Below are 114,339 nucleotides of genomic sequence, written 5' to 3' on the forward strand. Positions count from 1 at the left end.
GACACCGGCGCCGCGGCCCGCCGGCTCGGCGCCCTGGCGGCCGCGGCCCTCGCGGCGGCCGCCATGAACTACGTCCACTCGATGATGGGCTACCGGCTGGGCATCGCCCTCATCCGTGGGCTGCGGCACCGCGTGGGCGACCACATCGCGGGGTTGCCGCTGGGCTGGTTCACCGGGGAGCGGGTGGGACGGCTCGGCCGGACTGCCGGGCAGGGCCTGATGGACGTCGCCGGTGCTCCCGCGCACCTGCTCGGCATCGTGGTCACCGGCGTGGTCACCCCCGCCACCGTGGCCGTGCTGATGTTCGTCTTCGACTGGCGGCTGGGGCTGGCCCTGATCGTCGCCGCGCCGCTGCTCGCCGTGATGTACCGGGTCACCGGCGCGCTGGTGCAGCGCACCGACCACGCGGTGGACGCGGCGGCCGCCGAAGCGGGCGGGCGCGTCGTCGAGTTCGCCCGCAGCCAGGCCGTACTGCGCGCCCACGGCAGGACGGCGGCCGGCCACGAGCTGCTCGACCGGGCCCTGCGCGACCAACACCGGGCTGGATACCGCCAGATCCGTACGGCCCTGCCCGGCATCGCCGGCTTCTCGCTGTCGGTCCAGCTCGCCTTCACCCTGGTGTTCGTCATCGCCGCGGTCCTGGTCACGGAGGGCTCGGCGGCTCCGGCCGAGCTGATTGCCGTCCTGGTGCTCGCCGCCCGCTTCGCCGAACCGCTGATCGAGGCGGTCGACGTCGGCAGTGCGCTGCGGATCACCCGCAACAGCCTCGCCCGCACCGACGAGGTACTCGCCACCGAGCCACTGCCCGAGCCCGCCGCAGCGGCCCATGCCGGCGAGCCTTCCATCGAACTGGACGGCGTCCGCTTCTCCTACGGCGACCGCACCGTGCTCGACGGGGTGAGCTTTACGGTGCCGCCGCGCACCCTCACGGCGCTCGTCGGCTCGTCGGGCTCGGGCAAGACCACGATCACCCGGCTGATCGCCCGCTTCTGGGACGTCGACGCGGGCACGGTGCGTGTCGGCGGCGCCGACGTGCGCGATCTGGCCACCGAGGACCTGATGCGGCAGATCTCGCTGGTCTTCCAGGATGTCTACCTCTTCGAAGGCACCATCGAGGACAACATCCGCCTCGGCCGCCCCGACGCCACTGACGAGCAGATCCGCATCGCGGCGCGGCAGGCCCGGGTCGGCGAGATCGTCGAACGCCTCCCCGACGGCTGGCACACCCAGGTCGGCGAGGGCGGCACCCGGCTCTCCGGCGGCGAGCGGCAACGGGTCTCCATCGCCCGTGCCCTCCTCAAGGACGCCCCCATCGTGCTGCTGGACGAGGCCACAGCCGCGCTCGATCCGGAGAACGAGGCGGCCGTCCAGGACGCTTTGGCCGCACTCACCGCCGACCGTACGGTCCTCGTGATCGCCCACCGGCTGCAGACCGTGACGGGCGCCGATCAGATCGTCGTCCTGGATTCCGGACGCATCGTCGAAACCGGCAGCCACGACGAACTGTTGGTCCGCGGTGGACGCTACGCCGCCTTCTGGACCGAACGCAGCCGCGCCCAGGGATGGCGCCTGGAGAAGCCGACCGCCGTGTGATGGCTCTTCCTGGGCGGTGACCGGCTTGCCGTCGCGGAAGGTGGCCTAGGCTCATGCCGCATGATCGATGAATTCGCCAAAGACAACCTGCACGGGAGACTGCGGCGGGACCGTGAGGCGCTGCTCTGGAAGCTCGACGGCTTGTCCGAATACGACGCCCGCCGGCCTTTGACAGTGACCGGGACCAATCTCCTCGGCCTGGTCAAACACGTGGCCACCGTCGAGGCCAGGTACTTCGGCGAGGTCTTCGACCGCCCTTCCCCGGAACCGCTGTGCCGGTGGCAGGACTCCGACGGCAGCGATCTGTGGGCGACCGAGGACGAGACCCGCGATCAGATCATCGGGTTCTACCGGCGCACGTGGGAACACTCGGACGCGACGATCAACGAGCTTCCCCTCGACGCGCCCGGCCACGTGCCGTGGTGGCCGGAGCCTTATGCCGACACGAACCTGTTCGCCGTCATGGTCCATGTCCTCGGCGAGTCCATCCGGCATGCCGGGCACGCCGATATCCTGCGCGAGGGCCTCGACGGCCGGACCGGGCTGCGCGCCGAACACGAGAAGCAGATCGACGAGGAAGCGCGTGCAGCCTACCGCGCGAAGATCGAGCAGGCCGCCAGGTCGGCCGCATCAATCAAGGCGTAGAGGCGCTGATCAAGCAAGCCGCGCATCGTAAGAGCTCAGAATCGTCGATTACGGCGATGTCGCCGACGTCTGCGGCACCCCTCGCGCCCTGTGAAGAGCGGCAGCAAGCCGGGCATCCTCACCCCTGAGGGCGTATGGCGCGCCCACAGCTGGGAGGGCTGAGGCGGATGGGAACCCTCGAGGGAAAGACCGCGCTGATCACCGGCGCGGGTACCGGCATCGGCCGGGAAACGGCGCTGTTGCTGGCGGGGGAGGGGGCGAGCGTGGTCCTCGTCGGACGCAGGCAGCACGTCCTCGACGAGGTCGCCGCAGTGATCGAGAAGGCCGGCGGCACGGCCTTCACCCACTCCACGCACGTCGAGAACGCCGGCGAGGTCCGCGAACTCGTCGACTGGACGCGAGAGGTGGCCGGGCCCGTCGACATCCTCGTCAACAACGCGGGCGGCGCGAGCAAGGTCCTGGACGTCCGCTGGATCAGCGAGGAGGAGTGGAACCACGTCATGGGCGTCAACCTCACCGCCGTATACCTGCTCACCCAGGCCGTGCTCCCGGACATGCTGGAGCACGGCGGCGGCTCGGTCATCACGGTGTCCTCGCTCGCCGCGGTGCGGCCCACCCTCCTCGGCGGGGCACCGTACGGCGCGGCCAAGGCGGGCGTGCGCAACTTCATGACGTATCTGCACAACACCTTCCGCAACGACCTCATCCGCGCCACCTGCATCCTGCCCGGCGAGGTGAACACACCGATCCTGGACAGCCGCGCCGCCCCGCCGAGCGAGGAGAAGCGGGCGGCCATGGTGCAGCCGGAGGACGTGGCGCGAGCCGTGCTGCTGTGCGCCTCGCTCCCGCAGCGGACGGTCGTCGAGGAACTGGTGATCGCGCCCACGCTGCCGCGGGACACGTCCGCCGACATCGAGATCAGCCGCTGGATCGGGGCCCCCGAGGATGCCCGCCCGATGAATTGAGAAGACCGCCGCATGTGAGCAGAGAGTTCACCGACTCCCTATCCGAGCCACGCCTTGACCTTGTCGGGGTTCGCGTCCACCCACTTCTTCGCCGCCGCCTCCGGCGTCATCTTGTCCAGTGCTATGGATTTCGCGACCGTGTTCTGGTCGTCGTTGGTCCAATTGAAGTTCTTCACGAGGTCGTAGGCCGGGCTGCCGGACTCGGAGAACTTCGTGCTGACGATCTTGTCGAGGTCGAACACGGGATAGTCGCAGGCGACCTTCGCCGGATCGGCGTCACAGCCCTCCGTGTGCTTGGGCAACTCGACGTGGACCAGGGGTACTTCCGAGAAGAACCACTGGGGCTCGTAGAAGTAGCCGATGACCCATTTCTTGTTCTTCTCGGCGTCCCGGAAGGCCTGGATAAGCGCGGTCTCGCTGCCCGCGTACACCACCTTGAAGTCCAGCTTCAGGTTCTTGACCAGGGCCTCGTCGTTGGTCTGGTACGACGGGTCGCCGTCGAGGAGTTGGCCCTTGCTGCCCGACTCGGAGGTCTTGAAGTTGGCGGCGTACTTGTTGAGGTTCTTCCAGTCGGTGATGTCCGGGTACTTCTTCACGATCCACGGCGGGAGGTACCAGCCGATGATGCCCTTGTTGCCGGTCGAGCCGAGATCGACGGCGGTCTTCTGCTGGGTGATGTACTTCTTCTTGAGGTCCTCGTGGCCCCAGTTCTCCAGAATGGCGTCGACCTCGCCCGTCTCGAACCCCTGCCAGCCGATCTCGGCCTTCAGGTCCTTCTTCTCCACCGTGCAGCCGAGTTCCTTTTCGGCGATGTACGCGATGACCGCCGCGTCCGCCTCATAGCCCACCCACGGGTTGACCGCGAGGTTGAACGTGCCGCACTTGCCCGAGCTGTCGGAAGCCGAGGAGCTGTCGCCGCCCACCTTCGCTCCGCCGCACGCGGTGAGGGTGAGGCCGAGAACGGCCAGGCCGGCTGTGCTGGCTCTCCAATGTCGTGTCATGGTGTCGTGCTCCTTACGCGTCTGCGCGTTGCGGTGAGGGCTGAAGGCTGAAGGCTGAGTGAGGGAATCGAGTCGAAGTCCAGGGCGCACAGCGGCTCACTGAGCCCCCATGACGCGCCGGTGCAACCCACCGTCGAAGTCCGACGGTTCGCCGGCCGCGGGGGCCAGGTCGATGCGCACGGTGTGCACGGTGCCCGTGAACTCGTTGTCGAGGACGGGGTAGTCGTCGGTCACCGGCGTACTGAGGTCCACTCCCACGTCGAGCGTCTCGTCGAAGGAGAAGTAGTACGGGATCGTCCGCTCGACGCGTCCGGTCGCCCGCCGTTCGCCGTCCACCAGGAGTGCGGCAGTCCCGCCTTTGCCGAGTCCTCCGCCGTCGTAGTCGAAGGAGAGCCGTACCTCGTGCCGTCCCGGTGTCAGGGGTTCGTCGGCGCGCACGGTGTACAGGCTCATTCCGAAGTAGTTGTAGACGTACGCCGGTCTGCCCCCGGTGACGTACAGGGACCAGCCGCCGAACCGGCCGCCCTGCGCGATGAGCACGCCCTCGGCCGTCGCGTCGGGCACGTCGATGTCCGCGGTGATGCTGTGCGAGCGGTTCTTGATGTTGGGGGTGGTCTCCTCCGTGAACCGCCGCATGCCGCCGCGATAGGTCACGGACATGCGGTCGCCGAGCAGGTCGATGCGCCCGGCCACGGCGGGGTTCTCCCGTTCGGTGACCCGGTCGTCCAGCGGGAAGACCTGGTACTTGGCCGCTTCGATCAGGAACAGGTCCTGCAACTGGCGCAACTTCTCCGGGTGTTCGGAGGCGAGGTCGTGCGCCTGGCTCCAGTCCTTGTCCAGGTCGTAGAGCTCCCAGACGTCGTCGGAGAACCTCCGGCTGGTGTCCGGCACCATCTCCCAGGGGATGCCGTGCCGGGTGACGGCCATCCAGCCCTCGTGGTAGATGCCGCGGTTGCCGCACATCTCGAAGTACTGGGTGCGGTGGAACTCGGGCGCCCGCGGATCGGCGAGCGTGTGCCACATGCTGGTCCCCTCCAGGGGCTGCTGGGTCACCCCGTCGACGCTGAAGGGTGCCGGGATCCCCGCACAGTCCAGGATCGTGGGCAGTACGTCGATCACGTGCGAGAACTGGTGACGCAGTCCGCCGCCCTCGGGCACCCCTCGGGGCCAGTGAAGGATCATGCCGTCCCGGGTGCCGCCGAAGTGCGAAGCCACCTGCTTGGTCCACTGGTAGGGGGTGTTGAGCGCCAGCGCCCAGCCTGCCGGGGCGATCGGGTAGCTGTACGGCCCGCCGATCTCGTCGAGGTGGTCGATCATCTCGTCGGGGTCGTCGACAACGCCGTGTCCGAGCCGGTGCTCGACGATCGTCCCCTCGATGCCGCCCTCGCCGGAGGCGCCGTTGTCGCCGAGGATGTAGAGGATCAGGGTGTTGTCCAGCTCGCCGAGTTCCTCCAGCGCGTCGAGGAATCTGCCGACCTGCACGTCGGCGTGTTCGGTGAACCCGGCGAAGGTCTCCATGAATCTGGATGCCAACTGGCGCTGGTTGTCGGTGAGTTGGTCCCAGTGCGGGACGCCCTCCGCCCAGCTCGCGAGTTCCGCGTCCTGGGGCACGACTCCGAGTTCCTTCTGCCGTCGCAGGGTCAGTTCGCGCTGGCGGTCCCAGCCGTGGTCGAAGCGGCCGCGGTACTTCTCCTGCCACTCCGGGCCGACATGCAGGGGTGCGTGCGCGGCGCCGAGGGCGAGGTAGGTGAAGAAGGGGCGGCCCGGGGTGAGGGTGCGCTGGGTGCGGACCCAGTCGATGGCGTGGTCGACGAGGTCCTCGGAGAGGTGGTAGCCGTCCTCTGGCCGGCGGTCCGGCTCGACGGGGGTGGTGCCCTGGTACAGCAGCGGGTACCAGTGGTTCATCTCGGCGCCCATGAACCCGTAGAAGGTGTCGAAGCCTTCGCCTGTCGGCCAGCGGTCGAAGGGCCCGACCGCGCTGATCTCCCGGGGCGGGGTCTGGTGCCATTTGCCGAAGGCGGCCGTGCTGTAGCCGTTGCCCTGGAGGATCTGGGCCATGGTGGCGGCGCTGCGCGGCCGGAATCCGTTGTAGCCGGGGGCCGCTGTGGTCATCTCGGTGGTGCCGCCCATGCCGACCGAGTGGTGGTTGCGTCCGGTCAGCAGGGCCTGCCGGGTCGGCGAGCACAGGGCCGTCACATGGAAGCGGGTGTAGCGCAGCCCGTCTTCGGCGAGTCGGTCCGCGGCGGGCATCTCACAGGGCCCGCCGAAAGCGCTGGAGGTGCCGAATCCCAGGTCGTCGACCAGCACGATCACCACGTTCGGGGCGCCCGGGGGAGGAGGGACGGGGCCGATCGGGGTGAAGGGGGACTTCTGGTCGTGGACGTCCATCGCGGTGGTGAGTGGCCGGCGGGTGTCGGGCCGCGGGAGTACGTGCCGTCCGGCGTCGAACTCAGTCATGTATTTCTCCGATGCGATGCCCGGCGGTAAATGTCACACGTTCTTCGCACGGCCGAATTGTCGGCGCAATAAAAGGGGCTTGAGGGCCGGTCCGGGAATCTCGCCGACTGTCGTGGAGCAAAAGTGACAGTCACCGCGGACAACGGTCAAGCAGCCGACTTGAATACCCCTGAACCGGTTTTGAATGGAGCCGGTAGATAACTTCTATACCGGCAGTGGGCTTCAGTCCTCGGCGGGCGCTGCTGCCAGGTCCACGAAGGCCTGGGCGGCGGGGGACAGCGGGCCCGACCGCCAGACCAGTCGGCCGTGGCGCACCAGCCGTGGCCGGTTGGACAGCATCCGGGCCCCACGCAGCGCGGCGTCCCGGGCCATGGAGCCGGGCAGGAGTGAGGCGCCGACGCCGGAGAGGATCAGCGGCACGATCATCGCGCGGTGCGCGGTCTCGACCACGATCCGCGGGGTGACGCCCAGCGCGGTGCATACGTCGTCCACCGCCGCCCGGGTCTCGGTGTCCGGCGGTGTCACGATCAGGTCCAACGCGGCCAGTTCGCGCGAGGTGATGGTGTCGCCCGGCGGATGCGGGTGGTCCGGGGGCAGCACGACGTACATCTCCTGCTCGGGCAGATCCATCCCGCGCAGGTCGGCCGTGGGCACCGAGGCGTCCACCAGCCCCAGTTCGCACTGACCGGCGGCGACCATGTGAGCCACGGCAGGGCCCTGCTCCGGGTCGACCACGCGTACGGAGACCTTCGGATGCGCGCGATGGAGACGGCCCAGCATCCCGGCGAGCGGATCGACCGAAAGCGTCGTCTGGGAGACGATGTCGAGCCGCCCGCCGCTGAGCCCGAGGACTTCACGGACCAGGGAACCGGCCGTGGTCAGATCGCGCAGCACCTGCCGGGCCGGCTGGACGAGCGCTTCGCCCGCCGCGGTGAGTGTGACGCCGTGCGGGAGGCGGTGAAAGAGCTTTCCGCCGAATTCGCGCTCCAGAGTGCGGATCGCATGGGAAAGTGAGGGCTGCGCTACGTGGAGCGCAATGGCCGCGGCTGTGAATCCGCCGTGCTCGACCACGGCGATGAAGTATTCCAGCTGGCGTCGTTCCATCGGGTCTCCGTAAATTCCGGGCAACGTTATCACCGGTCGGCCGGGCCGTCGCGCGGCGAACGGATCCTTCCCTCCCTCCGCATCCGGGACCTTGACCCCCAGGTGGCCCTCCCCGATGCTGTGTTGCGGCACGCGAGATGCGTGCCGCAATGAGCAACATTCGACTCAGGTCTCGTACCAGCCGAGGAGTGGCCATGACGCATCAGGTCCGAGCTGTCGTCGCGCGGGGCAAGGGTGCCCCCGTCAGCCTGGAGACGATCATCGTGCCGGACCCCGGTCCTGGGGAGGCCCTGGTGAAGGTCGAGGCCTGCGGGGTGTGCCACACCGATCTGCACTATCGCGAGGGCGGCATCAACGACGACTTCCCCTTCCTGCTGGGCCATGAGGCCGCGGGCGTCGTGGAGTCGGTGGGGGAGGGGGTCACCGACGTCGCGCCCGGTGACTTCGTCATCCTGAACTGGCGGGCCGTGTGCGGGCAGTGTCGGGCCTGTCTGCGCGGACGCCCCTGGTACTGCTTCGACACGCACAACGCCAAGCAGAAGATGACCTTGCTCGACGGCACCGAACTGTCTCCGGCGCTGGGCATCGGTGCGTTCGCGGAGAAGACGCTGGTCGCGGCCGGACAGTGCACCAAGGTCGACCGGGCCGCCTCCGCGGCTGCCGCCGGACTGCTGGGCTGCGGGGTGATGGCGGGCATCGGCGCCGCCATCAACACCGGCAAGGTCGGCCGGGGCGACACCGTGGCGGTCATCGGCTGTGGCGGTGTCGGGGACGCGGCGGTCGTCGGGGCGAACCTGGCGGGCGCGGCGAAGATCATCGCCGTCGACATCGACGACCGGAAGCTGGCCACCGCCATGAAGCTGGGGGCGACCCACACCGTCAACTCCAAGGAGGCCGACGCCGTCGAGGCGATCCGTGAGCTGACCGGCGGCTTCGGCGCCGATGTCGTCATCGAGGCGGTCGGCCGCCCGGAGACGTACCAGCAGGCCTTCTACGCCCGCGACCTCGCCGGCACGGTCGTCCTCGTCGGCGTCCCCACCCCGGAGATGAAGCTCGAACTGCCCCTGCTGGATGTCTTCGGCCGGGGCGGGTCGCTGAAGTCCTCGTGGTACGGCGACTGCCTGCCCTCCCGAGACTTCCCGATGCTCATCGACCTCTACCTCCAGGGCCGGCTCGACCTGGACGCCTTCGTCACAGAGACCATCGCCCTGGACGAGGTGGAGAAGGCTTTCGAGCGGATGCACGGCGGCGACGTCCTGCGCTCGGTGGTGGTCTTCTGATGGCCGCCCGCATAGCCCGTATAGAACGTCTCATCACCTCGGGCACGTTCTCGCTGGACGGCGGCACCTGGGACGTCGACAACAACGTGTGGCTCGTCGGCGACGACACCGAGGTGATCGTCGTCGACGCCGCCCACGATGCCGACGCCATCGCCGAGGCGGTGGGCGACCGGCGCCTCACAGCCGTCGTGTGCACCCACGCCCACAACGACCACATCGACGCCGCCCCCGAACTCGCGGCGCGCATCGGAGCCCCGATCCTGCTCCATGCGGACGACCTGCCGCTGTGGAAGCAGACCCACCCCGACCGGACCCCCGACGGCGAACTCACCGACGGCCAGGTCCTCACCGTGGCGGGCGTCGAGTTGACCGTGCTGCACACCCCCGGGCACGCGCCCGGCGCGGTCTGTCTCTACGCCCCCGCCCTGACGGCCCTCTTCAGCGGCGACACGCTCTTCGCGGGCGGGCCGGGGGCGACGGGGCGGTCGTACAGCCATTTCCCCACCATCGTCGACTCGATTCGGGACCGGCTGCTCGGCCTGCCGGGCGACACGGTCGTATACACCGGGCATGGCGAAACGACCACCGTCGCAGCCGAGGCTCCGCACCTCCAGGAGTGGATCGACCGGGGCTTCTGACCGTCCGCTGACGCTCGGCAGTCCTGGCATCGTTCTCTATCGCGCACACCGTTGCGCAACAAGCAACCAACTCTGACGCGTTTTCGCGGCCCTGGAATGCCTTGACAAGGGTTCCGGGGCGACCTCAGACTGACGTTGCGCTTACCGCAATCCGTTTCGTTATACGCACCGAGGTGTCATGATGATTCCCGTGTGCCGTCTCGCGGATCTTCCGCGAGGTGAGGCCTTCCGGCTCGACATCGATCCGCCGGTCTCGGTGTTCCACACCGACGACGGTGAGGTCTTCGCCATCGACGACACCTGCACCCACCAGGACGCCTCGCTCGCCGACGGCTGGCTGGAGGGCTGTGAGGTGGAATGTCCGCTGCACTCCTCGAAGTTCGACCTGCGGACCGGCGCCGTCGACGCCCCACCGGCCAAGCTCCCGGTCCGCACGCACGAGGTCGCGGTCGAGGACGGCGTGATCTACGTCCGTGTCTCCACCGATGCCCCCAACCTGCCGCCCTGCGTCGCGGCCCGGCTCGCCGCCGGTCCCGCGTGAGGACCGTGGCCGTGGTGGGCGCCTCGCTGGCCGGACTGTCGGCGGCGCGCTCGCTGCGGAAGCAGGGCTACGACGGGCGGCTGGTCGTCATCGGCGACGAGACCCATCGCCCGTACGACCGTCCGCCGCTGTCCAAGGAGTTCCTGGCCGGCGCCCTCGGCGAGGCGGACCTGGCGCTGGAGACGGACGGCGAGGACCTGCGGGCCGACTGGCTGCTCGGCGCCCGCGCCACCGGGCTCGACCGCGCCGAGCGTGCCGTCCGGCTCGCCGACGGACGGGAGGTCCGCGCCGACGGCATCGTCATCGCGACCGGCGCCGCCGCGCGCACCCTGCCCGGCAGCGAGGGTCTGGCCGGAGTGCACGCCCTGCGCACCCTGGACGACGCCCGCGCCCTGCGCGACGAACTGGCCCTGGGCGGACGGCTGGTGGTGATCGGCGGCGGCTTCATCGGTGCCGAGGTCGCCTCCACCGCGTACGCCCTCGGCCTCGATGTGACGGTCGTCGAGGTGGCCCCGACACCGCTCGCCGGACCTCTCGGCGAGACCATGGGCCGGGTCGTCTCCGCCCTCCATGCGGACCACGGCGTACGGCTGCTGTGTGGCGTGGGCGTCAAAGGGCTGAGCGGTGAAACCCGTGTCGACGCCGTCCTGCTCGAGGACGGCCGAAGCGTCCCCGCCGACATCGTCGTGGTCGGGGTGGGGGCGCGCCCGTGCGTCGAGTGGCTGGAAGGCTCCGGCGTCGAACTCGACAACGGCGTCAAGTGCGGCGCCGACGGCCGCACCAGCCTGGCCGGGGTGGTCGCGGTCGGCGACTGCGCCAACTGGTACGACCCTCGCCTGGGCGCCCACCGCCGGGTCGAGCACTGGACCGGTGCGCGGGAACGCCCCGATGCGGCGGTTGCCGCGCTGCTGGCGGGGGGTGCGCTGGAACCGGGCGTGCCCAGGCCGCCGTACTTCTGGTCGGACCAGTACGGCGTGAAGATCCAGTTCGCCGGTCACGCGGGTGTCTCCGACAGTGTGACGGTGGAGGTAGGCGCCGTGGACGACCGCAACGTTCTGGCCGTCTACCGGCGGGCCGGTGTGCCGGTCGCCGTGCTCGGCATGAACCAGCCGCGGCTGTTCATGCGATGGCGTAAACAGCTGAGCGCGCCGTGATGGGTTGTTGTATTGCCGCGGCGCCGTTGTGGCTGGTCGCGCAGTTCCCCGCGCCCCTACGGGGCGCTCTCCGACGTCCTCCGAGGAGTGCACCGTGACCTCGACCAGCCTGCCGGACAGTCTGATCGCCACTCTCCCCGGCTCCTCCTACACGGATGCGGCGGTCTTCGCCCAGGAGCAGGAGCGCATATTCGAGACCATGTGGTTCTGCGTGGCCCGTGCCTCCGAACTGGACAAGCCGGGCGCCTTCCGCACCGTCGACGTGGGCCGCGAGAGCATCCTCGTCACCCGCGCGCGGGACAACGGCATCCGTGCGTACTTCAACGTCTGCCGGCACCGGGGCGCCAAGCTCTGCACCGAGGAGGCCGGCGAGGTCAAGCGGGCCTTCCAATGCCCGTACCACGCCTGGACGTACGGGCTGGACGGCAAGCTCGTCGCCGCGCCCAACCTCACCAGGATGCCCGACGTCGGCCGCACCGAGTACGGCCTGGTGAGCGTGGCCGTCCGCGAATGGCTCGGCTATGTCTGGGTCTGCCTGGCGGAGAACCCGCCCGACTTCGACGAGGACGTCATCGGTGATGTCGTCGCCCGCCTCGGCGACGTCGAGTCGATCGGGCGCTACGAGATCGAGAACCTCTCCGTCGGCAAGCGGATCGTCTACGACGTGCGGGCGAACTGGAAGCTCATCATCGAGAACTTCATGGAGTGCTACCACTGCGCGACCATCCACCCCGAACTGACGGAGGTACTGCCGGAGTTCGCGGACGGTTACGCCGCCCAGTTCTACGTGGGGCACGGCGCCGAGTTCGGCGAGGACGTGCAGGGCTTCACCGTGGACGGCTCCGAGGGTCTGGACCGCATCCCCGGGGTCGCCGACGACCAGGACCGCCGCTACTACGCGATCACGGTCAGGCCCCAGGTGTTCATCAACCTCGTCCCCGACCATGTGATCTTCCACCGGATGTATCCGGTGGCCGTCGACCGGACGATCGTCGAGTGTGACTGGCTCTACCTCCCGCATGTCGTCGAGAGCGGCAAGGACGTCAGCCGGTCCGTGGAACTCTTCGACCGGGTCAACCGCCAGGACTTCGACGCCTGCGAGCGCACACAGCCCGGAATGAGCTCCCGCATGTACGCCAAGGGCGGTGTGCTGGTGCCCAGCGAGCACCACATCGGCGCGTTCCACGACTGGGTGCAGCAGCGTCTGGGCGCCGGAGGGCAGTGGCCGGGGCCGGGGGCGGTCAGCCCAGGTGGCCCATCCGGTGGCTGATCTCCTCCGCGCCCTTGACCAGCACCGGGGAGACCTCGTGCATGCGCTCCTCGGTGAAGCGGTACGAGGGGCCGGAGGCGCTGAGCGCCGCGATGACCTGGCCGTCCCGGTCGCGGACCGGCGCGGCCATGGCGTGCAGGCCGACCTCCAGCTCCTCCAGGCCCAAGGCGTAGCCGCGCTCGCGGGCCTCCGAGAGGTTCTTCTCGAGCTTCGTCTTCGCGGTGATGGTGCGCGGGGTGACCTTGCTCAGGCCGGTCCCGGCGAGCAGTGCGGCGCGCTCCTTGGCGGGCAGGTGGGCCAGCAGGATCTTGCCGCTGGAGGTGGCGTGCAGCGGGGTGAGCTGGCCGACCCAGTTGTACGCGCTGACGGCTCCCGGGCCACGCACCTCGTAGAGGTTGACCGCGTAATTCTCCTGCAGCACGGCGATGTTGACGGTTTCGCCGATCTCCTCGGCGAGCCGCTCGCAGACCGGGCGGCCCTGCTGGGTGATGTCGATGCGTCCCGTGACCGCACCGGCCAGACGTACGATGCCGAATCCGAGGCGGTACTTGCCGCGCTCACCCGCCTGCTCCACCAGGCCACGCGCCTCCAGAGCGCCGAGCAATCGGAACGCGGTGGACTTGTGCACATCGATCTCGGCCGCCACCTCGCTGACCCCTGCCTCACCACGCTGGGCCAGGATCTCCAGGACGCTGATGGCTCGGTCGACCGACTGCACTCCGCCGGCCTGCGAACTTGACGTTTCGGTGTCTTGGCTGTGGTTGCTCACAGTAAAACTATACGCGTAGTAAACAACAGCGTTGCAAGCAACAGGGGTGAAACGCAGGAGTCGTAGGTTGCGTGCTTCGCAACCTAGTGCGTATAGCGCTACTGGTACTAGCATGCCTCGCGTATCTACGGCGCGAGCGAGACGAGGCATCATGGCTCCCCTGCAGTACGACTTCGTCATCGTCGGCGGCGGCTCGGCCGGCAGCGCACTGGCGAACAGACTCTCCGCGGACCCGGCGAACCGGGTACTGGTCCTGGAGGCCGGCCGCTCCGACTACCCGTGGGACGTCTTCATCCAGATGCCCGCCGCGCTGACCTATCCGATCGGCAGCCGCTTCTACGACTGGAAGTACGAGTCCGAGCCCGAGCCCCACATGGGGGGCAGGCGCGTCTACCACGCGCGGGGCAAGGTGCTGGGCGGCTCCAGCAGTATCAACGGCATGATCTTCCAGCGCGGCAACCCCATGGACTACGAGCGCTGGGCGGCCGATCCGGGCATGGCGAACTGGGACTACGCCCACTGTCTGCCGTACTTCCGGCGGATGGAGAACTGCCTGGCGGCCGATCCGGACGACGAGTTCCGAGGTCACGACGGCCCCCTCGTCCTTGAACGCGGCCCCGCCACCAACCCGTTGTTCGGCGCCTTCCTCAAGGCCACCGAGGAGGCGGGCTACGCGCCCACCGACGACGTCAACGGCTACCGGCAGGAAGGCTTCGCCAAGTTCGACCGCAACGTCCACCGCGGCCGCCGCCTGTCGGCCTCGAAGGCGTACCTCAAGCCCGTCAGGAAGCGGCCCAACCTCACCGTCAGGACGCGTGCCCTCGTCACGCGCGTCCTCTTCGAGGGCAAGCGCGCCGTCGGTGTCGAATACCAGCGCGGCAAGGGCGCCCCCCAGCAGGTCCGCGCCAAGGAAGTCATCCTGTGCGGCGGCGCGATCAACTCCCCGCAGCTGCTCCAGCTCTCCGGCGTGGGTAACGCGCAGGAGCTGGGCGCCCTGGGCATCGACGTCGTCCACGACCTGCCGGGCGTCGGCGAGAACATGCAGGACCACCTGGAGGTCTACATCCAGTACGCCTGCAAGCAGCCGGTGTCCATGCAGCCGTACATGGCGAAGTGGCGTGCCCCCTTCATCGGGCTCCAGTGGCTCTTCCGCAAGGGCCCCGCCGCGACCAACCACTTCGAGGCGGGCGGCTTCGCCCGCAGCAACGAGGACGTGGACTACCCCAACCTGATGTTCCACTTCCTGCCCATCGCGGTCCGCTACGACGGCTCGTCGCCGGCCGGCGGTCATGGCTACCAGGTGCACGTGGGCCCCATGTACTCCGACGCGATCGGCTCGGTGAAGATCAAGAGCAAGGACCCGCGCGAACACCCGGCGCTGCGCTTCAACTACCTCTCCACCGAGCAGGACCGGCGCGAGTGGGTCGAGGCGATCCGCGTCGCCCGCAAGCTGCTCAACCAGCCCGCGATGGCCCCGTACAACGACGGGGAGATCTCGCCCGGGCCCACAGTGGATTCGGACGAGGAGATCCTCGACTGGGTCGCCAAGGAGGGCGAGACCGCCCTGCACCCGTCCTGCACCTGCAAGATGGGCACCTCCGCCGACGAGATGGCTGTCGTCGACCCGGAGAGCCTGCGCGTGCACGGCGTCGAGGGCCTGCGTGTCGTCGACGCGTCGGTGATGCCGTACGTCACCAACGGCAATATCTACGCCCCAGTGATGATGATCGCCGAGAAGGCCGCCGACCTCATCCTCGGCAAGCAGCCGCTGCCCGCCTCCGAGGCCGCGTACTACCGACTCCGCGACGCGGAGAAGCAGGCCGGGTAGACCTACGACTGCATCGATCGTCGTATACGACAGGGGCGGGACCGGAGTCCGGTCCCGCCCCTCGGTCATGTGCGGCTCAGCGGAAGACCACCGTGCGGTTGCCGTCCACCATCACGCGGTTCTCGCTGTGCCACTTCACCGCGTGCGCGAGGACCTGCGCCTCGACGTCCCGTCCGACCGTGACCAGCTCCCCGGGGTCGAGCGAGTGGTCGACCCTGACCACGTCCTGCTCGATGATCTGCCCCTCGTCGAGATCGGGCGTGACGTAGTGCGCGGTCGCGCCGACGAGCTTCACCCCGCGGTCGTAGGCCTGCTCGTACGGGCGCGCGCCCTTGAAGCTGGGGAGGAAGGAGTGGTGGATGTTGATGGCCCGGCCTTCGAGCTGCTTGCACAGGTCGTCGGAGAGGACCTGCATATAGCGGGCGAGCACCACTAGGTCGATGTCCAGCTCGCGCACCAGCTCCAGCAGCCGCGCCTCGGCCTCGCCCTTGGTGTCCTTGGTGACCGGGACGTGGTGGAAGGGGACGCCGTAGGTCTCCGCCAGCGACTTGAAGTCGGGATGGTTGGAGACGATCGCGGGGATCTCGATGTTGAGGGAGCCCGTGCGTTGGCGGAAGAGCAGGTCGTTGAGGCAGTGGCCGAACCTGGACACCATGATGAGTGTCCGGGTCGGTGTCGAGGCATCCCGTAGAGTCCAGGAGATCCGGTAGGCCTCCGCGACGGGACCGAATCGGTAACGCAGAGTTTCCAGATCCGCGTTTGGGTCGGAAACGTCGAAGTGGACCCTCATGAAGAAACGACCCTGGAGTCGATCATCGAATTGCTGGCTTTCGAGGATGTTGCCGGAGTTCCGGACGAGGAAGCCGCTCACGGCGTGGACCAGTCCCGCGCTGTCGGGACAGGAGAGGGTGAGGACGTACTCACGGCCGGGCCGTGATCGAGGGTACTTGGGGGACACGTCGGCCTCCGTCGGTGCGTATTGCACAACATGGTGAGCGATACGCAACATAGTTCAGGCGCACAGGGGCCTCGGTCAAGAGAGAAGGGGTCGATGGGGCCGTGCTGAATCGTCATCCATCAAACCCTTGACGTATGTCTGCACATTCGCGAGGGTGTTCCACCACAAGCAATCTGATGCACAATGCGCAACGAATTTCGGCTGAGGGGCTTGGCGCGTGGCACATCTGTATGTGGACGGTTCATGGCGGGATCCGGTGGCCGGAGGCCTCCGCGAGATCCGCTGCCCCGCTGACGGCACGCTCTCGGCGACCGTCGCGGAAGGGACGCGTCCGGACGCCGAGGCGGCGATCGCCGCGGCTCGCCGCGCCTTCGACGAGGGGCCCTGGCCGCGCACCCCCGAGCGCGAGCGCGGCGCGCTGCTGTTGCGGACCGCCGACATCATGGAGCGCGACGCCAAGGAGTTCGCCCGCGCCGAGTCGCTGGACACCGGCAAGCGGCTGGTGGAGAGCGAGTACGACATCGCCGACGTCGTCTCCTGCTTCCGTTACTACGGAGGGCTCGGCGGCACCGACGCCGGCCGGGTGATCGACACCGGACGGGACGACGCCGTCAGCCGCGTCGTCTACGAGCCCGTCGGGGTGTGCGGGCTGATCACCCCCTGGAACTATCCACTGCTGCAAGCGAGTTGGAAGGTCGCCCCGGCCCTCCTCGCCGGCAACACGATCGTCCTCAAGCCGAGCGAGCTCACCCCCTCCACCTCGATCCTGCTGATGAGGGCGCTGGAGGAGGCCGGGCTTCCGGCCGGCGCCGCCAATCTCGTCCTGGGCTCCGGGCCCGAGGTGGGCGCACCGCTCTCCGAGGACCCCGCCGTCGACCTGGTCTCCTTCACCGGCGGTGTGGAGACCGGCAAACGGATCATGGCCACGGCCGCGGCGAGCGTGAAGAAGGTGGCGCTGGAGCTCGGCGGCAAGAATCCCAATGTGGTCTTCGCCGACGCCGACTTCGAGACGGCCGTGGACTTCGCGCTCACGGCCGTCTTTCTGCACTCCGGGCAGGTCTGCTCGGCCGGCGCCCGGCTGATCGTCGAGGACTCGCTGCACGACCGCTTCGTCGACGAGGTCGTCCGCCGGGCCCGGCGGATCCGCCTCGGCGGCCCCTTCGACGCCGAGGCCGAGACCGGGGCGCTGATCTCCGCCCAGCACCTGGCGAAGGTCGAGGCGTACGTCGCCGCGGGGATCGCCGAGGGTGCCGTCCTGCTATGCGGCGGGGAACGGCCCGATGACCCGGCCCTGGCGAACGGCCACTACTACCCGCCGACCGTCCTCGACGAGTGCCGGCAGGACATGCGCGTGGTGCACGAGGAGTCCTTCGGGCCCGTGCTCACCGTGGAGCGCTTCACCGACGAGGACGACGCCGTGCGTATCGCCAATGACACGGAGTACGGACTCGCCGGGGCCGTGTGGACGCAGGACGGCGGGAAGGCCCAGCGGGTCGCCCGGCGGCTGCGGCACGGCACCGTGTGGATCAACGACTACCACCCCTATGTGCCGCAAGCGGAATGGGGTGGCTTCGGGCACTCGGGCGTGGGCCGGGAGCTGGGACCGACCGGCCTGGACGAGTACCGAGAGCGCAAGCACATCTGGCAGAACATCCAACCCCGGCCGCAGCACTGGTTCAGCGGCTGAACGCCGAAGAGAGGTCGATCGTGACCCCAACACAGACCGAGGTGCCGCAGCGGCGCGGCACCCCCCAGGACTCGGATGGCACTCCGGTCATATCCGTGCGCAATCTGTGGAAGGTGTTCGGGCCGAAGGCAGACCAGGTACCGGCCTCCGAGGAGCTGCGCGGGCTCACCCGACGCGAGCTCATGGACCGCGCCGGATGCACCGCCGCCGTACGCGACGTCAACTTCGAGGTCGCGCCGGGCGAGGTCTTCGTCGTCATGGGCCTGTCCGGCTCCGGCAAGTCCACGCTGGTGCGCTGTCTGACCCGGCTGATCGAACCCACCACCGGTGAGATCGTCTTCGAGGGCGAGGACATCCGCGACGCGGACGCGCGGCGCCTGCGCGAACTGCGCCGCCGTAAATTCTCCATGGTCTTCCAGCACTTCGGGCTGCTGCCCCACCGCCGCGTCGTCGACAACGTGGGCTTCGGGCTGGAGATCCGCGGCATGAGCAAGGCCGAACGTACCAAGCGGGCCCTGGAGGTCGTAGAGCTGGTCGGCCTCTCCGGGTACGAGAACTCCTACCCCGACCAGCTCTCCGGCGGCATGCAGCAACGCGTCGGCCTGGCACGGGCGTTGGCGGGCGACCCCGACGTCCTCTTCTTCGACGAGCCGTTCTCCGCGCTCGACCCGATGATCCGCCGTGACATGCAGAACGAGGTCATCCGGCTGCACCACGAGGTCGGCAAGACGATGGTGTTCATCACCCACGACCTCTCCGAGGCGCTCAAGCTGGGCGACCGCATCCTGATCATGCGCGACGGCAAGATGGTCCAGTGCGGCACCGGCGACGAACTCGTCGGCGCACCGGCCGATGACTACGTACGCGACTTCGTCAGGGACGTCCCGCGCGGCGACGTCCTCACCTTGCGCTGGATCATGCGCCCGGTGGAGGACGGCGATCCCCTCGACGGTCCCGAGCTGGGCCCGGACGTCGTGGTGAAGGAGGCCACCCGGGCCGTACTGGCGGCGGACAAGCCGGTCAAGGTGGTCGAGGACGGCAAACTGCTCGGCATCGTCGGTGACGAGGAGATCCTCGCGGTGGTCGCCGGGCAGGAAGGCGGCGCGTGATGACCGTCGCCCTGGAGAAACCGGACACGACCCCACAGACGGAGCCGCCCGCGCCACCCGTCACCCGGGTCCGCCGGGTCAGCCGGCGCGCGATGGTGGCCGCGATCCTGGTCGCCTGGCTGGTGCTGTTCGCCCTGCTGCGCGGCAAGCAGACCCTGACGCTCGCCGCGGCCGACCTGACCGACCTGCACCGGTGGTTCAACGACCTCAACGACTCGATCGGCGCGAACCGCAACTCCAACCCGCTCTTCCTCTACTTCTTCAACGAGATCCGGCTGGTCATCGACAACCTGGTGACCTTCGTCCAGGAGCTGATCTCCCAGCCCTCCGGCACCCGCCCCGTCCCGCAGATCGGCTGGCTCGGCGTCGTCGGTATCGCCGGCTATGTCTCCTGGGCCGTGGGCAACTGGCGGGTCGCGCTGCTGGCGGTGGCCGGCTTCACCTTCCTCGGGCTTCAGGGCCTGTGGCAGGAGAGCATGGACACCCTGGCGCTCACCCTCTCCGCGGTCTTCGTAGCGCTGCTGTTCGCGATCCCGCTGGGCGTGTGGGCGGGCCTCTCCGACCGGTTCAACCGGATCGTGACGCCCTTGCTGGACTTCATGCAGACGATGCCGACCTTCGTCTACCTGGCCCCGATGACCCTGTTCTTCCTCATCGGCCCCGCCTCTGCCACCATCGCCACCGTCATCTATGCGGCCCCGCCGGCCATCCGCATTACCGCGCACGCCATCCGCTCGGTGCCTGAGACCACCGTCGAGGCGGCCGACTCGCTGGGCGCCACCCAGCGGCAGGCGCTCCTCAAGGTCCTGCTGCCGATGTCCAAACGGACCGTGGTGATGGGCGTCAACCAGTCGATCATGGCCGCCCTGGCCATGGTGACCATCACCGCCCTGATCGACGCGCCCGGCCTAGGCAAGACCGTCCTCCAGGCACTCCAGTCGCTCGATGTCGGTACGGCCTTCAACGCCGGCCTCGCCATCGTCGTCCTGGCGATCGTCCTGGACCGGGTCACCACCGCGGCGAGCACCCGCGAGGAGGCCGCCCGGAAGTCGTCCGGCCGGTTCCTCGCCTGGCGGAGGCCCCTGCTGGGAGCGGGCGCCGCGGTCACGGCCGTACTCGTCTACATGTCGCACACCTACCTGTGGGCGGCCGAATTCCCCGGCGAGGGCGCGACCGGAAGCAAGATCGCGAGCGCGGCGGACACCGCGACCACCTGGGCGCAGGACAATCTGTCCGGCCTGACCAACGCCTTCCGTGACGCGATCACCAACGGCCTGCTCAACCCGTTCCAGTCGCTGCTCACCGACTCCCCGTGGTGGCTCGTCGGCGCGGCCCTGATCGGACTCGGCGTGGTGCTCGGCGGCCCGCGCGCCGCGATCACCACCGTCGTGTGCGTGGGACTGCTCGTCGGCACCGGGGTGTGGTCGGACGCCATGACGACGCTCGCGTCCACCGCCGTCGCGACCGTCCTCGTGATGCTGCTCGGCATCGTCTTCGGTGTGTGGATGGGACGCAGCCCGCTGGTGGACCGGCTGATGCGCCCCACTTTGGACGCGGCGCAGGTCATGCCGCCGTTCGTCTATCTCGTACCGTTCCTGGCGCTGTTCGGCGCGACCCGCTTCACGGCGATCGTCGCCGCGATCGTGTACGCGGCTCCCGTCGCGATGAAGATCATCGCGGACGGGGTTCGGAACGTGCCCGCCACCACCGTGGAGGCGGCCACCTCGGCCGGGTGCAACACCTGGCAGATCATCACCAAGGTCCAGCTGCCGATGGCACGCGGCGCCCTGACTCTCGCGACCAATCAGGGCCTGATCTATGTGCTGTCGATGGTTGTGGTGGGCGGCCTGGTGGGAGCAGGCGCTCTCGGCTACGACGTCGTGGCCGGCTTCTCGCAGGGACAGCTGTACGGGAAGGGGCTCGCCGCGGGGCTGGCCATCGTCCTTCTCGGAGTCATGTTCGACCGGATCACTCAGGCAGCGGCGCGACGCACCAGTGCATAAAAGGAGCAACTGACCATGGCAAGGCAAGCAAGACAGTGGAGAGTCGGCGCGGTCGGCATAGCGGTCCTCGGCCTCACCCTCACCGCCTGCGGCGGTACGAAGGTCGATGACGGCTCCTCGGATGCCGGCGGCTCGGGCAGCTCCGACAAGTGCGGCACCTTCAACCTCGCGGTCAACCCGTGGGTGGGCTACGAGGCCAACGCGGCCGTCCTCGCCCACGTCGCGGAGAAGGACCTCGGCTGCAAGGTCACCAAGAAGGACCTGAAGGAAGAGATCGCCTGGCAGGGCTTCGGGACCGGTGAGGTCGACGCCGTCGTGGAGAACTGGGGCCACGACGACCTGAAGAAGAAGTACATCACCGACCAGAAGACCGCCGTCGACGCCGGCCCGACCGGCAACGAAGGCCTCATCGGCTGGTATGTGCCGCCGTGGCTGGCCGAGGAGCACCCGGACATCCTCGACTGGAACAACCTCAACAAGTACGCGGCGAAGTTCAAGACGTCCGAGTCCGGCGGCAAGGGCCAACTCCTCGACGGCGACCCGTCGTTCGTCACCAACGACGAGGCTCTGGTGAAGAACCTGAAGCTGGACTACAAGGTCGTGTACGCGGGCAGTGAGACCGCCCTCATCCAGGCCTTCCGCAAGGCGGAGAAGAACAAGGAATGGGTGATCGGCTACTTCTACGAGCCGCAGTGGTTCATGTCCGAGGTGCCGCTGAAGAAGATCAAGCTGCCGGAGTACAAGGCGGGCTGCGACGCCGACGCCGAGAAGGTCGACTGCGACTACCCGGTGTACAAGCTGGACAAGATCGTCGCTTCGAAGTTCGCCGAGTCGGGCAGCCCGGCCTATGACCTGGTGAAGAACTTCACCTGGACGAACGACGACCAGAACGTCGTGGCGAAGTACATCGCGGTGGACAAGATGACCCCCGAGGCGGCGGCCGAGAAGTGGGTCGAGGCCAACCGCGACAAGGTGGACGCCTGGATCAAGTAGCCCGGAGTCGACAGCCGGTCGGACATGCCCGGCGGGCGGTGCGCACAGGTGCGCGCCGCCCGCCGGGCATTGCCATGTCCAGGGCTGGGTGCACACCGTGTTTCGGGCTGTTTTCCGGTGTAGGGGACCCCTTGACACCCCCTCTCCGGGACAGGCACATTGAGTTGCGCAGCCTGAAGCATGTTGCGCACACAGCAACTTAACCGGCTGGGCCGGTTTTCAATCGGAGGTGCGGCGATGGCGGGACCCCGAGTGGTGATCATCGGAGCGGGCGTCGTGGGAGCGGCCCTCGCGGACGAGATCTCCGCACGAGGCTGGACCGAAGTGACCGTGGTCGACCAGGGCCCGCTGCCCGCCACCGGCGGCTCCAGCTCACACGCCCCGGGCCTGGTCTTCCAGACGAACTCCTCCAAGACCATGACGGAACTGGCCCGCTACACCGTCGAGAAGTTCTGCTCCCTCGACGTCGACGGCCGGCCCTGCTTCCTCCAGGTCGGTGGCCTCGAAGTGGCCACCACCCCCGAGCGCCTCACCGAACTGCGCCGCCGCCACGGCTGGATCACCGCGTGGGGCATCGAGTCCCGCCTCCTGACCGCCGAGGAGTGCGTCGAGCAGCACCCGCTGGTGAATCCGGACCGGGTCCTGGGCGGCCTCCTGGTCCCGACCGACGGCCTCGCCAAGGCCGTCCTCGCCGTCGAGGCGCAGATCCGCAGCGCCACCGAGCGCGGCGTCCGCTTCCTGGCCCGCCATGAGGTTCTCGATGTACTCCGGGCCGACGGCGAGGTGACGGGTGTCCGTACCGACCAGGGCGATCTGGACGCCGACATCGTCGTGTGCTGTGCCGGCATCTGGGGCCCGAAGATCGCCCGCATGGTGGGCATGAACCTCCCGCTCACCCCGCTCGCCCACCAGCTCGCCTGGACCGGCCCGGTACCCGCCCTCGCCGGTCAGACCGAGGAGGCCGTCCGCCCGATCCTGCGCCACCAGGACGCCGACCTCTACTACCGCGACCGCTTCGACGCCATCGGCATCGGCTCCTACGGCCACCGCCCGATGCCGATCACCGCCGACGACATCCTCTCCGTCGACGAGGCCGACCAGATGCCGTCGGTCCTGAAGTTCACCGAGGAGGACTTCGCGGACGCCTGGACCGAGACCCAGTCCCTGCTCCCCGCGACGAAGGAGGCGAAGGTCGAGGAAGGCATCAACGGCCTGTTCTCCTTCACCACCGACAACTTCCCGCTGCTCGGCGAGTCCCCGGACGTCAAGGGCTTCTGGGTCGCCGAGGCCGTCTGGGTCACCCACTCCGCGGGCGTCGGCCGGGCCATGGCCGAATGGCTGGTCGACGGCCACTGCTCGTCCTTCGACCTGCACGAGTGCGACGTCAACCGCTTCGAGCCGCACCAGCTCACCCCGGAGTACGTCCTGGCCCGCGACTGCCAGAACTTCGTCGAGGTCTACGACATCCTCCACCCCCTCCAGCCGTCCGGGAAGCCCCGCCCGATCCGCACCAGCCCCTTCCACACCCGGCAGCAGGAACACGGCGCGTTCTTCCTGGAGGCGAACGGCTGGGAGCGCCCGCAGTGGTACGAGGCCAACGCGGGCCTGGTGGAGGGGCGTTCCATCCCCACCCCGAACGACTGGGCCGCGCAGTTCTGGTCGCCCATCGTCGGCGCCGAGGCCCAGGCCACGCGCGAGACCGTCGCGATGTACGACATGACGGCCCTCAAGCGCCTCGAAGTCAGCGGCCCCGGCGCCGCCGCCTTCCTGGAGCGCCTGTGCACCGGCAAGGTCGCCAAGTCCGTCGGCTCGGTGACGTACACCCTGCTCCTCGACCACGACGGCGGCATCCGCAGCGACATCACCGTCGCCCGCCTCGCCCGCGACCTCTTCCAGGTCGGCGCCAACGGCAACCTCGACCTCGACTGGTTCACCCGCCACCTCCCCGCCGACGGCACGGTCCAGGCCCGCGACATCACGCCGGGCACCTGCTGCGTCGGCCTGTGGGGCCCGCTCGCCCGCAAGGTCCTCCAGCCCCTCACCGACGAGGACTTCACCAACGACGGCCTGAAGTACTTCCGCGCCAAGCGCGCCCACATCGGCAGCGTCCCGGTGACGGCGATGCGGCTGTCGTACGTCGGTGAACTCGGCTGGGAGCTCTACACCACCGCCGACCTCGGCCAGAAGCTCTGGGACACCCTCTGGGCCGCCGGCCAGCCCCTCGGCGGCGTCATCGCCGGCCGCGGCGCCTTCAACAGCCTCCGCCTGGAGAAGGGCTACCGCTCCTTCGGCACCGACATGACCTACGAGCACGACCCCTACGAGGCCGGCGTCGGCTTCGCCGTCAAGCTCGACAAGGACGACTTCATCGGGAAGGCGGCCCTCGAGCGCCGTAAGACCGACGTACGACGCAAGCTGACCTGCCTCACCATCGACGACCCGCAGGCCGTCGTGATGGGCAAAGAGCCGGTCTACGACGGCGACCGCTCCGTCGGTTACGTCACCAGCGCCGCCTACGGCTACACGATCGGCAAGGGCATCGCCTACGCCTGGCTGCCCACGGAACTCACCACCCCTGGCACCACGGTGCACATCGGCTACTTCGACCAGCGGGTCGAGGCGGTCGTCGCGGAGGAGCCGCTGTTCGACCCGACCATGTCACGTCTCCGTGGCTAGCAGAGGGGCATCGCCGGTGACCGCGCAACTCCTCGACGGCAAGGCGACCGCTGCCCGGATCCGCGGTGAACTCGCCGAACAAGTGGCCAAGTTGACCGCCGACGGCGGCCGTGCGCCCGGACTCGGCACCGTCCTGGTCGGCGACGACCCGGGCAGCCGCGCCTACGTCGCCGGCAAGCACCGCGACTGCGCGCAGGTGGGCATCGCGTCCATCCGCCGGGACCTGCCCGCCGACGCGTCCCAGCGGCAGGTCGAGGACGTCATCGACGAACTCAACGCCGACCCGGCCTGCACCGGCTACATCGTCCAACTCCCGCTCCCCGCCCACCTGGACGCGGGTGCCGTACTGGAACGCATGGACCCGGCCAAGGACGCCGACGGTCTGCACCCCGTCAACCTCGGCCGGCTCGTCCTCGGCGGCGAGGCCCCGCTGCCCTGCACCCCGCGCGGCATCGTCGAACTGCTGCGCCGGTACGACGTCCCGATCGCCGGAGCCCGGGTGTGCGTGATCGGACGGGGCCTCACGGTGGGACGGCCGATGGGGCTTCTGCTGACCCGCCGTAGCGAGAACGCCACCGTCACCCTCTGCCACACCGGAACCAAGGGGCTGGCCTGGCATGTGCGCGAGGCGGACATCGTCATCGCGGCCGCCGGCTCGCCCGGACTGATCACCAAGGACATGCTGCGCCCCGGCGCGGCCGTCCTGGACGTCGGCATCACCCGCACCGACCAGGGACTCGTCGGCGACGTGCACCCGGAGGCCGCCGGGGTTGCCGGATGGCTCGCACCGATGCCCGGGGGCGTGGGGCCTATGACCCGCGCCATGCTGCTCGCCAACGTCGTCGAGGCCGCCGCAGGTGCTTCAAGGCGGGCGATCGCTCAGTCCTCCTGAATCTCAGTCCTCCTGAAGCAGGGACAGGACGTTGCCCGCCGGATCCTTGAACCAGGCGATTGCCGTCGGGCCGCCCTCGGGGCCCCGGACGATGCCCTTGGCGTCGGGCCCGAAATCCGGGTAGCGCTCCATGGTCACGCCACGCTGCGCCAGCCCGTCGACGGCCGCCTCGACGTCGTCCACGGGGAAGTTCAGGATCGTGAAGCTCGCGGGTGTGTGGTTGTCCTTGGGGTAGACAAAGACACTGGCGCCGCTGCCCAGCTTGATTGTGAGCATCCTCATGTCGCCCTCCCCGCTCTCCTCCACCGGGAGGCCGAGCGTCTCGCCGTAGAACTGGCAGGCCTTGCCGAGGTCGTCGACCGAGAAGCCGCTGAACGCCTTCGACTGTCCGAACATGCCGTTGTCTCCTTCACGTGGTCCGCCCCGGATTTCCGGGACCACCCCAGCGGACCACCACCCGGACACCGCCTCGCGCGCTCGCGTCCGGATGGTCGCCATGTGTCACCCTCTGGTATTCATCGGGCGTTCACCTGCTCCGTGAGCTTGCCCTTGCGCAGGTTGAGAACGCGGTCGGACTGCGTGGCCAGCTGCTGGGAGTGGGTGACGACGACCACGCATGTGCCCTGCTCGTGGGCGAGTTCGCGGAAGGTGTCGATGATGCCCTGGGCGGTGTCCTCGTCGAGGTTTCCGGTGGGTTCGTCGGCGAAGAGGATGTCCACGTCGCAGGCGAGGGCGCGGGCGATGGCGACGCGCTGCTGCTGGCCGCCGGAGAGCTGCAGCACATTGCGGGTGGCCATCGCCTTGTCGAGGCCGATCTTCTCGAGGAGCTGCAGGGCGCGGGCCTTGCGGCTTCCGGTCGCGGGCCTGGCGCCGGTGATCTCCATGGCGGTGGTGACGTTCTGGAGGGCGGTCATGTAGGTGAGGAGGTTGTACTGCTGGAAGATCGTGGCGGCGTGCTTGTTGCGGTAGCTGCCGAGCCCGAGCTCGGTGAGGTCCTGCCCGTCAAAGCTGATCGTGCCCTTGGTGGGGGTGTCGAGCCCGCTGGCCAGGCTGAGCAGGGTGGTCTTGCCGCTGCCCGAGGGGCCCAGGATGGTGTAGAAGGTGCCGCGTTCGAAGGCGTAGTCGATGCCCTTGAGGACCGTGGTCTTGCGGCGCTGGCCGGCGTAGGTGTGGCTGACGTCCGCGAGGCGCAGGATGGGCGGGGTGGTGGTGGCGTTGGTCATGGCGGGTCACTTGCCCTTCGTGAGGATGGTGCGGGGGCTGAGGCGCAGCACGGCGCCGGCCGGGATGGCGGTGGCGAGGAGGCCGATGCCGAGGCCGATGGCTCCTACGGCGACGACGTCCGCCGGGTCGAGCGCCACGGTGATCTTGTCGATGGGATCGGCGTTCTCGACCGGCTGGTCGTCCATGTCGATGCCCTCGCCGAGCCCGGTGCTGCCGGGGGCCGGGGGCTGCCACGAGTCGAGCTTCTGCTTGGCGGCGGAGGCTTCGTTGCCGAGCAGGGACTGGCCGGCACTCTGGGTCAGGCGCGGGGCGAACAGGGAGCTCACCCCGATGGCGATGGCGGCCACCACGACGATCTCCAGGGCCTGTTGGGCGATGAGCTTGCTCTTCTTCTCGCCCATGGCCAGCAGGACGCCGTACTCCTTGCGACGTTGCTTGACGGCGAGGTTGACCAGGAGGGCCAGGACGGTCGCGCCGGCGATGGCCATCAGCCACATGGCGACGGTGGCCGTGGAGCGGATGCTCTTGAGCGGGCCCGTCATCTGCCGGATGGCCTTGTCGTTGGCGTCCAGCTTGAAGCCATCGAGCGCCGAGCCGGCGATCCGCTTCGCCTCGTCCTTGAACGCGCCCTGCACGTCGGCGTCCTGGAGGAGGAACGTCGCCCTGCCGACCTGCAGCGGCCCCTTCCCTTCCGACCCGAGTGCGGAAAGGCCGCCCACCGTTCCGTACACCATGTTGGCCGGGCTGACGCCGTACTCGGCGTCGGCTTCGGTGGTGGGTCGCGGGTCGCGGTAGATGCCGCCGACGGTGAAGTCGGCCGTGGTCTTCTCGTCGTTGCCGGTCAGTGTGATCCTGTCGCCGACCTCGAGACCGTTCTTCCTGGCCAGCCGCTCCTCGATCAGCAGTCGCTTCTTGTCCTTGTCGGCGGCCGTGAGGTGCTCACCGGACAGGAGCTTGAACTTGCCGCTGCGGAAGTCGGGCAGCAGCGAGGAGTCGAGCACGCCGATGCTCGCGGTGCCGCCGGGGCCCATGGGGTCGGCCGGGCCGCCTTCGACCAGCTTGTACTTGCCCTTGAGGATGGCGCGGTCCCACATCGAGTAGGTGTACTTCTGCACCTGGGGCAGCGCCCCGAGCTTGTCGACGGTCGCGGCGTCGATGCGCGGGGCCTGCAGGCCGCCGCCACCTCCCAACTGGCCCATATCCATCTCGAGGTTGACCTCGGCGCCCACAGAGCGCTTGGCGTCCTGCTCGGCCCGGGCCGTCGCGTCGTTGATCAGGACACCGGCCAGCACCATCACGGAGATGACGAGGAAGGTGGCGAAGGTGATCAGGGTGCGGCCCTTGCGGGCCCACAGGCTGAACCCTGCGCGCTTGACGAAGTTCATGGGTATCTCGGCTCTCTCGGTGCGTGCCGGTGAGTGGTCGTGCGCTGTTGGTGGCTGGTCCGTGCGGTGCCGGTGGCCGGCTACTCGGTGTCGGCGAGGATGGAGCGGGGGTGCAGACGGAGGATCCCGATGCCCGGGATGACGGTGGAGATCAGGGAGATCCCGAGCCCGATGCCGGCGACCTTGCCGACGGTGGCGGGCTCGACGCGCACCATGGGGGGAGCGATCTCGGCATCCGGCGCACCGGCCGACGTGACCGGCTTGCCCCTCTGGCCGCCGAGGAGCGCGTCACCCGCGGACTGTCCGGCGAGCGAGCCGGCCAGAGCGGCGAGCGCGACGGCGGGCAGGGCCACGGCCGCCACCTCCACGGCGTGCTGGCCAATGAGCTTCCACTTCTTCTCGCCCATCGAGAGCAGCACCCCGAGCTCAGCGCGCCGCTCGCGGATCTGCAGCGTCACGATGAGGCCGAGGATCAGTGCTCCGGCCAGGGCGATCACCCAGACGATCAGTCCCGCGAACGTGCCGACCCGCTGGATGGGGCGGACCTGGTCCCGGTACGCCTTGTCGTTGACGCGGAAGTCGAACCTGCCCTTGCCGAGGAGTCGCTCGGCCTCGGCGTGCAGCTGCTTGGCCTGGCCCGGCGAAGCGATCTTGAACACCGCCTCGCTGACCGTCTCGCTGCCGGTGCCGACCTTCTGGGCCGTGCTCACCGGTACGTACAGCGCGTTGCCGGGCAGTTCGTGCGGAGGCGTCCAGTTCGTCGGATCCTGCATCGGGTCCTGGAAGATGCCGACGACCGTCAGCCGTACCGTGCGCTTGCCGTCCGACGACCGCACCTGCATCGTGTCGCCGACCTTGAGGCGGTTCTCGTCGGCCAGGCGCTGCTCGATCATGGCGACGTCACGGTCCGCGTCCTCGGGGGTGATGCCGCGGCCTGCCGTGATCTTCGTCGAGCCGTACGAGAAGGGCAGCAGCATGCCCGAGTCACGGACGCCGTTCACGGCCAGCGGGCCCTGTTCCTTCTCCTCGGCTCCGGTGCCGCGCGGTTTCGGCGCATTCGACGCCAGTGGTGTGAAGCCGCACGCCCAGGACCGCACCGGAAGCTCCGGGTTGTAGCGGTGCACCAAGTCCGAGGCGCCGAGCCGGTCGGCGAGGACCGGGGTGAGGCCCTGCTGCTTGACGGTGACGTCGACGCCGATGACGCGCTGCGCGTCGGCCTTCTGGCGGGCGGCGGCGGCCTGCAACAGGAAGCCGGTGAGGAGCAGGGTGCAGATGACGACGAAGATCGCCAGCAAGGCCGCGGTCTTGGATCTTCTGGCACCAAGGCTCATTCCGGCGCGTTTGACGAAGTTCATGCCGAGACAGAAGCAGCCTGCTGTGTGCAGCGGGATAAGGGTGTTACAGCGGCATAAAGGCCGGTCCGGCCCTGTACAGCGCCGACAGGCTTGGCGCACACCGCTCCGCGTCCTTATCCCGCTGAACCGTGATCTTGGTTTCATGTGGACATGAGAGTCCTGGTAGCCGAAGACCACCGCGTGCTCGCCCGCACCATCGCCACCGGCCTTCGTCGGCAGGCGATGGCCGTCGACATCGCCGCCACCGGGGCGGAGGCCGAGCGGATGTGCCTGCTCACCGCCTACGACGTGTTGCTCCTCGACCGTGACCTGCCGGTCATGAGCGGCGACGAGGTGTGCAGGCGGCTGCGTGAACTCTCCGACCCTCCGCGGATTCTGATGCTGACCGCGGCAGGCGAGCTCACGGACAAGATCTACGGCCTGACGACGCTCGGCGCGGACGACTACCTCGCCAAGCCCTTCGACTTCGCCGAACTCGTCGCCCGCGTGCGGGCGCTGAGCCGCCGCGCGCCGAAGCCGCCGCCCGCCGTGCTGCGCTTCGGGAGCATCACCTTGGATGAGACGCGGCGCGAGGTGTCCGTGGACGGCCGCCCGCTGGAGCTGACCCTGAAGGAGTTCGCGGTTCTGCACCTGCTGCTGAGTGCCGGTGGAGCGCCGGTGCCGCACGACGAGCTCGTCCGCACCGTATGGGACGAGCACCTCGACCCGCGCACCAGCGCGGTCCGCGCCGCCGTCAGCCGGCTGCGCGGCAAACTCGGCGACCCCGGACTGATCGTCGCCGACAAGGGAGAGGGATACCGGCTGTGCGACTGAGCCCGCGGGCAACCCTGGGCAGGCTGCCCTTCCGCGCCCGCCTGGCCGCCGCCTTCTGCGGGCTCTTCCTGCTCGCCGGCATCGCCCTGCTCGCTTTCGTGGTGCTGCTCGCGCGCTACGGAACGGAGCAGCAGGTCCAGGGGATCGCGGTCAGGTATGGCGATGCGCCGAGCGGCTCTGCGACGGCCTTCGAGCCGGCGCACCCCACTCGGCCGGATCGCGCACCTACGGCCGCGCACGACGTGGCCATGATCCAGAAGGTCGACCAGACCGTGCAGGCCGTGCAGGACACCGCGCTGCGCCAGATGGTGCTCTGGTCCGCCGTCGGACTCCTGATCACGGCGTTCCTTGCCGGACTGCTCGGCTGGTGGCTGGCCGGACGGGCCCTGCGTCCCGTCGCCTCCATGACCGAAGCCGCCCGCCGCATCAGCGAGCAGAACATGCACCAGCGCCTCGCGCTCACCGGCCCCGACGACGAACTCCACCACCTCGCTGACACCTTCGACACCATGCTCGACCGGCTCGAGAAGTCCTTCGAGAGTCAACGCCGCTTCGTCGCCAACGCCTCCCACGAACTGAAGACACCCCTCGCGGTCCAGCGCACCAGCCTCCAGGTCGGCCTTGCCGATCCCCTGCCCGACGGCCTCGCCGAGGTCCGCGAGGACCTGCTCACCGCCAACCGCGAGGCCGAACAGCTGATCAACGCCCTGCTTCTGCTGGCCCGCAGCGACCGCGGCCTGGAAACGACCGAAAGCGTCGACCTCGCAGCCACCGCCCGGCTCGTGACCGCCGAACTCGCCCCGCAGGCAGCCGAGAACGGCGTGCACGTCGACCTCGACGCCGACACCCCGCTGGCCGTCCCCGGTGACCCTGTCCTGCTGCGTCACCTGCTGACGAACCTGATGCGCAACGCCATCCAGTACAACCACCCCGGCGGCCACGTCCGCGGACATCTCGGTGCCCGCACCGTGACGGTGACCAACACAGGCCCCCACGTGCCCGCCGAACGGATCCCCGAACTGTTCGAGCCCTTCCGGCGCCTCGACGGGGACCGCACCGCCGCTGCCGGCCACGGCCTGGGACTGTCCATCGCCGCGTCCATCGCCGAGGCCCACCACGCCACGCTCACAGCGCACCCCGTCGCCGAGGGCGGGCTCGCCCTCACCTTGCGCTTCCCCTGAGCGCCGGCCAGCGCAGGCTTGGGGTGTGGCCGGTTGCGTGCGCCTACGACAACAGGTGGTCGAGGCACAGGTTCAGCCCGGCTTCGAGGTGTTCCGCGGAGCCGGTGGAGAGCAGGACGGTGACACCGCCTTGGACGGCGGCGATCACGGCTGCGGCAGTGCGGTTGGGGTCGAGCGTCGGGTTGGCTTCGCCGGCCGTTTGTGTGGCCTCGATGCCGGCGCGGACGCACTCCTGCCACCGTCGCACCAGCTGCGCCGTGACGGCCTGCGCGGCCGGGCTGTACCGGCCCACGTCGGCGATCAGCACCCCGAGCGGACAGTGCAGCCCTTGGTCGCGGTAGCGCTCGACGATGAGGTCGCGCCACGCCTCCCAGGCCGCGCGCGAGGTGAGCTCGCTCAGGTAGGGCTCCTGGTCATTGAACACGCGCTCGGCTTCGAGTTCGGCGACGGCAAGCAGAAGTTGTTCCCGGCCTTCGGGGAAATAATTGAACATTTGCCCCTTGCCGGTATGGCTGCGTCGGCATACGTCGTCGAGCGTGGTGGCGTTCGCGCCGCGTTCCCGGATTTCGGCTGCGGCGGCTTCGACAATGCGCAGGCGGGTCGCAGTGCCTTTCCTCGTGGTCACCGCCCAAAGTGTACTTGCAGGTACATTTTTTGGTGCCTACCTTCGGCCGCATGAGAGCGATAGTTGTCAGCGAAGCAGGGGGACCGGAGGTGCTGCAGCTGCGCGAGCGGCCGGCACCTCGTCCCGGCCCGGGAGAAGTTCTGGTGGACGTGCGCGTGGCGGGTGTGAACTTCTTCGACACCGCCATCCGCAGGCAGGCCCTGGCCGAGGTGCCGGGCGCGGAAGGCGTCGGCGTGGTGGCGGAGACGGGCGAGGGCGTGCGCGGGTTCGCTCCGGGTGATCGTGTCGCATGGTTGGCGATCAACAGCCAACGCAGCTACGCCGAGCAGATCGTGCTCCCGGCGAGCGGTGTCGTCGCGGTGCCCGACGCCATCGACGACGAGACGGCCGCGGCCGTGCTCTTGCAGGGCCTGACCGCGCAGCACTTCGCCACCGTGTCCCACCCGGTGCGACCGGGGGACATCGCGCTCGTGCACGCGGCCGCCGGCGGGGTCGGGATGATGCTCACCCAGGTCATCAAGGCCCGCGGCGGCACCGTGATCGGCCTGGTGTCGCGGCCTGAGAAGGTCGAGCCTGCCGCCGACGTCGGCGCCGATCACGTCCTGGTCTCCACCGGTGACGCGTTCGTCCAGCCGGTGCGCGAGCTGACCGGCGGCGCGGGAGTGCACGTGGTGTTCGACGGTGCGGGCGCGACCACGTTCGCCGCATCGCTCCAAGTACTGCGCACGCACGGCACGATGGTGTTCTACGGGCCGCTGATCGGCGACGTGCCGACCATCGCGATGAACGACATCCCCCGCAGCACCCGCCTCACCTACGGCGTGACCGAGGACTACATCCGCACACCTGAGGAACTCAAGGCGCGCACGGCCGAGTTGTACGCGCTCGTCGAGAAGGGTGAGCTGACCGTCCGGATCGGCGGACGCTACCCGCTGGCCGAGGCAGCGAAGGCTCACGCGGACATCGAGTCCCGCACGACCACCGGGAAACTCCTGCTGATCCCGTGACGGCTGACCGGTGGTGCGGGCGCCCGGGTGCGACTCCGGTGCTTCAGTTGCTCTGTTCCTGAGGAGTTGCCGGTTTGGGGCTGCGATCTTCCGACGTGCCGACTGCCGCTCGGCGCAACTGGAGGGTGACTGCTGTCGTCCCGAAGGCCGGCACGTCGACCGGGATGACGCCGTCCGGTTCCGGGTGGAGTTCGCTTGGGACCAGGCCGAGGTAGTTCGTGCGGAAGGCCTGGGTGAAGGGGAACGGGGTGCTCAGAGGGCAGGTGACCGGGACATCGGCGATGGACTGCAGGCGGATCATGAGGCTCCCTTCGCTCGGGACGGTCAGGCCCACGAGACGCACGCGGGGATCCTCCACGGTCAGGAACTGCATCTGCGCCGGCGCCTCCGGCTGAGCCTCGGCACGCGCGCGGACCGCTACGAGCGGATGGCTGGTGACGGCCGCCGTGCGCATCGCCAGCTGTTCGCCGAGCCCTCCGGAGGCGAAGCCGATGGTGTAGCGAAAGACGTGATCAAAGGCCTGCTGAGCGGGGAAATTCGTGTCCCAGATGTTGTTGTGCACCCAGGAGAAGACGGTGGCCGGTTCCTCTTGCGGCAACGACTGTGGATAGGGAACGTAGGGGATCGCGATCCCGCCGAGCTGCACGAGGGGCGCGTCGGCCGTGGCCAGCGCTGCGTGGTGGCGGCCGTCGCTCAGACTGATCCAGCGCCGGACGGCTCGCATGTGGGTGGCAGACCCTGGCACGGTGGCAAGTCCGGTACCCGTGACGCCGCCTGTCGCTTCCATGCGTACGGCGGGATCGTCCAGGGCGAAGGGGAAGGCGAAGAACGCACTCTCCTTGGTCAGCGTCGCGGTTTTGTCGATGCGGTTTTCTATGTCGATGCGAGCCGCGTCGTGGGGGAGGCGCACCGTCACGCGGAGTCGGCGCGTGCCGGCCGGGGCGCATTCATAGACCAGCGTGTGGCCGATGGCATCGGCGCGGCGTTCGACGAGTGCTGCGGGTGGTGCCGTGTGGCGCGAGGCGAGCAGGTGCATCGAGTCGTCGGCGACGGTCTTGCTGGACTGGTGATTGAACGCCCCGGCAGTGGCGTACTCGTCGTACACGTAGCCGTTGAAGCCGATGACGGCGTCCTGCCGCACCAGTTCGCGCCCGGTGTGTTTGTCGAGGATGGAGCCGATGCATGCCTGGCTCAGATCAACCATGACGCGCAGGTGATCGTTCTCCAGGACGGTGGTCGGATCCGCGGGCAGGTCGGTGCTGTCACCGTTTTCCGTGGAGAAAGTGGAGGAAGTGGGGGAAGTGGCACCGGGGAGGATGCCCAGGCGCACGGCTCCGCAGGCCGGTACGTCGGTGAGGGGCACGCGCAGGAACCGGCCGGCTGCCCGGTGGCGGTCGTTGCTCTGGGCTTCCTCCGTAAAGGGCAGGGACGTGCCGGTACGGGCATCGAGAACCCGCACTGCCTCGCTCAGGGCCACGGTGCTCTCGGGCAGGAACAGCCGTGCCGTCTCCGTGCGTGACCAACTGCAGGTGTTCACGATGTAGTAGCACGCCAGAGCGCCTGCGGAGGGTGCGAAGGCTTCGCCGAGCAGCGCGGCGGCGGAGTCCAGCAGGGTCTCCGCGTCGTCGTGGGCGCGCAGGGCCTGGGAGTACTTCCAGTGCCACTGCTTCTCGCCGGAGCCGTGTCCATGATCGCCGTGGGTCCAGGGGTCACCGGCGCCCCAGGTGTGTTCGTTGAACAGGGAGGCCGAACGGTAGACGGCGGGCGCGGTCTCGGTGATGACCGGGCTGTCAGGCACGCCCATCAACTGAGCGTAACCAGCCACGGTCTGCGCTTCGGCGAGGGCCGCCTGGCCGCGGCGCGTGGCTGCGAGCGGGACGGCCCCCGCGCCGACCCCGTCGACCCACCAGTCGCTCCAGTCGCCTTGGTAGGTCTCCAGCTGGTCCCCGACACGCTTTTCGGCGTCCTCGAAGAAGTCCTGGTTCCGGGAGGTCCGCAGCTGCGGGAATGCCCACTGCTCGTTCCAACGGCGCACAGTTTCGGAGATGATCCGCCGGGGCGGGCCATTGTCCGCGAACTTTCCCAGCACACGCAGGTGCAGCACGTCCCAGGGATAGGGGTCGGATGTGACGCCGTGATCGAGAATGGGGAAGCCCGGGATCCCGCGGCCTTCGTGGGGGTACGGGAACTCGGCCAGCGCGCTGAGGTAGGCGGGCAGGAGGTCGTCGACGTGGTGGTAGGACTCGTCGAAACCGAGGATCGAGCCCTCCATGTACGCCAGTCCGTGCGGTGTGTCCGTGCGCCAGACCAGGAGGCTGTTGCCGCTGGGTGCCTGCCAGCGGAAGAGCCGTGGCAGGTGTTCCCCGCCGACCAGGTGCGGTACGGCGCGCCCGGCCCAGTTGTGCGCCACGGAGAGGTAGCGGATGCCGTTGCCCGCCAGGACGTCGGGCAGGCCGACCACTTGGCCGGGCACGTCGGTCTGCATGGCTGTGCGGATGTCGATGCCGTGCCGGTCGCGCAATTCCAGCACGGGGCGGACGAGTTCGTGCAGTTCGTCGGTGGAGCAGGTCTCCGTATGGAGGTTGAACGGCATCGCCGTGAGTTCGAGGCGGCCTTCGCGCACCCGGTCGAGGAAGCGGTCGACCTGGCGGCGGGGGCGGTTGGACTGCCAGTCCTGGAAGGAGTGGAAGCCCTCGACGGCCCACCGGAACCGCGCGGGTTCCGGCCAGTCGTCGGTGTCGTGGCACAGCTCGAGCAGCGAGTCGAGGTAGGCGCGGTGCTCGGCCATCACCCGCCCCTGGGGGTCGGTGTAGCCGATGTCGAGGTGGGAGTGCTGCACCAGGTGGAGCGTCCAGTGACGCTGCGGGCGCGCCTCGAAGTCGAACCGGGTGCCTTCCTCCAGGTCGGGCAGCTCGATCAGCAGGGGTGTCGGTGCGTCCACTTCCGGCACCAGGATGCGGGTGTCGGAGCCGGGACCGGGGAGGATTTCGCAGGTGACCGGGGTGCCCCCGCTCGTGGTGACCCGGGCCCGGGTGACACGCGGCAGGGCGTTGTGTGAGTCCGCGCCGCGGCGGCGCAGACGCAGTCGGATGGACTGGAGCAGTCCACCCCTGCTGTCGCGGCGCAGCAGGGGCTCGCCCGACAATTGCACCCGCAGGTCACCGACGCCGGCGCTGGTGGTGACCACGCGGTCACGCAGGAGGTCGCGCGCGATGTCGGAGTCCCACCAGGAGGGCCGGGTCAATGGGGCCTTGGGCATGGTGCGTTGGTGTCCTTTTCGGGGTGCCGGCTGCGGATGGTGGTCTCAGCGTGTGGTGCGGGCCAGAGTGGCGAAGATCTGGATCATGGCGGACTGTTCGAGGGTTTCGGCCGGAATATTGGGGTCGTAGTCGCCGCCGCCCGACGGCTGGAAGTGGAACAGCCCGGTCGCGGCGTTTCGGTTGGTGGCGTACGTGCTGTCCGCGTAGGTGCTCATGGCCTGCCGGTAGGCGGGGTTGGGGCGTACGGCGTTCAGGGCGAGCAGGTCCTTGAAGTAGAAGGCGTTGAAGATGGCCGGCTGATCGTGCAGGCGGCTGCCCTGGGTCCAGTACGCCAGGGAGCCGCGGGCGTCCTCGACGGCCTTGTTCAGGTAGTCGGTGTTGCCGGTGCCGCGGTAGAGGGCGGTGGCCGTGCCGACCATGGCGCCTGAGTTGTAGGTCCACAGGGTCAGGTTCGTGCTGCCGTCGTCGCCGCGGTCGTTGGCGTACAGGCCCGGTTCCTTCCGCATGCACGAGTACACCCAGCCGTACCACTGCTCGGCCTTGTCGAGGTACGCGCGCTTGTGGGTGTGCTCGTAGAGCCTGGCGGCGAGCTGGGCGGACAGGGCCGTGACATTGGTGGCGCGGACGTTGTTGTTGGGGGAGTCGAACCAGTCCATACCGCCGGGGCAGGGCTTGGCGGGGTCTCCGTCCCAGGCGCGTGTGACGATGGGCACGACCTGCTCGGCCCGGTTCAGGAACTTGGTGTCGCCGGTGCTCTCGTACTGGTCGAGTTGGCTCAGCGCGACCACGGCGTTGTCGTCGTAGTACACGTCACCGCCCGTTCCCAGCGGGGCCGGCAGGTAGGACTGGTAGCCCGGCCGGTCCCCGGGCGCGAAGTACAGCTCGACGGTGTCGAAGCGCTCGGCCGCGTCCGGGCGGTAGGCCGGGCCGGTGCCCGGGAGTCGCTGCATGTCCACGGTTGCCGCGGCGGCTTCGCGCAGCGGCCACAGGTAGGAGTGCTCCCGGTCCGTAGGCTGCCGGGGCGTGCGCTCCAGGTAGAGGCCGTGGTGGTCGGCGCCCTCGTACAGGTGGGTCTGCAGGGCGTCGTACGCGTTGGTGGCACGGTCGGCCCACACGGCGGAGGGCACGGGGTGAGGGCGTGCGGGAGGAGTGGGCTGGGCGTGCGCGGGGACGGCACTCCACAGCAGGCTGGCGCAGGCGGCGGTCACGGTGGCACGGCGGAGCAGCGATCTCAGCATGGTTGCCCTTCCTGGCTGGCGGGAAGCGTGCGGGGGTCAGCGGTGGATCTTGAGGCTGCTGATGAAGAAGCGCTGGGCGGAGAAGAACAGCACCAGGGTCGGCAGGGAGACCAGGAGGGCGCCGGCCAGCACGACCGGTGGCCCGACGTTGGAGTAGTTGCCCTGCAGATCGGCGAGCGCGGCCATGATGGGCCGGATGTTGCGGCTCGTGGTGAGCGTGATGCCGAACATCAGGTCGTTCCAGACGGCCACGAACTGGAACACGAACACGGCGATCATGGCGGATTTGCTCAGCGGGACGTGGATCTGCCAGAACAGCCGCCACCAGGAAGCACCGTCCACGCGCGCGGCTTCCACGACTTCCCGCGGCAGTGTGAGGGCGTAGTTGCGCATGACGAAGAACGCGAAGGGAATCGCGATGGCCGTGTAGATCAGAACGAGCCCGATCTGGGTGTCGTAGAGGGAAGTCTCCGCGTAGGAGAGGAACAGCGGCCGGATGAAGACCTGCAAGGGCAGTAGCGTGCCTGAGTAGATCACCCAGAACCACAGCACCTGCCGCTTCACGGGCATGATGATGGTCGCGAAGGCGGCGCACGTAGCCACCCCGACAGCGGCCAGCGCGCTGACAACGGCGTACAGCAGACTGTTGCCGAGCGCCGGGCCGAGTTGGGCCTTGTCCCAGGCCTGGGACATGTTGTCGAACAGTCCGAAACTCTCCGGCAGCCAGTGCGGGCTGCCCGAGTAACTCTCGGCCGGCACCAGCGCGTTGACCACAAGGAGCCAGGTCGGAACCAGCCACAGCACGGCGAGCACCACGACGGTGCCATTGCGCAGAACTCGGCCCAGAGACATTGGTTATTCGCCTTTCACGTCGAGCTGACGGCGCAGATAGAGCCAGGAAGCCGCCAGCACGATCACGGTGAGAACCACTGCGATGGCCGCTCCCGCACCAGGCCGCAGTTCCAGGAAGGTCTCGTTGTACATGGACACCGCAAGGGTCTCCGTGGCACGTCCGGGGCCCCCTTGGGTGAGCACCCAGATCAGGTCGAACGACTTGAGGCCGTTCACGAGACTCATGCCGATCACGATGATCGAGACAGGCCGGAGCTGAGGCAGGACGATGTGGCGGAACTGCTGCCAGCTCCCCGCGCCGTCCAGGGCGCCGGCCTCCACGGTCTCCGGTGGGATGGACTGCAGGCCGACCAGAAAGAGGATGACTGCCACACCGGTGGCCTGCCAGGCGTTGGCGAGGATCATCACGACGGTGTTGCCCGGCCAGGTCAGCAGCCATCCCTCGGCGAGTGAGCCCAGATTCAGCGAGGTCAGGACCTGGTTGACGGCGCCGTCGGTCGTGAGCATGAAGTTCCAGACCACTGCCACCGCTGAACCCGAGAGCGCATAGGGAAGCACTACGCACAGCCGTGCCAGACGCGACCAGCGGGTGGCGTTGGTCATGCAGGCGATGGCAAGTCCGAGCACGAAGGGGAGCAGGACTGTGCCCACCACCCACATCAGCGTGTTCTGGACGGAGCGGGACAACGCCGGGTCGGAAGCGAACAGTGAGTAGTTGTCGAACCAGCTGAACGTCGAGGTCCGGGTGTCGCTGAAGAAGCTTCGGTAGACGGTCCAGACGAACGGGGCGAGCAGGAAGGCGGTGACCAGGAGTACAGCCGGAGCCATGAACGTCCCGGCCGTCAGGCGCTCACGCCTCTTGCGCCACGTGTGCGTCGTGGGCGAAGGCGGTGCACTGCCGGGTGAGGGCACCCTGGGGAGTCCGCCACCGGTGGCGGACGTGCGCTGGTCGGTCGAGAAAGTGCTCATGCTTCGTCACGCCTCCAGGCGGCCCATTCGTCCTGTGCACGCTCCTGCATCCGGCGCAGCGTGGTGGCCGGGGAGGTCTGCCCGGCCATGAAGCCGCCCAGGTCATTGGTGTTGCCCTGGATGAGGCTCGGGGGGCTGGCTTCCCAGTACCTGATCAGCGGGAGCCGGCGTTCCCGGGCGATGTCCCGCTGTAGCTCCGCCACGACCGGGTTGCTCGAACGCACCGTCGGGTTGGCGGAGCTGTCCTGCAGGAAGTCGCTCCACACCCGCTGAACCGACGGGTCGAGCCAGGCTCCGACATTCTTCATGGCCGCGGCGTGCGACGAAGCGCGGGTGGGCACCGCGAAGACGCCCGACTCGGTGATCACACTCTTGGTGACGGAGGGCCGCACCGTGGGAAGAATGAAGGCACCGTAGTCGGCGCCCGGTTTCATGCCGACGGCGCTCATTCCCTGCGCCTGCCATGTGCCGTGCAGGAACATGCCCACCGTGCCGGCCTTCAGCGCGCCGGGGCCGCGGGCTTGGTCGAAGTCGGGCGATGTCATCCAGCCCTTGCGCATGAAGTCGTGCCAGATGTCCATCGCTTGGCGCGCTGCGTCGTCGAGATAGGAGGCCTCGCCTGCCACCAGCTTCTGGTAGAAACGCGGGTCGACCTTGGTGACCAGCTCCTGGAACCACTCGATGGCGGGCCAGCCCCCGACCTGGCTGGCCAAGAACGGCGTGATCTTGTTCCGCTTGAGAACCTCCGCACAGCGCAGCAGTTCAGCCCAGCTGGACGGGGCGGACAGCCCCAGCTTCCTGAACACGGGCTTGCTGTAGAACAGCACGTAGTACGACTCGTACAGCGGGACGCCGTAGACCTTCCCGTCGTACGACATCGTCTCCCGCGTCGCGTCGCGCACCCACCCCTTGGCCGCGTACTGCGCCCAGACGCTCGACAGGTCGGTGAGCCCGCCTGCGCGGGCCAGACGCTTGAGCTGATAGCCCGAGGCCCACTTGACCATGTCGGAGGCCTTCGAGGTCTGCAGGGTCATCTGCACGACCTGCTGATACGACGTCACCGAGGGATTCGACAGCGGCCGCAACGCATACCCGGTGATCTTCTCCAGTTCGCGCCCGGCCGAGCGATACCCCTCGTCCCACGTGGCGTTGTCGTTGGCGATGCTCGTCGTCCCCGGCTGCGGGGAAGTGCTTGCCCCGCGAGCGCAACCCTGTGCGGCGAGAGTGACCGCACCTGCGGTCATCCCGGCGAGGAAGCGACGCCGAGCAAGCGGCGAGGCTGCGCGGCGGGGCGTGCCCGATGCTGTCATTGATCACCTTCACGAACGGGCCACCTGGCATGGCCGGATGTGACCCTGGAAGTTAACGACAACATTCAAGTGAGGGCAAGGGTTCGTCGCCATGTGATGTCGCTGCCGTGGCGGCTTCGGGAGATAACAGCAGGTTACGCGTGATCTGAATGAAGAAAGTGGCCTGGAGGAGGGAGTGGATCGCTCTGTTCGCCGACTGTTATCGTTAACTACGATGACGGAGCCCAGCGAGGAGAAGAAGTGCATTCCGCCTCTCGTGCGTACGACCCCCACCCCAGCTACGACCCCGTCGACGGGCAGGTGATCGCAGGCTGGCCGGCCGCCGTCGCCACGCTGCCGTCCGGCCCACTCGCTCTGGCGGTGGACGGTCCTGCCGCGCTGGACTGGGGTGCGCTCGCCAACGGCCTGACGACGGCCCTGCGCTCCGCGGGGCGTGACGTGGAATTGCTGGACGTGCGCAGCCACTACGCGCCGTCGGCCGCCGAGCGGATCACCGCTCGGCCCATCCCTGCCGACGACCCGTTCTTCACTCCGCTGTCCCAGGCGCAGCTCGCCGACCTGTTCGACTCCATTCAGCAGGCTGAAAGGCCCCTGAACGACGGCGTGTTGGTGGTGTTCGGGCCGGGCGCGGCGCTGTTCGGGCCGGATGTGCTGTGGTACGCGGACCTGCCGAAACGGTACGCCGAGGCTGCCGTGGCACACGGGCAGCTGCCGGTGGGCGTCAACCTGGGCCGCTTCGGCGAGCCCGGTGATCTGGTGCGGCTGTTCTACACCGACTGGCCCGTCCTGGACCGGCACCGCGACGCGAATGCGGGCCGGATCGACCGGTGGATCGACATGCAGGACACGGCATCGCCCACCTCGCTGGACGGAACCGCGCTGCGCAGCACCCTGGCCCACCTGGCCCGCGGGCCGGTGCGCACCCGCCCGTACTTCAACTCCACCCCGTGGGGAGGCCAGTGGGCGGCAAGTGAACTGGGCTTCACCCCGCAGGCCGGCAACACCGCTCTCGGCTATGAGCTGATCGCTCCCGAAGCGGGAGTCCTGGTCGGCGAAGAGGGCGGGGCGCAGGTCGAGGTCCCCTTCCAACTGCTGTGCGTCCTGCACCCGACGGACCTGCTCGGCCAGGAGGTGCACCGCCGGTTCGGCACGTCCTTCCCGATCAGGTTCGACTACCTCGACACGATGCAGGGCGGCAACCTGTCCCTGCACTGCCACCCGCAGGAGCAGTACATGCGGGAGGTGTTCGGCTGGCCGTACACACAGCACGAGACCTACTACGTCACGGACAGCGAGGCGGGCGCCCAGGTGCTGCTCGGTCTCACCGAGCATGCGGACGTCGACGCCATGCGCCGCCAGGTCGAGGACGCCATCACCCACGGCACCCCGCTGCCCGTCGAGGACCACATCCAGACCCATCCGGCCACGGTGGGCCAGCTGTTCATGATCCCCGCCGGCACCCCGCACGCCTCCGGCGCGGGCAATCTGGTGCTGGAGGTGAGTGCGACGCCGTATCTGTACTCCCTGCGCTTCTACGACTGGCTCCGCAAGGACGCCACCGGCGCATCCCGGCCCTTGCCCTACGAACACGGATTCGCCAATCTGGACACCGCCCGGCGAGGGGAGGACGTGACGAAAGACCTGATCCAGCAGCCTCGCACGCTGCGCGCGGGCGAGGGCTGGCGGGAGGAAGTCATCGGCGCCCTGCCGGAGATGTTCTACGCGGTGCACCGCTTGGTCGTAGCCCCGGCCGCCGGCATCGTCGACGACACAGCCGGCCGCTTCCACATCCTCAACCTCGCCTCGGGCCAGGGCGCCGTCATCGAGACCAGTGACGGACGCACCCACTTCCTGGCCTTCGCCGAGACCATCACCGTGCCCGCCGCGGTCGGCTCCTACCGCATCCGTGCTGTGGGCAATGACGAGGTACACCTCGTGAAGGCTCTGGTGGTGGAGCCGTGACCAGTGCCGAGCGGACTCATGCGCCGATCCCCGTTCTCGACATCGGCGGAACGCACGTCACCGCCGCCCTCGTCGACCCTGCGGCCAACCGCCCCATCTCTTCCTCGGTGATCCGCAGACCCTTGAGCTCGCACGCCCCGGCCGCCGGCATCCTCGACGCCATCGCCCTGGCCGCGCTGGACCTGCCCGCAGGCCACCGGCTGTGCTGGGGCGTGGCCATGCCGGGCCCCTTCGACTACGACACCGGGACAGGCCGGTTCACGGGTATCGGGAAGTTCGAGTCACTGTCCGGCGTCGATGTCGGGGCCGGTCTGCGTCAGCGGCTGGACCACCGGGCTGAGCGGCTGTGCTTCCTCAACGACGCCGACGCCTTCGCCCTCGGTGAATATCGCGCCGGCGCTGCCGCTGGGCACGAGCGCGCGGTGTGCCTGACGCTGGGCACGGGAGTGGGCTCCTCGTTCCTGCACAAGGGCCTACCCGTGCACGACGGCCCTCAGGTGCCTCCCGACGGACATGCGCACCGACTGACCGTGCACCACGTCCCGCTGGAGGAGGTGGTCTCGCGCCGTGCCATCCGCGCGCACTACGCCCGCCTCGAGACCCTTCCGGACGATCGCGTCCTCCCGGACGTCCACGAGATTGCCGCGCTGGCCAGGCAGGGCAATACCGCGGCTTCGGAGGCTTTCCGCTACGCTTTCGACGCCCTGGGTCAGGCCCTGGCCCCGTGGATCGCCCGTTTCCAGGCCACTGCGGTGGTCGTCGGCGGGTCTATGGCGCAGTCGTGGGACCTGATTCACCGTGCGCTCTCGACAGGGCTGGCTCAGGCCGCCGAGCCCGCTCCGCGCGTCCTGGCGGCCAGGCAGCCTGCGGAGGCGCCGCTGATCGGGGCCGCCCACTGGGCGCAGGGCATATGAGGAAGGTGAAGGAGCGTGACTGGTCGCCGAGGCGGCGGGCCGACCATGCATGACGTCGGGAAACTCGCGCAGGTCAGTGCCATGACCGTCTCACGGGTACTCAAGAACGATCCCGGCGTGTCCGAAGCCACACGCGAACGCGTCTTCGCCGCGGTGGACCGCCTCGGCTACCGCCGCAACGAGACCGCGCGCAGCCTGCGGCTCGGCGGCACCGGGATGATCGGTCTTGTCGTCACCAACCTCGCCAATCCGTTCTACTCGCGTCTCGCGCTCGGCGTCCAGGAAGTTGCCACCGAACACGGCTTGCGGATGATGCTCAGCAACACGGCCGAACAAGCGGAGCGGGAGCCCGGCCTGATCGACGGCCTCATCGATCACCAGGTCGAAGGGCTGATCGTCGTCCCCGCCGGAAGCCGGCAGCAGCACTTGGCCGACGCCATGCGCCATGTCCCCGTCGTCCTCGCCGCACGGCCGCCGGCCGGCCTCGACACCGACTGCGTGCTGGTCGAGGACTTTCACGGTGCCCGCGAGGCCACCGCGTGCCTGCTCGCTGAAGGGCACACCCGCATCGCCTTCCTCGGCAACCCGCCGGCTCTGTACACGGGGGCTGAACGGCTGCGTGGGTTCTGGGCGGCACACGAGGAGGCCGGCGTCGAGCCCGACAACGCCCTCATCTGCCAAGGCCTCGTCGACGCCGCGACGGCCGAGCGAGCGGCGCTCGACATCCTCGACCGGCCCGGGGGTCCTACCGCGCTGTTCTGCACGAACAACCGCATCAGCCAAGGTGCGATCCGAGCCCTCTACAAAGCGGGGATCACACTTCCCCTGGCAGGCTTCGACGACTTCGAGCTCTCCGACGTCCTCGGCCTCCCCCTGACACTCGTCTCGTACGACGCCGACGAGATCGGCCGGCAGGCCGCACGCCTGCTGATCGACCGCCTGAGTCACCGGGACGGCGAACCGCCCGCCTCCCGCCGCATCACGGTCCCGACCCGCGTCATTCGCCACGGCCCGCACTCCGGCGACCGCCCCTGCGGTGCACGGCCACCCAGCGCGTAACGGCCGCCTGAGCACGGGTCCTTGGGCGTGGACGCTCCTCCTACGTCAGCGGGCGGGTCCGATGGTCATGTTGTCGAAGGAGGCGGCGGAGTCGAAGACCCGGACGCCGTTCGCACCGCTGCGGTAGGTGCCGTCGCTGGCGGAGATCTTGGGGGTCGTCATGTCGTCGACGTACACCTTGATCGACGGGCCGACGGCGGTGACGCGGATCCGGTGTGTCGAGCCCGGTTTGACGGATGTCCGGGCGGTTCCCAGTTCGGTCCAGGAGTCGTTCGCCCGGCCCAGGACCACCTTGCCGCTCGGGCTGATGCCCGCGTAATAGCCCGAGTAGCTGTCCAAGCCGACCGAGGGCCTGCTCACCCGGAACGTGAGCCCGGCGTCCCCGCGCCCCGAGGTCACCGTGACGTCGGCGTCGTACGTGAAGTCCGCGAAATTGGTGTCGAGGAGGGACTTGCCGCCCAGGCTGCGGCCCACCCGGTACCGCCCGTCGCCGGCCGACCAGGTCCCGCCGTACGTCTTCCAGCCCAGTGCGTTGCCGTCGGCGAAGTTGTCCTTCACCCGCATCGCGATGCGGCGGATCGTGCCGTCGGGGTTGAAGTACATGCGGTCGTAGGCCAGTTGACGGTGGTTGCCGTCCGTCTCGCTGAGCGGACGGCGGTGGTAGACGATGTACCAGGTGTCGGTGCCCGGAACGTTGACGACGGAGTTGTGGCCAGAGCCCTTGGCGACCGCCGGATCCTGGGCGAGTACCTTGTCGATCTTCTGGAAGGGGCCCGTCGGCGAGTCGGACATGGCGTACGACACCGAGTAGTCGGGGCCGGTCCAGCCGCCCTCCGACCACATCAGGTAGTACTTGCCGTTCCGTTTGAACATGTAGGAGCCCTCGGTGTAGTTGTCCGGCGTGATCTCCTTGTAGGTCGATCCGTCCTCGAAGGTGCCCAGGCTGGTCATGTCCGGGTTGAGCTTGACGACGTTGGCGTGGTGCCAGCCGCCGTAGTACATGTACGCCTGGCCGTCGTCGTCGATGAACACGTCCTGGTCGATCGGCTGGGCCCCGTTGTGGAACTGCGAGATCAGCGGCTTGCCGAGGGCGTCCTTGTAGGGCCCTTCGGGGCGGTCGGCGACGGCCACGCCGATGCCGCCGAGCTCGGAGTTGTTCTGGATGTCGTTCGCGGCGAAGTACAGGTAGTACTTGCCGCCGCGTTGGACCGGAGCCGGCGCCCACACCGCGTACTTGGCCCAGGAGACGTTCGCCGTTGTGAGGACGTTGCTGTGCTTGGTCCAGTGGATCAGGTCGGTCGAGGAGAACGCGTCGAGGTAGGTCTGCTCGGCGTACGGCTTCGACGCCGTAGGAAAGACCCAGTACTTGCCGTCGTAGATCTCGATGTCGGGGTCCGCGTACCAGCCGTCGACGAAGGGGTTGCCGGCCTCGGCGGTCGAGTACTCGGGCACCGCTGCGGCGCCGGGCAGGGCCGCGACCTGGGGAGTCATGCAGAGCGCGGCGCCGGCGAACAGGCCGATGAGCGCTTTGAGCGGGGTACGCATCGCGCGTCGCCTCCTGGTCACGGCAGGGTCCACTTCTGGTTGGGTCCGGTGTGGCAGGTCCACAGGTGGACCGGGGTCCCGTCGTTCCAGGTGCCACCGGACGCGTCCAGGCACTTCCCGGACTGGGGGTTACGCACCGTGCCGTCGGCTTGGGCCGCCCACTTCTGTGCGCCGGTGTTGTTGCATGTGTACAGCTGGATCTTGGTGCCGTCGGCGCTGGCACCCCCGGAGACGTCGAGGCACTTGCCGAGTGCTGTGAGGGTGCCGTCTTCGGCGACGGTCCAGCGCTGTGCGGCGGAGGTGTTGCAGGTGTAGAGCTGGATTTTGGTGCCGTCGGCGGTGCCCGCGTTGTCCACGTCCAGGCACTTGCCGTTGACGCCCTTCACCTCACCGGAACGCGGACCGGGCGGCGTGGCCTGCTTGATCCGGACGTTGCGGAAAGCCACCTCGTCGCCGTCGCCGTGGTTCTGGAGGCCGATGTGGCCCTGCTGCAGGCTGCGCGCCGGGTCGGTGTTGGAGAAGTCGTTGATCTTCCGGCCGTTCAGGAAGATCTCCAGTCGCTCCCCGGTGACTCGGATCTCGTAGGTGTTCCACTCGCCGGGCGGGTTCAGGGCGGCGTCCCGGGCGGGGATGTCGGCGGACTGGAACCCGTACACGGCTCCGGTCGTGCGGTCTGTGGTGTCGGTGGCGTCGATCTGGATCTCGTAGCCGTTGTTCACCGCCGACCACGGGTCGTCGGAGGCCGGAAAGCCCACCAGGACACCGGAGTTGTCGTCACCGCTCGCCTTCCAGTCCAGCTTGAGGGAGTAGTCGCCGGTGAACTCCCGGGCGTTGTACCAGAGCATGCCCAGCCCGCCCTGCGAGGTCAGGGTGCCGTCGGCCAGGGTGAAGCCGCCGGGTCCCGCCTGCTTCCAGCCGGTCGTGCCGGTGCCGTCGAACAGGGACGTGTAGCCGGTCTCCGGGCGGCAGTCGGCCTGGGTGGTGCCGGCGGCCCAGCGGATGCCGCCGAGCAGATGCCGGCGGAAGGCCGGGTCGGCGAAGGACTCCTCGGTGTGGCCGCCGCCGGTGTAGAAGGCCCGGCCACCGGCGTAGTCCTTGCACCAGGCGATCGGGTGGTCGCCGGACATGGTGCCGCCGGAGTAGCTGGACTCGTCCAGTGAGGCCAGCACATGGGCGGTGGTGCGGGGGTTGGTGCGGTAGTTGTACCACTCGTCGGTGCGCTGCCAGGTGCGGCCCAGGTGCGCGGTGGCGTCGTGCGCCCGGTCCTCGACCTTGACGGTGGCGGGCTGGATGGCGGGGTGGGACTGGAAGTAGGCGCCGGCCAGTCCCTCGTAGAAGGGCCAGTCGTACTCGGTGTCGGCGGCGGCGTGGATGCCGACGTACCCGCCGCCCGAGCCGAGGTACTGCTCGAAGGCCGTCTGCTGGGCGTTGCCGAGCACGTCGCCCGTGGTCGACAGGAAGACGACGGCCCGGTACTGGGCCAGGTTGGACGTGGTGAAGGTCTGCGGATCCTCGGTCGCGTCGACGGTGAAGTTGTTCGCCGCGCCGAGTTCACGCAGGGCCGTGATGCCTTCGTCGATCGAGGAGTGGCGGAAGCCCGCCGTCCGGGAGAAGACGAGGATCCTGTACGCCGGGTCGGCCGCCGCCGGTGCCGCGTCGCGCGGGGCGGTGAGCGCGGCCGGTGTGGCGCCGGGCAGGGCCGCGACTTGGGGAGTCATGCAGAGCGCGGCGGCGGTGAACAGGCTGATGAGCGCTTTGAGCGGGGTACGCATCGTGCGTCGTCTCCTAGTCACGGCAGGGTCCACTTCTGGTTGGGTCCGGTGTGGCAGGTCCACAGGTGGACCGGGGTTCCGTCGTTCCAGGTGTCGCCGGAGGCGTCGAGGCATTTGCCGGACTGGGGGTTGCGGACGGTGCCGTCGGCTTGGGCCGCCCACTTCTGTGCGCCGGTGTTGTTGCACGTATAGAGCTGGATCTTGGTGCCGTCGGCGGTGCCTGCGTTGTCGATGTCCAGGCACTTGCCGAGTGCTTTGAGGCTGCCGTCGTCGGCGACGGTCCAGCGCTGGGCGGCGGAGGTGTTGCACGTGTAGAGCTGGATCTTGGTGCCGTCGGCGGTGCCCGCGTTGTCCACGTCCAGGCACTTGCCGTTGACGCCCCTCACCTCGCCGGTGCGGTCGCCGCCGGTGGCGGTGGTGAAGGAGAACTCGTCCACGTCGAACAGTGCGCCGCTGCCGCCCTTGAAGACGAGGTAGAGGGTGGTCGCGGCGGCCGGCTGGTTGACCAGCGACGCCGTGACGTCCTGGAAGGTCTCCCAGTCGCCGGTGACCGGTGCGGTGGCCGTGCCGAGCAGGGTGCCGGTCGGGGAGCCGGTGCGTACTTCGATGGTGCCGCCGGTGCCCGCCGAGGAGACGCGGGCGGTGAAGGTGCGGGTGTTGTCGAGGCTGTACGGCTTGAAGGAGATCCAGTCGCCGTTGTGGATGTCGCCGACCGTCTTGCCGCCGTGCGCGGGGGTGTGGTTGATGACCGACACACCGGACGCGTCGCCGTAGTGCTCGGCCTGCCGGTGGCTGGGCTGGGTGATCCGCTGGTCGTGGGTGGTGAGCGCGGGCTGGCCGTTCGCGCCCTGGTCTGTGTACTCGGCGTCGAGGACGCCAAAGATGTTGGCGTTGGGGTCGTGTTCGCCGTCCGCCAGCGTCTGCAGGGTGCCGGTGCAGCCGGTGGCCGAGGTCTGCGGGTGCCCGTGGCTGTCGTGGCCGACGATGAAGTTGACCTTCACCTTGGAGCAGTCGATCGTGCCGTCCTCAGGGTCGGTGACCGTCACCTTGAACGGGATGGCGGCGCCGAAGTCGTAGATCCGGCCGTCGGCGGGTGTGTCGATCCGCACCGTCGGGGCCGTGTTGCCGACGGTGATCCGCACGGAGGCGGTGGCCGACTTGCCGGTGGGGTCGGTGACCTTCAGCGTGGCCGTGTACTGGCCGTTGGCCGTGTAGGTGTGGGACGGGTCTGCCGCGGTGGAGGTGGCGCCGTCGCCGAAGGTCCACTCGTGGGCGAGGGTGCCGCCCTCGGGGTCGGAGCTGCCGGCCGAGGAGAAGGAGACGGCCAGGGGCGCCTTGCCGGAGGTGACGTTCGCCTTGGCCTGTGCCACCGGGGCGTGCCCGCCGGTCACGTGCTCGATGCGGTACAGCGCGGAGTTCTCGTCGCCGTCGAAGTAGCCGGTGCCGTAGTCGAGGACGTAGAGGGCGCCGTCCGGGCCGAAGGCCATGTCCATCACCTGGGTGCCGCTCCAGGGGAATGCGTTGATGGACTGCACGGTGCCGTCGCCGCTCGCCTCGATGCGCTTGATCCAGCGGCGGCCGAACTCGCCGGCGAAGAAGTCGCCGTCGTACTCCTGCGGGAACTTCACGTCCGAGGTGGACGCCGCGTCGTAGCGGTAGACGGGGCCGCCCATGGGGGACTCGGAGCCGTTGCCGAACTCCGGTACGGAGTTGCCGTCGTAGGGGATCCAGGCGGGCTGGGCGGGCGGCAGGTCGGTGAGGCCGGTGTTGCGCGGCGAAGTGTTCCTCGGTGCCGCGCAGTTGAAGGCGGAACCCGAGGCGCCGGTCGCGAAGTCGAAGTCGACGTAGGCGTCGTTCTTGCCGGTGCAGTACGGCCAGCCGAAGTTGCCGGCCTTGGTGATCCGGTTGAACTCGACCTGTCCGCCGGGGCCGCGCGACGCGCTGGCGGTACCGGCGTCGGGGCCGTAGTCACCCACGTAGACGATGCCCGTGGCCTTGTCGACGCTCATCCGGAACGGGTTGCGGAAGCCCATCGCGTAGATCTCGGGCCGGGTCTTCGCGGTGCCGGACGGGAAGAGGTTCCCGGACGGGATCGTGTACGAACCGTCGGCGGCGACCTTGATGCGCAGGATCTTGCCGCGCAGGTCGTTGGTGTTGCCCGAGGAACGCTGGGCGTCGTACGCGGGGTTGCGTGAGCCGCGTTCGTCGATGGGCGTGTAGCCGTCTGAGGCGAAGGGGTTGGTGTCGTCGCCGGTCGACAGGTACAGGTTGCCCGCGGCGTCGAAGTCGATGTCTCCGCCGACGTGGCAGCACAGGCCGCGGGAGGCGGGCACGTCGAGGATCTTCTTCTCGCTGGCGAGGTCCAGGGTGTTGTCGGTCTTCAGGACGAACCGGGACAGCCGGTTGACCCCGTCGAACGGGGTGAAGTCGGAGGCCGACCCGTTGGACGGGGCGTCGCCGCCCGGCGTGTTCAGCGCGGGCGCGTAGTACAGGTAGACGAAACGGTTGGCGGAGAAGCCGGGATCGGCCGCGATGCCCTGGAGGCCCTCCTCGTCGTGGCTGTAGACGTCGAGCGTGCCCGCCACGGCGGTGTTGCCGGCCGCGTCGGTGCGGCGCACCGTGCCGTCCCGCGACGTGTGCAGCACCGAGCGGTCCGGCAGGACCGCCATGGTCATGGGCTCGCCCGTCTCGGCCACGCCTTTGGCGAGGGTGACCTGCTGGAAGTCCTCGGCCGCGGCGGCGCGAGCTGTGCCGCCGGGGGAGGCCGGGGCCTGGGCGAAGGTGGGAGCCGCGGCGGCGGGGTTCAGGGGGAGCGCCAGGCCCACGGCACACGCCGCGGCCGTGAGCAGCGTACGGACACGTCTGTGTCCGAGCAGTCTCGTGCGCACAGAGTTCTCCCGGAGAGGTGGGGGTGGCGGCAGGCCGCGGAGGGCCTGCCCGGGGGAGTGCCGGCGCGCGCCGTCGCGCCGTCAAAACAGAGGCCAGTGGGCCCTGTTGGAGCTCTGACTGCTTCAGTTCCGGGAAGTTAGCGGGCTTGGTCCGCAGCCGTAACCCCTTTGACACAAGATCTCGGAACTTTTTCCCCGCGGGAGACAAAGTGCGTGAGCTGCCCGGCGCGGGCTCGTATCAGCTAACATAGAATAAAGAGTTAGATGAATGTGCCGCCAACGCACGCGAGGGAGTGGCCGTGGACTTCGGGCTGACCGACGAGCAGGATCTGTTGCGCGCGACGGCACGGCAGTTCGTCGCCGATGTGTGCCCGGCCGAGAAGGCCAAGGAGTGGGACGAGCAGGGTGTCGTACCGCCGGAGCTGTTCCGGGGTATGGCTGAACTCGGCTGGTTCTCGCTGCCGTTCACCGAGGAGGAGGGCGGCGACGGCGGGGGGCCGCTGGAGCTGATCCTGATCGCCGAGGAGCTCGGGCGGGCCAGTTTCGATGTCGCCATGTGTTATATCGGTGTGCTCATTCCCGGGATCACGGTGTTCCGCTGGGGCAGCGAGGCCCAGCGCGCCTTCATCCGTGAGCAGGTCATGACCGGGCGGCACCGGCTCGCCGTGGGCCTGAGCGAGCCGGACAGCGGCTCCGACGCCGCCGCCCTGCGCACCACCGCCGATGACCACGGCGACCACTTCCTCGTGCGCGGCCAGAAGGCCTGGTGCACCGGCGGCGGACTGCCCGACACCACCATCGCGACGTACGTCCGTACCGGCCCCCGCGAGCCCAAGCACGGCGGCATCAGCCTGCTGCTGGTCGACCCCACCACGGACGGCGTCGAGGTCCGCCGGACACCGACGCTGGCCCGGCACATCCTCGGCACCAACGAGGTCTTCTTCAACGACGCCCTGGTGCCCAGGGAGAACCTCGTCGGCCCCCACGACGAGGGCTGGAAGGTCATGCTCTCCAACATCGAACTCGAGAAGGTGATCATCACCGGCGGCTATCTGGGCGCCGCCCAGGCCACCCTCGACGAGATGCTGGAGTACTCTCGCACCCGGCACGCCTTCGGACGGCCGATCGGCAACTTCCAGGCACTCGCCCACGGCATGGCCGACCTCCAGACCGAGATCGACTCCGCCCGGCTGCTCGCCTACCGCGCCGCGTGGCTGCTCGCGCAGGGCAAGCCGTGCACGCGGGAGGGTTCGATGGCCAAGCTGAAGGGCTCGGAGACATATGTGGCGGCGGCCCGGCTCGGGATGCAGGTCTGCGCAGGGCACGGCTTCTCCACGGAGAGCGTGATGAGCTTCCGCTACCGGGAGTCGATCGTGGCGACGATCTCCGGGGGGACGAGCCAGATCCAGCGGAACGGGATCGCCCGGAGCATGGGGCTGCGGTCCTACTGAGCCCGAGCGTCGCTACTGCCCCTGGGCGTCCTGCCCCGCCAGCCACTCCTTGTGCCGCGCGAAGTGCCCCTGGTCCCGCGTCACCCAGATCCCGGACGCGCGGGCCAGCACGGCACGGGTCGGCAGCAGCACCATCTCGCCCTGGATGTACCAGCGCCTGCCCTCGCGCTTCTCCACCCAGGCCCGCACCTCCAGCGGCCGCTCCACCGGCACCGGCTTGACGAAGCTGATGGTCAGCTCCGCCGTCACGCTCAACACCCGGTGCAGCAAAGGGAGATGGCCGAGGCAGTCGTCCAGGACGGCCGCGGTCCAGCCGCCGTGCGCGACATCGGGCCCGCCTTCCTGATCGCGCGGGCAGTGCAGTTCGAACAGCGCCGCCCCGTCCTCGTCGAGCCGCTCGTGCTCCACACCCAGCCGGCAGGAACCGGCGGCCCGGCACGCCCCGCACAGCGCCACACCGCCCGGTGTACGCGGCGGCTCCTGGAAGTCGGCCCCCGCCCAGGGCCCGGTCGACGGCGTGGCAGACATGGCGTGACTCCTCGTGTCGGACATGCAGAGTTCAGACTTCGGCGAGCAGCGGACGCAGCTTCCCCGCGATGAGCTGGACTTGCCGGGCGACCATGTCCTCCGGCATCCCGGCGAGAGACGCCCACAGGAACACTCCCTCGACGGGCAGTCCGGTCACGTACTCCCGGATGGCCGCGGCGGTGTCCTCCGGTGTGCCGTAGAGGAACTGGCCGACGCCGGTCGAACTCAGCCCCCGTTCCCGCCACTTCTCGGGGTCGATGGGGCGGGGGACGGGCTGGTCGGTGCCCTCGACCATGTACCGGCGATAGGTGTCCCACTGGTACGACAGATGCTTGCGTACCACCGGCCAGTCGGCGTCGGGATCCTCGGTGACGAAGGTCGTGAACGAGCCCTGCATCCGGGCGGTCGAGACGTCGTACCCGCTCTCGGCGAGCCCGTCGCGGTAGGGGGACAGCAGGGCCGGGTTGAGCGACAACAGGCCTGTACCGAGCCGGCCGGCGCGGCGGGCGCCCTGCGGGCCCTGGTAGCCGAGCCAGATCGGCAGCGGATCCTGGACCGGACCCGGGGTGACCAGGGACTCGGCCCACAGGCCGCGGATGTCGCGTACCCGCTGATCGGTGGTGGAGTAGCGCTTGCCGAGGTCGCCGCCGTAGAGCCGGTACTCGGGGACGCGGTAGCCGGTGCCGAGCCCGAGGTCGAGCCGCCCGTCGCTCAGGATGTCCACGAGGGCGGCCTGTTCGGCGATCTCGGGCGCCGCGTGTAGCGGCGCCGGAATGACGGCCGTACCCAGCCGTACCCGGCGGGTGCGGGCGGCCGCCGCGGCAGCCATGGTGAGCGGCTGCGGCAGGTACCCGTCCTCGAAGCCGTGGTGTTCGGAGAACCAGACCGAGTCGAGGCCCAGCCGGTCCGCCTCCTCGCACATCTCCAGCGCGAAGCCGTACACGCGCGACCAACTCTGCCGCCACGGCGGCGGATTGCGCAGGTCGAAATAGATGCCCACCTTCATGACGGGCTCCCTCCCGGTGAGTTGTCGGTCAGCCGGATCGTCACGTGCGCGACGGCGACCCCGTCCCCGGGCGGCAGCAGCCGCACCGGACGCAGTTCCAGTGCCTCGATCTCCGGCAGGTCCTCGACCATCGCCGAGATCCGCAGGACGGTCTCCTCCAGCGCCGCCAGATCCACGCCCGCCAGCAGCGGCGCCGCGCGCAGCGACCGGACCATCTCGCGGGCGTCCCGGTCGCTGAGCGGAGTGATGCGGTACGCCACGTCCGCCATGAGGTCGGCGTAGTCACCGGTCAGGCCGAAGGAGACCACCGGCCCGAAGACCGGATCGGCGCTGACGGACAGGAACGCGTCGGGGCCCCGGCTCTCGGCGTCCGCCACCGTGATGCCGTACGCGTCCAGCAGTTCGACCGCGACATCCGCGGGTACGGGACCGGGGGCGCACCCGCCGGCCAGCGAGCGCGCCCGGTCCGGGTCGACTCCCGTCAGGTCCGGTACGACACCCGCGGGCGTACTGCGCCACGCCTGATACGCCGCCGCGTGCCCGAGGGACGCCGCCGCCGATTCGGGGAACGTGTAGGTCGGTACGACGAGTTCGCCCCGGCGCAGCAGATCGGCGACGCCTCCGTCACCGAGGAAGCTGGTCACGACCGGCTTGTCCGGGACGGCGGAGGCCGCGTCGAGGATCGCCGAGGCCACCTCGTCGGCCTTGTCGGCGAGCGGGGGCATGAACAGCACGACGGCGGCGTCGACTTCGTCGTCGGCGAGTACGGCGGCCAGCGCCTGCCGGTAGTGGTCGGCGGTGGCCATCGGGGTGAGGTCGATGGGATTGCCGACGTCGGCGCGGGACGGCAGGGCCGAGCGGAGCGCCTCCCGGGTGGGCTCGCCGAGCGCGGGCACCCGCAGTCCGCTCGCCGCGCACGCTCCCACCGTCAGCGCGGCGGGTCCGCCGGCGTTGGTGATGACGGCGACGCGGTTGCCGGGCGGCGGAGGCTGGTGGGCGAGCAGCAACGCCACGTCGAACAGCTCCTGGAGGCTGTGCGTGCGGATCACGCCGGACTGGGCGAACAGGGAACTCACCGCCGCGTCCTCGTGACCGGGATGGACGGCGACGATCGGCTTGCGCGGCGCGACCCGGCGGGCGATCCGGGCGAACCGGCGCGGATTGCCGAAGTGCTCGACGTGCAGCAGGATCACCGACGTCTCGGGATCCTCGTCCCACCACTGGAGCAGGTCGTTGGTCGACACGTCCACCGCGTGACCGACCGACACGAAACCGGAGAAGCCGAGGCGCAGCCGCCGGGCGAGGTCGAGCACCGCCAGGCCCAGCGGACCGGACTGGCTGGACATCGCGACCCGGCCGGGAGCGGGCAGCGCGGGCGAGAAGGTGGCCGCGAGCCGGGCCGCGGACGTCGTGTTGACCACGCCCATGCAGTTCGGGCCGACCAGCCGCATACCGGAGGCCCGCGCGAACCGGGCCAGCTCCAGCTCGGTCGCCCGCCCGGCCGCCCCGGTCTCCCCGAAGCCCGTGGACACGACGACCACCGCCTTCACCCCGGCGTCCGCGCACTCCCGTACGACCTCGGGCACCGCCTCCGCCCGCACGGCGACGAGCGCCAGATCCGGCACCTCGGGCAGCTCGCGCACGCGCGGATACGCCCGCACCCCCGCGACCTGTCCGGCATGCGGATTCACCGGGAACACGCCGCCCTCGAAGCCGCCGCGCAGCAGGTTGGCCACGATCTCGTGGCCGATGGTCAGCGGGCTGCGGTTGGCGCCGATCACCGCGACCGACCTGGGCTCCAGCAGGGGCCGCAAGGAACGCCGTACGGCCGTGTGCTCGCGGCGCTCGGCCCGGGCCACGGCATGCGCCTGCGGGTCGATGGCGATGTCGAAGTGGAGGATCTGGCCGGGCGGCCCGGCCTCGACCCGGTAGCCGGAGCCGAGGAACACGTTGATCATGCGGGTGTTGTCCGCGAGGACGTCGGCTTCCAGCACCCGGATGCCGCGGGCCCAGGCGGCGGCAGCGATGTGTTCCAGCAGCAGCCTGCCGAACCCCTCGCTCTGGTGGTCGTCCCGGATGGTGAACGTGACCTCGGCGTGGTCGGGTTCCTCGGGATCGCGGACGTAGCGGACGAGGCCCGCGATCTCGTCCCCGGCCAGCGCGACCAGCGCCAGCTCGTTGAGATAGTCGACGTGCGCGCCGCGCCGGATGACGTCGTCGCGCATCCGCACCACCGGGCCGAGGGAGCGGTAGGCCAGCGTCGCCCGCGACAGACCGCCCACGAAGGCGACCAGGCGGTCGGCGTCCTCGGGCCGGATGGGCCGGACGAAGGTCGACCGCCCGGTTCGCACCAGCCCGGGCTGCTCCAGGTCCTCCGGATACGACGGGTACGAGGCGTCCGCGTCGTTCGGGGGAGTGGTCACGGGCGCCGCATCTCCGTCATGGCGCTCCTTCGGGTAAATGGACTGAATCAGTTAGCTACATTAGATGTATCAGCCCGCGATACGGAAGCCTCAGGCCCCGCGCTTGCCGATCTCCTCCACCAGCTGCGGCAGCACCTGGAAGAGATCGCCCACCACGCCGTAGTCGGCCAGCTCGAAGATCGGCGCGTCCTCGTCCTTGTTCACGGCGACAATCGTCTTGGACGTCTGCATACCGGCCCGATGCTGGATCGCGCCGGAGATACCCGCGGCGAGATAGAGCTGCGGGGAGACCTGCGTGCCGGTCTGGCCGACCTGGTGGCTGTGCGGGTACCAGCCGGCGTCCACCGCGGCCCGGGAGGCGCCGACGGCCGCGCCGAGGGCGTCGGCGACCCGCTCGACCACGGAGAAGTCGCCGTTCACGCCCCGCCCGCCGGAGACCACGATGTCGGCCTCGGTCAGCTCGGGCCGGTCGCTGCGCGTACGGGGGGTGCGCTCCACGACCTGCGCGGCGGCGGAGGCCGGACCGAAGGCGACGTCCACCTTCTCCACCGTCGGCGTGGCAGGGGCGGGCTCGGGGGCGGTGGCGTTCGGCTTGACCGTGATGACCGGGACGCCCTGGGTGATATGCGCGGTGACCTGGTACGTCGCCGCGAACACGGACTGCTCGGTGACCGGTCCGTCCGCGCCCGCGGTGACATCCACGGCGTCGGTGATCAGCCCCGACTCCAGCCGGAGCGCGACGCGGGCGGCGGTCTCCTTGCCGTCCAGGGTCGACGGCACCAGGATCGCGGCCGGCTCGGCGCTCGCCGCGATCTGCGTGAGGGCGTCGACGGCCGGGGTGACGAGGTACTCGTCGACCGGCGGGGCGTCCACGACGTAGACCTTCTGTGCGCCGTACCGGCCGAGCGTCTCGGTGGCGGCGTCCGCTCCCGCCCCGAGGAAGACGGCCGACGGCTCTCCCAACCGGCGTGCCAGGGTGAGCAGTTCGAGGGTCGGCTTGCGCAGGTTTCCGTCGACGTGGTCGACGAGTACGAGGATCTCAGCCACGGTGATGTGCTCCCGGCTCGGCGGTGTCAGATGAACTTCTGGGCGGTGAGGAACGCGGCGAGACCGGCGCCGGCCGCTCCCTCGTCGGCGACGATCTCGCCCTTCGCGCGCGGCGGACGCTTCGCCGCGCGGTCGACGGCCGAGCGGGCGGCGCTGCGGCCGACCTGCTCCGGCTCGATGCCGAGGTCGGACAGGTCCAGGCTCTCCAGCGGCTTCTTCTTCGCCGCCATGATCCCCTTGAAGGAGGGGTAGCGGGCGTCGCCGCAGCGGTCGGTCACCGACACCACGGCCGGCAGCGCGCTGTGCACCCGCACGGACGCGGTCTCGCCCTCCCGTCGCCCGGAGACCGTGCCGTCGGTCACCGTGACCTCGTCGAGGTGGGTGACGGCCGGGACGCCGAGCCGCTCGGCCAGCAGCGCGGGCAGGACCCCCATGCCGCCGTCGGTGGAGGCCATCCCGCAGACGACCAGGTCGAAGCCGTGCCGCTCGATCGCCTTGGCGAGGACGAGCGAGGTGCCGAAGGCGTCGCTGCCCTGGATGTCCTCGTCGCTGACGTGCAGCGCGGAGTCGCCGCCCATGGCGAGTGCCTTGCGCAGCGCGTCCTTGGCGTCGTCGGGGCCCACCGTGAGGTAGGTGATCTCGGCGTCCTCGCCCGACTCGCCGACCCGCAGGGCCTGTTCGACCGCGTACTCGTCGAGCTCGGACAGCAGGGAGTCGACCGAGTCGCGGTCGGTGGTGCCGTCCTCGGTGAAGGTCCGGTCCGCCGTCGCGTCGGGCACGTGCTTCACGCAGACAACGATCTTCACAGCGGCACCTCCGGGTGGCTTAATGAGTTCTAATAGTTAACTATATAAGCCGAGGGTTCGCTCCAGTGGAAGTGATTCCGACGAATTAGTTGACTGATTGCGCTGATAGCTGGAACATCTGAGCAGCCGGGACGCAAGGAGGCGCCATGGTCGGTGACAGGTACTTCGAGCCGCAGGTGGAGACCATGCCCCGCGAGCAGCTGGGCGCGCTCCAGGAGGAGCGCGTCCTGGAGCTCGTGGAGTACGCCTATGCGCACTCCACGTTCTACCGAGAGCTGTGGGACGCGCACGGCGTGCATCCACGGGACATCCGGACCCTGGACGACTTCCGGGCCCGTATCCCCTTCATCACCAAGGACATGATCCGTGCCCACCGGGCCCGCACCGGCGACCCCTTCGGCGGTCTGCTGTGTGTCCGGCCCGACGAGCTGACCTCGGTGTCCTCCAGCTCGGGCACCACCGGTGACCCGGAGTTCTTCGCCGAGATCTGGGAGGACGCGCCGCCCCTGGTCACCGCCCAGGTGCGGGACCTGTGGGAGCTGGGCCTCAGGCCCGGCGACCGGGTGCTGAGCCCGCCCGGCACCTTCCGCAACCTGATGGACCCCGGTTTCCAGGCGCTGGGCGCCGTGGTGATCGAGGTGGACACCTGGATCGGCCGGATGCACGAGGTGGTCGAGGCGCTGCGGAAGTACCGGCCCGCCTATCTGCAGATGATCTATCCGCAGATGGTCGAGCTGGAGCACCTGGCGGAGAAGACGGACCTCAAGGAGGCGTTCTCTTCTCTCAAGGGCGCCTCCTGCGCAGGCCAGCCGCTCAGCCGGAAGATGCGCGAGCGGATCGTCAACGACTGGGGCATCGAGGTCTACGAGTACACCAGCGCCGCCGACACCGGCACCGCCTGGGAGTGCCGGGAGCACGACGGCTTCCACCTGTGGGAGGACACGGTCTTCGCCGAGTGCGTCGACGTGAAGGACGACGGGTGGGCCGATGTCGTGGAGGGTGACCTCGGCGAACTCGTCGCCACCGACCTCGACAACCGGGCCGCCCCGCTGATCCGTTACCGCAGCGAGGACCTCGTCCGGCTGTCCCGGGACCGGTGCGGCTGCGGACGTACCCACGCCCGGATGTGGGTGGCGGGCCGGCGCGGCGACGAAACCCTCGTCCGCGGACGCTCGGTCGTCCTGCGGGACATCTGGCAGGCGGTGGAGGACCAGCCGGAGACGGGCGCCGGGGTGTTCCAGATCGTCCGGCAGCGCCGCGAGGTGGAAGAACTGCGGCTGCGCGTCGGATACGACCCGGAGCGCACCGCCGATGTCGACGCCCTGGCGGGGCGGTTGAGCGAAGCCGTGCGCGAGCGGACCGGGGTGAAGCCGGTGCTCGATCTGCGGACCGAGGAGGAGCTGTTGCGAACCATGCCGAGCGTCGCCAAGTTCCCCCGGGTGGTGAAGAGCTGATGGCGCGCGCCGACACCCTCGCCCGGGCCAGGAACCTCGACCGGCCCGAACTCGCCTACGTCGTACGCTTCCCGGCGGCCACAGGCACCGTCGACACCGAGCTGACCTGGGCCGAACTCGCCCGCGACACCGCCTGGGTCACCGACCAGCTGCGCGGCCACGGCCTCGCGGCCGGACAGCGGGCCCTGCTCACCACCTCCGGCTTCGAGGGCTTCTGGTGCCACTCGGTCATCGGCGCGCTGCGCGGGCTCAAGGTGACGTACGGCATCGCGGAGGCGATGGGCTGGGACCACCGCCGTACGTCCGTCTTCCACCGCGAACTCGAACCGCACGCGGTGATCGGCCTGTCCGCCGAGACCCTGGAAGGGCTCAGCGGCACCGCCGACATCGGCGAGATGTTCCGCACGACATCGGTCGTGCTCGCCCGGCCCGCCGCGGTGCCGGTGCTGCGCGCGGCCGGTGTCGGCGCCTTCCTGATCGCGCCGGTGGGACCGGCCCTGGCGCTGGAGTGCCCGGAACGCTCGGGGGCGCATGTCAACGCGGCCGAGTGGCGGGTGGGCGAGCGGGACGGGGAGCTGTTCGTGGCCGCGGGGGAGGGGCGCACATCCACGCTGCCCGAGACCCCGCTGGGCCTTCCGGGGCGGGTCGAGACCGGTCGCTGCGGTTGCGGGAGCGAGGATCCGCGCGTGCTGCTCGCCGACTCGCCGTCATCACATAGGAGTTGAAGAGATGTCTGAAGGAGTGGCCGACGGCCGGGTCGTGGTCGTCACCGGCGCCGGCAACGGGATCGGCCGGGCGCACGCGCTGGCCTTCGCCGCGCAGGGTGCGCATGTGGTCGTCAACGACCTCGGCGGCGCCCGCGACGGAGGCGGTGCCTCGACCGGGCCCGCGCAGGCGGTGGTGGACGAGATCACCGAGGCCGGCGGCGAGGCCGTGGCCAACACCGACGACATCGCGTCGTGGGACGGCGCTGAGCGACTCGTGCGCCAGGCCGTGGAGACGTACGGCGGGCTGGACGTGCTGGTCAACAACGCCGGCATCCTGCGGGACCGGACGATCGTGTCGATGACCGAGCAGGACTGGGACAGCGTGATCGCCGTCCACCTCAAGGGCACCGTCGCCACTCTGCACCACGCGGCCGCCCACTGGCGCGCACGCACCAAGGCGGGCGAGGCCAACGACGCCCGGGTCATCAACACGACCTCGCCGTCCGGTGTCTTCGGCAACCCGGGCCAGTCCAACTACGGCTCGGCGAAGGCCGGAATCGCCGCCCTCACCATCATCGCCGCCGCCGAACTCGCCCGCTACGGAGTGACGGTGAACGCCATCGCGCCGACCGCCCTCACCCGGCTCACCGAGGACATCGAGGTGATGAAGCAGGCCGCCGAGACCCAGGACCTGACCCCGGAGGCCATCTCGCCCCTGGTGGTGTGGCTGGGCTCGGCCGCCTCGCGCGAGGTCACCGGCCGTGTCTTCGGAGCCGTCGGCAACCGGATCACCGTGCTCGAGGGCTGGGTCAACGGGCCCAGCGCGAGCGCCGAGTCCCGGTGGACACCGGAGGAACTGACCTCCGTCGTGCCGAACCTGGTCGCCAAGGCGGCACCGAACGCCGACGCGCTCGGCAACCGGAGGGGCTGATATGACGACACGGAAACCGGTCGCCGAGGGCCTGTTCAGGTCCGACCCCGAGCCCCGTCTCATCGGCTCCGAGTGCACGGCCTGCGGCGAAGTGGCCTTCCCCGCCACCGAGTTCTGCCTGCGATGCGGCGGCGACGCGTCCAAGGAACGGCTGCTGGCGGACCGCGGCACCCTCTGGACGTACACCACCCAGAACTTCCGCCCGCCGTCCCCGCCGTACGACGGACCGGAGTCCTTCGAGCCGTACTCCGTCGGCTACGTCGAACTCCCCGGCGAGCTGCTGGTCGAGGCCCGCCTCACCGAACCCGACCCGGCGAAGCTCGCGATCGGCCAGGACATGCGGCTGACGCTCGTGCCCTACCGGGTCGACGACGACGGCACCGAGGTCCTGACGTTCGCGTTCACCCCGGTCGAGGAGGAGGTCTGATGGAAGCGGTCATCATCGGCGTGGGGCTGCACCCCTTCGGCCGGTTCCCGGGCAGGCCGGCGATGGAGATGGGCGCGGAAGCGGTCCGTATGGCCCTCGCCGACGCGGGCGTGACCTGGCCGCAGATCCAGGGCGGCTACGTCGGCAGCTACGAGGTCGCCAATCCGGACGCGATCGTCGGTGGCCTCGGCCTGACCGGCGTACCCCTGCGCGGCGTCTTCAACGGCTGTGCCACGGCCGGTACGGCGGTGGCGCTGGCCGCCCGTGCCATCGAGACCGGCGAGCACGACCTCACCATCGCCATCGGCATGGACAAGCACCCGCGGGGCGCCTTCGCGGCCGACCCGTCCGTGGCGGGCATCCCCTCCTGGTACGGGCAGACGGGACTCTTCCTCACCACGCACTTCTTCGGCATGAAGATCAACCGCTATATGCACGACCACGGCATCTCCCACGAGACCCTCGCGCGCGTGGCGTCGAAGAACTTCGGCAACGCGGCGGGCAACGACAAGGCCTGGCGCCGTACGCCGCTGTCGATGGAGGAGATCCTGGCCTCGCCGGTCCTCAACTACCCCCTGCGCCAGTACATGTACTGCGGTCCCGACGAGGGCGCGGCAGCGCTCGTGCTGTGCCGCGCCGACCAGGCCCACAAGTACACCTCGACTCCCGTCCGGGTCCGTGCCACCGCCCTGCGCAGCCGCCGCCTCGGCGCGTTCGAGGTGCAGAGCCCGTCGTTCCCGGTCGGGGAGCCGACGCCCAGCCCCACCGTGGACGCGGCCCGGGCGGCGTACGAGAGCGCGGGCATCGGGCCCGAGGACGTCGACGTCGCCCAGCTCCAGGACACCGACGCCGGGTCGGAGATCATCCACATGGCGGAGAACGGGCTCTGCAAGGACGGCGACCAGGAACGCCTCATCGCCGAGGGCGCCACCGAGATCGGCGGCCGGCTCCCCGTCAACACCGACGGCGGCCTGCTCGGCAACGGCGAGCCCATCGGCGCGTCCGGACTGCGTCAGATCCACGAGATCGTGCTCCAGCTGCGCGGCACGGCCGGGTCCCGGCAGATCCCCGGCACCCCACGCGTCGGCTACACGCATCTGTACGGTGCCCCCGGCGTGTCCGCGGTCACCATCCTGAGCACGTGAGGGCCTGAGCGCACATGGACGACGACATGCAGGACTTCACCGCCGACGTACGCCGCTTCCTCGACGCCCACGCGGCGAAAGCCCCCGACCGCACCGCCTTCACCTGGGGCGAGGGCGACGACTCGATGGCGTACTTCAGCAGCCTCCCGCCCGAGGAGGACCGCGAGCACGTCCAGCGGGCCCGCGACTGGCAGCGCGTCCGCTACGAGAACGGCTTCGGCTGGATCACCGGCCCCGAGGAGTACGGCGGCCGCGGACTGACCCCGATCCATGACGTCGTCTACGACGCGATCGAGGCCGAGTACGACGTCCCCGACACCGGCACCATCAGCGTGGTCGGCCTGGGCATGATCGGCCCGACGATCCTCGCCCACGCCCAACCGCACCTCAAGGACCGCTGGCTGCCCGCGATGTACAGCGGGGACGCCATCGCCTGCCAGCTGTTCAGCGAGCCCGGCGCCGGGTCCGACCTGGCGAGCGTGACCACCCGCGCCGTGCGGGACGGCGAGGACTGGGTGCTCGACGGACAGAAGGTGTGGACGTCCGTCGCCCAGCACAGCCAGATCGGCCTCGCCCTGACCCGGACGAACCCGGAGGCGCCGAAGCACCGCGGCATCACGGCGTTCCTGGTGCCCATGGACGCCCCCGGCGTCGAGGTGCGTCCGCTCCGGCAGATGACCGGCGGCACGGACTTCAACGAGGTGTTCCTCACCGGCGTACGCATCCCCGACGACCACCGCCTCGGCGAGGTCGACGGCGGCTGGACGGTCGCCCTGACCACGCTGATGAACGAGCGGGCGACCGTCGGCAGCGAGGGCGCCGGCCCCGTGGGCGCCGCCCTCTCCCCGGACCGTCTGGCCGCCCTGATGCGCGCCACCTGGACCGGGGAGGACCGCGCCCTGCGCGCCCGCCTCGCCGAACTCCTCGTGGACGTCATGGCCACCGGCTACCTCAACGCCCGCGCCACGCGCGCCCTGCGCTCCGGAGTCACACCGGGCCCCGAGAGGTCCGTCTCCAAGCTGATGTACGGCCAGAATCTCACCCGGGCCGCCCACTTCGCGTCCGACGTCCTCGGCCCACGGATGATCGCCGACACCGGCGAGTGGGGCACGTACGCCTGGTCCGAACTCCTCCTCGCCACCCCCGCGTTGCGCATCCTCGGCGGCACCGAGGAGATCATGAAGAACATCCTCGCGGAACGCGTCCTCGGACTGCCCAAGGAGGCACGCTCGTGACCGTCGACGACAGCGGACTGCGCGAACTGCGGGCAGCCGTACGGGAGTTCCTGGAAGCCAAGTCGCCCGAGGACGTCGTCCGCAAGCTCATGGAGAGCGAGCCGCGCTTCGACCCGGCGGTGTGGGCACAGGCCTCCGACCAGCTGCGGCTGCCCGCGCTGACCGTCCCGGAGGAGTACGGCGGTGACGGCTTCGGGATGGTCGAACTCGGCGTGGTCCTGGAGGAGATGGGCCGGGCGCTGCTGTGCTCGCCGTTCTTCGCCACGGTCGTCCTCGCGGTCCCGGCCCTGCTCGCGTCCGGCGACGCGGAGGCCTGCGCGCGTCATCTGCCCGGTATCGCCGACGGACGGACCACGGCGACGCTTGCCGTCGCCGAGGACGCCGGGTCCTGGGACCCCGCGCTGGTCTCCGCACGAGCCGTGGGGGACGGCCGATGGCGGCTGACCGGCGGCAAGAGCTTCGTCATCGACGGGACGACGGCCGATCTCATCCTGGTCGTCGCCCGTACCGTCGCCGGTCCTTCCCTGTTCGCGGTCGACCGTACGGCCGTGGGTCTGACCGCCGAGCCGATGGAGACGCTGGACGCGACCCGGGCGATGGCACGGCTCACCCTCGACGCCGTACCCGCGACGCTCGTCGGCGCCGAGGGCGCGGCCGAGCGGATCGTGAACCGGGTCCTGGACCTCGCCTCCGTCGGACTCGCCGCCGAGCAGGCGGGCGGGGCGCGGCGCTGTCTGGAGGAGAGCGCCGCATACGCCCGCACCCGCCACCAGTTCGGCCGGCCCATCGGCACCTTCCAGGCCGTCAAGCACAAGTGCGCCGACATGCTGGTCCAGGTGGAACTCGCCGAGGCCGCGAGCCGGGAGGCCGCGCGGCTCGCCGCCGAGGGCTCGGACGAGTTCCCGGTCGCCGCCGCGGTCGCCCACGCCTGCTGCTCGCGGGCGTACATGGTCGCGGCGATGGAGAACATCCAGGTCCACGGCGGCATCGGCTTCACCTGGGAGCACCCGGCCCACCTGTACTTCCGGCGTGCCAAGTCCTCCCAGCTGCTGTTCGGCGGCCCCGCGGTGTATCACGAGCGGCTGCTGGACCGGCTGGGCATCTGAGACCGCGCCGTCAGTCGCGACTAAGGGGCCGCCGGCACAGCCGGCGGCCCCTCATCGTGTGCCTTCCTCAGCCGCGAGCGGCCTCTCCGAGCAGCGCCTTGGCGATGATGACCTGCTGGATCTGACTGGTGCCCTCGTAGATGCGGAACAGCCGGGCGTCGCGGTAGAAGCGCTCGACCGCGACGCCGCGCATGTATCCTGCGCCGCCGTGGATCTGCACCGCCCGGTCCGCGACCCGCCACACCATCTCGCTGGCGAAGTACTTCGTACAGGACGGGCCGACCTTCAGGTCGGTCCCCGCGTCGAAGCCCCGGGCCGCCTCCAGGACCGTGGCGCGTCCGGCGTAGTAGTCGGTCATGGAGTCGGCGATCAGACCCTGGATGAGCTGGAAGGAGCCGATGAGCTTGCCGGACTGCCTGCGGGTGCTCGCATACGCGACGGACTCGTCGACCAGCCGCTCGGCCATCCCGACCATCAGGGCCGAGATGTGCACCCGTCCGTGTGCGATACAGCCCATCGCCGTGGCGAAGCCGCGATTCAGGCCGTCCTCGCCGCCGACGAGCGCTTCGGCCGGTACGCGTACGTCGTCGAAGTAGACGTCCGCGGTCCAGGCGCCGAACTGGCCCATCTTGTGGTCCTTGGGCGCCACGGTGAGGCCGGGCGTGCCGGCCGGGACCAGGAAGGTGGAGATGCCGCGGGTGCGCGGGGCCTCGTCGTCGGTGCGGGCGAAGACCATGAAGACGTCGGCGAGCGGGGCGTTGGTGATGTACCGCTTGGCCCCGTTGATCACCCACTCGTCGCCCTCCAGGCGAGCCTTGGTCGTCAGCGTCGACGGATCGGAGCCGGCGTCCGGTTCGGTCAGCGCGAACGATGCCAGTACGTCGCCGGAGGCGATCCTCGGCAGCCAGTGGGCCTTCTGCTCCTCGGTGCCGCCGACCATCAGAACGTGCCCGGCGATGCCGTTGTTGGTGCCGAACATCGAGCGCAGGGACGGGGTCGTATAGCCCAACTCGAACATCAACTGGGCTTCTTCGTACATCGACAGCCCCAGCCCGCCGTACTCCTCGGGCAGCGCGAAGCCGAACAGGCCCATCTTCTTGGCCGCCTCGCGGATCTCCGCGGGCATCTCGTCCTTCTCGTCGATCTCCGCCTCCAGCGGCACGACGCGCTCCCGGACGAAACGCCGGACCTCGGACAGCACCGCGGAGAAGTCGTCCGCGTCCATGTCGCCTCCCTGGCTCACTGCTGCTCTGAACTCGTCGCTCACTGCTCTGGCTCGTCGGGATCATCGGGAGCCGGCCGGTAGCACAGGGCGAGCAGCGCCGCCGCGCTCGCCACCCCGACCCCGGCGGCCAGCACGGCCGGTCCCGCACCCGGACGCCCGCGCCCGAGCAACCCGTCCACCGAATACCGGCCGTTGCCGAGCGCGGCCAGCGCCACCGCCGCGCCGCCCACGACACCGACGTACTCCCAGCCGCCCTTGAAAACGAAGAAGCCCTTACCGCGGTGATCGGTCCGCGCGGCCACCGTCATCAGGCCCACCGTCGCCGCGGCGGGCAGCGGACCGGCGGCGCCCAGCGTGATGGCCGCGCCCGCCGCCATCTCGGTCCCCGCCGCCATCCGCGCGTGCACCTCGGCCGGTCTCAGCCCGAGTGCCTCGAACCAGCCCGTCGTCCCCTTCAGCCCGCCCGGCCCGGCCACCTTGTTCCAGCCGTGCGCGAACAGCATCGGGCCGAGCGTGGCACGCAGGACCAGCGCGGCGGCGTCCTGGCCCTTCACTGACCCACTCCCGTGGCGCGTCCGGCGGGGGCGACACCGTACAACTGGGGTACGGCTTCGAGGAGTTCGTCGTATGTGAGGGCCTTGCCGGACCGGCTGGGGTGGACGCCCGCGACCGTCCAGCCCTGGAGCCGGTTCAGCCGGTTGCCCTCGATGCGCAGGACCTGACCGGTCAGCCAGGCCGCGCTGTCGGAGGCCAGGTAGACGACGACTCCGGAGGCGTTGGCGGGATCGCGCGGGTCGAAGTCGTCGGTGGCCTGCAGGGAGTCGCCGACCGTCAGCCCGTCGGTCATCCGGGTGGCGGCGATCGGCGAGATGGCGTTGGCGGTGACGCCGTACCGGCGCATCTCCAGGGCGGTGAGGACGGTGAGCCCGGCGATTCCGGCCTTCGCGGCACCGTAGTTGGACTGCCCCGCGTTCCCGAACAGCCCTGTCCCCGACGTCGTGTTGATGACGCGGCCGGCGACCCGCTCTCCCCGCTTCGACGCCTCACGCCAGTACGCGCACGCGTGCCGGGTCAGCGCGAACGTGCCCTTCAGATGCACGGCGATCACCGCGTCGAACTCGGCCTCGCTCATCGAGAACAGCATGCGGTCCCGCACGATGCCCGCGTTGTTCACCACGATGTCGAGCCGCCCGAACTCGGCGACGGTGTCCGCCACCATGGCTTCGGTGGCCGCCCAGTCCGAGACCGAGGCGTGGTTGGCGACGGCTCGTCCGCCGAGCTTGGTGATCTCGGTGACGACGTCGTCGGCGGGGGAGTCACCGGTCTGCTCACCGTGCACGCCCGCGCCGAGGTCGTTCACCACCACCGTGGCGCCCGCTTCGGCGAGGGCCAGGCAGTGCGCACGGCCCAGCCCTCGTCCACCTCCGGTCACGATCGCGACCTTGTCGTCGAGGATGCCCACGACCTACCTCCCCAGCTCGTTGAGTATGTCGTCCGTGTGCTCGCCGAGTGTCGGCGCACCGGTGCGCGGCTTGTCGTCAACTCCCCAGAAACTGACGGGAGTCGCGACCGTCCGCAGTGGCGGCGCCTCGCCCATGCCGGGCTGCTCGACGAATGCGCCGACCGCCTCCGCCTGCGGATCGGCCGCCACCTCCGCCAGCGTCTGCACGGGCGCCCACCACACGCCTTCGGCGTCGAACCGCTCCGCCCAGTCGGCCAGCGGCCGCTTCGCGAACTCCTCGTCGAACACGGCGATCAGTTCGCGTACGTGCCCCCGCCGAGCCTTGCCGGTGGCGAACCGCTCGTCGTCCCCCAGGTCCTCACGGCCCAGCGCCTTCAGCACCCCCGGCCAGTGCCGGTTGCCCTCCAGACCGACCAGCCAGAACCAGCGGTCGTCGGCGGCCCGGTAGGAGTTGTAGAGGGGGGACTCGTGCTCGGTACGCGGGCGGGTACGGCCGCGCTTGCCGAAGAAGTTCTGCAGGGCGAGGTCGTTGCCGTTGGCGTACGTCCCGGAGCGGAGCAGCGATACGTCGACCACGCCGCCCTCCCCGGTGCGCTCGCGTCGCAGCAGCGCGGCCAGTACGCCGGCCACCAGGTTCGCCGCGGCCGTACGGTCGCCCAGGCCGGGGCGGATACCGGGCGGTGGCTCACCGGCGGGGTTGAGCATCGCGGCGATCCCGGGACGGGCCCAGAACGCGGAGACGTCGTAGCCCGCCCGGTCGCGCTCGGCGCCCGTCCAGCCGTACCCGGTCAATGTGCCGACGACCAGGCGCGGATGGCGGGCCCGTATCTCGTCGGGGGACAGACCCAGCCGCTCCAGGGCGCCCGGACGGAGGTTGGTCACGAACACGTCGGCGCGTTCCAGGAGTTGCTCCAGGTGCGCCTTGCCGTCCTCCGCCCGCAGATCCAGCACGATCCCGCGCTTGCCCCGGTTGTCCGTCTCGAACGGCGGCGCGCTGTCGATCTCCTGGCCGACATGGCGCAGGGTGTAGCGGTTGGGGTCGCCGGTCGGCGCCTCCACCTTGATCACGTCCGCGCCCCAGTCGGCCAGCATGGTGGCCGCGGCCGGTGCCGCCACCCACATGCCCAGCTCGACGACGGCAATGCCCTCCAGTGGCCGCACGACCCACCTCCACTTCGTCAGATCCGCCAGGCCAGCCAAGTCCGCCAAGCCCGCCAACGCCCGCTAAAAGCCCCGGAATTCACCGGGCCGGCGCTCCCGGAACGCCTTCAGCCCCTCGGCGCGGTCCTCGGTCGAGAACAGCACCGTCACGCTCTCGCGCTCGTACGCGATCGCCGCTTCCAGATCCATGCCGAGCCCGTAGTCGATCAGCCGCTTGCCCGCGGCCAGCGCCAGCGGGGCGCCGGCGGCAAGTCGGCCCGCGAGCGCCTCGGCCGCCGCGAGGGCACCACCGGGCTCGGCCACCTCGTTGACCAGGCCCAGCTCACAGGCCCGCTCGGCGTCGATCGGCTCGCCGGTGAGGATCATCTGCTTGGCGATCGCCGACGGCAGCAGCCGCGGCAGCCGTTGAGTGCCGCCCGCCCCCGGCAGTACGCCGAGCTTCATCTCGGGCAGCCCGAGCAGCGCGCCCCGCTCCGCGACCCGCAGGTCACACGCGAGCGCCAGCTCAAGACCGCCGCCGTACGCGAACCCGTGCACGGCCGCGACGGACGGCTTCGGAAAGTCCTCAAGCAGCGCGTACGTCTCCGTCAGGCACCCCACGAAGGCACGGAACTGCCCGGGCGCCGTGCACGACTCGATCTCCCCGATGTCGGCACCCGCCGAGAAGCCACGCCCCTCGCCGGCCAGCACGAGAGCCCGTACGTCGTCGTTGTGGCGCACGTCGGCGAGGGCGTCCTTCAGCAGGCCGACCGTCTCGGAGCCGATGGCGTTGAGCCGCTTCGGCCGGTCCAGGGTCAACACCGCGATCCGGTCGCGGAGTTCGACACGCAGCACGCTGTCCACCTCAGACCATCGTGAGGCCGCCGCTGACCGAGAGCGTCTGCCCGGTCATGTAGGCGGCGTCGTCGGAAGCGAGGAAGGCGACGACACCGGCGATGTCGGCCGGCTGCGCGATACGGCGCAGCGGGATCGCGCGGGCGGTCGCCTCGTACATCTTCTGGCTGTACTCGGCGACTTGGCCGAGCAGCGCGGTGTCGGTGGGGCCGGGGCAGACGCTGTTGACGGTGATGCCGTGCCGGGCGACCTCGCGGGCCAGCGTCTTGCCGAAGGCGATCACGCCGCCCTTGGTCGCCGAGTACACGGCCTCTCCCGAGGAGCCGACCCGGCCCGCGTCGGAGGCGATGTGGATGACGCGCCCGCCGCCCCGCTCGATCATCGAGTCGAGGACCGCCCGCGTCATGGTGATCGTGCCGCGCAGATTGACCGCGATGATGCGGTCCCAGTCCTCTTCGCGGCTGTCGGTGAAGCGCGCGATGACATCGACGGCGGCGTTGTTGACGAGGATGTCCACCGGTCCCAGCTCCGCGGTCACCCACTCCACCGCGGCCCGCACCGAAGCGCTGTCGGAGATGTCCGCGCCGACTCCCGTGGCGCGGACCCCGTACCGTTCGGCGAGCCCGGTGGCGACCTTGGCGGCGGCCTCCGTGTCCAGGTCGCAGACGGCGATCGAGCATCCGCCGGCCGCGAGCCGGTCGGCGATCGCCTCGCCGATACCGCGTCCCGCCCCGGTGACGAGTGCCACCTTGTCCCGTTCGCTCACGCGCCCTCCCTGTCCCGGCCGTCGATAGAGCGATATCGTATAACTACTTCAGCTAAATAAGCGAGATGTGTGAGTGGGGAGCCGAGCATGCGTCGTACGATCTTCACCGCCGAGCACGAGATGTTCCGGGAGACCGCTCGCTCCTACTACCTGCGCGAATGTGCCCCGCACGCGGAGGAGTGGGAACGGGACGGACAGGTCAGCCGGGCCGCCTGGACGGCCGCGGGCAAGGCCGGGCTGATCGGCTGGCAGTTCCCGGAGGAGTACGGCGGCCAGGGCATCCGGGACTTCCGCTACAACGCCATCATGGCGGAGGAGATGCACGCCACGGGGTCCGTCGGCATCGGGCTCGGGCTGCAGAACGACGTCATCCCGCCGTATCTGACGCACCTCACCACCGCCGAGCAGAAGGCGCGTTGGCTGCCCGGTGTGACCAGCGGCGAGACGATCTGCGCCCTCGCCCTGTCCGAACCGGCCGCCGGATCCGACCTCAAGGGCATCCGCACCACCGCCCGCCGCGACGGCGACGAGTGGGTGATCGACGGCTCGAAGACCTTCATCACCAACGGCATCCTCGCCGACCTGGTCATCGTCGCCTGCAAGACCGACCCCGAGGCCGGGCACAAGGGCATCAGCCTGATCGTCGTCGAGCGCGGCGCCGAAGGCTTCGAGCGCGGGCGCAAGCTGGACAAGGTCGGCATGAAGGCGCAGGACACCGCCGAGCTGTTCTTTCACGAGGTCCGCGTCCCGGCCGAGAACCTCATCGGCCAGGAGGGGCGCGGTTTCTACCACATGATGGGCAACCTGCCGACCGAGCGGCTGGCCATCGCCGTCGCCGCTCTCGCGTCGGCCGAGCGGGCCTTCGAACTCGCCCTGGAGTACGCCAAGACGCGCGTCGCCTTCGGCCGGCCGATCGGCGAGTTCCAGGCCAACCGCTTCGCGCTCGCCGACATCAAGGCGAAGCTCGGCGCCGCCCGGGTCTATCTGGACGGCTGCATCATGGCGCTCTTCCAGGGCGAGCTGACCGCCGAGGAGGCCGCCGCCGCCAAGTACTGGACCACGGAGACCGGTTGGGAGGTCATCGACCGCTGTATGCAGCTCTTCGGCGGCTATGGCTACGTCAACGAGTACGAGATCGCGCGGATCTGGCGCGACAGCCGGGTCCAGCGGGTGTTCGGCGGGACCTCGGAGATCATGCAGGAGATCATCGGGCGCTCGCTGGGACTGTGAGTGCGTCACGCGCATTGATTACCTTCGATAAATAGGTTATCTATTTAAGCGGTAACGTCGGGGCAGCTCGAGGAGGCATCCATGGTCACGGTCGATGTGAAGCTGCACCAGGACAGGGCCGAGCGGGACCTTCCCCGGCCGCGGCTGGTCATCGGCGGCAAGGACGTCACCGACGGCAGCGGGGGAGCGTACGAGCACCGGAACCCCGCGACCGGCCTGATCCAGGCATACGTCCCGCTCGCGGGCGCCACCGAGGTGGACCAGGCCGTGGCCGCTGCCCGGGGAGCCTTCGAGGTGTGGGGCCGGATGCGTCCCGCCGAGCGGCGCCGGCTCCTCACCCGGTTCGCCGGGCTGATCCGCGACCACATCGAGGACTTCGCGGCGATCTGCCCGCTGGAGAACGGCGTCTGCATCGGCGGCTGGGCTTCGAGCGTCGGGCCGCATGTCGCCGAGTGGACCGAGTACTACGCCGGCTGGGCCGACAAGATCGAGGGCATGGTCGGCGCGGCCTACAGCCCGCACGAGAACGTCGAGTACACCATCGCCGAGCCGTACGGCGTGATCGGCCACATCATCACCTGGAACTCGCCCGCGCTGTCGCTGGCGATGAAGGTCCCGCCGTCGCTCGCCGCCGGGAACACGGTCGTGATCAAACCGGCCGAGTCGACGCCCTTCTCCGCGCTGCTCTTCGCCGACCTCGCGCACGAGGCCGGAATCCCGGAGGGCGTCATCAACGTCGTCACCGGGCTCGGCGACGCGGGCGAGGCCCTGGTCTCGCACCCCGGCGTCGACAAGATCTCCTTCACCGGCGGCCCCGCCACCGCCCGCCGTATCATGGCGACCGCCGCCCAGAGCCTCAAGCCGGTCCTGTTCGAACTCGGCGGCAAGTCCGCCAACCTCCTCTTCGCCGACACCGACCTGGACGCCGTCGTGCCGTACTGCGCGGCCTTCGCGATGAGCAACACGGGCCAGGGCTGTGCGCTGCCGACCCGGCTGCTGGTCGAGCGGCCGATCTACGAGGAGGTCGTCCAGCGGGTGACCGGGGTCGTGGCGCACCTGCCCGTCGGCGACCCGCTCAACCCGGCCACGTACATCGGCCCGCTCATCAACGCCACCGCCCGCGACCGCGTCCAGAGCATGATCGACAAGGCCGTCTCCGGCGGCGCGGGACGGCTCGTGCACGGCGGCGAACGCATCGACTCCGAGGGCTACTTCGTCACGCCGACCGTCTTCGCGGACGTCGACAACCGCAGCGACCTCGCCCAGCAGGAAGTCTTCGGCCCGGTGCTGGCCATCACGCCCTTCGACACGGAGGACGAGGCGGTCGCGCTGGCCAACGACACCGAGTACGGACTGTCCGCGTACATCCAGTCCCGTGACATCGGACGCGTCAACCGACTGGTGCCGCGCCTGAAGGCCGGGACGGTCTACGTCAACCCCGGCCCCAACCCGATCAGTTCGCCCACCACGCCCTTCGGCGGCGTCGGCATCAGCGGGTTCGGGCGGGAAGGCGGACGGGCCGGGCTCGACGAGTTCATCAACGTCAAGGGCGTCGGCGTCGGCCGCGTCTGACCGAGCATGGGGAGCAACGACGTGCAGACCTTTCCTGGGGGATTCCCCCCAGACCCCCGCGCCCGCCGCCTGACCTTCGGTGACCTCGTCCGCGAGCACCGCCGGTCCTTCCCGGACGCCCTCGCCCTGGTCGACGGTGAAACCCGCCTGACCTGGCCGGAGTTGGACGAACGCACCAACCGGCTCGCGAACGCGCTCAGCGTGACCGGCGTCGGCCCCGGCGACCGGATCCTGTGGCTCGGCCAGAACTCCTTCCGCATCTGGGAACTGCTCGGCGCCGCCGCGAAGCTCGGCGCCATGGTCTGCCCCGGCTATTGGCGCTGGGCGGCTCCCGAGATGGCGTTCGCGGTGCAGGACTTCGACCCGAAGGTCGTGGTCTGGCAGGACGAGGAGATCGGCGAGACGGTCGGCAAGGCGCGGGCTGAACTCGGCAACGGACAGCGGGCGTTGTGGCTGCGCCGCGACACCGAGGGCCCGGGCTCCTACGAGGACTTCCTGGCTTCGGGATCGGCCGACGACCCGGACACCGACGTCGACCCCGACTCCGCGCTCCTGGTCATCTACACCGCAGCGATCACCGGACGCCAGTCCGGCTCGATGCTCTCCCACCGCAACCTGCTTGCGATGGGCGCGAGCGCCGCCTGGATGGGCGACATCGGCCACGAGACCGCCTTCCTCAGCGCCGGACCCATGTTCCACATCGGCAACTACCAGTTCTGGGGCGTCCCCGCCTTCGTGCACGGCGGCAAGAACGTGATCGTCCGCCGCGTGGTCGCCGAGGAACTCCTGCCGCTGCTGGCCGCCGAGAAGTGCACCCACGCCTACCTGATGCCCCCGACCATCGCCCAGCTCGTCGCCCTCAACCGCGAGGCCGGGCACGACCTGTCGCACCTCCGCGCCAGCGTCGCCGCCCAGGTCTGGGAGGGCATGGTCCCCACCGACGTCAGCCGCTTCACCCGCAACGGCGGTGGGGAGGGCCGCGGCTACGGCCAGACCGAGGTCACCGGCTTCGCCGTCACCGGCGCCTACGGCGGCATGGGCGCCGGCAACGCGGGACGCCCCGGCCCCTACACCGCCGTACGCATCCTCGACGAGCGAGGAGCGGAGTGCGAGGTCGGCGAGATCTGCGTCCGCGGCGACCTCGTCCACCTCGGCTACTGGAACCGCCCCGAGATCAACGAGGAGCGCTTCCGCTTCGGCTGGTGGCACACCACCGACCTCGGACGCCGCGAGCCCGACGGCACGATCAGCTTCCTCGGTACGACGACCCGCATGCTCAAGTCGGCGGCCGAGAACATCTTCCCGGCCGAGGTGGAGAACTGCCTCGAAGCCCACCCGGCCGTGAAGGAGGCCGCCGTGATCGGCGTGCCCAACCAGCGCTGGTCGCAGGACGTCAAGGCGGTCGTGGTCCTCAAGGAAGGGGCGGAGGTCACCGCGGAGGACATCATCGACCACTGCCGGTCCCGGATCGCCTCGTACAAGAAGCCGAAGACGGTCGAGTTCATCGACGCCCTGCCCCGCACGGGCGGCTACGCCAAGGACTACGACACCCTCGACGCCCGTTTCGGCGGCGGCGGTTACCCGGGCGGCGACACGCTCGGCGCGGGACGATGACCGACCGAACGCCCGTCGTCGCGGGCGTGTACGCCACCGAGCAGGCCTTGTCGCTCCCACACCGGGATGCCATGGACCTCGCCCTGGAAGCGGTACGCGGCGCGATCGAGGACGCCGGTCTCACCCCGGCCGACGTGGACGGCGCCCAGGTCGACTGGCCGGGCCCGGGCGGCGTACCCGGCGAGGGCAGCTCCTGGGCCCGCATGCTCGGCCGGGACCTGCGGTGGACCAGCGACTCGATGCTGGACAACGCGGGATCGAGAGGCCTGCTGAAGGCGGCGGCCGCCATCAGGTCCGGATACGCGGACACCCTGGTCGTCGGCGGCTGCAAGCTCGTCTCCCGAGGCACCGGACCGGTCGGCGCCGGGGTGCCGCTGGAGTTCGCGGACGTGTGGGGCAGCTACGTCGTCGCCCAGTTCGCCCTCGTCGCGGCCCGGCACATGCACGAGTACGGCACGACCTCCCGCCAGCTCGCGGAGGTCGCCGCCACCATCCGCAACAACGGCACCACCAACCCGGAAGCGATGATGTACGGCCGCGGCCCGTACACCGCCGCCGACGTCCTCGCCTCCCGCATGGTGGCCACGCCCTTCCACCTGCTGGACTGCTGCATCGTGGGGGAGGGCGGCGCGGCACTTGTGGTGACCACCGCCGAGCGCGCACGGGACCTCAAGCACCCAGCCGTCGCCGTACTCGGCGGCGGCATGGAGTACCACCAGGCCGCGTACGCCAACCCCGCACTCCACCGGGACGTCGGGCAGCTGGGCCGGGACGCGGCCACCCGCGCCTACGCGATGGCGGGCGTGAGCCCTCACGATATCGACGTGTTCTCCCTTTACGACCCCAACTCCTTCGAAATCATCCGCCAGTTGGAGATCCTCGGCCTCTGCGGCGAGGGCGAGGGCGGCCCACTCGCCGCGAGCGGCGCCATCGCCGTCGGCGGCAAGCACCCCGTCAATCCGGACGGCGGCTGCCTGGCGTACGCGTGGAACGGGACGCAGCAGATGACGCTCAAAGTCGTCGAGGCGGTACGGCAGTTGCGCGGCACCGCCGTGCACCAGGTCGAGGGCGCCGAGCTGGCCGTCGTGGGCAACGCCGGGTCTGGAGCCCAGCATTACGAGATGAGCGTGCTGGGGAGGATGCGATGACCGGCAGACCCGTGCCCCAGCCGACGGAGTTGTCGACGCCGTTCTGGGAGGCGGCCCGGCGCGGCGATCTCGTCGTCCCGTACTGCCCCACCTGCGACCTGCGCTTCTTCGTCCCCGAACCCGCCTGCCCGGGCTGTATGGCGAAGGACTGGCGGTATGCCCCCAGCGCGGGCCGGGGCACCGTCTACTCGGTGACCGTGGTCCACCGCGCGCCCGGCCCCGGCTTCGACAGGCCCTTCGCGCTCGCCGTGATCGACCTCGACGACGGGGCCACCCTGCTGACCCACGTCGATGCCGGCGACCCCGACAGCGTCGTCATCGGCATGCGGGTCCGAGTCGACTTCCGCCCGCTCACCTCGGAGATCACCCTGCCGTACTTCGTACCGGACTCCGGTGACTGAAGGAGATGGACGCCGTGACGAACACGCCGGTACGGGTACCCAAGATGGCCGAGCTGGTCGCGGCGCAGCTGCGGCGGATGATCGTACGCGGGGAACTCGCCGAAGGAGACGCGCTGCCTGCCGAGACGGCGCTCATGGAGGAGTTCGCCGTGTCGCGGCCGACGCTGCGCGAGGCGTTCCGGGTGCTGGAGTCGGAGGCGCTGATCAGCGTGCGCCGGGGAGCCCGGGGCGGGGCGCGGGTGCAGGTTCCGGAGGGCACGGTGGCCGCCCGATACGCGGGCGTGGTCCTGGAGTACCGGGGCACGACCCTCAAAGACGTGTACGACGCGCGTACGGTGATCGAGGCGCCCTGCGCCGGGCTGCTGGCCCAGCGTCGCACGGACGAGGACCTTCAGCGGCTGCGGTCGGCGGTCGCCGAGGCCGAGCGGCTCATGGACGATCCGTCGGCGTTCATCCGCGCCCATATGGAGTTCCACGCCCTCGTCGTCGAACTCGCCGGCAACCAGACCCTGACCGTCCTCAACGGCATGGTCCGGCACATCATCGACCAGGCCAACTGGTCCCATGTCGACCTCGACGCGGGCAGTGCCGAGAACGTCCGGGCCAACCGGCGGGGCTTCCGCGCCCATGTCGCCCTCGTCGACCTGGTCGAGGCCCGGCGGTCCGAGGCCGCGGAGGAGCTGTGGCGGGTGCACCTGCAGGAGGCCGAGGACTATCTGCTGCAGAACAGGTCCATGACGACCGTCCTTGACCTGCTCGGCTGAGCCGCGCCCCTCATACGGGATCGGCGGGCGGCGGCGGGGGAAAGGCCGTGCCGCCCAGCCACACCGGAGTCACCCGCACACCGCTGATGCGCCACTGGCCGCCCTCGCGGAGGTAGGTGTTGTCGTACCAGCCGCCGACCGACCACCAGTGGGTTGGATCGGCCTCTTCCGGCAGGTGGACGGCGTGGAGGTACGAGCGGGAGGCCGCCTCGTCGTCGTCCACGGTGATCTGATGGTTCGTGCTGATGTGGTGGGTGCGGTGGTAGCGGCCGAGGTCCCTGGCCACCAGATCGGCGAGTCCCGCGCGCCCCTGGTGCACGAGGCCGGGCAGTTCCAGGGTCCCTTTCTCGGTGAACAGGGCCGCATAGCCCTCGAAGTCCTTCTCGTCGAGGCGACTCGCGAAGGCCACCAGCAGGTCGCCGATGGCCATACGGTCGAGGAGCAGGCGCACGTCAGCGTCAGTGGGCATCGTCAGCGAGACCTTTCGCGAAGGTGGATGTGCAGGGGGATGCGGAGGTGGAGGCGGCGGGGTCAGGCGCCGCGGAGCAGGGCGGCGTAGAACGTCAGCCCGGGGCCGAAGGCCATCGCCAGGCCGTACTGCCCGGCGGCCAGCGGTGTACGGATCTGCAGTTCCCGTATCACCAGGGGCAGGCCCGCGGAGGCGCAGTTGCCGTACTCGCGCAGGACCGACCGGGAGGCGGCGACCGCGTCGGGGGTGAGGCCGAGGCTGCTTTCCACGGCGTCGATGATGCGCCGCCCGCCCGGGTGCACCGCCCACCAGCGGACGTCGGTGAGGCTCAGCGAGTGGCATGCCAGCAGCCCGCCGACCGCGTCCGGGACCAGCCGTTCGAGGACGGCGGGCACCTCCGGCGACAGGCCCATCCGGAACCCGTGATCCCCCACGGTCCACAGCATGTGGTCCTCGTGCTCGGTGTCCGTGTGCGCCAGCACGTCCACGATCCGCAGACCGGCGCCGCCGTCGGCCGGCGCGTCCGGCTGGACGACGGTGGCGGTGACCGCGTCGCCGAACAGGACGTGCACGACGACCTGGTCGCCGTCCCACGGCGGGGGTTGCAGGTGCAGCGACGACAGTTCGGCGTTGAGCAGCACGGCCGGGCGCCGGTGGAGGCGTACGTAGTTGGCGCAGGCGGCCAGCGCGGGCAGTGCCGCGAAGCAGCCCATGTGGCCCACGAGGAGCCGCTCCACGTGCGGTGACATCCCCACGTCGCGGGCGACCCGGGTGTCCAGGCCGGGCGCCGCGTAGCCGGTCGAGGACGCCACGCACAGCAGGCCCACGTCGGCCGGGTCCACCCCGGTGGCGTCCAGGGCCGAGGCGACGGCATCCTTGCCCAGCGGCAGCGCTTCCTGCAGATAGCGGCGCATGCGTGCGGCCGTGGACCAGTCGCTGATGTCCTCCAGCAGCGGGCTCACCGCCAGGTGACGCCGCGTGACGCCGGAGTGCGCGGCGATCCGGGCCGCGACCCGCTGGTTCGGGCTGCTGGCCCGCAGCAGGTCGACGACGTCCTGCTGACGGCAGGCGATCGCCGGCAGCGCCGCACCGAATCCGGCGATCACCGATGACTCAGACATGCGCACCAGGTCCTTCCGCCGGCGACTGATCGAACAGCCTAGGGCGAGTGATCGCGGTGGCGGAGAGGCGCGCGGGGGCACTGTGGATCAGGGCGCGGTGGGCGTGAGCCGGAGTGAAGGGCGTGCTTGCGGCGTGCGGGCGGATCACCGAGCCCGGCCGGTCAGCTGCCGCGCAGCTCCTGCACGATCGGTTCCCACACCTCGGCGTCGATCTCGTACGCCGTGTAGAACGACACCCGGTCGACCAGCGCGCCGTACCGCCGCCGGATCTCCGCCGCCACCCGCTCCGGCTCGGCCACCACCGCGAAGGTGTGCAGGACCTCGTCGTCGACCAGCCCGCCCATCGCCTCCCACTTGTCCTCGCGCGTGGACTTGGACAGCGCGTGCAGTTCGTCGCCGAGGTCGCCCCAGCCGTGCAGTTCCAGGACGCCGCGATAGGCGGGTGTGCTGCCGTAGAAGGCGATCTGGCGGCGGGTGCCGGCCACCGCACGGGCCATTTCCTCCTCGGTGCGGCCGGTGGCGGTGAGGAGGAGATGGCTGACGGAGAAGTCCTCGCGGCTGCGGCCGGACTGGGCGAGCCCGGCTTCGGCGGTCGGCAGCGTGACCTCCCGCAGATACCGCTCGGTGGTGAAGCCGTGGGCCAGGAGGCCGTCCGCCACTTCGCCCGCCACGCGGGTCATCGCCTCGCCGACGGCGGCCACGAACACCTTCGGCGCCCCTCCAGGTGCGGGCGGCGGAGAGAAGAAGGGGGCCATCAGGGTGTGCGTGTAGAAGTCGCCGCGGAAGTCGAGCTTCGTGCCGTCGTTCCAGGCCGCCCAGATGGCGTGCAGCGCACTCACGTACTCGCGCATCCGCGCCGCGGGCCTGCTCCACGGCATCGAGAACCGTCGCTCGATGTGCGGCTTGATCTGGCTGCCGAGGCCGAGGGAGAAGCGGCCGTCCGCGTAGGTCTGGAGGTCGTGCGCCGTGTACGCGAGCTGCATGGGGGAGCGGGCGAAGGCCACCGCGATGGCGGTGCCGACCTCCAGGCGGTCGGTGTGCTCGGCCGCGAGCAGCAGCGGCAGGAAGGGGTCGTGCTTGGACTCCGAGGCCCACAGGCCGTCGTAGCCCGCCTTCTCGTGGTGCCGTGCCTCTTCGACGACCTCGGTGGTGCGCCATACGTTGAGCTTGCCGTCGACCTTCATGCCGCTCCCTGGACTCGGATGACGCGCTGTGCGAGGCGTTCCCGGTGGTAGGCCGGGTCGCCGAACAGCAGTTGTGAGGTCTTGGCCCGTTTCAGATAGAGGTGGGCCGGGTGTTCCCAGGTGAAGCCGATGCCGCCGTGCACCTGGATGTTCTCGGCGGTCGCCTGGAGACAGGCGTCGGAGCAGAAGGCCTTGGCCAGGCTTGCCACGGCGGGTAGTTCGGGGTCCTCGGCGTCGGCGGCGAGCAGCGCGTAGTGGGCGGCGGCCCGGGCCGACTCCACCTCCAGGAGGACATCGGCCAGCAAGTGCTTGACCGCCTGGAAGGAACCGATGGGCCGCCCGAACTGGTGCCGCACCTTCGCGTACCCCACGGCCATGTCGAGCGCCTGTCCGGCCACCCCGACCTGCTCGGCGGCCAGGGCGACGGCGGCCCGGTCGAGCACCTCCGACACCAGCCGCCATCCGTCGTCGCCGTGCGCACGCAGCCGGGTCGCCGGTACGTCGTCGTAGTCGAGGCGGGCCTGGCGGCGGGTCGGGTCCATCGTGGGCAGGGGGTTGCGGGTCAGGCCGGGTGCGTCACCGTCCACGCAGAAGACGCCGATGCCGTCGTCGCCGGTGCGGGCGACGGTGAGGACGACGTCGGCGGTGGCTCCGTCCAGGACGAAGGTCTTGTGGCCGCTCAGGCGCCAACTTCCCGCCGTTTCCCGCGCGGTGAGACGCACCCCTGCGGCGTCCCACCGCGCGGAGTCCTCGGTCAGGGCGAGCGTCCCGACGAGTTCGCCGGAGGCCAGGCCGGGCAGCAGGCGTTTGCGCGCGTCCTCGTCGTCGCAGCGCAGCAGCGTGGTGGTCGCCAGGACGGCCGAGCCGAGGAACGGCGCGCAGAGCAGCGAGCGGCCCAACTCCTCCATGACCACGCCCACTTCGACCGGTCCGCACCCGGCGCCGCCGTACTCCTCGGGGACCGCGAGCCCCTGAAGGCCCAGCTCCGTACCCATCCGGCGCCACAGCGCCCGGTCGAAGCCTTCGGGGGTCTCCATCAGCCGCCGCACCTCGGTCTCCGGCGAGGTGTCCGCCAGGAACGCTCTTACGGTGCGGCGCAGTTCCTCCTGCTCCTCGCTGAATGCGAAGTCCACGTGCCTGCTCCTGTTCCGCTCAGCGGGCGCCGCGCGCGGCGATGATCTTCTCGACGGCCGCGATGTGCTCCGGGTCGGTCATGCTGTCCTGCTCGGCGAGCAGCGCCGGTTCCAGTACTGCGGCGATCGCCTGCTCCAGGTGGAGGTTCACCGCCCGCTTGGTCTCGCGCAGCGCCTTGACGGGCAGCGTGGCCAGGCGCTGAGCGAGGTCCATGGCCTCGGTGAGGATCTTGTCCTTCGGTACGACGCGATTGGCGACGCCCAGCCGGACCGCCTCCTCGGCGCTCACCCGGTCGCCCAGGAACAGCAGCTCCTTGGCGCGGGTCAGCCCGACGAGCAGCGGCAGTACGAGCGCGCCGCCGTCGCCCGCGACGAGCCCGACCTGGACGTGCGGGTCAGCGATGTAGGCGTCGTCGGCGATCAGTACGAGGTCGCTGAGCAGGGCGAGACTGCAGCCGAGGCCCACCGCGGGCCCGTTCACCGCCGCGATGACCGGCAGCGGGCAGCGGACCATGCCGGTGATGATCCGGCGGGCCTCGTCGACGTTCTGCTCCCGGAAGGCCGCGTCCTGCTGGACCCGGGTCATGATGCCGAAGTTGCCGCCCGCGCTGAACGCCCGGCCCCGCCCGGTGAGGACGACGACCCGCGCTTCCGGATCGGTTGCCACGTCCTCCCACACCGACGCGAGACCGGCGTGCAGTTCCTCGCTCATCGCGTTGAGCTGCTCGGGCCGGTTCAGCTCGACCAGCCGGACCGGCCCCCGGGCCGTCACCACCAGATCCGTCATCTCCACCGCCGTCGACCGCTTGCTAATGAGTCAGTAGAGTTGAATGCTATAACTAATTAAGCTGACTGGGAACCGAGCGCGGAGGGCATGTATGCCGGAGCAGGAGTACGAGACCGTCACGGCGGAGTCGGCCGACCGGATCCTCACCGTCACGCTCAACCGGCCCGAGAAGCTCAACGCCTTCAACCCACGCATGATGCAGGACCTGCTGGACGTCCTGGACGCGGCCGACGCCGACGACGACGTGCGGGTGATCGTGGTGACCGGGGCCGGGCGGGGCTTCTGCGCGGGCGCCGACGTCAGCGCCGGCGGCGGCTCCTTCGACCACCGCAAGGCGGGTGCCTGGCACCGGGACACCGGCGGCCGGGTGGCGCTGCGCATCTTCTCTTCGGCCAAGCCGGTCATCGCCGCGATCAACGGCCCGGCGGCCGGCGTCGGCGCCAGCATGACCCTGCCCATGGACATCCGGCTCGCCTCGACCTCGGCGAAGTTCGGCTTCGTCTTCGCGCGCCGCGGCATCGTCCCGGAGTCCGCCGCGAGCTGGTTCCTGCCGCGCGCGGTGGGCATGCAGCGGGCGATGGAGTGGGTGGCCACCGGCCGCGTCTTCGGCCCCGACGAGGCGCTGGCCGCCGGGCTCGTACGCTCCGTCCACCCGCCGAAGGAGCTGCTCCCGGCGGCGTACGCCCTCGCGCGCGAGATCGCGGAGAACACCTCGGCCGTGTCGGTCGCCCTGGCGCGGCAGATGATGTGGCGGATGCTCGGCGAGGCCCACCCCATGGCCGCGCACCGCCTCGACTCACGGATCATGAGCCAGATCGGCGGCGGCCCGGACCCGACGGAGGGCATCGAGTCCTTCCTCGCCAAGCGCCCGCCGGAGTTCCCGGCGAGGGTGAGCAAGGACATGCCGCCGGTGTATCCCTGGTGGCAGGACGAGGAATTCCGTCCCTTCGACGCGTAGGCCGCAAGCACCGGGAGGTGTGATGACGACGTTCGACTACATCGTGGTGGGGGCCGGTTCGGCGGGGTGCGTGCTCGCCCACCGCCTCTCTGAAGACCCGGGGACGACGGTCCTGCTGATCGAGGCGGGCGGCCGGGACGCGACCGGGCTGATCAAGATGCCCAAGGGGTTCGGCAAGCTGCTGGGCGACCCCCGGTACGCCTGGCACTACCCGGTGGAGCCGGTGGGCCCGACCGGGCGGGTCGAGCATTGGGTGCGGGGCCGCACGCTCGGCGGATCGAGCTCGGTCAACGGCATGGTCTACAACCGCGGCGACCGGGCCGACTACGACGAGCTGGAGCGGCTCGGCAACCCCGGCTGGGGCTGGGACACCATGCTCCCGGTCTTCCGGCGGATCGAGGACAACGCGCTCGGTGCCTCCGAAGTCCGGGGCGCGGGCGGGCCGTTGCACATCTCGACCGCGTCGCGGCCGGAACCGCTCTGCGAGGAGGTGATCGCCGCCGGGACCGGACTCGGCTGGCGCCGCACCGACGACCTCAACGCGAGCGACGACGAACGCATCGGCTATGCCATGGCCACCATCAAGAACGGGCAGCGCTTCAGCGCCGCCCGCGCCTTCCTCCACCCGGTCGCACACCGACCCAACCTGACCGTCGCCGTCGACACCCTGGTCACCGCCGTCGTCACCGAGAAGGGCCGGGCTGTCGGCGTACGGACCCGCAGCAAGGGGCGGCAGACCGAGGTCCGCGCCCGACGTGAGGTGATCCTCTCCGCCGGCAGCATCGCCACGCCGAAGATCCTGCAGCTCTCGGGCATCGGCCCGGCCGAGACGCTCAAGGCGGCCGGCGTCGACGTCCTGGTCGACAGCCCGCACATCGGCGGCAGGATGCGCGAGCATCGCTGCTTCGTTGTCCAGCATCGGCTGCGGGACAACCTCGGCTACAACAAGGCGCTGAGCACCCCGCTGCGACAGGGCCTGTCCGGCGTGAAGTACCTGACCACCCGCCGGGGACCGCTGGCCGCTCCGGCTTTCGACGTCATCGCCTTCTTCAAGAGCCGCCCCGAACACGACCGCCCGGACGCCCAGTTGCTCATGGCGCCGGTCTCCCTGACCCCGGAGATCCCCGGCAAGGAGCCCGGAGTCGAGCGCGAGCCCGGCGTGATGGGCCTCGGCTACATCCTGCGCCCCACCGCCGAGGGAAGCCTGCACATCACCTCGGCCGACCCCGAGGCACCCCTGACGATCACGGCCAACTACTACGGCTCCGACCACGACCGCACGGCCGGCACCGCCCTGTTCCGCAGGATGCGCGAACTCTTCGAGACCGCGCCGATCTCCGGGCGGATCACGGCCGAGACCCTGCCCGGCCCCGCCGTGCGGGAAGACCAGGAGATCATCGACGCGGGCCTCGAGCACGGGCGCTGCGGCTACCACGCCATCGGCACCTGCGCCATGGGCCCGGCCGAGGACGACGCCGTCGACGCCCAGCTGCGCGTGCGCGGCATCGAGGGCCTGCGGGTCGTCGACTGCTCGGTCATGCCGACGATGGTGTCCGGCAACCTCAACGCACCGATCATGGCGATGGCCTGGCGGGCGGCCGACCTCATCCTCGAGGGGAAGTGATCACCATGGCCGGTTCGAAGAGATCTGGCTGAAACATTGTCGTAGTTTCCCCGAAGTGTTAGCGTCCGGACGGCGAGCATTCAGTTGAATGCGCTAAACCATTCATCGCCTGGACGGTGACCATGAGCGATGGTTCTCTGTACGACTCCTACCGCGGCGTCGACTGGGGTACGGCCACCGCGGACGCCCTCGCGGCGGCCCCGCTGCCCCCGCCCGTCCAGGGCGGACACTTCCGGCAGTGGACCGACGACATCCGGCAGGTGCTCGGTGCCGCCCCCACGACCCACCGAGCCGTGGCGGGCTGGCCGCAGCTCCAGCCCGAGGGGCCGGGCCTGTGGGACCGGACCGCCCTCGACCGCTGCGACCGCGCCCTCGACTCCCTGCTCGCGCTCGGCCTGAAGCCCAGCCTCACCCTGCTCCATCTGTCGCTGCCTCCGTGGCTGGACGCCTCCGGCGGCTGGCTCGTACGCGACACCGCGAACCGCTTCGCCGAGTACGCCGCCGAGATGGGCCGCCGCTTCGGAGACCGGGTCGACCGCTGGATCACCTCGACCGACCTGGCGAGCCCCACGCTCGCGGACCATGTGGCCGGAATGTATCCCCCGAGCCGTGGCATCGGCAGGGCGGGACTGCCCGCGGTCCACCACCTCCTGCTCGCCAACGGGCTCGCCACCCAGGCACTGAGGGCGACCGGCGCGCGCGGCCCGATCGGCACCACCGTCACCCTCGTCGGCGGCTATGCGGCCACCGACGACCCGTACGACCGCCTGGCCGTGGAGCGGCTGGAGAGCTGGACCAACCGCATGTTCCTCGACCCGATGCTGCTCGGCGAGCACATGGTCACCGAGGACGACATCTCACCGGTCGAGGCCACCGGCTGCGTACGCCCCGGCGACCTGGACACCATCGCCACCGCGCAGGACCTGCTGAGCCTGTCCTGGTACACCCCGTTCCGCGTCACCGCGCCGGAGAACCTGCCCAGGGCGCTCCCGGTGATGAAGTGCCTCGGCGCACTCAACGAGGTGAACCGGCTGCTCGTCGGCCTCGGTCTCGCCCTGATCCCCTTCGACGACGTGGAGACCACGGCGTACGGCTGGCCGATCCTCCCCGAAGGCCTCGCCGATGCCGTCGCCGCCCTGCACGACCTGTACGGCGACCTCCTGCCGCCCCTGTCGATCGTCGACAACGGCATGGGCGACCTGGACCTCGTCGACCACCGGGGCCGCCGCGACGACGCCCGGCGCCGGGCGCTGCTCGGGGCCCGGCTGTCCTGGCTGGCCCGGGTCGTGTCGCGCGGAGTCGACGTGTGCGGCTACGAGTACTGGTCGGTGCTCGACAACATCGAGGCGAAGCTCCGCTACACCCGCCTGTACGCGATGGGCGTCCCCGACCGCACACCACCGCCCCGTCCGCCGATGCCCGCGGACTGGGTCCACGGGGGAGCGTTCGCACCCGCCCCCACCGGCTCGCCCACCGGACTCCACGCGGTGCCGAGGGCTCAGGGCGCCGGAGCCTCGTAGTCCCTGCCGCGGATCAGCCGCACCGGCGTGTAGACGAGCACCTCCTCGTCGCGCTGGTTGCGCACGGAGATCCGGCTGGTCACCACACCCCGGCCCGGCTTGCTGGACGGCCGCGAGTCCGTCGTCTCGACGACGGCGTACAGCGTGTCACCGACGTACACCGGACCCTTGACCGTCAACTCCATGTGCAGGAACGCCAGGCCCGTGCCGTGCAGGACGTTCGTCTGCAGCACCAATCCCTCGGCGAGGCAGTACGTCAGTCCGCCCGGCACCAGCCGGCCGGTGTAGCCGCCGTCCGCGGCGTGCGAGGCGTCCCAGAAGAGCGGCTCGGTGAAGCCGCCCCAGGTGACGAAGTTGACCAGGTCGGTCTCGGTGACGGTGCGGCGGGCGGTGCGGAAGATCTGCCCGACGGGCATCTCCTCGTACGTCAACCCCCGGACGAGCAGGGGGACTTCACTGATGGTGGACTCCGATGTCATCGCGGGCTCCTCAGAGGTCGAGCGGGTGCTTGGCGGCCACGCCCTCGAAGTCCGGGGCGCGCTTCTCACGGTGGGCGGCGAGACCCTCGGTGACCTCGTGCCCGCCGAACCCGAAGAACTCCAGTCCCAGGGAGGCCTCGAAGAGCGGCCCCGCCGTGCGGTACCAGTGGTTGAGGGAGCGCTTGGTCCAGCTCAGCGCGCTGGCGGGTCCGGCGGCCAGGGCGGTCGCGAGGCGCAGCCCTTCGGCGTGCACCTCGCCGTCGTCGACACACTTGGAGACCAGGCCGATCCGCTCGGCCTCCTCGCCGGTGAGCGTCTCGCAGGTCAGCAGGTAGTACTTGGCCTTGGCCATGCCACACAGCAGCGGCCAGCAGATCGCCGCGTGGTCGCCAGCGGCCACACCGAGCCGGGTGTGCCCGTCGACGATCTTCGCCCGGCGCCCGGCCACGGAGATGTCCGCCAGCGTGCCGATCACCAGCCCGGCGCCGACGGCGGGACCGTGGATCGCGGACACCACGGGCTTGGAGCAGTTGATCACCCCGTACACCATGTCCCGCGCCTCACGCATCACCCGCGCTCGCACCGTGTAGTCCTCGGTCATGGCCTCGATGGAGTCGAAGGTCCCGCCCGCCGAGAAGGCCTTGCCCGCGCCCTGGACCAGGACCGCGCGCACGTCGTCGTCCCGGTCGACGACCGGCCAGATGTCGGCCAGCTCGCCGTGCATCTTGGGATCGACCGCGTTGAGGTGGGGGGCGTCGAGCACGATCCGGAGCACCCCGGGCGCGGGCCGCTCGAAGGTCAGGCTCGTGAACTGCTCATAGGGATCCATCACGTCATGCTCCTGGTGTATTCAGTTCGGATACTATAATTATCTAACTGTATCTGGGCGGGCAACACCGAGGACGGGAAGCTCGGGATGGATCTCACCTTCAGCGAGGAGCAGGACGAACTGCGCAAAGTCGTACGCTCGTTCCTCGCCCGACACTCCGACGAGGCCGCCGTACGCCGCCTCGCCGCCGACCCGCACGGTCTCGACGCCGTGGTCTGGCGGCGCATGGCCACCGAACTCGGCCTGCAGGGACTCGCCATACCGGAGGAGTACGGCGGCTCGGGCTTCGGTTACGTCGATCTCGGCATCGTCTTCGAGGAGGCGGGCCGGGCCCTGCTGTGCGCGCCGTACTTCGCCACCGTGGCCCTGGCCGCCGAGGCGCTCCTGCGCTGCGACGACGAGCAGGCCCGCGCCGACCTCCTGCCCGGCATCGCGTCCGGCGCGACGGTGGCCACGCTGGCGCTGACCGAGGAGAACGGCCGCTGGGACGAGACGGGCATCGGCCTCACGGCCGGGGCCGACAACCGGCTCACCGGAGTCAAGACGTACGTCCCCGACGGCCACCTCGCCAACCTGTTCCTGGTCGCCGCCCGCACCGCGTCCGGCATCAGCCTCTTCGCCGTCGAAGCCGACGCCCCGGGCCTCACCCGCACCCTCCTCCCCACCCTCGACCAGACCCGCAAACAGGCCCGCGTGGAGTTCCAGGACACCCCCGCCCGGCTGCTCGGCACCGAGGGCACCGCCTGGCCGGCACTGCGCCGCACCCTCGCCACCGCCTCCGTCCTGCTCGCCGCCGAACAGGTCGGGGGAGCGGCCGCGGCCCTGGACACCGCCGTGTCCTACGCGAGGATCCGCGTCCAGTACGGCAGGCCGATCGGTTCCTTCCAGGGCGTCAAGCACAAGTGCGCCGACATGCTCACCGAGATCGAGTCGGCGCGCTCGGCGGCGTACGGCGGCCTGTGGGCGCTGGACGCCGGGGACGAGACGCAGACCGCGATCGCCGCCGCGCTGGCCCAGGCCTTCTGCTCGGAGGCGTTCACCAAGGTCGCGGGCGACAGCATCCAGGTGCACGGCGGAATCGGCTTCACCTGGGAACACCCCGCCCACCTCTACCTGAAGCGGGCCAAGAGTTCCGAGGTGCTGCTGGGGACGCCCGCGTACCACCGGGAGCTGCTGGCCGCCCGGCTCGGCATCTAGGAGAGCGACATGGAGATCCCGGAGCACGACATGGAGCTGGACTTCGGACCCGCGGTACGCGACTTCCGCGACGAACTGCGCGACTGGCTCGCCGAGCACCTGGTGGGGGAGTTCGCCGAGCACAAAGGGGTGGGCGGCCCGACCGACGGAGCCGCCTGGGAGGTGCGCCTGGCCTGGGACCGCGAGCTATCCGCCGGGAACTGGCTGGGCGTGGGCTGGCCGAAGGAGTACGGCGGCCGAGGGCTGGGCCTCGTCGAGGAGATCGTCTTCGAGTATGAGTACGCGCGGGCCAACGCCCCCTACCGGGCCACCTGCAGCGCCCTCGACCTGCTCGGACCGATGCTGCTCGCGATGGGCAGCGAGGAGCAGAAGAAGCGCTTCCTGCCGCCGATCCTCGCCGTGGAGGAGCTGTGGGGCCAGGGCTTCAGCGAGCCCGGCGCCGGCTCCGACCTGGCGTCCGTCCGCACCCGGGCCGAACGCGACGGCGAGGAGTGGGTCATCGACGGGCAGAAGGTCTGGATGTCCTTCGGCGACCACGCCGACTGGCTCTACGTCCTCGCCCGCACCGACCCGGATTCCCAGCGGCACAAGGGCCTGACCATGCTGCTGGTGCCGACCGACCAGCCCGGCGTCGACATCCGCCCGATCCGCAACCTGGCCGGGCAGGACGAGTTCGCCGAGGTCTTCCTCTCCGGCGCACGCACCTCCGCCGACCTGGTCGTGGGCGAAGTCGGCGGCGGCTGGCGCACGGCGATGACCACCCTCGGCATCGAACGCGGCACCACGCTGCTGCCCCTCCAACTCAGCTACGAGCGTGAGGCCGACACCCTGATCGAGCTGGCCCGGGAGCGCGGCGCCCTAGACGATCCCATGCTGCGCCGCCGCATCCTGGACGCCTGGATCTCCGTACGCATCATGCGCACCACCAACATGCGGACCGTCGCCGAACTGATCGCGGGCCGCACGCCCGGCGCCCAGGCGACCACGGCGAAGCTGTACGCCTCCACACGCCACCAGCAACTCGGCCATCTGGCAATGGAGTTGGCGGGCCCCGCCGGGCAGATCGTCGGCGAGGACTACGGCCTGGACACCCGGCAGCGGTCCTTCCTGCTCTCCCTCGCGGAAACGATCTACGGCGGTTCCAGCGAGATCCAGCGCAACATCATCGGCGAGCAGGTGCTCGGACTCCCGAAGGACCCGCGGCCATGAGCGGGCCGGCGGACCGTATCGACCGCATCGAGTCCCAGCTGGCCATCCAGCAACTCCCCATCCGCTACGCCCTCGCGGTCGACGGCCGCGACCTCGACGCCTGGGTCGGCTGCTTCCGGCCCGACCTGGACATGGGCCGCCACGGCAGCGGCCGAGAGGCCCTGCGCGCCTACATCGAGCCCCTCGTCCGCGGCTTCCACCGCTCCATCCACCAGATCTGCGGCCACCGCGTCGAGTTCACCGGCCGCGACACCGCGACGGGCTCGGTGTACTGCCGGGCCGAGCACGAGGTGGGGGAGCGGTGGATCGTCATGGCGATCCGCTACGTCGACGACTACGCGCGCGTGGGCGGCGAGTGGTACTTCTCCCGGCGCCGCGAGCAGCACTGGTACGCGGCCGATGTGACCGAACGCCCGCAGTCCGTCGGCTTCAACAGCTGGGCGGGGGCCGGTGATCCACCACTGCCGGACGCCTTTCCCACCTGGGCCGCCTTCTGGAAGGAGACGTGAATGCGACTCAAGAGGAAGGTCGCGCTGGTCACCGGCGGCGGCCAGGGCGTGGGCCGCGGCATCGCGCTCGCACTGGCCGCCGAGGGCGCCGCCGTAGTCATCACGGGCCGCACCGAGAGCAAGCTGAAGGACACGGCCGCGGAGATCGCCGGGCGCGGGGGCCGGGCACACACCGTCGTGGGGGACGTGTGTGAACGCTCCGACGTCGACCACATGGTGGCGGAGACGGTACGGGAGTTCGGCGCGCTGGACGTGCTCGTCAACAACGCGCAGTCCTCGGTGCAGCGGCGGCTTGAGCAGACGTCGTACGACGATCTCGAACTCGCCTATCGCAGCGGGCCGTTGGCGACCTTCCACGCGATGCAGGCCGCGTTGCCCTGGTTGCGGGAGAGCCGGGGCAGCGTCGTCAACCTCGGTTCGTCGACCGCCGTGGTGGGAGATCCGACCTTCGCCTCGTACGCGATGGCCAAGGAGGCGATCCGTGGTCTGACGCGGGTTGCCGCGCGGGAGTGGGGCACGTATGGGATCCGCGTGAACGTCATCTGTCCGGCCGCGCTCAGCCCGGCCGCGGAGGTGTATCTGAGCGCCCATCCCGAACACGCCGAACGTCTTGCCGCGGACATTCCGTTGGGGCGGCTCGGTGATCCGGAGGAGGACATCGGGCGGGCGGTGGCGGCGCTGGTGAGCGACGACATGGGGTATCTGACGGGGGCGACGCTGATGTTGGAGGGTGGGCGCACGCTGATCGGGTGAGGGATGGGGTTTGTTTGGCTGCGGGCCGGTGGGGGCTTGTCGCGCAGTTCCCCGCGCCCCTTTGGGGCGCTGCCGCGCGTCGGCGATATCAGGTACGGGCGCGGCGTTCCTCCTCGGGTTCGCTGCTGCCCCCGCTCGTCAGGATCGCGCTCGCGACCACATCGAAGAGGTGGTCGGCGCGTGGGGCGAGCGAGGGTTGGTCGCCGAGCCAGGCGAGTGCCGCTATCAGCGCGAACAAGTCGGTGCCGTCGATATCGCTCCGCGCCGTGCCGGCGGCCTGGGCGCGGGTGAGGAGCCGTGCACCCGCTGCGCGCAGGGTGACGCACGAGGCGTGGAGTGCGGAGTCGGGGTCATCGATGGCGGCTGCCATCAGCACGGTCACGCCCCGGTACTCGGTGGTCCACGCCACGCAGTCGCGCAGCCACGAAACGAGCGCGTCTTCGGGCGAGCTCGACTTCTCCAACTCGCCTGCCTCTGCCGTCAGTTCCTCGAAGCTCGTGTGGAGCAGAGCCTCGAGCAGCGCCTCGCGCGTCGGGAAGTGGCGCAGCAGCGTCGCGAGCCCGACGTCGGCCCTGCGCGCGATGTCGCGCAGTGACACATCGACGCCCTGCTCGGTGATGGCGGTGCCCGCTACGGCGAGCACGTGGTCGCGGTTCTTCTTGGCGTCGGCCCGCATTGGCCCCTCTTGACTATCCGGATCAGTGGTCCATATATTCGGATCAGTGGTCCACTTATGTGGATCGCTGATCCGAATAAGCCTATCCCGCAATGCGAGCAGGAGAAAACGATGCCGACACACACGATGAGGGCGGTCCGGCTCCATGAGCACGGCGGTCCTGAAGTCCTGCGCCACGACGAGGTGCCGATTCCCGAGCCGGGGCCGGGCGAGGTGCTCGTTCGCGTGCACGCGGCCGGCATCAATCCTCCGGACTGGTACCTGCGCGACGGGATGTCCAACCTGCCTCCGGAGACGAGGCCGCAGTTCGACTTGCCCGTGATCCCGGGGACGGACCTGTCGGGCGTGGTCGAGGCCGTCGCCGCGGATGTGGACGGCTTCTCCGTCGGCGATGAAGTCTTCGGTCTCCTTCGCTTCCCCAGCTTCGACGGCAACACATATGCCGAGTACGTGGCCGCGCCCGCGTCGGACCTCGCACTCAAGCCGGCCGGCATCGATCACGTGCATGCCGCCGGGGCCCCCATGGCCGGGCTCACCGCGTGGCAGTTCCTGATCGAGCTCGGACACGATCACCCGTCGCCCTTCCAGGCGGCGAGGCATCGTCCGGTGCCACTCGACGCCGACACGACGGTGCTCATCAACGGAGCCGCGGGCGGCGTGGGCCACTTGGCGCTACAGCTGGCGAAATGGAAGGGCGCACGTGTCATCGCGGTGGCATCGGGCGCGCATGAATCGTTCCTGAGCGAGCTCGGCGCCGACGAGTTCATCGACTACACCAAGAGTCGTCCTGAGGAACTCGTACGCGGTGTCGACCTCGTTCTCGACACCGTCGGCGGCCCTCACAGCAGCCGCTTCCTGCGCACACTCAAGCGCGGCGGCTCCCAGTTCCCCGTGTTCTTCGGCGAATTCGACGAAGAGGAGACCGTGAAGCTGGGCGTCACAGTCACGGCCACCCAGGTCCGCTCGAACGGCACGCAACTCGCCGAACTGGGACGCCTGCTCGACGCCGGCACGGTCCGCGTCGCGATCGACAGCACGTTTCCGCTCGCGGATGCCCGAGCGGCGCACGAACGCGCCGCCCGAGGGCACATCCAGGGCAAGATCGTGCTCACGGTCGCTTAGGCGCCGACGACGGCTCTCGATCGGCCGATCGGCGCTCCCCCTGAGTCTCCCTTTCCGCGAGGACCATACCTCTTCCGTACCGATCGGTGCAGATGTGCTACGGTCCCGTTCGGCATCGTTCAGTACCGATCGGTGCGGAAATTCGTGGAGGTCATGGGTATGGGGCAGCTCGAAGGCAAGACCGCCGTCATCACCGGCGGCAGTACCGGAATCGGCCTGGCGACCGCGAAGCGACTCGCCGCCGAGGGCGCGCATGTGTTCATCATCGGTCGGCGCAAGACCGCGCTGGACGCGGCCGTGGAGGCCATCGGCCCGTCGGCGGCCACCGCGATGGCGGGTGATGTCTCCAACCTGGCCGACCTGGACCGTCTGTACGACGCGGTCCGCGCCCGGGGCCGGGGCCTGGACGTGGTCTTCGCGAACGCGGGGAGCGGCGCGCTCGCGACACTGGAGCAGACCACCGAGCAGCACGTGGAGCAGATCTTCGGTGTCAATGTGCGCGGCACGCTGTTCACCGTGCAGAAGGCGTTGCCTCTGCTCAACGACGGCGCATCGGTGATCCTGAACTCCTCGGTGCGCGCCGATGACGGGGTCGCGGCGTTCGGCACGTACGCGGCCTCCAAGGCGGCGATCCGGTCCTTCGCCCGGACCTGGGCCAACGAGCTCAAAGGCCGGAACGTCCGGGTCAACGCGATCTCCCCGGGCACCATCGACACGCCTGGACTCGACGCCGTGGTCAGCGGGGCGGACACGCCCGTCACCAAGGCGCAATTCGCCGCGGGCGTCCCGCTCGGCCGGATCGCGGACCCGGCCGAGGTCGCAAATGTGGTCGCTTTCCTCGCCTCCGAGCAGAGCAGCTTCATCCTCGGAGCCAACCTGTACGTCGACGGCGGCGAGAACCAGATCTGACCAGCGCTTCCCCAGCAGGGCCCTAGACCACGCCCCGCGCGCGCAGCTCAGCCAGCCGGGTCTCCGTCACCCCCGCCAGCCTGCTCAGGACCTCGGCCGTGTGCTCGCCCAGTGCGGGCGGCGGGGTGTAGCCGTCGACGGGGGTGGCGGTCAGGCGGATCGGGTTGGCGAGCAGGGGGAGTCGGCCGGAGAGTGGGTCCTCGACCTCGACCAGCATCTCGCGGTGGCGGATCTGGGGGTCGGCGAAGACCTCGGGCATTTCGTTGAACGGGCCCGCGGGGACGTCGTGTTCGTCCAGGACCGCAAGCCATTCGTCGCGGGTCCGGGTGCGGAGGATCTCCTCCAGCACCGGCAGGATCTGCTCGCGGTGCGCGATCCGGGCGGACGTCGAGGCGAACCGCAGGTCCTGCAACAGATCCGTACGGTCGGCCGCCGTACAGAACGCGGCGAACTGTTTGTCGTTGCCCGCGACCAGGAAGATCGGCTTGTCCTTGCACTCGAAGGCCTGGGACGGGATGCCGCCGTAGCCGCCGTTGCCGCGCCGCTGCGGGACCTCCCCCGACACCAGGTAGTTCATCGCGAAGTGGGACAGCGAGGCCAGCCCGCAGTCCAGCAGGGACAGGTCGATGAACTGGCCCTCGCCGGTGGTGTCCCGGTGCCGCAGGGCGGCGAGCACGGCCGTGGCGGCGTACAGGCCGGTGAGGATGTCGACCATGCTGACGCCGACCTTCATCGGCTCCTCGGGGTGACCTGAGACGCTCATCATCCCGGACATCGCCTGGAAGATGCCGTCGTAGCCGGGGCGTTGCGCATACGGCCCGGTCTGGCCGAAGCCGGTCACGGAGAGGTACACGAGCCGGGGGTTGAGCGCGCGCAGGCTCTCGTGGTCGAGCCCGTACTTCGCCAGCGTCCCCGCGCGGAAGTTCTCCACCAGGACGTCCGACCGGGCGGCCAGCGCACGGATCAGCTCCTGGCCCTCGGTGGTGGCGTGGTTGACGGTGACGGACCGCTTGTTGCGGTTGCAGGCGAGATAGAACGCGGCCGTGTCGGTGCGCTCGCCGTCCGGGCCGGCGGGGAAGGGCGGCCCGTACGTCCGGGAGTCGTCGCCGCTGCCCGGCCGCTCCACCTTGATCACCTCCGCGCCCAGGTCGCCCAGCATCTGGGTGGCCAGCGGGGCCGCGAGGATGCGGGACAGGTCGAGGACGCGGATCCCGGCCAGGGCGGTAGACGGCATCGAGCACCCTCCCCTTCTCAAGGACTTCTTAATGAGTTAGATAAATGCTACATCCACTTCTCGCGGATGGCGCTGAATCATGTAACTATATGGATCTGCACTGCGAGGCAGAGACCGGAAGGTGCGCGGATGACCGTCGCGGCGAGGAGCCTCACCGACCAGGAACAGCGCGAACGCCGCGAGTGGTTCCGGGCCCGCTGGGAGCGCGGGGTCAAGTTCAACCGCGGCTGCGGCATGCGGATCCTGCGCTGGGACCCGGACGGCATCGAGATCGTCCTGCCCTATGCCGAGTCGCTCTCCGCCCACGAAGGCGTCTTCCACGGCGGGGTGATCTCGGCGCTCATCGACACCGCGGGCGCCGGAGCCGTGATCGCCGGGCACGACTTCGACAAGGGCAGCCTGCTGAGCACCGTGTCGATGTCCGTGCAGTACCTCGCGCCCGCCCGCGGCCGGGAGGCCGTCGCCCACGCGCGGTGCGTCCGGCGCGGCCGGCGGCTGCACTTCGCCGATGTGGAGGTCCGTATGCCGGACGGCCGGATCTGCGCGCGGGGCCAGGTGGTGGTGACCATCTCCGGGGAACGGGCCGGTGTCGGCGACCCCATCGATCCGCTGACGGAGGAGTGACGACGTGCCCGAGCAAGCCGATCAGGACCTGGTGCTGTACGAGGTCGACGAGGACGGAGTCGCCACCCTCACCCTCAACCGGCCCGAACGCAAGAACGCCTGGAGCATCCCCATGGAGCGCCGCTTCTTCGCGCTCCTGGACGAGGCCGCACACGACCCGTCGGTGAAGGTCGTGATCATCACGGGCTCGGGCCGGGCGTTCTGCCCCGGCATGGACGTCCAGCGGCTGGAGCAGAACTCCCAGCCCGGCCAGTCCCTCAACCTCCAGGCTCGGATCCCGATGTACAGCAAGCGCGACATGCCGAAGCCCCTCATCGCCGCCATCAACGGCGCCTGCGCGGGCATCGGCCTGGTCCAGGCCCTCATCTGCGACATCCGCTTCGCCGCCCGAGGTGCCCGCTTCACCACCGCCTTCACCCGCCGCGGCCTCGCGGGCGAGTACAACCTGCCGTACGTCCTGCCCCGCGTCGTCGGCCTGGAGAACGCCCTCGACCTGCTGCTCTCCGGCCGGGTCTTCGACGCCGATGAGGCGAAGCAACTCGGGCTCGTCAGCCGGGTCGTGGAGCCCGAGGACCTGCTCGACGCGGCCCGCGCCTATGCCCGCGACATCGCCCGCAACTGCTCGCCGCGCGCCATGGCCGTCGTACGCCATCAGGTCTACGGCGATCTGGACCGGCCGTTCGAGGAGGCGCTGGCCCGCTCGTACTCGGCCATGGAGTTCTTCGCCGGGTCGCCGGACTTCCGTGAGGGCGTGGCGAGCTTCGTGGAGAAGCGGGAGCCGAAGTTCGAGGGGCTGCCCGCCGACTTCGATCCCGAGGACGCCACCCGCGACGCGTTCCTGCCGTACTGACCGAGGAGACGACGAGACATGACAGGGCAGCCATTCCCCGTCGAGGCCGGGCACATCATGATGTTCGCCCGCGCTATCGGCGACGAGAACCCGGCGTACGAGCAGTTCGCGCCGCCGACCTTCGCCATGGCGAACGCGCACTACGACCCGGAGTACCACCTGCGCCCCAAGCCGGGACAGGAGTGGTTCGGCTCCGGCGGCGGCCCCGGGACGATGCCCGAGGGCGGCGGAGGACTCCACGCCGAGCAGCACTTCGAGTACCACCGCCCGGTACGCGCGGGGGAGACGCTGTACGCGCACACCGTGCCCGGGCGCAGCTGGGAGAAGCGGGGCCGCACCGGGCTGCTGCTGTTCAGCGAGCGGATCACCGAATACCGGGACGCCGACGGCGAGAAGGTCGTCACCGCCCTGACCGTGGCCGTCGTTCCCGAGGGCCCCGCCACCCGGAAGGACTCGTGATGCACGTCGACGACATCAAGGGCGGCGAGACTCGTGAGAGCGTGCTCGTCGAGGACCTGAAGCGCACCCGGATCGTCCAGTACGCGGGTGCGTCCGGCGACTTCAACCCCCTGCACACCGACGAGGTGTTCGCCCAGCAGACCGCGGGCTACCCCGGCGTCTTCGCCCACGGCATGCTCACCATGGGCATGACCGGACGGGTGCTCACCGACTGGGTCGGCATCGAGTCGCTGCTGACCTTCGGCGTGCGCTTCAAGGCGCAGGTGTGGCCCGGGGACACCCTCACCGCCACGGCCACCGTCGAGTCCGTCGAGGACACACCGGCCGGTCCGGTCGCCCGCTTCTCCCTGCGCACGGTCAACCAGGACGGCGGCGAGGTGGTCACCGGCACCGCGACGGCCCGCCTGGAGCCCTGAACCGTGGACCGCCCAGGCGCAGTCGAGCAGGACACCTGGACCGCCATGGTCAACCGCGCCTACGACCATGCCCGCCCCGCCACCCGGTTCGGCGACGAGCGCTGGACCGGACGCGAACTCCTCGACCGAGCGGGCGGCGCCGCCGACTGGCTCGACACACTCGGTCTCACCCCCGGCGAACCCGTCCCCGCTCTCATCGCCACCTCCGCCGACGCCCTCGCCCTGGTGATCGGCGGCGCGGGCTCCGGACACCCGCCGGCGCCGCTCGGGGTGCGGATGACGCCGCACGAGATCGCGGCGGTGGTCTCGGCGGGCACGTCCGAAGTCATCGTCGTACAGGCCGAGTTCGCGCATCTCGGTGACGAAGTCGCCCACCTCGCGGGCCGCAAGTCCGTCGTGATACCCGAACTGCCCCGCATCTCCAGGTCACTTACAGCTGCTCCGGACGAACTCGCCGCCGTCCTGCACACCTCCGGCACGACGGGAGCACCCAAGCCCGTCCCCATGACCCAACGCCGACTCGCCGCCCGCGCCCGCGTCAACGGCGCACTCTGCGCGCTGGATGCCGAGAGCTTCTACGGCGGCAGCGCGCCCTTCCACCACATCGCGGGCCTGGGCAACATCGCCGTCGCGCTCGCCGCCGGAGCGCTGATCACCGGGCTGCCGCGGTTCACCGTCGACGGCTGGGCACGGCTCCGCGAACTCGGCACCACGCACACCAGCATGGTCCCCGCCATGCTGGAGACGCTGCTGGCCGCCGGACAGGCCCGGCACGAGAGCCTGCGCGTCCTCCAGTACGGCGGTGCGCCCATCCGCCCCGGCACGCTGCGGCGGACGTACGAGCAGATGCCCGGGGTCCGGATGCTCAACATGTTCGGGCAGACCGAGGGCTCACCGATCAGCGTGCTCACCCCAGACGACCATCGCGAGGCCATCGCCGGGCGCACGGAGTTGCTGCGGTCCGTCGGACGGGTGGCGCCCGGCGTCGAGTTGCGGGTGCGGGACCCCGGACCGGACGGAATCGGCGAGATCGACGCCCGCGCAGACCACTTCTTCCGGATCGACGAAGCGGGCTGGCTGCGCAGCGGCGATCTGGGACGGGTCTCGGCGGACGGCTATCTCTATCTCGCCGGGCGGCAGACCGACATGATCATTCGTGGCGGGGAGAACGTCCATCCGCTGGAGGTGGAGACCGTCCTCGCCGCCCATCCCGGTGTCGCCGACGTGGCGGTCACCGGCGCACCGGACGACCGACTCGGGCAGACGGTCGTCGCCTTCGTCGTCCCCGCCGACACCACCGCACCGCCCGAACCGGACGCGCTCCGGGCCTACGCCCGCGCCCGGCTGTCCGGCTTCAAGGTCCCCGTCCGCTGGAGCTTCGTCGCCGACCTGCCGCGCAACGCCAACGGCAAGGTGCTGCGCCGCAGTCTGAGCAGGAGAGTGACATGACACGCGAACCCGTGGGCGTCGACCCGCATCGACTGGATGTGCTGCTGCGCAGGATCAGGCTGGAGGTTGAGCACGGCCCGCTGCCGTCCGCGCAGGTCGCCGTCGCCCACGCGGGGAAGCTGGTGGCTTTCGAGACCTGGGGGGAGGCCCAGCCGGACACTCGCTACATCCTGCAGTCCGTGGGCCGGTCGATCGTCGCGGGCGCGGTGTGGAAGCTGATCGGCGACGGCCTGCTCGATCTTGGCGAGCAAGTGGCCGCGATCATCCCGGAGTTCGCGCCGAACGGGAAGGAGGCGGTGACGGTCGAGCAGGTGCTCACCCACACCGCCGGCTTCCCCTTCGCACCGCTCGGCCACCCGAAGATGCTCGACCGTGAGCAGCGCCTGGCCGCCTTCGGCCGCTGGCGGCTCGACTACCCGCCGGGCAGCCGCTTCCAGTTCCATCTCACCTCGGCCGCCTGGCTGATCGCGGAGATCGTGGAGCGCCGCACGGGCCTGCCCTTCGCCGACCATCTTCGCGAGCGGATCGTCGGCCCGCTGGGCCTGTCGTCGATCGAGCTGGGCGTACCGGTCGACCGGCAGCCCGGCACGGTCGCCCCGATGACCGCCACCGATCGCACCGACGACGACCAGAAGCCCGACCCCTGGGGTCCCTGGTATCTGTCCGACCCGGAGGTGCTGGCGGCGGGCGAGCCGAGTCACGCGCTCGTCGCCACCGCCGCCGATGTCGCCCTGTACTTCCAGGCGCTGGAACACTCGGGCCTGTGGAAGCCGGAGGCGGTGGCCGAGGGCACCCGGATCCGGCTGACCGAGCATCCCTACGGCGACCAGGTCTACGGCGGCGGGGGCAGCCGGCGGACGAGCATGGGGCTGTTCGTCACCGTCGCCGGCCCCGACGCGGGCAGCGGGCTGCCGTCCACCGGCTCGCCGTCACTCTTCGGGAACGCCGGAGCCGCCTATCAACTCGGCTTCATGGACCCGGAGACCGGGGTGTCCTTCGCGCTGCTGAGCAACGGCTATCCGCTCGCCGGCTACGACCACTCGCGGCGCGGTACGGCCTTCATGACGAACGTCGCCGACCTGGCGGCCGACCTCACGGACTGAGCGGGCCGAGCGGTGTCAGTCGATCAGTTCGAGGACGGTCTTCGGGCCGGCCGAGTTCACCACGTCGTCGGCGCTGGAGATGTGCCGCTGCCACAGCTTCTCGGCCTCGTCGGCCTTGCCGGACTCGATCAGCCCGACCAGCCGGACATGCGCGCGGTGACCCTTGAGGGCCTGCGCCTTCTGGGTCTCGGTGTCCGTGGCGGCCGCGGTGTACGAGGCGTTCGCCCGGTCGACGATGGTGCGCAGCATGCCGCACAGCAGGATCAGGGTCTGGTTGCCGGTGAGCTCGACCAGCAGGGCGTGGAAGGCGTCCTGGGCGTCCACGAGCGCGAGCGGGTCGTCCAGGACGGCCTTCTCGGCGGCCACCGCGTCCCGCAGCCGCTTGATGTCGTCCGCCGTGTGCTTGGTGGCGAGCTGGCGGGCGCACGGCGGCTCGATGAGCGCGGCCGCGCGGTAGACGTCGCCGAGGGTGGCGCCGCGGTATTCGAGGATCAGACCGGCGAAGCGGGCCGCGACATCGGCGTCCGGCGCGCTCACCCGGGCGCCGCCGTGGGCGCCGCGGCGCACCGTGATCAGCGACTCCGACTCCAGGACACGGAAGGCCTCACGCAGGGTCGGCCGGGAGATGCCGAACTGCTCCATCAGCCCCGACTCCGGCGGCAGCGCGTCGTCGGGCTTCAGCTCGCCCCGCACGATCTGGCGGCGCAGATGCGCGGCGACCAGCTCGGCCGTCTTCGGCACGCGCACCTGGCGTCCGACGCGGGCGCGGGAGGGGGCGGGCATGGTGGGCGCTTCTGCGCGGGCTGCCTCGGCCACGGCGGAGTCTCCTCGCTGACGATGTGTGCCGTATATAGCAAAATGAATCTGCTTAATGTATCGAGGGTACCAGGTCAAGGGGTCGGTGATCGCGGTCGGGTGGCCCCGGATCTGGCGTCCGTCCACCCTTTGGGTATATAGATGATTCATCTATCTATTTTGGAGACGCGATGGTGATCCTCTCCGACCTCACCGACGACGGGGTCATGCTGCTGACCCTCAACCGGCCCGAGTGGCACAACGCCTGGACCCTGGAGATGGAGCTGCTCTACAACGAGCTGTTCGACCGCGCCGAGTCCGATCCCGGCGTACGGGCCGTGGTGCTCACCGGCGCCGGGCGCAGCTTCTGCCCCGGGATGGACATGAGTGTGCTCGACGGGGCGTCCTCCGGGGCCAAGCCGTGGCCGACCGATCAGCTGCCGCCGCGCACCCGGCCGATGACCTTCCCGAAGCCCGTCGTGGCCGCGATCAACGGCGCCTGCGCCGGTATCGGCTTCAACCAGGCGCTGATGTGCGACGTGCGGTTCGCCGTGCCGGGCGCCCGGTTCGCCGCCGCGTTCAGTGCGCGCGGGCTGGTCGCGGAGGACGGGGTGTCCTGGATCCTGCCCCGGCTGGTCGGCTACGGGAACGCCAGCGATCTGCTGCTGTCCTCACGCCGGATCGACGGGCCGGAGGCGCTGGCGATGGGCCTGGTCAACCGTCTCGTCGAGCCCGAGGAGCTCCTGCCTACGGCACTCGCGTACGCCACCGAACTCGCCCGCTCCGCCAGCCCGTACGCGATGTCCCTGATCAAGCGGCAGCTCGCCGACGACCAGGCGCGGAGCTTCGTGGCGAGCCGGGACAGCGCGGCCGCCCTGCTGGCCACGGCGAAACGCGCCCCCGACTACCGGGAGGGCGTGCGCAGTTTCATCGAGCGACGGCAGCCGGAGTTCGCCGCGCTGGGCGAGGCGGCGTCGTGACCCGCGCCGGGCTGCCGCTGCACCGTCGCACGATCACCATCAGCGCCTACGAGGAGGACGGCGGCGCCGAGCTGTCCGTCGAGGCGGAACTGGCCGACGTACGGCCGCGGGAGGACGCGTCGGTTGCGACGGTCCACCGGATGGTGCTGGCCGTGCGGGTTCGGCTCGCGGACATGGTCATCGTGGCCGCCGACGCGGACATGCGGACGTTTCCGCATGCCGAGTGCCCGCTGATCGTCCCGGCGTTCGAGGGTCTGGTCGGGTTGAGCGTGGCCGCGGGGTTCAATCGGGCGATTCAGGGGCGGTTTCGGGGGACCTCGGGCTGTACCCATCTGTACGAGCTTGCCCGCGCGCTGGGTCCTGCCGTCGTGCAGGCCGCCATCTCGGCGAATGCGCGGCGCCGGGATTCGGGGCGGCCGTCGCACGGCCCGCGCTCCACCGCCGGCGTCCTCAACAGCTGCCACATCTGGGCGCCGGACGGTGTGGGGCTGCGGAAGTTGGATGCGGGGTGGCGGCCGGGGGAAGGGCCGCGGCCGGTGCCGGAGGTTGAGGTGTTCGAGGGGCGTTAGCTCCGCCGGGTGCGGTTCGCTGGCTGCGGGCCGGTGGGGGCTGGTCGCGCCCACGCGGCGGAGCCGCATATTGACACAGCCCCGCGCCCCTTTCGGGGCGCCATCGAACCCGGGGCTTGTCAGGAGCTGTCTGTCACACCTTTGGCTCCCTCGGTAGTCCCAGTACCCGTTCCGCGAGGATGTTCCGCTGTACCTGGGACGTGCCTGCGTAGATCGTGCCGGAGCGGGCGATGAGGTATGTCGTTGACCAGGATGCCGAGGAGTTCGCGGCGCCGGGGTCGTCGGTGCGGTAGGTGCGTAGGGGTGGGCGGCCCTGCGGGACCTGGGCGTGGAGGCCCATGATGTCCATCGCCAGGTCGGTGACCTCGGTGTGGTACTCGCTCCAGTACAGCTTGGCGATCGACGACTCCGGGCCGGGCTCGGCGCCCTTCAGCCAGCCGGTGAGGATGCGGTAGCCGAGGAAGCGCATGATCTCGACCTTGGACCAGCACCAGGCGATGCGCTGCCGTATGACCGGGTCCTGGTCCTTGCCGTACTGGCGGGCGAGTTCGACGAGACGCTCGACCTCGGCCTTGAAGAGGATCGGGTTGGTCGCGGCCTCCTCGCCGCGCTCCACGCCCAGCAGGCTCTGGGCGACCGTCCAGCCGTTGTCGACGCCGCCCACGACGAGGTCGGCGCGGGTGCGGGCGCCGGTGAAGAAGACCTCGTTGAAGTGGAGCTGGCCGCTCATCATGCGGAACGGGCGGACCTCGACGCCGGGTTGGTCGAGGGGGACGAGGAGGAAGGAGATGCCGCGGTGCTTGGGGGCGTCGCGGTCCGTGCGGGCCAGGACGAAGATCCAGTCGCAGTGGTGGGCGCCCGAGGTCCACACCTTCTGGCCGTCGATCACCCACTGGTCGCCGTCGCGTACGGCCCGGGTGGTGAGCGAGGCGAGGTCCGAGCCCGCGTCCGGCTCGGAGTAGCCCTGGCACCAGGTGTCCTCGCCGCTGAGGATGCGCGGCAGGAAGTGGCTCTTCTGCTCCTCCGTGCCCCAGCGCAGCAGGGTGTTCGCCAGCATCTTCACGCCGAACGTGTCCTGCGGCAGCCCGAACGGCACGCCCGCCAGCGCCAGTTCCTCCATCAGGACGACCTGGTGGAGCTTGGAGAGGCCGAGGCCGCCGTACTCCTCGGGCCAGGTGAGTGAGAGGTAGCCGCGCTCCGCGAGCCGCTTGCGCCAGTCGCGGGCGAAGGCCCACGCGGCCTCCTCGTCGAGGGCGCCGATGCCGTGCCAGTCGGCCGGAAGGGCGTCCGCGAGGAACGCCTTGACCTCGCTCCGGAACGCCTGGGTCTCCGGGGGATAAGTGATGTCCACCTGCGCTGTCTCCTCTCGCGGACGGGGGCTCGTCTTATTGATACTTTCAGCGTAATAGGTTATCTATTTAAGTGGAATAGCGTCGAGTCAGGGGACGGGCGGGCATGGGACTGCTGGACGGCCGTAGCGCGGTGATCACCGGTGGCGCACAGGGCATCGGCTTCGAGATCGCCGGTGTGCTCGGCAGCGCGGGTGCGTCGGTGGTCCTCGGCGACATCAACGAGGACGCGGCGGCCGAGGCCGCCGAGCGGCTCACCAAGAACGGCGTCGCCGCCACCTCCCTGCGCTGCGATGTCACGGACGAGGGGGAGGTCGCGGCCCTCGTCGCGCACTGCGCCGACACCTTCGGGCCCGTCGGCGTGATGATCAACAACGCCGGCATCACCCGGGACGCGACCCTGCGCAAGATGCGGAGCGCCGACTTCCGCGCCGTCGTCGACGTCCACCTCACGGGCGCCTGGAACGGCACCCGGTTCGCGGCCGAGTCGATGCGCGCGCACGGCGTGGGCGGCAGCATCGTCAACATCTCCTCGATCGCCGGCAAGGTCGGCAACTTCGGCCAGACCAACTACAGCGCCGCCAAGGCAGGCCTCGTCGGCCTCACCAAGGCCTCCGCCAAGGAACTGGCCCGCGCCGGCATCCGCGTCAACGCCGTCCAGCCCGGGCTGATCCGCACCGCCATGACCGAGGCCATGCCTCAGGCCGCCTGGGACGCCAAGCTCGCCGAGATCCCGATGAACCGCGCGGGCGAGCCCGCCGAGGTCGCCCAGGCGGTCCTCTTCCTCGCCTCCGACATGGCGAGCTACATCACCGGAGCGGTTCTCGAGGTGACCGGTGGCCGGTACATGTGACGCCCGCTCCCCTGACGAAAGGCATGACCGATGCGTGACGCGGTGATCTGTGAACCCGTGCGCACCCCCGTCGGCGGCTACGGAGGTGTCCTGAGGGACGTCACCGCGGCCGAGCTCGCGGCCACGGTCGTGCGGGCGGTGCTGGAACGGACCGGCATACCGCCCGGCGCTGTCGACGACGTACTCCTCGGCCAGTGCTACCCCAACGGCGAGGCACCCGCGATCGGCCGGGTCGCCGCCCTGGACGCGGGCCTGCCCGTCGAGGTGCCGGGCCTCCAGATCGACCGCCGGTGCGGCTCGGGGCTCCAGGCCGTGATCATCGCGGCCATGCAGGTGCAGACCGGCGCGAGCGACCTCGTCCTGGCCGGGGGAGTGGAGTCGATGAGCCAGGCCGAGTTCTACACCACCGACGTGCGGTGGGGCGTACGCGGCGCAGGCACCACCCTGCACGACCGGCTGGCCCGTGGCCGGGTCACCTCCGGAGGCGTCAACCACCCTGTCCCCGGTGGCATGTTGGAGACGGCCGAGAACCTGCGGCGCGAGTACGGCATCCCGCGCGAGGAACAGGACCGACTGGCCCTGCGCTCCCACGAGAAGGCCGTCGCCGCCCAGCGGGAGGGCCGGTTCGCGGACGAGATCGTGCCGGTCACGGTACGGAACCGCAAGGGCGAGACGCTCGTGGACACCGACGAACACCCGCGCCCCGACTCGACGTTGGAGAAGCTCGCGGCACTGCGCCCGGTCCTCGGCCGCAAGGACCCGGACGCGACCGTCACCGCCGGAAACGCCAGCGGTCAGAACGACGGCGCCTCACTCTGCATCGTCACCCACCCCGAACGCGCCGCCGAACTCGGCCTGCGCCCGCTGGGCCGCCTCGTGTCCTGGGCCGTGGCGGGCGTATCGCCGGAGACGATGGGCATCGGCCCAGTACCCGCCACAGCCAGGGCCCTGGAACGGGCCGGACTCAAGCTCGCGGACATCGACCTGATCGAACTCAACGAGGCCTTCGCCGCCCAGGTCCTCGCCTGTACCCGCGAATGGGCCCTGACCGAGGCCGACTTCGAGCGGTTCAACGTCAACGGCTCCGGTATCTCGCTCGGTCACCCCGTCGGCGCCACCGGCGGCCGCATCCTCGCCACCCTGCTGCGCGAACTCGACCGCCGCGGCGCCCGCTACGGCCTGGAGACCATGTGCCTCGGCGGCGGACAGGGCCTGGCCGCGGTCTTCGAGCGGCCCATCGACATCACTGCTCAGGGAGGACGCTGATGGCCGGACTGATCGCATACGGCGCCTACGTGCCGTACCACCGCCTCGCCCGCGCCGATCTCGCCGCCGTGCTCGGCACACCGCCCGGCAAGGGCACACGCGCGGTCGCGGGCTACGACGAGGACACCACCTCGATGGCCGTGGAAGCGGCCCGCGGCGCCCTATGGCCTGTGTCGGAAGTGGCGCCTGCCGGGCGACGCCCGGCACGCACTCTCGCCGCACCGGGCGAAAGCCCAAGTACGTCCAGTACGAGGGCTTCCGCCCGGCACGCCGAGAGCACGCACCGGACGCCGCCCGGCCCGCCCTCCGGGCGGACGACGCCACTTCCGACACAGGCCATAGCCCCCGACGGGCTGCGCCCCCGCATCGGCCAGCTCTTCCTCGCCACCGCGGCCCCCGCCTACCTCGACAAGACGAACGCCACCGCCGTCCACGCCGCCCTCGGCCTCGACGAGCACGTCCTCGCCGCCGACATGGCGGGCTCCGTACGCTCCGGCCTCGGCGCGCTCGTCACGGCCGCCCGCTCCACCGTCCCGACCCTCGCGGTCCTGTCCGACCTGCGCACCGGCCTGCCCGGCGGCAGCGACGAGTCCGCGGGCGGCGACGGCGCGGCGGCGTTCGTGTTCGGCGGACACCGCGACAGCACCCCCGTCATCGCGGAACTCCTCGCGCACGACACAGTGAGCGACGAGATCCTGGACCGCTGGCGCCTGCCCGGCTCGCCCACCTCCCGGGTGTGGGAGGAGCGGTTCGCCGAGGAGATCTACGTCGACCTCGCGAGCAAGGCCCTCGGCGCCGCGCTCGACCGGGCGGGACTCGACATCGCCGCCGTCGACCACCTCATCGTCTCCGGCCTGCACGCGCGCGCGTGCGCGGCGGTACGACGCAAGACCGGCGCCCGCCCCGAGGCCGTTACCGCCGACCTCACCGCGGCGATCGGCAACCCCGGCACCGCCCAGCCCGGCCTGCTCCTCGCCGACGTCCTCGACCGCGCCCGCCCCGGTGAGACCATCGCGCTGGTCGTGCTCGGCGACGGCGCCGGAGTCATCCTCCTGCGCACGACGGACGCCCTGCCGACCCACCGCAGCGCCCGCCCGGTCGCCGCGCAGATCGCGGCGGGCAGCGCGCCGATGCCGTACGCCACCTATCTCTCCTGGCGCGGGCTCCTCGACCGGGAACCGCCCCGCCGCCCCGACCCCGAACCGCCGTACGCCCCGCCCGCGCACCGCCGCAACAGGTGGAAGTACGGCTTCATGGCAACCCGTTGCGAGAAGTGCGGAACCCGCCATCTGCCGCCGGACCGCGTGTGCACGTCCTGCCACAGTGTCGACGCGATGACCGAGGAACCGATGGCCGACGTACGCGGCACGGTCGCCACCTTCACGGTCGACCGGCTCGCGCACACGCCGAGCCCGCCGATGCTCGTCGTGGTCGTCGACTACGACGGCGGCGGCCGGTTCCGCTGCCAGCTCACCGACGCCACCGAGGCCGACGCCGTCATCGGCGCCCGGGTGGAGATGACCTTCCGGCGCACCGTCACCGCGGCCGGCGTCCACAACTACTTCTGGAAGGCCCGTCCGGTCCGTACGGACGAGGACTGACGAGGGGAACGACATCATGGGCTCGCACGGAATTCGGGACCGCGTCGCCATCGTCGGCATGGGCTGCACGCCCTTCGGCGAACACTGGACCCGCTCGGCCGACGACCTGCTGGTCGACGCGGTCGGCGAAGCGGTCACCTCGGCCGGCATCACCCTCGACGACATCGACGCGTTCTGGCTCGGCACCCAGGCCTCCGGCGTCTCCGGCCTCACCCTCAGCCGCCCGCTCCATCTGCCCTGCAAGCCGGTCACCCGCCTGGAGAACATGTGCGCGACCGGCTCCGAGGCCCTGCGGAACGCCTGTTACGCGGTCGCCTCGGGCGCCTACGACGTGGCCATGGCGGTCGGCGTCGAGAAGCTCAAGGACTCCGGGATGAGCGGGCTTTCGGGTACGACGATGCCGGGCGCCGGTGACGACAGCCGCGGCGAGATCACCGCACCGGCCAACTTCTCCCTCCTCGCCCCCGCCTACGCCGCCAAGTACGGCCTGGACGAAGCCGAGTTGAAGGACGTCATCACCCGGATCGCCTGGAAGAACCACGCCAACGGCGCCCGCAACCCGCGCGCCCAGTTCCGCAAGGAAGTCCCGCTGGAGCGCATCAAGTCCGCGCCCATCGTCGCGGGCATGCTCGGCGTCTTCGACTGCTCCGGCGTCTCCGACGGCTCGGCCGCCGCGATCGTCGTACGAGCCGAGGACGCCTACCGGTACACGGACAAGCCGATCTTCGTGAAGGCCCTGTCGCTCGTCGCGGGACCCGCGGACGGACTCCAGGACCCGGAGTACGACTTCACCACCTTCCCCGAGGTCGTCGCCTCCGCGCAGGAGGCCTACCGCCAGGCCGGGGTCACCGACCCGCGTGCCGAGATCGCACTCGCCGAGGTCCACGACTGCTTCACGCCCACCGAACTGGTGCTGATGGAGGACCTGGGCTTCTCCGGGCGCGGGCAGGCCTGGAAGGACGTCACCAGCGGAGTGTTCGACCTGGACGGCTCGCTGCCGGTCAATCCGGACGGCGGGCTCAAGGCCTTCGGCCACCCCATCGGCGCCTCCGGTCTGCGCATGATGTTCGAGGCGTGGCTGCAGCTGCGCGGCGAGGCACCACCGGAGCGCACCGTGCGCACGCTCGCCGAGGGCCGCTCTCTCGCACTTACGCACAACCTGGGCGGCGGACCCGGCGAGTGCGTATCGTTCGTGTCATTGGTCGGCAGCGAACTCACCGACTGAGAAAGGGAGTTCGCCATGGGACGACTTGACGAGAAGATCACGGTCGTGACGGGCGCCGCCTCCGGGATCGGCGCCGCCACCGCGCGCCGCGTGGCGGCCGAGGGCGCGCACACGGTGGTCGCCGATCTGAACCTCGACGGCGCCAAAGCCGTCACGGAGGAGATCCGGGCCGCCGGCGGCTCCGCGCTCGCCGTCCAGGTCGACCTCGGCGACGTCGAGAGCGTACGGGCCATGGTGGAGGCGACCGTCCAGACGTACGGCGGCCTCGACGTCCTGGACAACAACGCCGCCGCCACACACCTGGCCGCCCATCAGGACCTCGCGGTCGCGGAGGCCGACCCGGCCGTCTGGGACGACACCATGCGGATCAACCTGCGCGGCACCATGGTCGCGATCCAGGCCGCCGTCCCGCACATGATCGCGCGGGGCGGCGGGTCCATCATCAACACCTCGTCCTGTTCCGGCATCGCGGGGGATCTGCGCAACCCCGCCTACGGTGCCTCGAAGGCCGCGATCATCAACCTCACGAAGTACGTGGCCACGCAGTACGGCAAGCAGAGCGTCCGCTGCAACGCCATCGCGCCGGGATTCATCGTCACGCCGGCGAGCGACGACTCGGCGCACGGAGCCATCCGGGAAGCGATGCTGCGCCATCACCTCACCCCACGGCTGGGGCTGCCGGAGGACGTCGCCTCGGCGGTCGTCTTCCTCGCCTCCGACGAGTCCGTGTTCATCACCGGGCACACCCTGCGCGTGGACGGCGGACTGCTCGCCCATCAACCGTATGTGGCGGATCTGCGCGACAGCATGTGAGTCACCGCAGCAGCAGGTCGACCACGCCCGTCAGATCCTCCTCGCCGCTGCTTTCGGCCAGGCGGCGGCGCATCAACGCGAAGTAGGGGCTGAGCAGTTCAGGGCTGACGCCCTGCTGCTCGGCCGTGCTCAGGAACGTCGGCGTGCCGGCCACCTGCATGGCCAGATTGGACACGACACCCTTGGTGTAGTCGCCGTTCTTCAGCTGATCGGCGGTCGTGTGCACGGCCGGTGCCATCGCGACGAGCCAGTCCACGAGCAGCGGGGCGAGCGACGTGGGGTCGATGTCCTCCTTGCGGATCAGCGCGAAGGCATGCGTCACCCCGGCGAACATCCCGTACATGGCGCTCAGCAGGGCCACGTCGTGCAGGGCCGCGAAGCCCGCGTCCGTGCCGACGTAGTGGGTGCCGACCGGGACGCCCAGAGTCTCCTGATGCCGCTCGAACAGCTCCCGCGAGCCGCTGTAGAAGACGTAGCCACCCGCGTCCGGAACGCCGACCATCGGTGGCACAGCCATGATCCCGCCATCCAGGTAGCGAGCGCCGCGCTCACGGGCCCACTCGGCGCGCTCCCGGGCCTGGGCCGGAGTGCTGGTGGTCAGGTTGACCAGGTCCCGGCCGGCCAGATCGGTGCCGCCCAGCACCTCCTCGACCGAGGCGTCGTCCAACAGGCAGATGACGACCAGCGTGTTCGCCGCGACCGCCTCAGCGGCGCTGTCCGCGACCCGCGCACCCTCGGCGCCGAGCGCCGCCGCGCGGGCCGGGGTGCGGTTCCAGACGGTGAGCGGGTGCCCTGCGGCCATCCAGGCCCGGGCCAGTGCGGTACCCATCGCGCCGAGGCCCAGCAGCGTGACGGAGGTCTTCTCAACAGTGTTCTGTGTCATACCGACCAGGCTGGTCGCAGGCCCGAAGGTGATCAAGTACGTACTTCGGAGTGGGTGGTTACTCTGGGGTGAGCGAGCACGTCAGAGGGGTGGGGCATGACGACGCTGAACCGGCCGGGCACACCAGACGGACACGTCTGCGGCATCGACACCGCGATGGAGGTCATCGGCGGCAAGTGGAAGGTCCTGATCCTCTGGGCCCTCCACGAACACCCCCACCGCCGCTTCGGCGAACTGCGCCGCCTGCTCCCGGGGATCACCGAGAAGGTCCTCGCCTCTCACCTGCGAGAGATGGAAGCGGACGGCGTAGTACACCGCGTCTCCTACGACGAGGTACCGCCCCGAGTCGAGTACTCACTGACGGAGGACGGCAAACGCCTCAACGCGGCACTGGAGCCGCTGGCTGTTTGGGGACGCGAGCGTAAAACGCCGGTGAGGTAGCGCCCCGAAGGGGCGCGGGGAACTGCGCGACCAGCCCCCACCGACCCGCAGGTCACACATTCACCGGATCCTCTGGGGACAGGTCCCCCAAGTACGCGGCGCGCACCGCCGCATCCCCCCGCACCTCCTCCGGCGTCCCCACACTGATCCGCCGCCCGAAGTCGAGAACGACCACCTGATCGCACACGCTCATCACCATGTCGACGTCATGCTCGACCAGCAGAATCCCCATCCCCCACTCCTCGGCGAGCCTCCGCACCAGATGGGCCAGTTCACGCGTCTCGTCATCCGACAGCCCCGCGGCCGGTTCGTCGAGGAGCAGCACGGACGGCGACGCGGCCACCGCACGGGCGATGGCGAGCAGCCGCCGCTCGCCGTAGGACAGGTCGCCGACCGGCCGGTTCAGGCTGTCCTGGAGGCCGAACTCCCGCACGGCGACCAGCACATGCGCGGGCAGCGGCCGGCTGCCGGGCCGGATCAGGTCCGTGAGGTACGTCCACGGACCGGGCCGATCGCACGCGGCATACAGATTGTCCAGGACGGTCATGTCCTCGAACAGCTCCAGTGACTGGAAGGACCGGCTCAGCCCGGCGGCGGCACGCCGGTGCACGGGTGCGCGGGTGATGTCCCGCTCACCGAGCCGCACTTGTCCGGAGGCGGCCCGCGTGAAGCCGGTGACGGCGTCGATGGCGGACGTCTTGCCCGCACCGTTGGGTCCGATGAGGCCGACGACCTGGCCCGGCTCGATGCGGAAGGACAGCCCGTCGACGGCGACGACACCGCCGTATCGGACGGTCAGGCCCTCCACATGGAGCGACAGAGGTGCCGCCCGGTCCACGGTCTGCTCGGTGAGGGCGTCGACTTCAAGAGGTTTCGTACGGCGGTCAACTCGTGCCGCCTGCTTGGCCAGTTCACGCCCGATGCCGTCCTGGTTGCCCACCAGCGTCAGCACCAGGATGATCCCGCCGATCAGGGGCATCCACTCACTGAGGCCCGGCAGGACCAGGTCCCCGAAGCGGGCGCCGACCGTGCCCGCCGCGAACGTGGCGCCGAAGAGCGGGCCGACCAGGAAGCCGACGCCGCCGATCACCGCGAGCCCGAGCACGGTGATGGAGTCGAAGCTCGCGAAGTCGCTCAGCACCACGGATGTCGAGCGGAAGCCGGTCAGCACTCCGGCGAGTGCGGCGATGGCCGAGGAGAGTCCGAAGGCGTACAGCTTGGCCGCGCGCACGTCGATGCCGAGGGCCGCCGTGGCCCGCTCGTTCGCCCGGACCGCGACGAGCCGGCGCCCGCTGCGGCTGCGCCGGACGTTGGCGACGACGAGCGTGGCCGCGACGAACATGACCAGCACGACGGTGGCGTACCGCTGCGGATGGTCGACCCCGGAGATGCTGATGCCGAAGAGTGTCTGCTTGCCCACCGCGATCCCGTCACTGCCCGGGGTCGTGGCGAGGTCGGTGTTCTGGAACACCATCGTCTCCAGTGTGGTGCCGAGCCCGAGGGTGATGATCGCGAGGTTGACCCCGCGGGTCCGGACCGCCGGGAGCGCGAACAGCAGGCCGATCGGGACGGTGCCCAACACGCCCGCGAGCAGCGCGAGCTCGAAGGGCCAGCCCCAGTCGGCCGCGGTGTGCCCGGCGATGAACGCGCCGGTCCCGGCGAGGGCGTACGCCGCCAGGGACACCTGTCCCGCATACCCGGTGACCACGATGATCGACAGGATGATCAGGGAGAGGACCAGGGTGGTGGTGATCGCGTCCGCCCACAGCGGCGACGACACGCTCACCAGCAGCAGGCCGACGGCCACGGCGACGGCGAGCGGCACGGGCCGTACCCGTCCCGTGCCCAGGGTCGGCATCCGGTCCAGGAACGTGCCGCGCAGCGGCAGCGCCTTGCCCCGCGCCACCAGCACCAGGGCGATGAAGAGGAACGGCACCGAGGCGGCGAGCCCGGTGACGTCGGAGCCGAAGCGGGTCAGCTCGGACTGCACGACGCCGATCAGCAGACCGCCCGCCAGCGTGACGGGGAACGAGGAGAACCGGCCGACCAGGGCGGCGGCCAGCGCGCTCAGCAGCAGCGTCGTCAGACCGGTCACCGACAGGCCGATCACCGGCACGATCAGGATGCCCGTCAGGCCCGCGAGCGCCGAGCCCAGCCCCCAGTTGGCGGCGGCGATGAGATCCGCGGACCAGCCCAGTGAGGCCGCCGCGCTCTGGTTCTCCGCGACCGCCGTGGTGCCCAGGCCGAACAGGGTGCGCCGGTAGAGGACATGGAGGACCGCGGTGACCGCGATGGCGATCCCGAGCAGCCAGACCCGGTCCTCGGACACCTTGGCGCCGGCGATCTCCAGCAGCCGGTTCGGCAGCTTGCCCGGCACCAACTGCACGCTGTCGCCGTAGCGCTTGACGGCGACGGCGGTGAGCACGATGAACACCGCGAGCGTGCCGACCAGCCGGGCCAGCGACGACGCCCGGCGCAGCGGGCGGATGACCAGCAGGTGCGTGAGCAGTCCCAGCAGCGCGGACGCGGTCACCCCGCACGCCACGGCCGGCCAGTAGGGCATGCCCTGCTGCACGGCCAGTTCCCACTGCACATAGGCCCCGGCCATCCCGATCGCGCCGTGCGCGAAGTTCAGGACACCGGAGCCCCGGTAGATCAGCACGATGCCCTGGGCCGTGAGCGCGTACAGCGCACCGAGCCCCAGACCGAGCAGCGCGAAACGCAGGATGTCGTCCACGACAGTTACCTCCCAGGGCCCCAGGGCCTACCTCTCAGGGCTTCATGAGTAGCGAACGTCAGCGGGCCCGGCAAGGCCATAACGCACATTCATTTAAATAATTGCTCCGAGAGTACTTCTCTAACGAGACATCTCGCTCCATGCTGTCGGCATCTCGACGTCGCCCATCCGGGCCGACTCCCTCGGAGGGATCATGAACGACTCACGCCGACGCAGAACTGCCGCAGCGAGCTGTCTCGCGGTGACCGGAGTGCTCCTGGCCGCCGGTTGCGGGGGAGAGGCCTCCTCGGGCACCTCGACCACCTCCGAGCTCAAGGGCACCCCGGTCAAGGTGATGGTCTGGGCCCCGGAGGACACCCAGGGCAGCGCCCAGCCCGGGGTCCGGCTCACGGCCCAGGCCTATGAGAAGTGGATCAACGACAACGGCGGGATCAAGGGCGGTCCGCTGAAGGTCCTCACCTGCAACGAGAAGAACGAGCCCGACGAGGCCGAGAAGTGCGCCCAGCAGGCCGTCGCCGAGAAGGTGGTCGCGGTCGTCGGCTCGTACAGCCTGGCCGGCGACCGCTACATGCCGATCCTCGAGAAGGCCGGCATCCCCTACATCGGCGGCACCGGCGTCTCGGCCGCGGAGTTCTCCAGCCCGATGTCCTTCCCGGTCAACGGCGGTACGCCCGTGGTGTTCGCCGCCCACGGCAAGCAGCTCGTGGACGAGGGCTGCAAGAAGATCTCCGGCGTGCGGTACGACGTGGCCGCCGCCGCGATCGTCTCGAAGTTCCTCACGCTGGGCGTGACCGCGGCCGGAGGCGCGGCGCCCAAGGACCTGAAGGTGCCGGTCACCGCGACCGACC

Annotated in this window: 101 protein-coding genes (1 of these 101 only partly in view); 59 read left to right on the forward strand and 42 right to left on the reverse strand. The window is 70.1% G+C overall.

The features are described 5' to 3' along the window. The 3 genes from AB0I98_RS17135 to AB0I98_RS17145 form a co-directional block, all read left to right on the forward strand. On the forward strand, positions 1 to 1,593 hold a 1,593-nt coding region (locus AB0I98_RS17135; protein ID WP_362941809.1), incomplete at its 5' end, for an ABC transporter ATP-binding protein. A 60-nt stretch (positions 1,594 to 1,653) separates the two neighbouring features. After that, a complete protein-coding gene (locus AB0I98_RS17140; RefSeq protein ID WP_362941812.1) occupies positions 1,654 to 2,238 on the forward strand; it encodes a DinB family protein in 585 nt (194 codons plus the stop codon). 167 nt (positions 2,239 to 2,405) lie between these two features. Next, on the forward strand, positions 2,406 to 3,203 hold the full coding sequence (locus tag AB0I98_RS17145; protein ID WP_362941815.1) for an SDR family oxidoreductase: 798 nt from the start codon (positions 2,406 to 2,408) through the stop codon (positions 3,201 to 3,203). A 38-nt stretch (positions 3,204 to 3,241) separates the two neighbouring features. On the opposite strand, the gene AB0I98_RS17150 is transcribed toward AB0I98_RS17145, so the two are convergent. From AB0I98_RS17150 to AB0I98_RS17160, 3 genes are all read right to left on the reverse strand, one after another. After that, positions 3,242 to 4,204, reverse strand: coding sequence for an ABC transporter substrate-binding protein (locus tag AB0I98_RS17150; RefSeq protein ID WP_362941818.1), 963 nt, complete (start codon positions 4,202 to 4,204; stop codon positions 3,242 to 3,244). 96 nt (positions 4,205 to 4,300) lie between these two features. Further along, the gene (locus AB0I98_RS17155; RefSeq protein ID WP_362941821.1) at positions 4,301 to 6,661 is read right to left on the reverse strand and encodes an arylsulfatase; all 2,361 of its coding nucleotides are present in this window, start codon (positions 6,659 to 6,661) and stop codon (positions 4,301 to 4,303) included. A gap of 222 nt (positions 6,662 to 6,883) precedes the next feature. Further along, positions 6,884 to 7,765 (reverse strand): LysR substrate-binding domain-containing protein, encoded by an 882-nt coding sequence (locus AB0I98_RS17160; RefSeq protein ID WP_362941824.1) that lies wholly within the window; start codon positions 7,763 to 7,765, stop codon positions 6,884 to 6,886. A gap of 194 nt (positions 7,766 to 7,959) precedes the next feature. Here AB0I98_RS17160 and AB0I98_RS17165 point away from each other — a divergent pair, with 194 nt between their 5' ends. The 5 genes from AB0I98_RS17165 to AB0I98_RS17185 all read left to right on the forward strand — a co-directional run bounded on the left by AB0I98_RS17165 (position 7,960) and on the right by AB0I98_RS17185 (position 12,648). Next, a complete protein-coding gene (locus tag AB0I98_RS17165; protein WP_362941827.1) occupies positions 7,960 to 9,045 on the forward strand; it encodes an S-(hydroxymethyl)mycothiol dehydrogenase in 1,086 nt (361 codons plus the stop codon). Beyond that, a complete protein-coding gene (locus AB0I98_RS17170; protein ID WP_362941830.1) occupies positions 9,045 to 9,683 on the forward strand; it encodes an MBL fold metallo-hydrolase in 639 nt (212 codons plus the stop codon). The genes AB0I98_RS17165 and AB0I98_RS17170 overlap by 1 nt, the downstream gene beginning before the upstream one ends. Before the next feature lie 178 nt (positions 9,684 to 9,861). Beyond that, positions 9,862 to 10,224 carry a bifunctional 3-phenylpropionate/cinnamic acid dioxygenase ferredoxin subunit gene (locus tag AB0I98_RS17175; RefSeq protein WP_362941833.1) on the forward strand — a complete coding sequence of 121 codons (363 nt, stop codon included), beginning with the start codon at positions 9,862 to 9,864 and terminating at the stop codon, positions 10,222 to 10,224. Continuing rightward, a complete protein-coding gene (locus tag AB0I98_RS17180; RefSeq protein ID WP_362941836.1) occupies positions 10,221 to 11,378 on the forward strand; it encodes an FAD-dependent oxidoreductase in 1,158 nt (385 codons plus the stop codon). The genes AB0I98_RS17175 and AB0I98_RS17180 overlap by 4 nt, the downstream gene beginning before the upstream one ends. A gap of 94 nt (positions 11,379 to 11,472) precedes the next feature. Then, on the forward strand, positions 11,473 to 12,648 hold the full coding sequence (locus AB0I98_RS17185; RefSeq protein WP_362941838.1) for an aromatic ring-hydroxylating dioxygenase subunit alpha: 1,176 nt from the start codon (positions 11,473 to 11,475) through the stop codon (positions 12,646 to 12,648). Here the strand turns inward: AB0I98_RS17185 and AB0I98_RS17190 are convergent. Continuing rightward, the gene (locus AB0I98_RS17190) at positions 12,620 to 13,366 is read right to left on the reverse strand and encodes an IclR family transcriptional regulator (protein WP_362942177.1); all 747 of its coding nucleotides are present in this window, start codon (positions 13,364 to 13,366) and stop codon (positions 12,620 to 12,622) included. The two genes, AB0I98_RS17185 and AB0I98_RS17190, sit on opposite strands and share 29 nt — an antisense overlap. A 202-nt stretch (positions 13,367 to 13,568) precedes the next feature. Here AB0I98_RS17190 and betA point away from each other — a divergent pair, with 202 nt between their 5' ends. Continuing rightward, a complete protein-coding gene (betA, locus tag AB0I98_RS17195) occupies positions 13,569 to 15,245 on the forward strand; it encodes a choline dehydrogenase (RefSeq protein WP_362941841.1) in 1,677 nt (558 codons plus the stop codon). 76 nt (positions 15,246 to 15,321) lie between these two features. Here the strand turns inward: betA and purU are convergent, their stop codons facing one another. Beyond that, complete coding sequence (gene purU / locus AB0I98_RS17200) at positions 15,322 to 16,203, reverse strand: formyltetrahydrofolate deformylase (protein WP_362941844.1); 882 nt, start codon at positions 16,201 to 16,203, stop codon at positions 15,322 to 15,324. Between the two features lie 217 nt (positions 16,204 to 16,420). Here purU and AB0I98_RS17205 point away from each other — a divergent pair, with 217 nt between their 5' ends. From AB0I98_RS17205 to AB0I98_RS17230, 6 genes are all read left to right on the forward strand, one after another. Continuing rightward, the gene (locus AB0I98_RS17205; protein WP_362941847.1) at positions 16,421 to 17,890 is read left to right on the forward strand and encodes an aldehyde dehydrogenase family protein; all 1,470 of its coding nucleotides are present in this window, start codon (positions 16,421 to 16,423) and stop codon (positions 17,888 to 17,890) included. A gap of 20 nt (positions 17,891 to 17,910) precedes the next feature. Continuing rightward, complete coding sequence (locus AB0I98_RS17210; RefSeq protein WP_362941850.1) at positions 17,911 to 18,999, forward strand: glycine betaine/L-proline ABC transporter ATP-binding protein; 1,089 nt, start codon at positions 17,911 to 17,913, stop codon at positions 18,997 to 18,999. After that, positions 18,999 to 21,002, forward strand: coding sequence for an ABC transporter permease subunit (locus AB0I98_RS17215; protein ID WP_362941853.1), 2,004 nt, complete (start codon positions 18,999 to 19,001; stop codon positions 21,000 to 21,002). Before AB0I98_RS17210 ends, AB0I98_RS17215 begins: the two co-directional genes overlap by 1 nt. 15 nt (positions 21,003 to 21,017) lie before the next feature. Beyond that, positions 21,018 to 21,995: an ABC transporter substrate-binding protein gene (locus AB0I98_RS17220; protein ID WP_362941857.1), complete on the forward strand. Its 978-nt coding sequence runs from the start codon at positions 21,018 to 21,020 to the stop codon at positions 21,993 to 21,995. Between the two features lie 237 nt (positions 21,996 to 22,232). Then, entirely contained in the window at positions 22,233 to 24,671 is a 2,439-nt protein-coding gene (locus tag AB0I98_RS17225; protein WP_362941860.1) for an FAD-dependent oxidoreductase, read from the forward strand. A 16-nt stretch (positions 24,672 to 24,687) separates the two neighbouring features. Then, entirely contained in the window at positions 24,688 to 25,563 is an 876-nt protein-coding gene (locus AB0I98_RS17230) for a bifunctional methylenetetrahydrofolate dehydrogenase/methenyltetrahydrofolate cyclohydrolase (RefSeq protein ID WP_362941863.1), read from the forward strand. Positions 25,564 to 25,566: 3 nt separating this feature from the next. On the opposite strand, the gene AB0I98_RS17235 is transcribed toward AB0I98_RS17230, so the two are convergent. The 4 genes from AB0I98_RS17235 to AB0I98_RS17250 all read right to left on the reverse strand — a co-directional run bounded on the left by AB0I98_RS17235 (position 25,567) and on the right by AB0I98_RS17250 (position 29,527). Continuing rightward, entirely contained in the window at positions 25,567 to 25,959 is a 393-nt protein-coding gene (locus AB0I98_RS17235; protein WP_362941866.1) for a VOC family protein, read from the reverse strand. A 119-nt stretch (positions 25,960 to 26,078) separates the two neighbouring features. Continuing rightward, on the reverse strand, positions 26,079 to 26,786 hold the full coding sequence (locus AB0I98_RS17240) for an ABC transporter ATP-binding protein (protein ID WP_362941869.1): 708 nt from the start codon (positions 26,784 to 26,786) through the stop codon (positions 26,079 to 26,081). 6 nt (positions 26,787 to 26,792) lie between these two features. Continuing rightward, positions 26,793 to 28,172, reverse strand: a complete 1,380-nt coding sequence (locus AB0I98_RS17245; protein WP_362941872.1) for an ABC transporter permease — start codon at positions 28,170 to 28,172, stop codon at positions 26,793 to 26,795. Positions 28,173 to 28,252: 80 nt separating this feature from the next. Further along, a complete protein-coding gene (locus tag AB0I98_RS17250; RefSeq protein WP_362941875.1) occupies positions 28,253 to 29,527 on the reverse strand; it encodes an FtsX-like permease family protein in 1,275 nt (424 codons plus the stop codon). A 150-nt stretch (positions 29,528 to 29,677) separates the two neighbouring features. On the opposite strand from AB0I98_RS17250, the gene AB0I98_RS17255 reads away from it, so the two are divergent. Both AB0I98_RS17255 and AB0I98_RS17260 read left to right on the forward strand, forming a co-directional pair. Beyond that, positions 29,678 to 30,340 (forward strand): response regulator transcription factor, encoded by a 663-nt coding sequence (locus AB0I98_RS17255; protein WP_362941878.1) that lies wholly within the window; start codon positions 29,678 to 29,680, stop codon positions 30,338 to 30,340. Then, positions 30,331 to 31,521, forward strand: a complete 1,191-nt coding sequence (locus AB0I98_RS17260) for a HAMP domain-containing sensor histidine kinase (protein WP_362941881.1) — start codon at positions 30,331 to 30,333, stop codon at positions 31,519 to 31,521. The genes AB0I98_RS17255 and AB0I98_RS17260 overlap by 10 nt, the downstream gene beginning before the upstream one ends. Positions 31,522 to 31,564: 43 nt before the next feature. Here AB0I98_RS17260 and AB0I98_RS17265 read toward each other — a convergent pair whose 3' ends face one another. After that, a complete protein-coding gene (locus AB0I98_RS17265; RefSeq protein WP_362941884.1) occupies positions 31,565 to 32,146 on the reverse strand; it encodes a TetR/AcrR family transcriptional regulator in 582 nt (193 codons plus the stop codon). A gap of 50 nt (positions 32,147 to 32,196) precedes the next feature. Between AB0I98_RS17265 and AB0I98_RS17270 the strand changes: the two genes are divergently transcribed. After that, entirely contained in the window at positions 32,197 to 33,153 is a 957-nt protein-coding gene (locus AB0I98_RS17270; RefSeq protein ID WP_362941887.1) for a quinone oxidoreductase, read from the forward strand. Positions 33,154 to 33,196: 43 nt separating this feature from the next. On the opposite strand, the gene AB0I98_RS17275 is transcribed toward AB0I98_RS17270, so the two are convergent. The 5 genes from AB0I98_RS17275 to AB0I98_RS17295 are packed head-to-tail and all read right to left on the reverse strand — an operon-like array spanning position 33,197 to position 40,716. Next, on the reverse strand, positions 33,197 to 36,412 hold the full coding sequence (locus AB0I98_RS17275; RefSeq protein ID WP_362941890.1) for a glycoside hydrolase family 38 C-terminal domain-containing protein: 3,216 nt from the start codon (positions 36,410 to 36,412) through the stop codon (positions 33,197 to 33,199). Positions 36,413 to 36,457: 45 nt separating this feature from the next. Beyond that, positions 36,458 to 37,651, reverse strand: coding sequence for a glycoside hydrolase family 76 protein (locus AB0I98_RS17280; RefSeq protein ID WP_362941893.1), 1,194 nt, complete (start codon positions 37,649 to 37,651; stop codon positions 36,458 to 36,460). A 36-nt stretch (positions 37,652 to 37,687) separates the two neighbouring features. Next, complete coding sequence (locus AB0I98_RS17285) at positions 37,688 to 38,503, reverse strand: carbohydrate ABC transporter permease (protein ID WP_206439797.1); 816 nt, start codon at positions 38,501 to 38,503, stop codon at positions 37,688 to 37,690. Between the two features lie 3 nt (positions 38,504 to 38,506). Then, positions 38,507 to 39,472, reverse strand: coding sequence for a sugar ABC transporter permease (locus AB0I98_RS17290; protein WP_362941896.1), 966 nt, complete (start codon positions 39,470 to 39,472; stop codon positions 38,507 to 38,509). Next, positions 39,469 to 40,716, reverse strand: a complete 1,248-nt coding sequence (locus AB0I98_RS17295; protein WP_362941899.1) for an extracellular solute-binding protein — start codon at positions 40,714 to 40,716, stop codon at positions 39,469 to 39,471. The genes AB0I98_RS17290 and AB0I98_RS17295 overlap by 4 nt, the downstream gene beginning before the upstream one ends. Before the next feature lie 306 nt (positions 40,717 to 41,022). Between AB0I98_RS17295 and AB0I98_RS17300 the strand changes: the two genes are divergently transcribed. From AB0I98_RS17300 to AB0I98_RS17310, 3 genes are read left to right on the forward strand one after another with little or no spacing between them, the layout of a single operon-like run. Continuing rightward, positions 41,023 to 42,744: a class I mannose-6-phosphate isomerase gene (locus AB0I98_RS17300; protein ID WP_362941902.1), complete on the forward strand. Its 1,722-nt coding sequence runs from the start codon at positions 41,023 to 41,025 to the stop codon at positions 42,742 to 42,744. Then, positions 42,741 to 43,658, forward strand: coding sequence for an ROK family protein (locus tag AB0I98_RS17305; RefSeq protein WP_362941905.1), 918 nt, complete (start codon positions 42,741 to 42,743; stop codon positions 43,656 to 43,658). Before AB0I98_RS17300 ends, AB0I98_RS17305 begins: the two co-directional genes overlap by 4 nt. 45 nt (positions 43,659 to 43,703) lie before the next feature. Continuing rightward, positions 43,704 to 44,717, forward strand: coding sequence for a LacI family DNA-binding transcriptional regulator (locus tag AB0I98_RS17310; RefSeq protein WP_362942179.1), 1,014 nt, complete (start codon positions 43,704 to 43,706; stop codon positions 44,715 to 44,717). A gap of 45 nt (positions 44,718 to 44,762) precedes the next feature. Here AB0I98_RS17310 and AB0I98_RS17315 read toward each other — a convergent pair whose 3' ends face one another. The 3 genes from AB0I98_RS17315 to AB0I98_RS17325 form a co-directional block, all read right to left on the reverse strand. Then, a complete protein-coding gene (locus tag AB0I98_RS17315; protein WP_362941908.1) occupies positions 44,763 to 46,262 on the reverse strand; it encodes a family 43 glycosylhydrolase in 1,500 nt (499 codons plus the stop codon). A gap of 17 nt (positions 46,263 to 46,279) precedes the next feature. Beyond that, positions 46,280 to 47,980: a lectin gene (locus tag AB0I98_RS17320; RefSeq protein ID WP_362942182.1), complete on the reverse strand. Its 1,701-nt coding sequence runs from the start codon at positions 47,978 to 47,980 to the stop codon at positions 46,280 to 46,282. 71 nt (positions 47,981 to 48,051) lie between these two features. Next, positions 48,052 to 50,922 (reverse strand): PQQ-dependent sugar dehydrogenase, encoded by a 2,871-nt coding sequence (locus AB0I98_RS17325; protein WP_362941911.1) that lies wholly within the window; start codon positions 50,920 to 50,922, stop codon positions 48,052 to 48,054. A 299-nt stretch (positions 50,923 to 51,221) separates the two neighbouring features. On the opposite strand from AB0I98_RS17325, the gene AB0I98_RS17330 reads away from it, so the two are divergent. Then, complete coding sequence (locus AB0I98_RS17330; RefSeq protein WP_362941914.1) at positions 51,222 to 52,373, forward strand: acyl-CoA dehydrogenase family protein; 1,152 nt, start codon at positions 51,222 to 51,224, stop codon at positions 52,371 to 52,373. Between the two features lie 12 nt (positions 52,374 to 52,385). On the opposite strand, the gene AB0I98_RS17335 is transcribed toward AB0I98_RS17330, so the two are convergent. From AB0I98_RS17335 to AB0I98_RS17355, 5 genes are all read right to left on the reverse strand, one after another. Further along, positions 52,386 to 52,901: a PaaI family thioesterase gene (locus AB0I98_RS17335; protein ID WP_362941916.1), complete on the reverse strand. Its 516-nt coding sequence runs from the start codon at positions 52,899 to 52,901 to the stop codon at positions 52,386 to 52,388. Positions 52,902 to 52,932: 31 nt separating this feature from the next. Further along, the gene (locus AB0I98_RS17340) at positions 52,933 to 53,907 is read right to left on the reverse strand and encodes an LLM class flavin-dependent oxidoreductase (protein WP_362941919.1); all 975 of its coding nucleotides are present in this window, start codon (positions 53,905 to 53,907) and stop codon (positions 52,933 to 52,935) included. After that, positions 53,904 to 56,330: a GNAT family N-acetyltransferase gene (locus AB0I98_RS17345; protein ID WP_362941921.1), complete on the reverse strand. Its 2,427-nt coding sequence runs from the start codon at positions 56,328 to 56,330 to the stop codon at positions 53,904 to 53,906. The genes AB0I98_RS17340 and AB0I98_RS17345 overlap by 4 nt, the downstream gene beginning before the upstream one ends. A gap of 90 nt (positions 56,331 to 56,420) precedes the next feature. Continuing rightward, on the reverse strand, positions 56,421 to 57,377 hold the full coding sequence (locus tag AB0I98_RS17350; RefSeq protein ID WP_362941924.1) for an electron transfer flavoprotein subunit alpha/FixB family protein: 957 nt from the start codon (positions 57,375 to 57,377) through the stop codon (positions 56,421 to 56,423). 26 nt (positions 57,378 to 57,403) lie between these two features. Continuing rightward, positions 57,404 to 58,183, reverse strand: a complete 780-nt coding sequence (locus tag AB0I98_RS17355; RefSeq protein ID WP_362941927.1) for an electron transfer flavoprotein subunit beta/FixA family protein — start codon at positions 58,181 to 58,183, stop codon at positions 57,404 to 57,406. 146 nt (positions 58,184 to 58,329) lie between these two features. Between AB0I98_RS17355 and AB0I98_RS17360 the strand changes: the two genes are divergently transcribed. From AB0I98_RS17360 to AB0I98_RS17390, 7 genes are read left to right on the forward strand one after another with little or no spacing between them, the layout of a single operon-like run. Continuing rightward, positions 58,330 to 59,637, forward strand: a complete 1,308-nt coding sequence (locus AB0I98_RS17360; RefSeq protein WP_362941930.1) for a phenylacetate--CoA ligase family protein — start codon at positions 58,330 to 58,332, stop codon at positions 59,635 to 59,637. Continuing rightward, entirely contained in the window at positions 59,637 to 60,362 is a 726-nt protein-coding gene (locus AB0I98_RS17365) for a hypothetical protein (protein WP_362941933.1), read from the forward strand. The genes AB0I98_RS17360 and AB0I98_RS17365 overlap by 1 nt, the downstream gene beginning before the upstream one ends. Before the next feature lie 4 nt (positions 60,363 to 60,366). Then, positions 60,367 to 61,275, forward strand: coding sequence for an SDR family oxidoreductase (locus AB0I98_RS17370; RefSeq protein WP_362941936.1), 909 nt, complete (start codon positions 60,367 to 60,369; stop codon positions 61,273 to 61,275). A gap of 1 nt (position 61,276) precedes the next feature. After that, positions 61,277 to 61,702, forward strand: a complete 426-nt coding sequence (locus AB0I98_RS17375) for an OB-fold domain-containing protein (RefSeq protein WP_362941939.1) — start codon at positions 61,277 to 61,279, stop codon at positions 61,700 to 61,702. Continuing rightward, complete coding sequence (locus AB0I98_RS17380) at positions 61,699 to 62,847, forward strand: thiolase family protein (RefSeq protein ID WP_362942185.1); 1,149 nt, start codon at positions 61,699 to 61,701, stop codon at positions 62,845 to 62,847. The genes AB0I98_RS17375 and AB0I98_RS17380 overlap by 4 nt, the downstream gene beginning before the upstream one ends. Before the next feature lie 14 nt (positions 62,848 to 62,861). Continuing rightward, the gene (locus AB0I98_RS17385) at positions 62,862 to 64,082 is read left to right on the forward strand and encodes an acyl-CoA dehydrogenase family protein (RefSeq protein ID WP_362941942.1); all 1,221 of its coding nucleotides are present in this window, start codon (positions 62,862 to 62,864) and stop codon (positions 64,080 to 64,082) included. Beyond that, a complete protein-coding gene (locus AB0I98_RS17390) occupies positions 64,079 to 65,188 on the forward strand; it encodes an acyl-CoA dehydrogenase family protein (protein WP_362941945.1) in 1,110 nt (369 codons plus the stop codon). Before AB0I98_RS17385 ends, AB0I98_RS17390 begins: the two co-directional genes overlap by 4 nt. Before the next feature lie 67 nt (positions 65,189 to 65,255). Here AB0I98_RS17390 and AB0I98_RS17395 read toward each other — a convergent pair whose 3' ends face one another. From AB0I98_RS17395 to AB0I98_RS17420, 6 genes are all read right to left on the reverse strand, one after another. Next, entirely contained in the window at positions 65,256 to 66,413 is a 1,158-nt protein-coding gene (locus AB0I98_RS17395) for an acyl-CoA dehydrogenase family protein (protein WP_362941948.1), read from the reverse strand. Positions 66,414 to 66,451: 38 nt separating this feature from the next. Continuing rightward, the gene (locus AB0I98_RS17400) at positions 66,452 to 66,967 is read right to left on the reverse strand and encodes a DoxX family protein (protein WP_362941951.1); all 516 of its coding nucleotides are present in this window, start codon (positions 66,965 to 66,967) and stop codon (positions 66,452 to 66,454) included. Further along, the gene (locus AB0I98_RS17405) at positions 66,964 to 67,875 is read right to left on the reverse strand and encodes an SDR family NAD(P)-dependent oxidoreductase (RefSeq protein ID WP_362941954.1); all 912 of its coding nucleotides are present in this window, start codon (positions 67,873 to 67,875) and stop codon (positions 66,964 to 66,966) included. Before AB0I98_RS17405 ends, AB0I98_RS17400 begins: the two co-directional genes overlap by 4 nt. A 3-nt stretch (positions 67,876 to 67,878) precedes the next feature. Then, positions 67,879 to 69,036: a CoA transferase gene (locus AB0I98_RS17410; RefSeq protein ID WP_362941957.1), complete on the reverse strand. Its 1,158-nt coding sequence runs from the start codon at positions 69,034 to 69,036 to the stop codon at positions 67,879 to 67,881. Positions 69,037 to 69,099: 63 nt separating this feature from the next. After that, complete coding sequence (locus AB0I98_RS17415) at positions 69,100 to 69,870, reverse strand: enoyl-CoA hydratase/isomerase family protein (protein ID WP_362941960.1); 771 nt, start codon at positions 69,868 to 69,870, stop codon at positions 69,100 to 69,102. Positions 69,871 to 69,880: 10 nt separating this feature from the next. Continuing rightward, positions 69,881 to 70,636 carry a 3-oxoacyl-ACP reductase family protein gene (locus AB0I98_RS17420; protein ID WP_362941963.1) on the reverse strand — a complete coding sequence of 252 codons (756 nt, stop codon included), beginning with the start codon at positions 70,634 to 70,636 and terminating at the stop codon, positions 69,881 to 69,883. 87 nt (positions 70,637 to 70,723) lie between these two features. On the opposite strand from AB0I98_RS17420, the gene AB0I98_RS17425 reads away from it, so the two are divergent. From AB0I98_RS17425 to AB0I98_RS17450, 6 genes are all read left to right on the forward strand, one after another. Then, entirely contained in the window at positions 70,724 to 71,866 is a 1,143-nt protein-coding gene (locus tag AB0I98_RS17425) for an acyl-CoA dehydrogenase family protein (RefSeq protein ID WP_362941966.1), read from the forward strand. Positions 71,867 to 71,947: 81 nt separating this feature from the next. After that, the gene (locus AB0I98_RS17430) at positions 71,948 to 73,438 is read left to right on the forward strand and encodes an aldehyde dehydrogenase family protein (RefSeq protein ID WP_362941969.1); all 1,491 of its coding nucleotides are present in this window, start codon (positions 71,948 to 71,950) and stop codon (positions 73,436 to 73,438) included. A 21-nt stretch (positions 73,439 to 73,459) separates the two neighbouring features. Beyond that, complete coding sequence (locus tag AB0I98_RS17435; RefSeq protein WP_362941972.1) at positions 73,460 to 75,052, forward strand: AMP-binding protein; 1,593 nt, start codon at positions 73,460 to 73,462, stop codon at positions 75,050 to 75,052. Further along, positions 75,049 to 76,200 carry a thiolase family protein gene (locus tag AB0I98_RS17440; protein WP_362941975.1) on the forward strand — a complete coding sequence of 384 codons (1,152 nt, stop codon included), beginning with the start codon at positions 75,049 to 75,051 and terminating at the stop codon, positions 76,198 to 76,200. The genes AB0I98_RS17435 and AB0I98_RS17440 overlap by 4 nt, the downstream gene beginning before the upstream one ends. Beyond that, a complete protein-coding gene (locus AB0I98_RS17445) occupies positions 76,197 to 76,601 on the forward strand; it encodes an OB-fold domain-containing protein (RefSeq protein ID WP_362941978.1) in 405 nt (134 codons plus the stop codon). Before AB0I98_RS17440 ends, AB0I98_RS17445 begins: the two co-directional genes overlap by 4 nt. Positions 76,602 to 76,606: 5 nt before the next feature. After that, on the forward strand, positions 76,607 to 77,365 hold the full coding sequence (locus AB0I98_RS17450; protein WP_362941981.1) for a FadR/GntR family transcriptional regulator: 759 nt from the start codon (positions 76,607 to 76,609) through the stop codon (positions 77,363 to 77,365). A 10-nt stretch (positions 77,366 to 77,375) separates the two neighbouring features. Here the strand turns inward: AB0I98_RS17450 and AB0I98_RS17455 are convergent, their stop codons facing one another. The 5 genes from AB0I98_RS17455 to AB0I98_RS17475 form a co-directional block, all read right to left on the reverse strand. Then, entirely contained in the window at positions 77,376 to 77,834 is a 459-nt protein-coding gene (locus AB0I98_RS17455) for a nuclear transport factor 2 family protein (protein ID WP_362941984.1), read from the reverse strand. 62 nt (positions 77,835 to 77,896) lie between these two features. Then, positions 77,897 to 78,955: a 3-oxoacyl-[acyl-carrier-protein] synthase III C-terminal domain-containing protein gene (locus tag AB0I98_RS17460; RefSeq protein ID WP_362941987.1), complete on the reverse strand. Its 1,059-nt coding sequence runs from the start codon at positions 78,953 to 78,955 to the stop codon at positions 77,897 to 77,899. Between the two features lie 161 nt (positions 78,956 to 79,116). Continuing rightward, positions 79,117 to 80,139: an LLM class F420-dependent oxidoreductase gene (locus tag AB0I98_RS17465; RefSeq protein WP_362941990.1), complete on the reverse strand. Its 1,023-nt coding sequence runs from the start codon at positions 80,137 to 80,139 to the stop codon at positions 79,117 to 79,119. Beyond that, positions 80,136 to 81,272, reverse strand: coding sequence for an acyl-CoA dehydrogenase family protein (locus AB0I98_RS17470; protein WP_362941992.1), 1,137 nt, complete (start codon positions 81,270 to 81,272; stop codon positions 80,136 to 80,138). The genes AB0I98_RS17465 and AB0I98_RS17470 overlap by 4 nt, the downstream gene beginning before the upstream one ends. Positions 81,273 to 81,291: 19 nt before the next feature. After that, complete coding sequence (locus AB0I98_RS17475; protein WP_362941995.1) at positions 81,292 to 82,059, reverse strand: enoyl-CoA hydratase/isomerase family protein; 768 nt, start codon at positions 82,057 to 82,059, stop codon at positions 81,292 to 81,294. 91 nt (positions 82,060 to 82,150) lie between these two features. Between AB0I98_RS17475 and AB0I98_RS17480 the strand changes: the two genes are divergently transcribed. The 3 genes from AB0I98_RS17480 (at position 82,151) to AB0I98_RS17490 (ending at position 86,161) form a co-directional block, all read left to right on the forward strand. After that, positions 82,151 to 83,017 carry a crotonase/enoyl-CoA hydratase family protein gene (locus AB0I98_RS17480; RefSeq protein ID WP_362941998.1) on the forward strand — a complete coding sequence of 289 codons (867 nt, stop codon included), beginning with the start codon at positions 82,151 to 82,153 and terminating at the stop codon, positions 83,015 to 83,017. 22 nt (positions 83,018 to 83,039) lie between these two features. After that, positions 83,040 to 84,641, forward strand: a complete 1,602-nt coding sequence (locus tag AB0I98_RS17485) for a GMC family oxidoreductase N-terminal domain-containing protein (RefSeq protein WP_362942001.1) — start codon at positions 83,040 to 83,042, stop codon at positions 84,639 to 84,641. A 122-nt stretch (positions 84,642 to 84,763) separates the two neighbouring features. Next, the gene (locus AB0I98_RS17490; protein WP_362942005.1) at positions 84,764 to 86,161 is read left to right on the forward strand and encodes a family 1 glycosylhydrolase; all 1,398 of its coding nucleotides are present in this window, start codon (positions 84,764 to 84,766) and stop codon (positions 86,159 to 86,161) included. Here AB0I98_RS17490 and AB0I98_RS17495 read toward each other — a convergent pair. Together AB0I98_RS17495 and AB0I98_RS17500 are read right to left on the reverse strand one after the other, a co-directional pair. Beyond that, on the reverse strand, positions 86,140 to 86,640 hold the full coding sequence (locus AB0I98_RS17495) for a MaoC family dehydratase N-terminal domain-containing protein (RefSeq protein ID WP_362942008.1): 501 nt from the start codon (positions 86,638 to 86,640) through the stop codon (positions 86,140 to 86,142). The genes AB0I98_RS17490 and AB0I98_RS17495 overlap by 22 nt on opposite strands. A 10-nt stretch (positions 86,641 to 86,650) precedes the next feature. Further along, complete coding sequence (locus AB0I98_RS17500) at positions 86,651 to 87,469, reverse strand: enoyl-CoA hydratase/isomerase family protein (RefSeq protein ID WP_362942188.1); 819 nt, start codon at positions 87,467 to 87,469, stop codon at positions 86,651 to 86,653. A gap of 87 nt (positions 87,470 to 87,556) precedes the next feature. On the opposite strand from AB0I98_RS17500, the gene AB0I98_RS17505 reads away from it, so the two are divergent. Genes AB0I98_RS17505 through AB0I98_RS17520 form a run of 4 tightly spaced genes read left to right on the forward strand, consistent with a single transcriptional unit; the run spans position 87,557 to position 91,137 of the window. Next, a complete protein-coding gene (locus tag AB0I98_RS17505; protein ID WP_362942011.1) occupies positions 87,557 to 88,666 on the forward strand; it encodes an acyl-CoA dehydrogenase family protein in 1,110 nt (369 codons plus the stop codon). 30 nt (positions 88,667 to 88,696) lie between these two features. Beyond that, on the forward strand, positions 88,697 to 89,875 hold the full coding sequence (locus AB0I98_RS17510; protein WP_362942191.1) for an acyl-CoA dehydrogenase family protein: 1,179 nt from the start codon (positions 88,697 to 88,699) through the stop codon (positions 89,873 to 89,875). Then, a complete protein-coding gene (locus AB0I98_RS17515) occupies positions 89,872 to 90,384 on the forward strand; it encodes a nuclear transport factor 2 family protein (protein ID WP_362942014.1) in 513 nt (170 codons plus the stop codon). Before AB0I98_RS17510 ends, AB0I98_RS17515 begins: the two co-directional genes overlap by 4 nt. Then, on the forward strand, positions 90,385 to 91,137 hold the full coding sequence (locus AB0I98_RS17520; RefSeq protein ID WP_362942017.1) for an SDR family oxidoreductase: 753 nt from the start codon (positions 90,385 to 90,387) through the stop codon (positions 91,135 to 91,137). A gap of 88 nt (positions 91,138 to 91,225) precedes the next feature. Here the strand turns inward: AB0I98_RS17520 and AB0I98_RS17525 are convergent, their stop codons facing one another. Beyond that, positions 91,226 to 91,813 (reverse strand): TetR/AcrR family transcriptional regulator, encoded by a 588-nt coding sequence (locus tag AB0I98_RS17525; protein ID WP_362942020.1) that lies wholly within the window; start codon positions 91,811 to 91,813, stop codon positions 91,226 to 91,228. Positions 91,814 to 91,924: 111 nt separating this feature from the next. On the opposite strand from AB0I98_RS17525, the gene AB0I98_RS17530 reads away from it, so the two are divergent. Next, positions 91,925 to 92,935, forward strand: coding sequence for an NADP-dependent oxidoreductase (locus tag AB0I98_RS17530; RefSeq protein WP_362942194.1), 1,011 nt, complete (start codon positions 91,925 to 91,927; stop codon positions 92,933 to 92,935). Positions 92,936 to 93,094: 159 nt separating this feature from the next. Continuing rightward, positions 93,095 to 93,844 (forward strand): SDR family oxidoreductase, encoded by a 750-nt coding sequence (locus tag AB0I98_RS17535; RefSeq protein ID WP_362942023.1) that lies wholly within the window; start codon positions 93,095 to 93,097, stop codon positions 93,842 to 93,844. A gap of 22 nt (positions 93,845 to 93,866) precedes the next feature. Here the strand turns inward: AB0I98_RS17535 and AB0I98_RS17540 are convergent, their stop codons facing one another. Next, positions 93,867 to 95,078 carry a CoA transferase gene (locus tag AB0I98_RS17540; RefSeq protein ID WP_362942026.1) on the reverse strand — a complete coding sequence of 404 codons (1,212 nt, stop codon included), beginning with the start codon at positions 95,076 to 95,078 and terminating at the stop codon, positions 93,867 to 93,869. 129 nt (positions 95,079 to 95,207) lie between these two features. Between AB0I98_RS17540 and AB0I98_RS17545 the strand changes: the two genes are divergently transcribed. The 6 genes from AB0I98_RS17545 to AB0I98_RS17570 are packed head-to-tail and all read left to right on the forward strand — an operon-like array spanning position 95,208 to position 99,979. Next, the gene (locus AB0I98_RS17545; protein ID WP_362942029.1) at positions 95,208 to 95,702 is read left to right on the forward strand and encodes a PaaI family thioesterase; all 495 of its coding nucleotides are present in this window, start codon (positions 95,208 to 95,210) and stop codon (positions 95,700 to 95,702) included. Between the two features lie 4 nt (positions 95,703 to 95,706). Further along, positions 95,707 to 96,552, forward strand: coding sequence for an enoyl-CoA hydratase-related protein (locus AB0I98_RS17550; RefSeq protein WP_362942031.1), 846 nt, complete (start codon positions 95,707 to 95,709; stop codon positions 96,550 to 96,552). Positions 96,553 to 96,570: 18 nt separating this feature from the next. Continuing rightward, complete coding sequence (locus tag AB0I98_RS17555; RefSeq protein WP_362942034.1) at positions 96,571 to 97,011, forward strand: MaoC family dehydratase N-terminal domain-containing protein; 441 nt, start codon at positions 96,571 to 96,573, stop codon at positions 97,009 to 97,011. Beyond that, positions 97,011 to 97,427, forward strand: coding sequence for a MaoC/PaaZ C-terminal domain-containing protein (locus tag AB0I98_RS17560; RefSeq protein WP_362942037.1), 417 nt, complete (start codon positions 97,011 to 97,013; stop codon positions 97,425 to 97,427). The genes AB0I98_RS17555 and AB0I98_RS17560 overlap by 1 nt, the downstream gene beginning before the upstream one ends. A gap of 3 nt (positions 97,428 to 97,430) precedes the next feature. Continuing rightward, positions 97,431 to 98,876: a class I adenylate-forming enzyme family protein gene (locus AB0I98_RS17565; protein ID WP_362942040.1), complete on the forward strand. Its 1,446-nt coding sequence runs from the start codon at positions 97,431 to 97,433 to the stop codon at positions 98,874 to 98,876. Beyond that, positions 98,873 to 99,979 (forward strand): serine hydrolase domain-containing protein, encoded by a 1,107-nt coding sequence (locus AB0I98_RS17570; RefSeq protein WP_362942043.1) that lies wholly within the window; start codon positions 98,873 to 98,875, stop codon positions 99,977 to 99,979. The genes AB0I98_RS17565 and AB0I98_RS17570 overlap by 4 nt, the downstream gene beginning before the upstream one ends. Positions 99,980 to 99,994: 15 nt before the next feature. Here AB0I98_RS17570 and AB0I98_RS17575 read toward each other — a convergent pair whose 3' ends face one another. Next, a complete protein-coding gene (locus tag AB0I98_RS17575; RefSeq protein ID WP_362942046.1) occupies positions 99,995 to 100,795 on the reverse strand; it encodes an FCD domain-containing protein in 801 nt (266 codons plus the stop codon). Positions 100,796 to 100,965: 170 nt separating this feature from the next. On the opposite strand from AB0I98_RS17575, the gene AB0I98_RS17580 reads away from it, so the two are divergent. Together AB0I98_RS17580 and AB0I98_RS17585 are read left to right on the forward strand one after the other, a co-directional pair. After that, complete coding sequence (locus tag AB0I98_RS17580; protein ID WP_362942049.1) at positions 100,966 to 101,754, forward strand: enoyl-CoA hydratase-related protein; 789 nt, start codon at positions 100,966 to 100,968, stop codon at positions 101,752 to 101,754. Then, positions 101,751 to 102,323 (forward strand): DUF2889 domain-containing protein, encoded by a 573-nt coding sequence (locus AB0I98_RS17585; protein WP_362942052.1) that lies wholly within the window; start codon positions 101,751 to 101,753, stop codon positions 102,321 to 102,323. The genes AB0I98_RS17580 and AB0I98_RS17585 overlap by 4 nt, the downstream gene beginning before the upstream one ends. Positions 102,324 to 102,456: 133 nt before the next feature. On the opposite strand, the gene AB0I98_RS17590 is transcribed toward AB0I98_RS17585, so the two are convergent. Next, positions 102,457 to 103,674: an acyl-CoA dehydrogenase family protein gene (locus tag AB0I98_RS17590; protein WP_362942055.1), complete on the reverse strand. Its 1,218-nt coding sequence runs from the start codon at positions 103,672 to 103,674 to the stop codon at positions 102,457 to 102,459. A 104-nt stretch (positions 103,675 to 103,778) separates the two neighbouring features. Here AB0I98_RS17590 and fabG point away from each other — a divergent pair, with 104 nt between their 5' ends. Genes fabG through AB0I98_RS17615 form a run of 5 tightly spaced genes read left to right on the forward strand, consistent with a single transcriptional unit; the run spans position 103,779 to position 109,430 of the window. Next, positions 103,779 to 104,525, forward strand: coding sequence for a 3-oxoacyl-ACP reductase FabG (gene fabG, locus AB0I98_RS17595; protein ID WP_362942058.1), 747 nt, complete (start codon positions 103,779 to 103,781; stop codon positions 104,523 to 104,525). A 30-nt stretch (positions 104,526 to 104,555) separates the two neighbouring features. Continuing rightward, positions 104,556 to 105,791, forward strand: a complete 1,236-nt coding sequence (locus AB0I98_RS17600; protein ID WP_362942061.1) for an acetyl-CoA C-acetyltransferase — start codon at positions 104,556 to 104,558, stop codon at positions 105,789 to 105,791. Then, entirely contained in the window at positions 105,791 to 107,392 is a 1,602-nt protein-coding gene (locus AB0I98_RS17605; protein ID WP_362942064.1) for an OB-fold domain-containing protein, read from the forward strand. The genes AB0I98_RS17600 and AB0I98_RS17605 overlap by 1 nt, the downstream gene beginning before the upstream one ends. A gap of 16 nt (positions 107,393 to 107,408) precedes the next feature. Beyond that, complete coding sequence (locus AB0I98_RS17610) at positions 107,409 to 108,617, forward strand: acetyl-CoA acetyltransferase (protein WP_362942068.1); 1,209 nt, start codon at positions 107,409 to 107,411, stop codon at positions 108,615 to 108,617. Positions 108,618 to 108,632: 15 nt separating this feature from the next. Beyond that, complete coding sequence (locus AB0I98_RS17615) at positions 108,633 to 109,430, forward strand: glucose 1-dehydrogenase (RefSeq protein WP_362942071.1); 798 nt, start codon at positions 108,633 to 108,635, stop codon at positions 109,428 to 109,430. 1 nt (position 109,431) lies between these two features. Here the strand turns inward: AB0I98_RS17615 and AB0I98_RS17620 are convergent, their stop codons facing one another. Then, positions 109,432 to 110,313 carry an NAD(P)-binding domain-containing protein gene (locus tag AB0I98_RS17620; RefSeq protein ID WP_362942074.1) on the reverse strand — a complete coding sequence of 294 codons (882 nt, stop codon included), beginning with the start codon at positions 110,311 to 110,313 and terminating at the stop codon, positions 109,432 to 109,434. A 96-nt stretch (positions 110,314 to 110,409) separates the two neighbouring features. Here AB0I98_RS17620 and AB0I98_RS17625 point away from each other — a divergent pair, with 96 nt between their 5' ends. Then, on the forward strand, positions 110,410 to 110,754 hold the full coding sequence (locus AB0I98_RS17625; RefSeq protein ID WP_362942077.1) for a helix-turn-helix domain-containing protein: 345 nt from the start codon (positions 110,410 to 110,412) through the stop codon (positions 110,752 to 110,754). Between the two features lie 52 nt (positions 110,755 to 110,806). Here AB0I98_RS17625 and AB0I98_RS17630 read toward each other — a convergent pair whose 3' ends face one another. Then, positions 110,807 to 113,491 (reverse strand): branched-chain amino acid ABC transporter permease/ATP-binding protein, encoded by a 2,685-nt coding sequence (locus AB0I98_RS17630; RefSeq protein WP_362942080.1) that lies wholly within the window; start codon positions 113,489 to 113,491, stop codon positions 110,807 to 110,809. A 193-nt stretch (positions 113,492 to 113,684) separates the two neighbouring features. Here AB0I98_RS17630 and AB0I98_RS17635 point away from each other — a divergent pair, with 193 nt between their 5' ends. Then, positions 113,685 to 114,339: the 5' portion of an ABC transporter substrate-binding protein gene (locus AB0I98_RS17635; protein ID WP_362942084.1), read on the forward strand. 587 nt of this gene lie beyond the right edge of the window; the window shows 655 of its 1,242 coding nt (coding positions 1–655); its start codon is at positions 113,685 to 113,687; its stop codon lies beyond the right edge, outside the window.

This window comes from Streptomyces sp. NPDC050211 (assembly GCF_040656035.1).
Classification (GTDB): Bacteria; Actinomycetota; Actinomycetes; order Streptomycetales; family Streptomycetaceae; genus Streptomyces.

Bases quoted from the DNA above. Each gene is read 5' to 3' on its own strand.
- AB0I98_RS17160 (WP_362941824.1), bottom strand. From the start codon at position 7,765: ATGGAACGACGCCAGCTGGAATACTTCATCGCCGTGGTCGAGCACGGC.
- AB0I98_RS17625 (WP_362942077.1), top strand. From the start codon at position 110,410: ATGACGACGCTGAACCGGCCGGGCACACCAGACGGACACGTCTGCGGC.
- fabG (WP_362942058.1), top strand. From the start codon at position 103,779: ATGGGACTGCTGGACGGCCGTAGCGCGGTGATCACCGGTGGCGCACAG.
- AB0I98_RS17290 (WP_362941896.1), bottom strand. From the start codon at position 39,472: ATGAGCACTTTCTCGACCGACCAGCGCACGTCCGCCACCGGTGGCGGA.
- AB0I98_RS17225 (WP_362941860.1), top strand. From the start codon at position 22,233: ATGGCGGGACCCCGAGTGGTGATCATCGGAGCGGGCGTCGTGGGAGCG.
- AB0I98_RS17600 (WP_362942061.1), top strand. From the start codon at position 104,556: ATGCGTGACGCGGTGATCTGTGAACCCGTGCGCACCCCCGTCGGCGGC.
- AB0I98_RS17155 (WP_362941821.1), bottom strand. From the start codon at position 6,661: ATGACTGAGTTCGACGCCGGACGGCACGTACTCCCGCGGCCCGACACC.
- AB0I98_RS17395 (WP_362941948.1), bottom strand. From the start codon at position 66,413: ATGGACGCGGACGACTTCTCCGCGGTGCTGTCCGAGGTCCGGCGTTTC.
- AB0I98_RS17490 (WP_362942005.1), top strand. From the start codon at position 84,764: ATGAGCGATGGTTCTCTGTACGACTCCTACCGCGGCGTCGACTGGGGT.
- AB0I98_RS17215 (WP_362941853.1), top strand. From the start codon at position 18,999: ATGACCGTCGCCCTGGAGAAACCGGACACGACCCCACAGACGGAGCCG.
- AB0I98_RS17430 (WP_362941969.1), top strand. From the start codon at position 71,948: ATGGTCACGGTCGATGTGAAGCTGCACCAGGACAGGGCCGAGCGGGAC.
- AB0I98_RS17425 (WP_362941966.1), top strand. From the start codon at position 70,724: ATGCGTCGTACGATCTTCACCGCCGAGCACGAGATGTTCCGGGAGACC.
- AB0I98_RS17360 (WP_362941930.1), top strand. From the start codon at position 58,330: ATGGTCGGTGACAGGTACTTCGAGCCGCAGGTGGAGACCATGCCCCGC.
- AB0I98_RS17270 (WP_362941887.1), top strand. From the start codon at position 32,197: ATGAGAGCGATAGTTGTCAGCGAAGCAGGGGGACCGGAGGTGCTGCAG.
- AB0I98_RS17445 (WP_362941978.1), top strand. From the start codon at position 76,197: ATGACCGGCAGACCCGTGCCCCAGCCGACGGAGTTGTCGACGCCGTTC.
- AB0I98_RS17520 (WP_362942017.1), top strand. From the start codon at position 90,385: ATGCGACTCAAGAGGAAGGTCGCGCTGGTCACCGGCGGCGGCCAGGGC.
- AB0I98_RS17615 (WP_362942071.1), top strand. From the start codon at position 108,633: ATGGGACGACTTGACGAGAAGATCACGGTCGTGACGGGCGCCGCCTCC.
- AB0I98_RS17610 (WP_362942068.1), top strand. From the start codon at position 107,409: ATGGGCTCGCACGGAATTCGGGACCGCGTCGCCATCGTCGGCATGGGC.
- AB0I98_RS17275 (WP_362941890.1), bottom strand. From the start codon at position 36,412: ATGCCCAAGGCCCCATTGACCCGGCCCTCCTGGTGGGACTCCGACATC.
- AB0I98_RS17530 (WP_362942194.1), top strand. From the start codon at position 91,925: ATGCCGACACACACGATGAGGGCGGTCCGGCTCCATGAGCACGGCGGT.
- AB0I98_RS17540 (WP_362942026.1), bottom strand. From the start codon at position 95,078: ATGCCGTCTACCGCCCTGGCCGGGATCCGCGTCCTCGACCTGTCCCGC.
- AB0I98_RS17455 (WP_362941984.1), bottom strand. From the start codon at position 77,834: ATGCCCACTGACGCTGACGTGCGCCTGCTCCTCGACCGTATGGCCATC.
- AB0I98_RS17170 (WP_362941830.1), top strand. From the start codon at position 9,045: ATGGCCGCCCGCATAGCCCGTATAGAACGTCTCATCACCTCGGGCACG.
- AB0I98_RS17570 (WP_362942043.1), top strand. From the start codon at position 98,873: ATGACACGCGAACCCGTGGGCGTCGACCCGCATCGACTGGATGTGCTG.
- AB0I98_RS17620 (WP_362942074.1), bottom strand. From the start codon at position 110,313: ATGACACAGAACACTGTTGAGAAGACCTCCGTCACGCTGCTGGGCCTC.
- AB0I98_RS17150 (WP_362941818.1), bottom strand. From the start codon at position 4,204: ATGACACGACATTGGAGAGCCAGCACAGCCGGCCTGGCCGTTCTCGGC.
- AB0I98_RS17285 (WP_206439797.1), bottom strand. From the start codon at position 38,503: ATGTCTCTGGGCCGAGTTCTGCGCAATGGCACCGTCGTGGTGCTCGCC.
- AB0I98_RS17340 (WP_362941919.1), bottom strand. From the start codon at position 53,907: ATGAAGGTGGGCATCTATTTCGACCTGCGCAATCCGCCGCCGTGGCGG.
- AB0I98_RS17510 (WP_362942191.1), top strand. From the start codon at position 88,697: ATGGAGCTGGACTTCGGACCCGCGGTACGCGACTTCCGCGACGAACTG.
- AB0I98_RS17145 (WP_362941815.1), top strand. From the start codon at position 2,406: ATGGGAACCCTCGAGGGAAAGACCGCGCTGATCACCGGCGCGGGTACC.
- AB0I98_RS17555 (WP_362942034.1), top strand. From the start codon at position 96,571: ATGACAGGGCAGCCATTCCCCGTCGAGGCCGGGCACATCATGATGTTC.
- AB0I98_RS17465 (WP_362941990.1), bottom strand. From the start codon at position 80,139: ATGAAGGTCGACGGCAAGCTCAACGTATGGCGCACCACCGAGGTCGTC.
- AB0I98_RS17460 (WP_362941987.1), bottom strand. From the start codon at position 78,955: ATGTCTGAGTCATCGGTGATCGCCGGATTCGGTGCGGCGCTGCCGGCG.
- betA (WP_362941841.1), top strand. From the start codon at position 13,569: ATGGCTCCCCTGCAGTACGACTTCGTCATCGTCGGCGGCGGCTCGGCC.
- AB0I98_RS17235 (WP_362941866.1), bottom strand. From the start codon at position 25,959: ATGTTCGGACAGTCGAAGGCGTTCAGCGGCTTCTCGGTCGACGACCTC.
- AB0I98_RS17375 (WP_362941939.1), top strand. From the start codon at position 61,277: ATGACGACACGGAAACCGGTCGCCGAGGGCCTGTTCAGGTCCGACCCC.
- AB0I98_RS17560 (WP_362942037.1), top strand. From the start codon at position 97,011: ATGCACGTCGACGACATCAAGGGCGGCGAGACTCGTGAGAGCGTGCTC.
- AB0I98_RS17495 (WP_362942008.1), bottom strand. From the start codon at position 86,640: ATGACATCGGAGTCCACCATCAGTGAAGTCCCCCTGCTCGTCCGGGGG.
- AB0I98_RS17485 (WP_362942001.1), top strand. From the start codon at position 83,040: ATGACGACGTTCGACTACATCGTGGTGGGGGCCGGTTCGGCGGGGTGC.
- AB0I98_RS17320 (WP_362942182.1), bottom strand. From the start codon at position 47,980: ATGACTCCCCAAGTCGCGGCCCTGCCCGGCGCCACACCGGCCGCGCTC.
- AB0I98_RS17220 (WP_362941857.1), top strand. From the start codon at position 21,018: ATGGCAAGGCAAGCAAGACAGTGGAGAGTCGGCGCGGTCGGCATAGCG.
- AB0I98_RS17480 (WP_362941998.1), top strand. From the start codon at position 82,151: ATGCCGGAGCAGGAGTACGAGACCGTCACGGCGGAGTCGGCCGACCGG.
- AB0I98_RS17370 (WP_362941936.1), top strand. From the start codon at position 60,367: ATGTCTGAAGGAGTGGCCGACGGCCGGGTCGTGGTCGTCACCGGCGCC.
- AB0I98_RS17525 (WP_362942020.1), bottom strand. From the start codon at position 91,813: ATGCGGGCCGACGCCAAGAAGAACCGCGACCACGTGCTCGCCGTAGCG.
- AB0I98_RS17280 (WP_362941893.1), bottom strand. From the start codon at position 37,651: ATGCTGAGATCGCTGCTCCGCCGTGCCACCGTGACCGCCGCCTGCGCC.
- AB0I98_RS17240 (WP_362941869.1), bottom strand. From the start codon at position 26,786: ATGACCAACGCCACCACCACCCCGCCCATCCTGCGCCTCGCGGACGTC.
- AB0I98_RS17250 (WP_362941875.1), bottom strand. From the start codon at position 29,527: ATGAACTTCGTCAAACGCGCCGGAATGAGCCTTGGTGCCAGAAGATCC.
- AB0I98_RS17440 (WP_362941975.1), top strand. From the start codon at position 75,049: ATGACCGACCGAACGCCCGTCGTCGCGGGCGTGTACGCCACCGAGCAG.
- AB0I98_RS17165 (WP_362941827.1), top strand. From the start codon at position 7,960: ATGACGCATCAGGTCCGAGCTGTCGTCGCGCGGGGCAAGGGTGCCCCC.
- AB0I98_RS17140 (WP_362941812.1), top strand. From the start codon at position 1,654: ATGATCGATGAATTCGCCAAAGACAACCTGCACGGGAGACTGCGGCGG.
- AB0I98_RS17385 (WP_362941942.1), top strand. From the start codon at position 62,862: ATGGACGACGACATGCAGGACTTCACCGCCGACGTACGCCGCTTCCTC.
- AB0I98_RS17295 (WP_362941899.1), bottom strand. From the start codon at position 40,716: ATGACCGCAGGTGCGGTCACTCTCGCCGCACAGGGTTGCGCTCGCGGG.
- AB0I98_RS17255 (WP_362941878.1), top strand. From the start codon at position 29,678: ATGAGAGTCCTGGTAGCCGAAGACCACCGCGTGCTCGCCCGCACCATC.
- AB0I98_RS17605 (WP_362942064.1), top strand. From the start codon at position 105,791: ATGGCCGGACTGATCGCATACGGCGCCTACGTGCCGTACCACCGCCTC.
- AB0I98_RS17545 (WP_362942029.1), top strand. From the start codon at position 95,208: ATGACCGTCGCGGCGAGGAGCCTCACCGACCAGGAACAGCGCGAACGC.
- AB0I98_RS17365 (WP_362941933.1), top strand. From the start codon at position 59,637: ATGGCGCGCGCCGACACCCTCGCCCGGGCCAGGAACCTCGACCGGCCC.
- AB0I98_RS17315 (WP_362941908.1), bottom strand. From the start codon at position 46,262: ATGCGTACCCCGCTCAAAGCGCTCATCGGCCTGTTCGCCGGCGCCGCG.
- AB0I98_RS17505 (WP_362942011.1), top strand. From the start codon at position 87,557: ATGGATCTCACCTTCAGCGAGGAGCAGGACGAACTGCGCAAAGTCGTA.
- AB0I98_RS17515 (WP_362942014.1), top strand. From the start codon at position 89,872: ATGAGCGGGCCGGCGGACCGTATCGACCGCATCGAGTCCCAGCTGGCC.
- AB0I98_RS17580 (WP_362942049.1), top strand. From the start codon at position 100,966: ATGGTGATCCTCTCCGACCTCACCGACGACGGGGTCATGCTGCTGACC.
- AB0I98_RS17245 (WP_362941872.1), bottom strand. From the start codon at position 28,172: ATGAACTTCGTCAAGCGCGCAGGGTTCAGCCTGTGGGCCCGCAAGGGC.
- AB0I98_RS17475 (WP_362941995.1), bottom strand. From the start codon at position 82,059: ATGACGGATCTGGTGGTGACGGCCCGGGGGCCGGTCCGGCTGGTCGAG.
- AB0I98_RS17335 (WP_362941916.1), bottom strand. From the start codon at position 52,901: ATGTCTGCCACGCCGTCGACCGGGCCCTGGGCGGGGGCCGACTTCCAG.
- AB0I98_RS17535 (WP_362942023.1), top strand. From the start codon at position 93,095: ATGGGGCAGCTCGAAGGCAAGACCGCCGTCATCACCGGCGGCAGTACC.
- AB0I98_RS17175 (WP_362941833.1), top strand. From the start codon at position 9,862: ATGATGATTCCCGTGTGCCGTCTCGCGGATCTTCCGCGAGGTGAGGCC.
- AB0I98_RS17450 (WP_362941981.1), top strand. From the start codon at position 76,607: ATGGACGCCGTGACGAACACGCCGGTACGGGTACCCAAGATGGCCGAG.
- AB0I98_RS17310 (WP_362942179.1), top strand. From the start codon at position 43,704: ATGCATGACGTCGGGAAACTCGCGCAGGTCAGTGCCATGACCGTCTCA.
- AB0I98_RS17500 (WP_362942188.1), bottom strand. From the start codon at position 87,469: ATGGATCCCTATGAGCAGTTCACGAGCCTGACCTTCGAGCGGCCCGCG.